The sequence below is a fragment of the Butyricimonas synergistica DSM 23225 genome (genome assembly GCF_000379665.1).
Classification (GTDB): domain Bacteria; phylum Bacteroidota; class Bacteroidia; order Bacteroidales; family Marinifilaceae; genus Butyricimonas; species Butyricimonas synergistica.
Window position 1 is genome coordinate 1 of the sequence record NZ_KB903370.1, and the last position, 115,343, is coordinate 115,343.

Below are 115,343 nucleotides of genomic sequence, written 5' to 3' on the forward strand. Positions count from 1 at the left end.
ACCCGTGTAAGCGTACACTTGAGTCGCGGACACTGAACCAGTCCGGGTAAGGGTCAAAATATTGCCGTTCTTGTCATAGGTCAATCCGCTCTCGTCAAAAGCGTTATTACCGGAAAGGGCACTCCAGGCACCCCCGTCCCGCTGGTAATAAACGCTTCCCTTCAAACGATTCAAATCATCGTAAGAAAAGCGATACATCATCGCGGCATTCGTCCCCTGCTGCCACTCCCACTCGCTGATATTACCACTATACAGCCCGGTGGTTCCGACCTGGGGCGATTCATAACGAAGTTTCATCTTGAACGCGGTACTTTCTTTACCCGTCAGCCATCCTCGCGTGTTATAGGATAACGTTTCCTCCACGCTGCCATGCTTCTGCTTGACTAAACGTCCCACCCGTCACGCGTGAAAAACTTTCTTACATTTGAGGAAAACTTTTATTGTTCCCCTCAAATATCTATACTCTATTCTGTAAACTTTTTCTAGGGCAATACACCGTAATCCAGGTAACCCAAATCTCCCGTCACCAGCTCCTCCTTCCCGTTGTACTTGAAACGGTTCGCAGCTTGTTGCGGGTAATCCATTCTCGCATGCCTTGCCCCGAAAGGATAGTAATCGTTCCGCTCCTTCACCACCCCGCTACCATCCACGATTACACGAACACTACCCAAGTGATCAGTCAGGAAGTAATTCACCTCCTGACCGCCCGTCCCCGTCAGGATCACGCCATCCCCGAAACTCGCCGACTCCAACTGCAATCCAGAACTGCCGCTCTTGTATGTCAAAGAACCCACGTAGTCAAAACCGTTGCTCCCCGCGTCACGTACCCGCAACTTCATCCCGTCAGCTAGGTAACTGTAACTTGCCTTCAACGTGCTACCGGTCTTGACTTCTCTCAACAAATTTAAAACACTATACGATAAATTCAAAGCACGACGGCTATCATTTAACATGTTACCCACCCAATAGACAACACCTTCCCCGTGTTATCCGTGTACGTTTCCACGCTTTTACCATCCTCTTCCAAGACGTTAAGCCTATAAGTTATCTTGCCACCTTTGCCAGAATAATTCCAAACCTAACAAAATAAATATCGAGGAGATTCTATTTTTCCTCCTCGATATTTCAAACTTTCGATATGTAACCCAAAGTTACCGGTACAAATAAACTTTTTCTAGGATAATACAATATCAAGCTAGCCAATAAAAATCAACAGAATAACTTAACAGCAAGCCCACCTCTATTTAAATTTTGATAATCTATTAAAATTACGAATTTTAGTATTTTCAGATTTCAAATAAGTAGAATAGATCATTACAGGTATAGCCACTATTATTGGTAACACTATGTATGTATAAAATGTTTTTCCTAAATAACAATGACACCAAAAATATCCCATCGTCCCTATTGCAGCCAAAACAATTAAAAAAATCAATAAATTTAATAAACCATTTTGGACAGCATAAACATCCCGGTCATCATATTTGCAAACTTTTCCACATTTCTTACAAGTTATTTTTAAAGTTTTTCTCGCACTAACAGAAAAATCATCACAACTATTAGAACAAGTTCGGATTGTGATCTCTTTCCTACAATTTTTGCACATAACTTTCTTTTTCATTTTTTTATTTATTAGCGTTTTGTTTGGAAATAAGCTTGTCGTGCTTCATTCAACCAATTAGATCCTTTAAATTTCCCTTTGTTCATTTGTAAAAAGCGTATCCAAGGATTATTCGATAAAATAGGTTGAGTTGAATAAACAGCAATATTTTTAAAATACTGACTTCCTTTAAAAGTTGACGTATTACTGAAATAAACTGATTGTCTTGCAGATAAAGATCCCTGTACATAACTAATAACATCAGTATTTCCTACTGGCAATGGCAGCATTCCATATTCTAAAGCCATCACAAAACTAGCATCTGTATTATATTTATTTACAATCCTTTTATATTCATCAGAAGTATTCCATATCATTTCCAGTCTCTCTAGTCCCATCGCTTCTTGTAAACGAATCGAATTGATTTTATCTTGATTTTTCATATTCGCATAACAAAAACGAAGCTTTAGATCCCACGCCAAATAGTGTCCTTGATAAACATCTGGAACATCAGACCATAAATCTTTATTAGAAACACCATAAGAAAAATCTCCATTATAATTTTCCGCTATTGGGCCAGAGTAAATACTTGCACCTTCTATATATGAAGATCCTAACCATTTCAATCCTCCATTTGCATGAGGAAAAACAAAGTTAACATATTGAACATCAATCCCTCCTAAGTCACTAAACCATGTTAATTCCCCTGTTTTTATATTCAGATTCCATTCATCCACCCACATTCCATTCGGATCAATATAACGAGTTGGTTGATTCAAACAATAATTATAAACACTACATGAATAATAATTCTCAGATAATGGATCCATACCGAACCACCTTCCCAACTCCCAATCGTACATCCTCGCACCGTAATCCAACCAATCCAAACCTCCCGTCACTTGATCCTCCTTGCCGTTGTACTTCCAGCGGCTACCAGCGTCAACGTTGCCTCCCGAAACCCCGTACCTGCCTCCAAACGGGTAATAATCATTCCGCTCTTTCACCGCTCCCAACTGATCCACGATTACCCTCACGCTACCCAGGTGATCCGTCAAAAAATAACGGATTTCATTCCCTACCCGGCTAGAAGCGTTCGCCACGATTCGCCCTCCTGCAAACAAACCGCTTTCAAGTTGAACGTTACTGCCATTTCTCACGTATGTCAAAGAACCCAAGTAGCAAAAACCGTGGTCACTACCGTCAACCACTTCCAGTTTCGTGCCGTCGGCAAGATAGCTGTACGTGGCTGTCGGCGTCGTCCCCGTTTTTACCACAGACAACAAATTTAAAACATTATACGTCAAGTTCAAATTTTTACGGATGTCATTTACTAGATTCCCGTTTTTATCATACCGGTAAGAACCCGTCACGTTCCCTCTCGATAAACCGGTTAACTGGTTACCCGTGTAAGTGTACGTTTGCGTTACCGCCGCCGAACCGGTACGGGTAAGGGTCAAAATATTGCCGTTCTTGTCATAACTCAACCCGCTCTCGTCAAAAGCGTTATTACCGGAAAGGGCTCTCCAGGCATTCCCGTTACGCTGGTAATGAACGCACTTCTTTTTATATGCAAAAAGAGGCAAAATATAACTCTATATTAATTTTGAGGAGAAGAATAAATCCTCCCCTCAAATTTCCCGAAAATAACTCTATTCTAGTAGACTTTTAAAGAATAATACATTCTCAAATTGAATTCTCCATTTTTTTTATACTACCAATAATCGCAAACTTTATATTTCTTTCTAACTCTTTCTCGTTAAGCTTTTCATCATATTCGCCAATAAATATACCCCCATTCACCACAACGAAGCCTTGTGTTAAGTCTGAAAAATCATTTTCTTTATACCTGGGAGTCAAAATTAAAATATAACCAGCTGCTACTGCAAATTTCAAATAATGATTACTCTTAAACACTATACAACGATCACTTTTCATACAGAGTATATGACCTCTAATAATATTTTGTCCATCTTGACTTTCAAAATCCCAAGGTTCACCAACTGAAATACAATATTCTTCCTGTTCCATATAATTTCACTTTAGATGTTGCCAATTTATTAATCTCACTTTAACAATATCCAATGTCATAAACTCAGATCCCTTACCCATCATTCCATTTGCTGGTAAAACTTTAGTACCATTTCGCAGTAAAGTAGGGTTATTTAAAATTTGGAATTCAACACGAAGACTAGGAGAAGTCGGTAATGCTAAACGATTTTGTGCTTTAACTGCTGTTTTATAAAGATCTTTTGTAAAAAAAGTCTCTCCACTCCTTCCTCCTCGAAGTAAACCGGTTTCTTGAATTGCTTTAAGTTCGCCTTCTGTCATATATCTAAAAGCATTTCCTCCTTTTTTAGCAACAGAACTCACTTTTTTCAAAGTACTTATTTTCCCTATCGGCAATTTCCTACTAGCAGCAAATTCACCCAAAAACAAAACAGAACTCGCGGTAAAACTTCCCAACTCCTCACTCGACATGGAAGGTATTCTTGCCACAGAATGGATAACATTCCCCAATGCATCTGCCGTTTTATTTTGTCCATTAACAAGAGTACTGATAAACGTGACATCTGCCAAAAAATTTATTATCCCCCCGGCAATATTGTCTAGATCCTTTAAAAGTAAACCTGGTTTAGATGATCTAGTGTCAAGCCATCCCCAAAAATTATTATTATTTTCTTCTATTCTCTGATTCCAGCCTTTAAGAAACCCGGGAGGATCTCCTACCCACATCCCGTTAGGATCTATAAAACGAATCGGGGCATTTAAAGCATAATTATAAGGAGACCATGAATTGTACTTTTCTGCCATCAAGTCCATCCCGAACCACCTTCCCAACTCCCAATCGTACATCCTTGCCCCATAATCCAACCAACCTAAACCTCCCGTCACTTGATCTTCCTTGCCGTTGTACTTCCAGCGGCTGCCAGCATCAACGTTACCTCCCGACACCGCGTACCTACCTCCAAACGGGTAATAATCATTCCGCTCTTTCACCGCTCCAGACTGATCCACGATTACCCGAACGCTACCCAGGTGATCCGTCAAAAAATAACGGACTTCATTCCCAACTCGGGTAGAAGCGTTAGCCAATATCCGCCCTCCTGCAAACAAACCGCTTTCAAGTTGAACGTTACTGCCATTTCTCACGTATGTCAAAGAACCCAAGTAGCAAAAACCGTGGTCACTACCGTCAACCACTCCCAGCTTCGCACCATCGGCAAGATAGCTGTACGTGGCAGTCGGTGTATCCCCTGTTTTTACCACAGACAACAAATTTAAAACATTATACGTCAAGTTCAAATTTTTACGGCTGTCATTTACTAGATTCCCGTTTTTATCATACTGGTAAGAACCTGTCACGTTACCCCTCGATAAACTTGTCAAACGGTTACCCGTGTAAGCGTACACTTGAGTCGCGGACACTGAACCAGTCCGGGTAAGGGTCAAAATATTGCCGTTCTTGTCATAGGTCAATCCGCTCTCGTTAAAAGCGTTATTACCAGAAAGGGCACTCCAGGCATTCCCGTTACGCTGGTAATGAACGCTTCCCTTCAAACGATTCAAATCATCGTAAGAAAAGCGATACATCATCGCGGCATTCGTCCCCTGCTGCCACTCCCACTCGCTAATATTACCGCTATATAGTCTTGTGGTGCCGACCTGGGGCGATTCATAACGAAGTTTCATCTTGAACGGGGTACTTTCTTTACCCGTCAGCCATCCTCGCATGTTATAAGATAGTATTTCCTCCACGCTGCCATGCTTCTGCTTGACTAAACGCCCCACCCCGTCGCGCGTGAAAGTGTTCGTTGCCGCCGTGCCATTATTTAATTTTACCGAGGTAGACAGCAACCGTCCCCGGCTATCATACTCGTTCCCGGTTTCAAGCACGTCAAAGCTCGTGGCGCTATACCCGTGTGCCTCCCGGCTCTTGACCAGGTTACCCCTGAAATCATTCGCCATATCTGTCCGGCTCTTGTAACCCAGGTAATTATCGCCGATCGTCTGTACTACTTGCCCCCGGTCGTCATAATAAGTCGTGGAGGTCAACCACTTTTCAGTCCCCACTACCCGTGTTGAAACGCTAGTCACGTGTCCTGTTACCTGTACGCAACTAGAAGACGAGTATCCCGTTGTTGACTCGAAAGCGTGAAAAGCACGCCCGCCAACCGGAACGTAATCATCGTACGTCGTGTACTGCAAAGCCTCCCGGGAACCGGTTGGAACGTAATTATCACTCACGGAAGCTGCCGCCTGCAAACCGGAATGAGAGGCCGAAGCCAACACGACCTCCCCCGTTTCAATCACTCGATTCTGATTGTCATACAAGGAATAACTCCATTTCCCGGCATTTGCCGCCCGTTGGTTTCCATCCTGGCTTAACACCAGCCGATCCCGGTTGTCATAAACCATGTACACGGGATCACAACCCGGCAAACGCTTCACCACCTGCCGACCGAAACCGTCATACCCGTAATAATAAGCATACTGTTCAAGAACTCCCGACGTCAACGCCCCCCGGGCATTTGCCTCGGGTGGCAACACGTACCGCAACCGACCTAAATCATCATACACGTTTGACGTTCGTAACGCCTCTCCCTCCAGGTAAGCTACCCGTTCTATCAATCGGCCTTGTGCATCCGTGAAACTCTCGGTTATATGCCCGTCTTCATCCGTTGTCCGTTCCCGATATAATGAATTTGCAAGGTAATAACCGCATTCCGCCAACGTCTCGGTACCATTTATTTTCCAACGGCGTACCTCGTTAGCGGCATTCGTGCCATACTCGTGAAGCATCTTTTTGTTCCCGTCATGCCATGCCTTGCCGGGTCCTTGCTCTGTCACGACACGTCCCGTGGGACTTTGCTCAAAACTCGAGGAACTATACGCGTAATTTCCCTCGCCCGAACCATAAATCGCACTCCAGCAAGACACGAAACCACTTTCTTCATGGAAAATTCCATCACCCGACGCACCTTCGAAAGGAAGGTATCTCTTCTCCTCCCGTCCCCACTTCCCGTAACTAAACGGTTGAACGATATCTTTACCAGAGGGAGAAGCTCCTTTCTCCACCACTTGCAAAATTCGGTCACCCGCCCCCGAATACGTGATATCATCCACTCGTTTAGACGGATCGGAAATTTGGCTCTCGTGAACGTAAACACCATGTACCGTGTAATCCTTATCCTTAGCGTACTCGCCCCCGCTCCACGCTCGCACGTTAGCGTATCCCGACATCATAACATTTTCTCGCTCTTTATGCGCCCGAATCTGGTAATATCCAGGTTCCCTAACTTTAAATTCAATCGGGTGTTCCCGGTATAAAAGCTGTTTCTCCGCTTCAAGCTCCTCCGCCTGCTCCGGATACTCCGACATGTAAGGCAAATCATCCAACCAAGGATTATCCTCACCATAGACATATTTTACTTCTTGTCCATCCCGTAATAAAGAGTATCTCACCCCAGGCTCGGAACCGGACAAACGGATAACAACAGAATTTGTATCGACAACCGTACCTCCCCCGGAAACCTCGAAACGATTCAAGTTCCCGAACCTCCCGAGTTGACGCACTAGAAAAAAACGTCTTTCCGGTAAATCCAGTTTCCACTGTCGATAATATTCACTCTTTGATTCCGGGACCGTTATAGTTAACTGAAAATAGCATGAGTTGGTTCCTCCCAAATTAGAAACGTATACCTTGAAAGAAGAACACACCGAACCTCGCAAACTTTCACGAAATGCACTTTCCAAATCACTCTCGTAAGTCGATCGGTACGTGTAGAAAGTCGCCGTGTAAGTTCCTCCTGACATGGGAACAATGATTTGCCCAGGGGCAAATGATTGAATATTATCCAGGATACTTTGTCCCGCAACAAAGTGACTGCATAAAAGTATGTGCAATAAAATATATACCGTTCTCATAACACATCAAAATTAAATACCCGAATTCACGTGATAATTATACTCTTCCAATATATTGCCATTTTTATCAAACACTCGTGACAAACGCCCGTTATTATCGTATTCCCGCGAATCGATAATTCCATTAGAACCGACCCGGCACACGACTTGTCCCTTGCTGTCATAACAATAAAACGTACATGTGATATTCCCGGGGAAAAGACACCCTCCCAAAAAGCTTTTATCGACATACACCTCCAAACTCGCGGAATGTTCACTCCCCGCAACCGGAATATCTCCCTCTAAACAATAGAAACCATTCCCGACAGGGATATCGAACTGTTGTTGACCGGAGCTAACACTCGTCTCTCCTCGTGAAAATTTCCAAGACACCGTGACAGATTTCACCCACGTACTTTTCTGTACCAGCAATTTATACCGGTATTTATCCCCCGTCACTTTTCGCACGATAAGCTTGGAAGTTACATTTTCATCCCTATACCAGGCATATGACATAATCCCGGGCTCACGACCATCCAAACGAATGATCAGAAGGGCATTCCCTACCATCGAAAGATAATCATCACGACTCACGCCCCAATAATCCTTGTTCCGGTACCATGCCATCTCGTATTCATTCAACATTTTATCCAATTTGCCTACCTCTTCCAAACAATTCTGCCTGTGTACATTATCCTCGAGTATAGCTTTTGCTACAGCCAATATCTCTTGGTGAGACTTTGAACGTAAAAAAGAATCTCTCGACACACCCGCGGAAGAGGTACCCGTGTGAAACGTGTAGAAATTTTTAAATGCATTTATCTCATCCGCGTTCGGTAGATTAGAAAAATTTTCATACCTCAATTCGTGAGGTGTATAATTATTAAAGGCAGCAATTCCTGCCGGCTCAACAGCATTTGCCGTAAACAGAGGAAGTCCGCTTCTTTCATCGTACAAAGTGATTTCATTTTTTCCCCTAGACCGACTTTCTTGGACAAGAATCCTATTTCCGAATTTAGCATACCCTAATTGTTGTATTTTAGAGTAACGGGATTGATCCAACGTGAAATACTGGTTATTCGCGTTCACGCTTTCCGGTTGGGTCAAAAGCATCTTCCACGAGGCAAACGGGAAATAGTAACGAGAATTATCTATTAAAGTATCCATGTAAGTAACGACATTCTCTCCCGCCAACAAAAAAATGGAAGAACCCGTCGGTTTCACGAAACTTGTCGTTCGAACAGGAAGATAACACATGTGAGCCCTCCGCATGCTATCCAGTAAATAACCGTTATTCCCGGGAAAAACATCCATCACGACTTTATTATCTTCCCTGTATTCCGTTCCATCCGGGCAACGGGTCAACACGCTGGTAGGTGTCACTCTGTCTAAATTCCCGTAAGTATACCCTCGTGTTGTCATATTATATTTTAACGGGAAAGAAGTTCGCGTGAAATCGGCAATAGACGGAGTTCCGTTAGCTTGTTCTTGTTGGTCAAAAAATTCATATTCGACCTCTTCCACCGGGACAACACATCCGCCATAATATATCGTGTAATACAGGTTCGGTACAACCATATTCTCGCGAGGTTGCACATTAGGCACGTAATAATCAGTATACGAGTTATAATTCACGTACCCGGCTCCATTCCAGTAAAGAGGTTTTTCTTCGTCAGGAAAATCACCCCGAACTCTTTCCACGTTCATGGCATAAGCATAAGGTTTTATTTGACCTACCGTCGAAGAAAACGGGAACACGGATTCTCCGGAAAAAAATTCACTATTGATAGTAGTAGGAATGCCATATCCCGAGCTAAACCCCTGGGTTAAAGCTCGCGAGTAACGGATTTTCTGTAATCGCACCAACCGCCCTCGGCTATCATAAACCGCGGTCCCGAGAGGAAGACCGTGTAACCAATAAGGAAAAAATGCACGTTGAGTCGTGTTCATTCTAAAAGATGCCGGCACAAGATTATAATGGGCAACGTAACCGTTCCCGACTTGCTCTTCCAGCACATACTGGTAAAGAATGCCGTTATTTCCCCTTTTCACGATAGCCATTTCATCATCCTGCACGCGGGAAAAATAGATTTTATCTTGAAAACTCCCGTAATCCAAGTTCCTTGCCAAGGTTTGATACCCGCAAATTAACACACCGGATCCCCCCTCTCCCGTGGCAGACAGATCCCGGTAATGATAACGAACCGTATCCACGTTTCCGCACCCGTCATTCAGCATGATCTCTTTCACCCGGATACCCCCGAATTTCTCCCCGTCATACTCGTTTAACTCGTAATCGACATCCAAGCTCCATTTGCCCGTACCTGAAATCCGTTTCAATGAAAAAGCCTTGGCATATTCTTCATTTGCACTTCCGTCATAAAAAGTTTCCATACCAGAAGGCAAACGAATATTGCCAACTTGAACGAAAGAATGCTTTTGAAGCACCATTTGATCCAACGGGATAAAATGTATCACCTTCCCCGCACCATTACAATAGCCCCAAATATCCCGACTTCGTACTCTCAAGGTATCCAAATGATAACTAAAATTATAATATCCCGATAGCTCCGAATTATCATACCCGATTGTCAAACGTTGCAAGCACCCTCTATTATATGATAAATCGACCTTGCGAATCACGTCTTTCTTGAAATTTTGCCACTGGATACTTGTTATCAATCGTCCTTCCCGTTTAATCACGATACGATCCTTTCCCCAGGAAACCTGTTTCAACCCGACTTCCTTTATCGATTGTTGCGAAAAATCTTTTAAATGATGAATGTTTTTCTGGGTAACTCTCTCGATAGATAATCTCAAATACCGCAACACTTCCCTTAAACAACCTTTTAACGCAACGGCTTGTGGTGCACAAGATGCAGGAAAATTCGTGTTTTCTAAGATCACCACGAGTTGGTCGATTTGAGTCATCGTGTTGGATAACGAATTTGTAACGAAACTGACATCCGACAAATATCCTACAACCCTATCTAACAAAAAGGATCTTGCTATTGTCCCGTAATCAATCGTCATTCCTATATCAGGTACTCGAATTTGTCCACCAGACTCCAAAATTGTAACGGGGAAACCATAACTTGACATATAAGTCGTTTGTTTCATAACATCCACGTACTGGGGCACCCGATTAACATCTGCTGCCAAAGATGCGAATTGCTGTTGAATAGCTAAACTCTTGGCAAAATACAAGGCATCATCAAGATTCTTGTCTATTTCCCTCTTGTAATAATCAAGATCAAACTCTCGAACCCTGAGTGCTTTCCCGTAATTATAAACCGTTTCATTGAGATAAGTGTAATTTACAATAGTTTCATCCGTGTATTCGAAATGCACGGGTTCATCTCCCGGGATAAGAATTTCCGTCAAGTACCAAGACGAGCAAAAACTCGAATTCCAGATATTATTGGCAGAACTATTACTATTTGGGAAACACACGCCAACAGACATTTCTCCACTCGTGAACACATATTTAACCCCGCTCTCGTCTGTTATCATGAACCCTCCCGCGATATTTTCTATCAATAAATTCGTCTTCTCGAGAGGCTTTATCACGATTTTCCCCTCCTCACGCACTCTTATAAATGAAATGTTACGCCCGTTAAAAACTGCCGTGTAAATATCCGACTCTCCATCTTGTTCACGATTGTTCACCTTTTCTTTTACGTCTACAGCTTAGCTTAACGTGTTATTTAGAAAACCCTCGCTATCATCATCCGCTATACCACCCCGGACAACACGAGAGATCACCCCTCCACACGCTAAAGTCCACCCGAAACCCAATTGCCCCATTTTATCCTCAACTTTAACCCCGTTCGCGGAATACACGAGCGAAACAGGCAAACGATAACGTGCAGACGATAACTCGAATAAAGGCACCGTATAACTGAAAATCCCGGTAGAATAATCAACAGACATATTTTTCATATTTGACATCCCCTTCGCTTGCTCTCCCGGTTCAAAACTTTGTCCCAAGGATATACTTGACAATCCAAGAAACAATCCCAAAACAAATAGAATTTTCTTCTTCATAATTTCTTCGATTTTAATTCAATAATTAGATTCGTCGGTTTTTTCCGACCTTGAGATTCTTCTTGCTTTTTTTTATTCATCCTTCCCCATAGGCATAAACTTTAAAATTTTAACTATACGAAACCATATCCTCTATCGTATAATAGAGAATATACACCAGAATATCTAATCCCGGTTACGCTAAAAGAAAAGCCAATTGATGACGTGCCTCCATACTTTTTCCCCGCAAGATCATGGGAACAAAATCAGGCAACTTGATAAACCTCAGGACAAAAGTAATTCCCATTACTACCATCCTCCATGAATAAAACGCCGTGAAAAAACTGTCTTTCAGATCACGCCGTCCTCGTTCCAGTAATTTTTGAATTGTTTTCATGTTTGCAACTAAAACGTAAATAATAAAAAATACAATTCTTCAAAAAATACCAACTTCTCGGCTGACCATTATAAATCTACCACATCACCCCTTTCAAGTTATAAAGTCAGGGTATAAATATATACTAAAAATATCAGACAAATTGTACCACATTTGTACCGATTTGTCTTAATATTTTCTTAAAATTTAAGCTCATTCTTCCCTAACAGACTCTCGGTTTTAACATTTACATCTAACAAACTTTATCAATTATCTAACAACCAATAATTTAATTACATAATTTTACATACTAATCAATTTACGCCACTAGAGACTTTTGGCAACTATCGCAACACCACAAATCGGAATATTTCAAGGGATATCAGTAATATAACAAGAAAATGACCTACCCTTGGTTGCCCCCAAAAAGCTAGTAATTTCATAACATAGACGTTGCATGAACGCTCGTTTACGTTTATGTTACGTTTATGGTTGGTTCATGGGGTAGCGTAACGGTGGACTTGGGGTGGTGAACCCGGATAAAAACACAGGCAGGAAATCCCTTTTTCCCGGAAAAGAGAAGAGCCACCCGAATTTTACTTCCCGGATGGCTCTTTCGTATTTTATAGACTTGCCCTAACAGGACAATCCTTTCATTTATCCCAAATAAGTCTTCAGCAATTTACTTCTTGACGAATGCCGCAGGCGGCGGATAGCCTTTTCCTTGATCTGGCGAACACGTTCGCGGGTTAACCCGAACTTCTCGCCGATCTCTTCCAACGTCATTTCCTGGCAATTGATACCGAAGAAAAGGCGGATGATATCGCGTTCCCGTTCTGTCAGCGTCGCCAATGCACGTTCTACCTCGGTTGACAAGGATTCATTGATCAAAGTCTTGTCGGCTACTGGCGAATCGTCGTTTACCAACACGTCGAGCAAACTGTTGTCCTCACCTTCCACGAAAGGAGCGTCCACTGAAATGTGGCGTCCGGACACACGCAAGGTGTCTGCCACTTTCTCTGCCGGCAAATCCAATGTTTCAGCCAACTCTTCCGGTGACGGACGACGTTCGTGTTCCTGCTCGAAGCGGGAAAATGCTTTATTAATCTTGTTCAAAGAACCTACCTGGTTCAACGGCAGGCGTACAATACGCGATTGTTCTGCCAATGCTTGCAAAATAGACTGACGAATCCACCATACGGCATAGGATATAAACTTAAATCCCCTCGTTTCATCAAATTTCTCAGCTGCTTTAATTAAACCTAAGTTCCCCTCGTTGATAAGGTCAGGCAGGCTCAACCCTTGATTCTGGTATTGTTTTGCAACAGAAACCACGAACCTCAAGTTCGCCCTCGTTAACTTTTCCAACGCTCTCTGATCGCCTTTTCGGATACGTTGAGCTAACTCAACTTCTTCCTCCACGGTAATCAAATCCTCCTTACCAATCTCCTGCAAATACTTGTCGAGAGAAGCACTCTCTCTGTTCGTTATAGATTTCGTTATCTTTAGCTGTCTCATAGTCGTTCTTATATTCTCCCCCAAATATGTGGCAAAGGTAGAACATTTTATCCATATACCAATATGTTAAAATCGACACCTTTTGATTATTAACTTTTTTTAATCTTGTGGCGGTAAAGCGTAGTACTCGATGCGTCCTCTCGGCGAGATAGTTGTTACAAGAACCCCTTCGTTCTCTGCCGTTTTTAGTGCACGTACCAAGTCGTCTTTATCATAAATAACCGTGTTATTAATTTTCAGAATAATATATCCTTTATCCAATCCGATCGCTTTAAACGGACCATTCTTAATATCAGTGATTTTCACACCTCCATTCAAACGATAACGGTAACGATCGTCACGGCTCAACGGTTCAACAGTAGCACCCAGGATACCCGTGTAGTTTTTATCCACGAGGGATACGTCGCCATACGTGTTCTGCAATACCACTTCAAGTTCTTTCAGTTTACCTCCCCGGCTGACGGTTACTTTCACCGTTGCCCCCGGGTGATATTTCGCCAGTTGTCCCTGGAATTCCGGTCTGTTCTTCACCTCGATGCCGTTGATAGCCTTGATCACGTCACCTTTCTTCATTCCGGCTTTATCGGCGGCTCCGTTAGGGATAGTTTCGAAAACATAGATACCGCTGGTTTCCTCGATACCCAATTTCTTCGCCACGGCAGGAGATAACTCCTCATTCGGCATAGAAATCCCAAGCATGGCTCTTTGTACCGTACCGAAATCTTTCAAGTCTCCGATTACTTTTCTCGCTATATTTGAAGGTACGGCAAAGGCATACCCCGAATAAGAACCGGTAGGCGATTCGATAGCGGTATTGATACCGATCAATTCTCCTTTGGCGTTCACCAACGCACCCCCGCTATTGCCGGGGTTCACTGCTGCATCCGTCTGCAAGAAAGATTCAAGGCTCATCTGGTTGCGGCTAAGCCCCAGTTCCCTCGCCTTGGCACTGATGATACCGGCAGTAACAGTCGAAGTCAAATTATACGGGTTACCCACTGCCAGTACCCATTCGCCCAACTCCACGTCGTCCGAATTAGCGTATTCCAGGTAAGGCAACCCGGTAGCTTCCACTTTCAACAGGGCTATATCCGTGTTCGGGTCAGTCCCGATCACTTTCGCCTCGTACTCTTTCTTATCATTCAAGGTAATTAAAATCTTGTCACTATTGTCTATCACGTGATTGTTCGTGATAATATACCCGTCTTCAGAAACGATAACCCCCGAGCCGATACCCATTCTCTGGGGAGCCTCACGGGTACGGGGCGTGTTGCCGTACATGAAATCCCAAAATGGATTCCCGATGTATTCCCGTCCCATTTGTACCGTTTTGACATGAACTACAGCCGGAACTGTCTTTTTGGCAGCTTCTCTCAAATCAACACTACCTGCACCTCCCACGGGAAGCGCGGAACCGGAGGTCAATGCCACGGGACGTACTGCAGCCGGGGAAGCTATCTCCATTTGCGGAAGTACGTTCTCTTTATCTCCCCGGATGGCGTCGATCGCCGCGAAAGCGAGACAACCGCCAATGACTCCTAAGCCTAAATTCGCTAATGATTTCTTCATAGTCATATCTTTATCTCCTTTATTCATTAAACGTAAACTCAATACAATTTGTTTGGATACTACAATGATAGCAATATCCTTGCCAACACTATATTAAGAAATTCTTAATTAAGATACCTTAACCCGAGTAATAGAAATTTCAATCTAAAATCTAAAATCTAAAATCTAAAATAGATATATTTGTAGCTGCGATTTTCGATTAATTTCTATTCAAATGATAACACGTATAAACAGTAAAAAGAAAGAAAGAACACGTGCACCGCTTTCCATGGACTTTTTCAAGGATCCCCGGACTCGTGTCGTTGTAGGGTTGATATTTATGCTATTCTCTATCTATCTTTTCGTGTCCCTCGCGGGCTTTTTCTTCACGGGCGGCATGGATCAAAGCCTGATAGACAAGGAAACACGGGAACTCGTCACGAATCCCGATATTGTCGTGGGGAATCCCGGCAGGAAGCTGGGGGCTTATCTCTCCGACCTGCTCGTGAACCGCTGGTTTGGCGTGGCTTCATTTATCTTCTGCTATATCCTGTTTATCATAGGTCTGGGCACGATGGGGCGTCCGGTAAAAAACACCGGGAAGAAGATCATCCTCAGCTTTGTACTCGTGATCTGGATTTCCCTCCTGTTGGGATACATTTTCAATTTCGTCCCCTCGGGTTACGTTTTCCCCGGCGGCGCACATGGTTATTTCGTGTGTTTCTGGCTGAACTCCTTTATCGGGGAAATCGGTACATTCTTCCTTTTACTGGTGTCATTTGCTATCATTCTGTTCTTTGGGTTCGAGAATGCCTTTAACAAATGCGTGGGAATGGTGAAAGCCTATTTTGCCCGCCGGGCACAGCGCAAGGAAGAACGCAGGGCTGCACGGGAAGCCTTAGCCCAACGGGAAACCGAACAAACAGAAGACGAAGAGAAAGAAACAATCCCTTCACTTGCAAACGATATTGCAGCTGAAGCCCCCACTGAATATGAATTTTATTCAGACAAAACGGAAACAGAACAAACAGAAGAGGAAGAAATCGAGGATATCACCACGTTGTTCCCTCCTGTAACCACGCTGTATCCTACTGAAAATGAAAAGATATTATCCCTCGACACCAATGGACCCGAGGACGAAAAACAAGATTCGGAGAACACCTCTCCATCCTCTAGTGACGATATAGAACTGACCGTCATGGCAGACAAGCTGGAAGAACAATTGACCAAGAATCTGATGCCGGACACAGAGTACGACCCGACGTTGGATTTATCCAATTATCAATATCCTCCGCTGGATTTACTGGAAGAATATTCATCCAGTGCTTCCAAAGTTACCGCCGAGGAACTGGAAGAAAACAAGAACACGATCGTCGAAACTTTACGGCAATATAAAATAGAGATTACCAAGATTAAAGCCACCATCGGTCCCACGGTAACTCTCTACGAGATCGTGCCTGCCCCCGGTATCAAGATTTCCAAGATCAAGAATTTAGAAGACGACATCGCGCTTAGTTTATCCGCGTTAGGAATTCGTATTATCGCCCCGATTCCCGGCGCGGGCACCATTGGTATCGAGGTGCCCAACCAAAAGCCGGAAGTCGTTTCCATGAGAGGAGTTATCGCTTCCAAGAAATTCCAGGAATCCAAATACGCGTTGCCCGTGGCATTGGGACGTACGATTTCGAATGAACCGTACACGTTCGACTTGGCAAAAATGCCGCACCTTCTGGTTGCGGGAGCCACGGGACAAGGTAAATCCGTCGGTTTGAATGCGATTATCACCTCGCTCCTGTATAAAAAGCACCCGTCACAACTGAAGTTTGTCATGGTTGACCCCAAGAAAGTAGAATTAAGCATCTACTCGGTCATCGAGAAACACTTCCTTGCCAAACTTCCCGACGCGGAAGAAGCGATCATCACGGACAACGACAAGGTGGTAGCCACCCTCAACTCCCTGTGTATCGAGATGGATAGTCGCTACGACCTGCTGAAACAAGCACACGTGAGAAATATCAAGGAATACAACGAGAAGTTCGTGAAACGCCAACTGAACCCGAACAACGGGCACCGTTATTTGCCATATATCGTGGTCGTGGTCGACGAGTTCGCCGACTTGATTATGACTGCCGGCAAAGAGGTTGAACAGCCGATTGCCCGTATCGCCCAGTTAGCGCGAGCCGTGGGTATCCACATGATCATCGCCACGCAACGTCCTTCCACGAACATCATCACGGGTGTCATCAAGGCAAACTTCCCGGCACGTATCGCCTTCAAGGTTGCCTCCATGATCGACTCCCGCACCATCCTCGACTCCCCGGGAGCAAACCAACTGATCGGACGGGGGGATATGTTGATCTCCAAGGACAGCGAGATGGTTCGCGTGCAATGTGCTTTCGTGGATACACCGGAAGTTGATGCCGTCACCAAGTTTATCGCCGACCAACAAGGATACCCGGAAGCGTATATGCTTCCCGAATACGTGTCCGACACGGAAAACGGAGTCAGCGGGGATATGGATCTCGGGGTAAAAGACCCCTTGTTCGAGGAAGCCGCCCGCCTGGTAGTGAACACCCAGCAGGGTTCTACCTCATCCATCCAACGGCGCTTCTCCATCGGCTATAACCGTGCGGGACGAATCATCGACCAATTGGAAGCCGCCGGCATCGTGGGTCCCTTCGAGGGCAGCAAAGCCCGCCAAGTGCTCATTGCCGACGAATACAGCCTGGAACACGTACTCAAAACTGTTCAGGAACAATTTTAAAAGTTTAGAGTTCAGAGTAAAAAAGAAGTGCAAGATTGTGCAGTTGAAATCTGAAATCTAAAATCACAAAATCTAAAATGAATAAGGTAATGTTTTTAGAAAAAGCGTACAGAGGAAACAACAAATGGTATTTTTACCTGCTCACGTTAATCATCGTTTTCGCGGCAGTACAAGTGGCGTCATTACCGCTCGCCTTGTATTACTTTATCCGGGATCCGCAGGCAGCCTTGTCGGGAAACACCAACAACCTGCTATCCATCACGAGCACCAATCTCGGGTTAGCCCTCATGCTGTTTACATTCACAGCCGGGGTTATCGCATTACTGATTTGCGTGAAATGGCTTCACCACAAACAACCACTCGACATTCTCACAGGGCGCAGCCGTTTTGACATAAAACGTACCCTTTTCGGGGCTCTCATCTGGGGAGTTTTGTCATTCGTGCTATTGGGGGCGCAATACGGATTCGGGGATACCTCCAATCTCGTGTTCCAATTCAAACCTTTCGATTTCTTCATGATGTGTATCGTGATCGTGATTTTTATTCCCTTCCAAGTAGCTTTTGAAGAATTTATCTTCCGGGGATACCTCATGCAAGGCAGTATCCTGTTATTCAAATACAGGTGGGTTGCCCTCGTGCTCACGGGATGCACGTTCGGGTTGCTCCATGCCAGCAATCCCGAGGTGGAACGCTTCGGTTTCTGGGTAGCCATGCCGCAATACATCCTCATGGGACTGATACTGGGTTTCGTGGCAATCATGGACGACGGGCTAGAACTCGCTTTAGGACTCCATTTATCCAACAACGTCATTTCCTCCATTATCGTTACCCATGATTCTTCCGCCCTGCAAACCCATGCCTTATTTCTGGATACCGATCCACAAGCATCGCATGTGGATACGCTCGTGATGCTCGTGTGCGGGATCATCTTCATCTGGGTGTGCAACCGGAAATACAATTTCCTGTCAAAGATCAATTTATGGGGTAAAGTCCTCCTCCGGAGTTCTTAAAATTTTCTTAATACTCGGAAGAGACTGACTATATTGACAATAAAATCGTATCTTTGGCGGCGTTCAAAACATGGTAACAATTTAATTAATCAAATAAATCGAAGTTTCAACAAAATGAGAAAAATTACATCATTCATGTTTATTTTCGTTTTTGCTCTGTCCTTCTTGGCTAACGCGCAAAACACGAATCAAAACCAACCACAAGGATATCAATTCACGGATATCAAGAGATTACCGGCAACTTCAGTAAAAGACCAAGCCCGTGCAGGTACCTGCTGGTCATGGTCGGGAATTTCTTTCTTCGAGTCAGAAATGATCCGCATGGGTAAAGAACCTATCGATCTTTCTGCCATGTATATTGTAAGACACGCTTACGGTGACAAAGCCGAGAAATTCGTTCGCCTACACGGGAACATGAACTTCGCCGTGGGAGGAGCTTTCTGCGACGTGATGCACGTGATTAAAAATTACGGTATCGTCCCGATGGAAGTTTACATGGGGCTGAACTACGGCGAGCCGAACCATGCTTTCGGTGAAATCGACGACGTTCTTGCCGGATACATCAATGCAGTAATCAAAAACTCGAACAAGAAATTGAGTACCGCTTGGAAAGCCGGATTCAACGGGATTTTGGACGCGTATCTTGGAGCTGAACCGGAGAAATTCGAGTACAAAGGAAAAGAATACACCCCGAGAACCTTCGCTGACGAGGTAGTAGGCTTGAACATGGACGACTACGTGAGCTTGACTTCATTCACGCACCACCCATTCTACACTCAATTCGCTATCGAGGTACCCGACAATTGGTTGTGGGGATTATCATACAACTTGCCGTTGGACGAATTGATGAAAGTAATGGACTACTCTATTGACAACGGTTACACCTTCGCTTGGGCTTCAGACGTGAGCGAAAGAGGTTTCCAGACTTCTAACCCGGGAATCGCCGTGGTTCCGACTAGCGACCCGAAAGAAATGAGCGGTGCGGAAATCGCTAAATGGGAAGCAATGCCCAAAGGCAAACAGACTCCGGACGCTTTCAAACAAGGACCTGCTCCCGAGAAAGAAATCACCCAAGAATTAAGACAACAAGAATTCGACAATTATCTGACGACTGACGACCACGGAATGCACGTGATCGGTAAAGCAAAAGACCAAAACGGTACAGTTTACTTTATCGTGAAGAACTCTTGGAACAAATACAACAAGTTCGACGGATACTTCTACGCTTCTCATCCTTTCATGGCATACAAGACGATGAACATCATCGTGCACAAAAACGCCATCCCGAAGGATATCAGAAAGAAACTTGGAATCAAATAAATCTTCTCTATCACAAAGTAGAGAAAACCTATAAAAAAAAGGCTGTCATCATTCACGATTGACAGCCTTTTTTCATATTTTTGCGGGAAATCAAAGTAAATCACATAAAATTAAATATACTATGAATTTAGCAAGAGAGATTAAGAAAGACATTTATTGGATTGGTGTCAATGATCGCAGAACTCATATCTTCGAGAATTATTGGCCTCTTCCCAAGGGTGTTGCTTACAACTCCTATATCATCGTGGACGAAAAAGTAGTCGTTATAGACACGATCGAAAGAAGCAAAATGGATGATTACGTCGAGAATATCGAGAAACTTCTCAACGGACGCAAGGTAGATTACTTGGTTGTCAACCACATGGAACCCGATCACACGGGGGCAATCAAAGCTTTATTATGTTGCTACCCGGACGTGAAAATCATTGGTAACGCCAAGACGTTTCCCATGCTAAAAAACTTCTACGGCGTACACGAGAACCTCATCGAGGTGAAAGAAGGAGATTCTCTCGACCTGGGAAGACACAAGCTGAATTTCTATATGGCTCCTATGCTCCACTGGCCGGAAACGATGGTTACTTTCGAGTCCACCGAGGGCATTCTGTTCAGCGGTGACGTGTTCGGGGCATTCGGGACTCTCGACGGGGGAATCTTCGACGATGAAGTAGACCTCGATTACCTGGAAGAAGAAATCAGCCGCTATTATTCCAACATCGTTGGCAAATACGGTCAACCCGCACAGACAGCTTTGAAGAAACTAGGAGGACTTCCCATTCAGATGATTTGTGCCACGCACGGACCAATCCGCCGTTCACACATTGCCGAAATCGTGGCAAAATACGACAAATGGAGTAAATACGAAACCGACAAAGGAGTGGTTATCGTTTTCAGTTCCATGTACGGGAACACCGAGAAAATGGCGGATGTCATCGCACGCTTCCTTGCCGAGAGAGGGATCAAGAAAATCCGTATCCATGATGCCTCCAAGACTCACCCGTCTTACATTATCAACGACATATTCCGCTACCGGGGCGTGATCTTCGGGAGTTGCGCATATAACGGCAACGCCTTCCCTACCATGGAAACCTTGCTCACGGAATTGGAACACATGGGCGTGAAAAACCACGTGACGGCTTTCTTCGCCGGCAAAGCATGGGCAGGCGGCGCAATGCCACGTTTCAACCAATTTGCAGAGAAAATCAAATGGGAAGTAGTCGCTCCTTCCTGTGAAGCATGCGGTTGCCCAAAAGACGATGACTTCGAAACTTGCCGCAATATCGCTTACGCAATGGCAGATAAATTGGATGAGCTTTATTAAAAGGCTTTTCATATAAATAAAATAGAGGCGATCTTGGGTCGCCTCTATTTATTTCCGTACATTACCTCCAACATCTTTCTTCCCAGCAAAGGACGATAATGCCCTTTCTCGTAGTAATTATGAATATCGGACGTGTATTCGTTTATTCCCGAAAAATCGAACACGTTTCCTTCCCCGAAAATCTCTTGAAGCTGTTTCACATCTTCCGGGTTCAAACGTACCTGATTATACCTCGGGTTAATCAATATCTTGCAATTCGTACCGTGCTTCACGAAAACATCCCTCATTTCCGCAAGCATATCCAACTGCTTTTTCATGATGATCGGGGGAGCGATCTTTTCCACCGTATCTCGCGCGGGAAACTCTTTCTTGTGCTTTTCCCAATAGGCTTCCCCACAATCAGCTATTTCTTTCTCTCTCGGGTTGAACACGTCGTTCGTGATACAGTTCCGTTCAACAACCCCGCTATTGATGACGCCCTTCATGTAACGCCTGTACTGCCCGAAAATTCGGTAATCCACATAAGCCACACAAAAATCGGGATTAAAGAACGTCTGCAAGAAACACATCTGGAACTCCCAATTGCTTTGCCCCGTAACCTCCGGGTGCAGTACCTGTGTGGACATATTCGTTATCTGGGTCTGTTTCAGAGTCGCATAATCCACGAGTATCAACACGTTAGCAATCGAATCCTGAATGGCATCCAACGCTTTCACTTTCCGGTATATATTCCCCAACCGTTCGGCACTACCATAAAGACGGATAGCACGTCCTCCCGGTATATACCTCTCCCAATCCTTAATCTGAAAAGCCATCGTGCAGGAATTTCCCAGCAAGAAGGAATTATATTTCAACGAATCCCTTTGCATCCGGTAATGCTGCCACCCCACGTATCCTTCGTTCACAGCCACCGGAGATTTATAATAAGTCTTATATTCGTTCAACACCTCGAACGGGTCGTCATAGAAATACAATCCCAGCAAAGCAAGGAAAGGCAATATCAGCAATACACATTTCAACAAAAATAAGGCAAACGTCTTTTTCATAGCTAAAATTGCAAATAGATAAAATCTTTACTTCCGAACTCGCCGAACACCAAAAAAAGGAATATAAACAAATAATAAATTCCCCAACGAACCACGGCTTTTTGTTGCCCCACGGCTTTCAATAAATCTCGTTTCGACATAAAATACTCGTACACGGACAAAAGAATGACAGCACCTATCAACACAATTATATCGTGATCCGGCATTCCCATACGAAGTTCTTTTACCCCATGCGGCAGGCTCAACGACAAGTGGCTAAACATATACCACACATCCGACAGGGTGTCCAACCGGAAAAACACGAGCGAGAAGGCAAACAGAAGATAAGTCCTCACGACAGAATATATCCCGAACACCCGTTTGCCCGCAAATCCTTCCAGCCTACCCCGGAAGCCCGCAGCAAGCATCTCGTAGCTGATAATCAAACCTTGTATCAAACCGTAAATCACGAAATTCCATCCACCGCCATGCCACAATCCCAACAACACGAACGTGACAATCAAGGCGTAAATAATACCCCATTGCCCCCAGTAGCGCTTGCTGGCAGCTATGGGCTGATACAGGTAATCCCTCACCCAAAAGGACAAGGTCATGTGCCATCTCCGCCAGAAATCGGTAATACTCTTTGCCGTGAACGGGCGATTGAAGTTCGGCGACAGTTTATACCCGAACACCATCGCCCCTCCGATAGCAATATCCGTGTAACCGGAAAAATCGGCATACAACTCGATCGGGTAAAGCAATCCAGCCAAAAGCAATTGCACCCCGCTAGTACTCTGCACCGAACCCAAAATATCGTTCAAGTAAGGGGCTAACCGGTCGGCAATAATCATTTTTTTCATCAAACCTATACACATCAGCTTCATCCCGTAGGTCACGCTCTCGTAATCAAAAGCTTTCCCCGCCTTCGCCTGCGGCAGAAAATCACCCGCCCGTTCAATCGGACCGGACAGGAATTTCATGAAAAGCAACATATACAGGGTGAAATCCGGCAAACTTCTCTCCGGTTCCTCCTCTCCCCAATACACGTCAATCAGGTAGGACAAAGCTTGAAAAGTATAGAACGAAATCCCTAACGGGAACAATATACTTTTCACAGAGAAATCGACCGGGATTCCCACCAATCCCAGCAACCACTGCACGTTACTCTCTATAAATCCCAAGTACTTGAATACCGCCAGCAAAAGGATCAGGAATACCATACCCGCACAGAACAGGCGTTTCCGGGACACGTCGTTTTCCTGCCTGCCAATAAATTTTCCCAGATGAATATGCGGTTAATCACGGCAGTCGAGAAACACTACGGATTAAGATTTTCATTGCGGGAAGTATTGAAATTTAAGAATGTAGGGGACTTATGCCGGGTGATTCAAAATAAGGTTGCATAGCGTATGATGTTCACTTCATGGGAGTTCGTTCTTCTGTTCTCGTGTAGCGTCGTGCTTTATTACGTGTTGCCCCGGAAGTTTCAGAAGAGCGTGTTATTGCTGGCAAGTTGTTGTTTTGCCGGATACTTTAATATATTGTTCCTTGTGGTCGCTTTGGGGATCACCGGGATTACTATTCGTCAATGAGTCCCAACCCTGCACGTCCGATGCTACCGTTTCCTCTTTCAACACGATGTCATTATTTTTCAATACATCCCGAAAAATAACACTGATCTCGTCCAAAATCTCTTGAATTTCCATAGCTTCATATTTTATACAAGTGACAACAATTTTTTCCTATCTATTTTATTACTCGTCCCCAGGGGAAACGCTTCCAAGCAACGTACGCTGGAAGGCAGCATATACACGGGTAAATGCATTTTCATGAATTCCAGCAACGCTCTCGTGTCACATTCCGCCGCCTCGACAAACAAGTGTAACTGGCATCCCCCGTCATATTCTTTTTTCGCCACAACGACAACGTTCTTTTCCTCGTTGTAGAACTTCCTCGCCGTGTACTCAATCTCGTTCAACTCTACCCGGAACCCCTGCACCTTCACTTGGTAATCCTTCCTTCCGCAATAAATCACGTCCCCGTCCGGGTCTACATAGCACAAATCACCCGTCTTGTAGAACACTCGCCCGTCATGCCGCACGAGCACCTGTTCGGATTTCTCCCGGTCTTTCCAGTAGCCATCCATGACCTGCGCACCACATACCCACAATTCGCCCTTCTCTCCCGTTTCCAGCGCATTCCCATCCTCGTCAGCGATAAGGACATCCATATCCTCGAAAGGCTTTCCTATCGCGATCATTCCATGATAATGCTTACACTCCTCCCGGGGAATACGATAAGCCGTACAATAAATCGTGGCTTCCGTGGGACCGTACAGGTTCACGAACTCCGCGTTCGGGGCACACGCCCGGAAACGAGCCAATACGTCCGTTTGAGCTGCTTCCGCCGTCACGATCAAGTATTTTAAATCCGGCAAACGAATCTCGTCAAAATAAGGGGACAAAAACTGAAGTAGCGAGGGAGCTATCGCGGCAAACGTCAAACGCTCGTCTTCCAGCAACTCGTACACCTTCGTGTACTTCATCTCACCCGCCCCCACCGTGTAAACACTCGCTCCCACGGTAAGCGGGTACAACGTTGAAACAACCGACACGTCAAACGTCAACTCGAACATCTGCAACATCCTATCGTCCTCCTCCAGCTTCCACCCCAAGGCAGAATAAGCCGAGTAGAAAGCATTCAGATTCCGCCGGGTAATCGGAACCCCTTTCGGCTCCCCGGTACTCCCGGAGGTAAAAATAATATAGGCTTTCGAATCCTCCGTCCCGTAATTATATTCCGCATTCCGTTCGTTCCGAAGCTCACGGATACAAATAAAATTCACGTCTTCCGGCATCGCCTCCGCCATACGGCATTCATCGGCATACAAGACCACACGGATATCGCCCGCCTCCCGAATCTTGTTATTCCTGTTATCCGGGTAATGCGGATGCAATATGACATACGTTTTTCCCGACAGCAACACGGCAAGAATAGAAGCATACGTTTCTACCCGGTTCTCAGCGACGACACCGATAATATCCTCTTCCCGTTCGACAAGGAACGAGTGGATGCCATTGACAAAAGCAAACAATTCCCCATAGGAATATGCTATGCCCTCAATAACGAAAGCATTTCTATTAGGATAACTCCCGGCACTCCGGACAATATCCTTTAATATATTCATCCCAACCATAAAAAATCGTTATACAACTAACGCGGTTCAAATTTATACAAAACCTTTCTCAATACTCCATAAAATAGGAATTATTTTCGCCACTATATCCCCGATCATAAACCGTTAAGCGGATTTCATCCTTAACATCACCGTGTTAATTGCCACGATCACCGTACTCAACGACATCAGCACCGCACCCACTGCCAGGCAGTAATTCAGCTATTTTCTGCAAAGCGTTTTGTTCGCTTTCTATAAACGATTCCCCCGCAGAAGCATATCCGGGCTGGAAACAAGTATGCCTTTTTTTGAAAAAACGCTTCTATTTCTTTTTGCAGATTCAAAATTTCCCCTATCTTTGCATCCGCATTTGGAGAGGTGGCAGAGTGGTCGATTGCGGCGGTCTTGAAAACCGTTGAACTGCGAGGTTCCGGGGGTTCGAATCCCTCCCTCTCCGCCCAAAGCTACTAAGAATTTGAGAGTTAGCACACGAAAGCTGACTCTCTTTCTGTTTTTAAAGGGATTCGAACGAAGTGCCGGCAGGGTTCGTAACGTGTTCTAGAGAGGTTAAGCCCCAAGTCATCCCTCCCGTGCGAGGCTATCCTCCCTTACTACCCACTAAGCTCCACTGGATCAAACACAGACAAGGGTAGCATCTCCTTTAAAAACACCTATTATTAAAAAAAGCTGACGGAGGCGTTCACTTTCAATTTTCAATTATTTCGTCAGAATCTCCCCATTCGTCGATAAAATCCGCCTGTTTGTTGAATTTATTTTGCAATTCGCTAATTCTGATATATTTTTATATCGCAACTAAAAATAAGAACGAGAAGAATGTTTATCATCAAACAAGAACAACAGTAAAGTTTGCAACCAGCCAGAGGCGGATTCGGCACACAACCCCTCCAATTGACATTCATCCCAACACAAATTGGTACTTGTGCCTCCGCCTCCTTTCTTTTTAAACGCTTGCTTTCTGCTGTCCGGCGTAAACGACGAACCATGAAGAACAAGATACACCGTCAACATATCCTCGAAAACTTGATCTACGCGCTCATCTGGATTATCGTGTTCACCGCACCGGTATTTCGGATTAGCGAGGAAACAGGATTCTCGTGGAAGGACGTGACAAAGCAATGGATGGCATTCTTACCCTTCTTCGCCGTGTTCTGCATCAACAACTACGTGCTTATTCCCTACCTGCTGACCCGCAAGCGGATGTTGTGGTATTTTCTGATTACAGCCGGGATGGTTTTTGTGATCTTCACAACTCTACCTCACCCAAGACATCATAATAACCCTCCCCACCACACGTTCACGGCAAACACAACAACCGGGAAACGTGTCGACAGACCGGAAAACGTACAATTTCGGAAGAAAGGCAACGAGCCACCCCCGTTCAAAATCCCGTTCGGGAGGATACGATTCTTCAACGGCATACTGATAGTCATATTCGTTATCGGTATCAACATCGCCATCAAGTTGCTGTTCAAGAGCATACGTGACGAACGGCAAATGAAGGAACTAGAGAAGCAGAACCTGCAAACAGAATTAGAATATCTCAAGCACCAGATCAACCCGCATTTCTTCATGAACACACTGAACAATATTCATGCGCTCATTGATATCGACGCGGAAAAAGCGAAAGAAACGGTGATCGAGTTATCAAAGATCATGCGGTATATCCTTTACGATTCAAGCCAGCCATTGATCTCCTTGCAGAAAGAAATCACACTAATAAACAACTACATAGCCTTGATGCGAATCCGTTATACCGATTCCATCGACATTACCATGAGCGTGCCGGAACGTTTGCCGGATGTACAATTACCTCCTTTACTATTTATTACTTTCATAGAAAACGCCTTCAAGCACGGCATCAGTTACCGGCACGCATCATTCGTCCATGTGTCTATCGAGATACAGGAAAAGGAATTATCGTTCTACGTCATGAACAGCAGCAACAACACAACATCACACGACACAGGCATCGGGCTGGAAAACGTAACGAAACGCCTCAACCTGCTCTACGGCAACAAGTACACGCTATCCACCCGTGAGGAGGAAAACGTGTATAGTGTCACACTCGTTATTCCCCTGCAATCATGATCCGGTGTATCGCTATCGACGACGAACCTCTGGCACTGAGGAAACTCACAGATTACATCCGGAAGACGCCCTTCCTTGAACTCGTGCAGGATTGCCCCGACGCCTTGAGTGCCATGCAAGTGCTGGGAGAAAAGACGGTAGACCTGATGTTCGTCGACATTAATATGCCCGACCTGAACGGCATGGACTTCGTGAAATTACTTACCGACAAGCCCATGATCGTTTTCACCACGGCGTACTCCGAGTTCGCCATCGAAGGATTCAAAGTGGACGCCACGGACTACCTGCTGAAACCATTCAGCTACAAGGATTTTTTGCAAGCCGCGGAAAAAGCCCGCAGTCGCTATAAGCTATTTCGTCAAGCCAAAGTTCCCGCCGGGGAAGAAACGGAAGCAACCCATCTGTTCGTGAAAGCGGACTACAAAATGGTACGAGTGGCAATCGATGACATCCTGTACATAGAAGGACAAAGCGAATACATCCGGATATACACCGACACGGGCAAACCACTAATGACCTACCTCAGCATGAAAGCCATCGAGGAACGCCTGCCCGCCAACCGCTTCATGCGGATACACCGTTCATACATCGTGAACCTCGGCAAAGTAAAAGAAGTTTCCCGTGACCGCATCGTGTACAACGGAAGCATCTATATTCCCGTAGGCGACCAATACAAGAAGAAATTCCACGAGTACTTGAATTCCCATTCGCTGACGAGGTGAAATCCCCTTATTAGATTCTAGATTTGATGATTTTAGATTTAAAACAACCTCCTCCGGCATCCTCTGTATAGGGGGAGCCGGAGGAGGTTGTTTATATTAACTTCTAGCCAATCACTCGCCCAAAGCGATTAGATCGCATCTTTTTTAGCATACTCGGAGAACTCGCAGCCGAAGGTGTCGGACAGGTAGTTATCCAAATCGTCAGCCTTGAACGCCATATTCGTGAGATTCTTCTGAACTTCCTCGCCATACTCGGAGAAGACATCGGAGATGTGTACGCGGTAAGAGAGGTAAATCTGGTTACCGTCCAAGCCCAGCTGGTAAGGTTTCACGTCAGCGGAAAGCAAATAAGAAAGCACGGGTTCGAGGTTCTTCTTCGGCAACACGTTGATCGGCGAAGTGCAGAACAAGTACTGCCGCTGGTAAACGAACATACGAATCTCGGAACTTCCCTTGTGGAATACCCAGCTCTCGTAACCTACACGGGCGAGCACGGGGTTGATTCCCATTGCCTCGATCGCTTGCTCGCAGAAAACGGCAAGGTCAGTCAACGACCGTTCTTGGAACACGTTCTCCGGCAGTTTGTCACCGCACGAGGGGCAATATTCGTCCTCCTCGGAGATCAGCTCATCGCAACTGTCACATTGCACGTTAAACGTCGTGGTATCGAGTTCGCCGATTTGGTTGAGCAACTCGCGCAAAGATGCCGAAGGGATACCGAATCCCATATTATCGGCATTAGTGAGCTTGCTCGCGGTGATAGCCACCAGCTCGTTGCTGTCATTGAACATCGGTCCTCCGCTGTTACCGGGATTAACAGCCGCATCGGTCTGTATGTAATAACTGTCGTTTATCAACTGCCGGGGGGACGATACGGTACCCTCGGTCACCGTGAACGGCATCCCGAACGGATACCCCGCCACGTTGATTTTTTGCCCGATAGCAACCCCATCAAGCGCACCCAACGTGATCTCGGGAAGAGCCGAGAAATCCCCTTCTGCTTTCAACAAGGCGATGTCACGAGAGGGATTTACCAACACCACGCGAGCGTAAAACCTGTTCTTATCGTTATCTTGGAGGGCCACCTCGCGGAAACCTTCTACCACATGGTAATTGGTTACAAATAGATCATAGTTTTTCAGGTAAAAACAACTGCCTGATCCGCCGGCATGGTTTACTTTATAGACGGCATTAAATATATTCTGTTCCATAATGTCAAAATTTCATCCCTGTTTATTGATTGTTTCCCAACCCGGCTGCCAGCTCCTGCACTTGGCGCGTGTAATCTTCCATGCTGATCTGCCCTTGCATCATCTGCATCTGCAATGTCTGCACCTTGGCAAGGTATTCCTGCATACCGCCGCCCTGCATCATTTGTTGCATTGCCTGCTGCATATTCTGGGCAATTTGCGTCATGTCTACATTACCGAAGTCCATGTTATCATCGTCATCCGCATCAAGCTCGCCTTCCATAATGTTATCCATCGCCTCGTGGAGGATGGGAGCAGCCTCATCCCACGGCATAGCGGAAGTTTTCACCAGCGCACGTGTCACGACGGCGTTCACGTCATCCTGCACGTCGTTGTAGAAATACATCTCGTAGAACTTGTAGACAATCATAAGGCAGCACGTCATGTAATTGCGTGACTCGAACGCCTGCGTTGCCCGATCGTAAGTATTTTCGAAATTCTCCTGTATGTTCTTGAGGTTAGAACGGCGTTTCGGGGAGATAAAGGTTTCCACGAAATAAAGATCTTCCGCCAATTCCTCTTTCGTCATCGCCTGCAAGCGGGCAACCACGGATTTCCCGGCAATTACCACCTCGGGCAGCGGAATATCCTCACGATCCATCTCGGCAACCGCTTTGTTGAGGTCGTTGAGCAATTGTCCTTGCGGGTGGGCGTAATAAAGTATTTTTAAAAGAGTGGAATCGAGCACGTTCCATGCGAAACCGAACTTCCGGTCAGCCTCGAAGCCCTTCACGGCATCCATGCACTCGCGGCAACTCAACTGAATCACCTCGTACACGTTATCTAACGTTTCGGCATCGAAAGGAGTTACTTTAGGTTCATAAATTCGCTGCGCACCAAACTTGGTTTCGAACTCGTCATCATACTTGTCACCCGTGCGGCATATCTCTTCCAGCACGTAATACATCTTGTAAGGTTGTGCCAAAGCGAGCGGGCAACTGTACTCGAAATAAAGCCGCTCGTCATGTAACTCGATGCGTGCCAAATCCATATCGTTAAAGTTCAAGCCCGCCACTTGCCGAAGCAAAGGCACTCTTCCCTTTTCAGGTAAAGCGAGGAATGGCGCGGTGACGTACAACTGCCCGTCCTCTATCTTGATCGTTACCACGATAGAACCGTGCGGCACGTTGAACTCTGTCCCTGCCGGATTACCGTGTTTCTCCCGCAAATCCGGGTCCACGTAATCGAGGAGGGTATGGAATGCTTTCAAGTACTCCCCGTTCTCGAAGGCTTCCATGCTTTCGTCGAAGGCATCGACGTTAATCTTACTTTCCGTCGACGCTATCGTGGAAAGGTTGAATGTCAAGGTTTGTTTCATGACTTATAAGGAATTAAATAATTAATAACAATTCACGCGCCCATCCACGCCACATCACGTAGAGGCGGCTATAAAGGTGAGAAAAACAATCGAATATTAAAAGTGAAAAGTTGAAAAATTATTCACTACCCCGTATCATTCGCCGAATGTTATCCTTCTCTCCCACGACCCAAACGAGGTCACCATCCTGAAACACCGTATGTTTCGTCGGGTTCATAATCTCGTCGTCGTCCCGTTCAATACCCACGATCAAACAATTGTAGCGGTTACCCACGTTCGATTCGGCAAGGGTTTGTCCCCGGAAAGCGAAAGCCTCGTCCACAGTAAACGATTGCAAGGACACCTCCTCCGTCGTGATCCCGTCCTTGTTTTCCGCCTGTATCCGCTCCATGTCGGTCGAGAAATGCTGTATCTGCTCGTCCGTTCCCACGACCACCATCCGGTCTTGTGGATAAATCCGCTCCATCCTGTCGGGAATATTGATACGATGGTCGCCGCGAATAATCTCCACCACGCTCACCCCATAGCGCTCGCGGAAAGCAAGCTCGTCGAGAGGAAGCCCCGCGTAGGCGGAATTCGGAGAAACGGTGATTGCCGCCAAATGAATATCCTTGTCACTGAGATCACGGTGAAAACTCGATTTCAACGGATTTTTCCGCCGAGCCGCTTCCTCCCGCTGGTTCAAGTTCGTCATGAAACGCCGTTCCAGTTTCATGTAATGATTCAAATCCCGCCGGAAAAGCGTAATCAAAGCCACGATAGCCGCCGCAATGATAATCAGTACCCCATACTGGATATGGAAATAGCGAATCAACACCAGCGACACGAATAATATCGCCACGAATACCCGGAAAAGCACCAGCGGCACCAACCGTCCCCGGTTGTACTTGCTGTCGTTCCACAGGCTCATGAACAACTCCGGTGTGTTATTCTTGTTCGAAATCAAGGCGATCAGGAAAGGTGTCATCAACAACAACGTAACCACGGTAGTAACCACGTTATCGAGCACCACCGAATCCGGGAACCGTTCGATCATAAAAGGATGTATCACGTGCGTTGAAAGCAGAAATATTGCCGTCAACAATATACTATATATGGATACCCGTCCCAGGAAACTCTTCAGCAACCGTTTCCAGTCGCTCTCGTGATTGATCGTCTTCGCCCCCGAGGCGTAACGATCGAGGAAAAGGCACACCCGGTCGGGCAACACCCGGTACAGCCATCCGGCAAAAGGATCGGCAAGACGGATAAAATAAGGAGTCGTGAATGTCGTGATAACCGACACGGCAACGATAATCGGGTAAACAAAGTCATCAAGCACCTTCAGCGACACCCCCAGTGAGGCGATGATAAAAGCAAACTCCCCGATCTGCGCCAGGCTGAACCCAGACTTGACCGAAGTCTTCAACGTCTGTCCCGACAACAACACCCCGAGCGTCGAAAAGCAGGCTTTGCCCACGATAGTCACCAGCGTGATTACCGCCACTGGTAGGGCGTACTCCACGAGTACCGCCGGATCGACCAGCATCCCCACCGACACGAAAAAAATAGCCCCGAACAAATCTTTCACGGGCTTGATAATATGCTCGATATGTTCCGCCTCCACCGTTTCGGCAAGGATAGACCCCATGATGAATGCCCCGAGAGCCGCCGAGAAACCGGTTTCCGTCGCCAGCACCACCATACCGAGGCACAGCCCGAGAGCTATAATCAACAGTGTTTCGTCGTTCATCAGTCGCTTTACCTTCTTCAAAAACAGGGGAATAATGAATATTCCTATCAAGAACCAAAGCACAAGAAAGAAAACAACCTTCAACACGCTCATTGCCAGTTCCTCCCCGGCGAATTGCTGGCTGACCGCCATCGTGGAAAGCAATACCATCATCAATATCGCCACCAAATCCTCCACAACCAGCGTCCCGAAGACAATCCCCGTGAAACGTTGACCACGCAGCCCCATATCATCAAACGCTTTTATAATAATAGTCGTCGACGACATAGAAAGCATTCCACCGAGGAAAATGCAGTTCATCGTTGACCACCCCATCGCGTACCCCACGAGATACCCGACGATCAGCATCGTCACCACCTCCGTGATTGCCGTGATAAACGCCGTCGATCCCACGTTCACCAGCTTTTTGAAACTGAACTCCAACCCCAGCGCGAAAAGCAGGAAGACTACCCCGATCTCCGCCCACGTGTTGATATTCCCGATGTCCCCCACCGTCGGAAATACCTGCACGTAAGGTCCCGCCAGCAACCCCGCCACAATATATCCCAGCACGAGGGGTTGCTTAAGCCATTTAAACAAAAGTGTAATAATCCCGGCGGATACTAAAATAAGTGCCAGGTCAGTAATCAAAGTCGGTAAATGAGACATGATCTATTCGTTTATGATTAAATTAATGAAGATTACAAATATATTCATAAAATAAATACGATAAAAGTACTTTCGACGTTACAAGAAACAATTGAAAATTAAATATGCAGAATTGCGGTTCATACACGGCATAAATTGTTGAAAAATCACGCGGGAATATAATGATAAACTCCCCCCTCTGGCTGACATTCGACAATTATAATTCCATATTCACCCTATATAGAGATCAGCCGTGTAAAAAAAAACGAACAAGATTGAAACTGCACACGGTAAAAAAACGTACACCAAGTAGAAATAAACTCAAAACACTCAAAATATGGAAATCACTCATAATGAACAAAAACATATGTTCGAAATTCAAGACGGCGGACAGGCAGCCGTTGTAGAATACAAGCCTTTTGATGGAGGCATCAACATTATCCACACGTTCGTGCCGAAATCCTTGCAAAGCAAAGGCTACGGGTCGGCACTCGTCAAACGTACCCTAGAATATGCAAAAGAAAAGAATTGGAAAGTGATTATCACTTGCCCCTTCGCCCGAGCCTACGTTGCCCGTCACAAAGAGTACGAGAGTGTGCTCTGAATCAAGTGTGTCGGGAATAACTTATCCCGAGCTCGGTTATGACTCAAAAACCGGATATAATAAATGTGCCGCATTGTCTCTGAATCACTGGCAATCAACACACAGAGTCACAAATCAAGCTACTATGGGACTTTTTCGTCAGAACGATTTCTTCAAAAAGATTGAAAATTTTAAAACGATCTTTTGGAACATCGGTAAATTATAACAAACTTTGTGGTGAATTTAGAAGCGTGTAGCATGAATGATTATATTATCATTACAATATTAATCGGCATTATTTTAATACTTATGGGCTTGTACTTACAAGCGAAGCAGGCAGTCTGCAAAAAAGGAAAAGAAGTAAAAGTATCAGGAGCATTATTTGATTTTATCCTGCAACACATCAAAGCGTATATTCTGGTAATCGACCGGGATTTTATTGTAGAAAGGACAAATTATTATACTATAACTAATACCCAAGACGACAAGCAGGAAAAACGGGTAGGCGAACTTCTCCGGTGCGTGAATTCTTTCCAAAAAGGATGCGGCAACGGGGAACTCTGTCAAACGTGCCCCATACGGGCTGCCATCACCGATGCTTTCCACGAGAAAAGAGATTTCACGAACTTGGAAGCCATTGTCAGCCTACGCGTTTCCGAGAAAAAGTCGTTGAAATGCAACGTTTCCGTCTCGGGCTCCTACATGGACGTTAATCACCGTCCCCAAATGTTAATAACCATCCACGATATTACCGAGTTGAAACAAGCCCAAATCAGGCTACAAGACGCCCTGGACAAGACGGAACGCATCGAGAAATCGAAATTCTCGTTCCTTGAAAAACTAGGCAACGACATCAACGATCAGCTGAATTGCATCCTGGGATGGGCGAACCTCGTCAGCTCCGACAAGACGCTGACCGACAACCAGCGCAACGAGTACATGAATCTGATATACGAACATTCCGACCTGTTGTCGCATATGGCAAACGACGTGTTAAGGCTCGCCAAAATAGACGCACACAAGATAGACTTGCAAATGAGCACGTTCTGCTTGTATGAATTCTGCCAAGACATTCTGCTGATACGCATGAACAATACCCACCCGAACGTGGAATTGTACATGGAGTGCGATACCCCTAAACTGCTCGTCTATACCGACCAGCAGAAACTCTTTCAAGTGATCGTCAACCTCTTGTCGAACGCACAAAAATTCACGAACCGGGGACACATCAGACTGGAATATTCCTTGAGCAAGGAACAGGACATGATAAACTTCGTTGTCGAAGATACCGGAAAGGGTATGCCGACAAGGATTCACGCCCACCTCTTCGAGCGATTCTACAAGGCAAACACCTTCACGGAAGGACCGGGACTCGGGTTAGCCATCTGTAAAGCTTACATCGAAGCCATGGGCGGCACCATCCAGTTTACCTCTGCCGAGGGACGCGGTACACGTTTCCATTTCTCCATCAAGAGGGAACCCATTCCCGCCGGAGATGCGGCTCTTGATATGTGTAAGGGGCAAACGAATTAATCCGCAAGACTACGTTTTGTCATACTGAGCTTGCGAAAGATTTCCTGCAACAAAATTGTAAATCACGACAATTATCCCCGATCGATTTTAGATTTAATGATTGAGTCCTAGACGCAGGGGGATAGTTCAATCTAAAATCAAGAAATCTAAAATTATATAGAATCTCCAAATCAGTAAACCTTTTCTTCCTCGTTTCCGTTTACCCGAAAAATAGATGAAAATGGAAACAACCCGAAAACCGAAAGAGATCATAGGACATCTTATGGTCTTGTCCACGATAATCATATACAGTTTCAACACGAACTTCATGAAGATTCTCATGCCCACGTGGATAGGACCCCACGGGCTCGTGTTGCTCCGATGTGCAGTTATGGCGGCGGGATTCTGGTTGATCTCATGTTTTATCCCCATGAAAGGCAAAACCCAACCAACAAGGAAAGACATTTTGATGATGACGCTCGGGGGCGTACTCGGTATCGGGGGCAATCTACGACTCTATATCAACGGTTTGAACATAACCGGACCCGTCGACGCTTTCGTTATTCGTACCACACAACCGATCATCGTGATAGCCTTGGCTGTACTCCTGCTACACGCCTCTTTCAACTGGTACAAGGCAATCGGTATTGCCCTCGGGCTTGCCGGGACAATATACGTTTCCATCTCTCCCCATGCCGGAGCCGTCAAGGATTCAATCACGGGAGATGTTCTCATCTTCGTTTCGTCCGTGTTCAATGCCCTTTATCTCATCTTGATAAAACCTTATACTCAAAAATTCAACTCCGTCATTGTCATGCGGTGGATGAGTCTAGCGGCATTGATTATCACCCTGCCATTCGGTATCCATCAAGCCCTCACCGCACCGATATTCACTACCGCCGCACCGATACACGTGTGGCTCCAACTGGGCTTCGTGCTCGTGTTCGCCACCATGATTGCTTACTTCCTTAACCTGAAAGCACTCGTGTACATCACTCCCTTCGTAGAAAGCGTGTACATCTACCTGCTCCCCATCACCGGAGCCACCGTTTCCATCCTCCTCGGGTTGCAGAAATTCTCGTGGCATGATCCAGTATCTCTTGTACTTATCATCGTCGGATTCATCCTGATAAACAAAAAGACTCGGACAGTTAAAAATTAAAAATTTAGTTATTGACGATTAAAATGATTTAGCAACAAAAAAATACCGGACTTTAACACTCCAACGAGATATGTGGCTATTTCAGATGCTTGATTTTCTCGTTCAACTCGTCCATTTGCAGGCGATGAGACTCCAAAGTTTCATGCATCTTTCTACGTGATTCGGGGTCATGCACGATTTCCGGGAACTCCACCAATAACGCCACAAGATTGGTCAAAGCGTTCGCTTCCTGCACGCTTGTGGTCAATATCTCTATATACAATTTTTTCTTTTCCTCGTCCGAGAACAACTCGTCCACTTCTTTTTTCAATTTCTCACTATCAATTTCCGGTAATTCCACTTCTTTCATAATTCCTTATCTTTTATATTTCCATTCCTTACCACAATCAAAACATTTGCGCAGGGTTCTGAACATCGGGAACACACCCCCTAATAAAGCATACACAGCTCTAATAATCACGTCCGGATCTTCTGCTTGCCGATATTTTCAGAATGACAAAACGGACAAGTATCAAGGCTTATCGCCATCACACGATCCACCAGCTGCACCTCATCCTCCGGTACCAAGTCTGCCGGATGAATATATCCGCCCTCCGACAAAAAAAGCACACCCGCTTCCCAATCCTGATCGCAGATCAGCAACTTGACACCTCCCGCCGAATGCAGCGCAAAGTTATACATTTGCACCAGCTCGTCTTCGATCATGGCATTTATCCCTAGCGACTCAAGATAAGCCTTTGCCATATGGGCATCTTGGGGATTGGTAAAAGTCCGTATTACATTCCAATTATCCATTATATCGTGTATTAATCCACAAAACGACAACATGGACGCAAGTTAGTATAATTTAACGAGAATACAAAACTTTAGATATTACAATCGCCCGTCCCCAACGCTATTTACAGCCTTTCTCTTCCGGTATAACTGATAGGCATTAATACTATTTTGCCATAGGACGTATGCCGCCGGACCAATAGAAGAAAGAGGCGACAGGTAAACTTGTGCCATCCAAATAGCTAGGATTGTATTCTTTTGTCCCAATCCCTGTCCTCCGGCAATCGTCTCTCCATATTTTTTCCCGATCCAGCGACCGAGAGCGAACTGCACGGCACAAAGCAACAGCGCAGCAAAAGCCATCAGAAATTCTTCACCGTAATTTTTGCTATCCTGCTGCATGATGAAGAATACCGTCCGCCCGGTGACAATCGTCAATGCCAGCGACCACAAGTAAAATGAAATACTTTGGCGGGCACGCAGCATCTTATGCACGGAAGGGACAAAATACTCTAGTACCCAAGCCCCGGCAAGAGGCAGCAACAACAAGGGTCCCACTTGACTGCAAATATGCCATACAGACTGACCAAACGATAAATCCCCCTGTGCTCCTACCAACGAGAATACAAGCGGTGCAACTACCGCCACGCACAAGTTACTCACCAGCGTATAGCTCGCCAGACAAGGCACGCTACCCCCGAGCATCCCTGTGATTACAGTTGCCGCTACCGCAGTGGGAGCCAACACGCATATTAGCATAGCTTCCGCCAACACCCGGTCGAAACAACAAATCGCCCCATACACAACAAGACTCCCGAAAACCTGTATCGCCAACATCCACGCGTGCAAACGGGTAAAACGCATCTCACGTATCGACAAACGACAACACGTAATCAACAACATGATCGATATCAAGTAAGGGGTCAAAAAAGCAAACAAGTTGAAAAAGGAGTAGAATATACCCCCGCCTAGCATCGCCAATGGCAACATCCATGTTTTTAATCGTTCCAGCACGTCAGTATTGATTTTTGTCCCGCAAAGGAACATCGAATTCACCAATAATCCAAAATTAATCCGTCCCTTTCTCCCACCCAGCAACGATTTTCATACCAAATCGTAGCAATATAGGATTATTTGGTTACTTTTGTAAACCAATTGATCGGCTATTTAGAATTTTAACTAGAGTCCAAAAAACGTGTATGATTATGCCAGCAACAGGTAACACCATAATCTCCAACTGTGAATTAGAATGCCTGCGAGAAAAAGCGCTTATTCTCCAAGAACTACAAAAGACCGCCAAAATAGGATGGTGGAAAGTGAACTTTGAAACACACCAGATCGTATGTTCGGATTATATTACAGACCTGCTCGCTCTCGAAAGCAACACACTCACAGTGGATCAGTTACTGGAATTGATTAACGAGAACTACCGCCAACGAGTGGTCGAAAATCTCGTGCACCTAAAAAAACTGAACTATTACGACGAGATTTTCCCCATCATGACCCGGTACGGGGAAATGTGGATACATTCCAGAATCGGGAACAAGATGATAAGCCAAAATGGGACTATCATCGCTATCGGGTATTCCAAAATACTAGAAGAAGAAGAAAACATTTTCATGTCAGAGGAGAAAGAAGAAAGCCAGTTAAAGGAACTGATGCTGCGCCAGTACTCCCTGTCACAATCTTTATCCAATTTCTTGAAGACTCCGGATTCCGATCAAGTCATCACCGATACGCTAAAAGAAATACTAAGACAATTCGACGGAGACAGAACCTATATATTTAAATACAACAAAGCAAACGACACGCAAAGCTGTATCTACGAGGCAACACGCCCCAACGTGAAACCGGAAATAGACACGCTGCAAAACATGGATATTAACCGGAACGGGTGGTGGAGCACACAAATACTCAATAACATCTCGATCGTTATCAACCACCTTGACGAACTGCCTCCCGAGGCGGAACCCGACAAGCTAACGCTAGCACGCCAGAACATCGCTTCCCTGCTGATCGTTCCCCTCGCTTCAAGTGACGGCATCTGGGGATACATGGGAATAGACATCGTCGACCATCCCCGGATGTGGAGTCATATAGACAAAGAATGGTTCTTCGCAATCTCGAATATCATCAACATCTGCATCGAGCTGCGAGCCTCGGAAAAAGAAGCCCAAGAACAACGGGAACACCTGCAAAAGCTATATGACTATATGCCGATCGGGTACCTTCGCCTGCAAATGTTGTACGACGAGAAGGGGGAAGCCCGCGACTTCAAATACCTCGACTCCAACCCCGCGTTCAGCAAAATATCGGGCACTCCCCTGAACCATTTCACGGGAAAAACCGCAAAGGAATTCGGCATCAAAGATATAAACACCATACATAACCTGCACAAACTTTCCACAAGCAAAGAGATCAGGGAAAGTACCCGGGTCATGGAAGAAACGGGTGTACAATACCGTTTGATCCTCTACTCCCCGGGAGAAGGAGAAATTGTGGCTTTATTCACGGACATCACGGAACAGATGAAAGCAATCAAAGCCCTCCGCCACAGCGAAGAAATGCTCCGCAACATATACAAGAACATCCCCGTGGGTATCGAGATTTATGACAAGAACGGGGATCTTCTTGACTTGAACGAAGTCGAAAGCGAGATGTTCGGCTTCAACCGGAAAGAAGACGTGCTCGGGGTCAACTTGTTTGAAAACCCCAACCTCCCGCGGGAAAAGCTAGAAGAACTGCGCCAAGGCAAAGAGATTATGTTCCCGCTTACCTACAAATTCTCGAATGTAGACAAGGTATATTACAACACGAAATACTCGGGGGACAAGAAACTAACCGTGAAGTGCACCTGTCTTTACGACACAAACCACAATATCGAAAACTACCTGCTTATCGTGATCGACAACACGGAGACATTCAAGACCTATCGCAAGATCGAAGAATTCGAAACGTTGTTCAACGACATCGCGGCATTCTCCAAGGTCGGTATTTTCCGGTGGAACCTGTTGCAGAAAACATTCTTCGGCTCGCAGGTCTGGTTCAACAATCTCAACCAAGAACCCCACCGGATAGACAACATCCTAGATGCTTACAAACACGTGCATCCCGAGGATATGGTGAAGCTGGAAGAGTTTTTCCAAGAGGTACGGGAAGGACGAAGCCAGGTATTCGCCGAAGAAGCGCGTGTTCGCTTCGAGGAAGAATGGCGATGGTTGCGTGTTCGCTTCAAGGTGAAGGAATATAACCCGCGGAACGAGGTGATCGAATTGATTGGCTTGAACATAGACATCACCGAAACAAAAGCCACAGAACAGAAACTCATAGAAGCCAAACTGAAGGCAGAGGAATCCGATCGACTGAAGTCTGCCTTTCTGGCAAACATGAGCCACGAAATACGTACCCCACTGAACGCTATCGTTGGATTCTCGGCACTGCTCGCCGAATCGGAAAGCCTGGCGGAACGGGAACAATACCTCTCGGTGATTCAGAAAAACAACGAACTGCTGCTGCAATTGATCTCCGACATCCTCGACCTCGCGAAGATCGAAGCCGGGACATTCGACATCACCCTCGCCGATTTCGACGTCAACCAATTGTGCGAGGAAGTGGTTTACTCTCTTGTCATGAAACTATCATCGAACGTGACGCTCTCGTTTGAAGACCGCATCCCGCAATGTTTCCTCCATAGTGACAGGAACCGGATTTTTCAAATCCTGTCCAACTTTATCAATAACGCCATCAAATTCACGGAGAAAGGAAACATCCGCCTTGGGTATCGCATCACAGGCGAACAGATCAAATTCTACGTGGAGGACACGGGTATCGGAATCCCACCAGAGAACACCAAGCACATTTTTGAACGCTTCGTGAAACTCAACTCGTTCATACATGGCACGGGATTGGGGTTGCCTATATGCAAAAGCATTATCGAGAAACTAGACGGAAAAATTGGCGTGGAATCCACTGTTAGCAAAGGCTCATACTTCTGGTTCACCTTGCCGTATAACCCGGATCTGCAACTGACAACTCATGGATTTGACGAACAATCGTTGTTTATACTGGATTAATTTCCTTATTTTTGCACGAGTAAAAAACAACGCCCGACACGATGCCATTGTCTTCAGAAATACTCGACTTTGTCCGGGAACACCTTGACGATGACCCGAACAAACTGCAATTCCAGAAAAAGAACTACCCGGACAACCGGGTAGCCATTGCCGTGGAACAGATACGGGCACGCGAAAGAGTCAGAACCAAACTTCCCTCGTGGTACGCCAACACAGCCGTATTCTACCCCTCGGAACTGGCAACGGAGCAATGCTCCTCGGAACTCACGGCGAACTACAAAGCACGACTCATGACAGGTGACACACTCTGCGACCTCACGGGAGGGATGGGCGTCGATTCCTATTTTTTCTCCCGTGCCGCGAGCCACGTGACTTACGTGGAACAGAATCCCCTCTATTGCGAAGCGGCACGCTATAATTTCCAAATTCTAGGGACAGAGAATATCGAGGTTATCAACGAGGACGCCACACGAGTGGCGGGTACGCTGGCAGCGGAAACCTATTACATCGACCCTTCCCGGCGGACACGTGACAACCGACGCATCTTCGCCCTTGCCGACTACGAACCTAACGTACTGGAAATAAAAGAACAACTTCTAACCCGAGGCAAACGCTTGATCGTGAAAATGTCCCCCATGGAGGATATTACCGCCGTCGCTTCCCTCCTGCCCGAAACGACCGACATCCACGTGCTGTCCGTTAAAAATGAATGCAAGGAACTCCTGTTCGTGCTGGAAGCGACTCCCGCGAACAAAGCGATCACCGTTCATACCGTCAACTTTGCCTCCGCCGGAACAGAACAATACTTCGCGTTCACGCCGGAAGAAGAAAAGGAAGCCCCCTCCCGCCTGACCGATACCGTGGGGAAATACCTCTACGAGCCCAACAGTTCTATACTGAAAAGCGGAGCATTCAAGCTCCCGGCTATCCATTACAATCTAAACAAGCTACACCAGCATAGCCACCTGTACACGGGAGACACGCTTGTCAGCGACTTCCCCGGCAGGATATTCCAAGTTCAAGAAGTCTTTGACTTCTCAAGCAAATGGCTCAAGCAGATCGCCAAGACCCTCCCGAAAGCCAACATTACCACCCGCAACTTTAAAATATCCGCAGATGAAATCCGTTCCCGCGGCAAGATCAAAGACGGCGGCAATACTTACCTGTTTGCAACAACGCTGAACAACGGCAAGGCGGTCGTCATACAAGGAGAAAAACCTTATTGATTTAATTTTAAACCCTAAACTTCTTTCGTTTCTAACTTTTTTCTTGTCAAATCGTATAGGGACTAGAACTAAACGAAACCAAAATGAAAACACAGACAGGTCATGGCACGATCTCGCTCACCGCACTTCTTGCCATTTACTCTATTTCTATGGTCACTTCTCTGCCCGGGCTGGCGATCTCACCCATACTAGGCGATCTTCAACATATATTCAAAGGAGCAAGCGACCTGGAACTCCAAATGTTAGAATCTCTTCCCTCGTTTATTATCGTTCCTTTTATCTTGCTGGCAGGACGACTATCCTTGCACGTCAACAAGAAAAAGATACTCATTATAGGACTGGCTATTTTCTTCGGTTGTAGTATCATATACCCGTTCAGTAATTCTCTGTCATTATTACTCGTGGTCAGCGCCTTGCTTGGAGTGGGAGCTGGAATGATTATCCCTTTCTCCACAGGATTTATCGCGGATAATTTCACCAAACGATACCGCACAAGGCAACTAGGTATAGCCTCCTCGATCACGAATCTGACCCTCGTGTTGGCAACCTTCCTCGCCGGAGTACTCGCGGACATCAACTGGCACTACGCTTTTCTGGTGTACTGTCTGTCCGGAATCTCGCTCCTGTTTGCCTTCAAGCTCAAATCGACCCCACCACCAGTGACTCCCCTGAGAACCATAACCGCCACAACTACCTCTACAAAACATCAGTGGCCAGTTGCGCTTATGCTACTTTACTACTTTATTACCTTTCTCGTTGTAACCGTGCCATTTAACCTCTCGATTTACATGGAAACCTTAAAACACTATAAAGACCCGGACATATCCGGTACGCTCATATCCGTGTTTTTCCTTGCCATGACCATTCCGGGAGTCTTCATCAATAACATTATTTCGGGATTAAAAACAAACACTAATTTTATAGCCCTTTGCTGCATCACCCTCGGTTTCGTTTTATTCATACTGAAAGCCGGGCTGGTAATACTGACTATCGGCATCCTGCTCATCGGTTTGGGATACGGGTGCATGCAGCCAATCATATATGACAAGACGTCTGCCAGTACCGAAGAATCGCACGCGACTTACGCCCTAGCACTCGTTATGTCAATGAATTACGTGGCGTTAATTACCTACCCGTTTATCACACAATGGTTGCAGGATTTGTTCTCCACGGACGCTTCCTACTTCCCGTTCCTATTAAGCATGATACTGGGCGGGGCGTTCACCGTGTATGCCTATTTTAGAAGAAACAGTCCCGCACTCGGGATGCAAATGCAAAGTTAAATATCGCGAGGGGAATAACCTTCATTTGTTAACTCCCGTATTTACCGCATGCAAGAGTGCAGAATAGACTAACCATAATTTATATAATTCTAAACTAAATTAATTTAAGATGACAACAAATTCAAACACGAAAAGTACCGCGATGAAGCTCGGCGTAATGACCCTGGCGATCATGAACGTCGCCGCGGTAGTGAGTCTCCGTGGTCTTCCGGCAGAAGCCGTCTACGGATTGAGTTCCGCGTTCTACTACTTGTTCGCGGCTATTGTATTCTTGGTTCCCACGGCACTGATTGCAGCCGAACTTGCCGCCATGTTCTCCCAAAAAGAAGGTGGAGTTTTCCGTTGGGTAGGTGAAGCTTACGGGAAACGGGTCGGCTTCCTCGCGATCTTCCTGCAATGGATCGAGAGTACAATTTGGTATCCTACCGTGCTGACGTTCGGTGCCGTGTCTATCGCTTACATCGGTTTGGACACCTCGGAGGATGCACTTCTTGCCTCCAACAAAATCTTTACACTGGTAACCGTGTTGGCCATCTACTGGATCGCCACGTTTATCTCCCTGAAAGGATTGGGATGGGTAGGTAAAGTTTCCAAAATCGGAGCCATGGTCGGAACTATTATCCCGGCAGCGTTACTGATTATCTTCGGTATTATTTACATCTCCACCGGGGGACACAACAACATGGACATGAGCCAAGGTTTCTTCCCCGACTTAACCAACTTCGACAACCTCGTGCTCGCCTCGGGCATCTTCCTCTTCTACGCGGGTATGGAGATGATGGGTATCCACGTGATGGACGTGAAAGCCCCCGCCTCCAAGAACTACCCGAAAGCCATCTTTATCGGCGCGGGTATCACCGTTATTATCTTCGTGCTAGGTACATTTGCCCTCGGTTTGATTATCCCGGCAAAAGACATCAACCTGACACAGAGTTTGCTGGTCGGCTTCGACGGTTACTTGAAATACCTGCACATCAGCTGGGCTTCACCCGTGATCGCCATTGCCTTGATGTTCGGTGTGCTGGCTGGAGTATTGACATGGGTTGCCGGTCCTTCCAAAGGTATTTTCACCGTGGGCAAGGCCGGGTATTTGCCCCCGTTCTTCCAAAGGACCAACAAAATTGGTGTACAAAAGAACATTCTTTTTATCCAGGGAGCCGTCGTTACCATTCTGGCACTCTTGTTCGTGGTGATGCCTTCCGTGCAATCTTTCTACCAAATCCTGTCACAGTTGACCGTACTATTGTACCTCATCATGTACTTGCTAATGTTCTCCGCGGCAATCGTCCTTCGCTACAAGATGAAGAAAGCAGAGCGTCCCTTCGCCATCGGCAGGAAAAGCAATGCCGGGATATGGATCATCGGCGGGCTCGGTTTCTGCGGAGCCTTGTTGGCATTCATTCTGAGCTTTATCCCGCCATCACAGATAGACGTGGGCAGCACCACCGTTTGGTTCTCCGTGCTTATCATCGGTTGCGTCGTGGTAGTAGCCACCCCGTTCATCATCTACGCTTCGCGTAAACCGTCATGGAAAGACCCGAACGCGCAAATCGCACCTTTCCACTGGGAAGAACAACCGGTACAAGCCGCTCCCGCGCAAGCAACAACGACTAAAACAAACACAACAACAAAATAGTTTATAAAGTCCGCAAGGTCACGGGTGTCCTTCGGACAGTGTTTAACCGGCAGCTCCAGCTGCCGTGAGCAAAGCGCCCCGCAGGGGTCTATTGACCTTATAGACCTTACGGACTTTATAGACTCTAAATTAAAATTACAGGTATGAAGAAAACAATTACAACCAGTGACCTCAAGAACCTAGTAAACGAGGCACACGCGCAAGTGAAAGATTTGAAGGGAGGAAAGAACGCGAATTATATTCCATTCCTGGACAAAATCGATTCCAACCTGTTCGGCATATCCGTTTGCCTCCCCTCGGGAGAAGTCATCACGGCAGGCAACACGGACTACGTGTTCGGTATTGAATCCGTATCCAAAGTCTACACGGCAGTACTCGTGTTGCGCCAATACGGGGCACAAGCCGTTCTCGACCAGATCGGGGCTGACGCCACGGGATTGCCTTTCAACTCGATCATGGCAATCTTGCTGGAAAACGATCATCCCAGCACCCCGCTCGTGAACGCCGGGGCGATCTCCGCTGACAGTATGGTGAAACCTATCGGCAATAGCGACGCCAAATGGAAAGCCATCACCGACAATATGCGGGAATTAAGTGGCAGTGACCTCAAATTACTCGACGAACTTTACAAATCCGAGAGCGAAACAAACTTCAACAACCGTTCCATCGCATGGTTACTTAAAAACTTTAACCGGATATACGACGATCCGGATATGTCACTTGACCTTTACACGCGCCAATGTTCCATGGGGGTAACGGCAAAACAATTGTCTATCGCCGCCTGCACCATCGCCAACAACGGGTTGAACCCCGTGACGAAACAACAGGTATTCGAACCGTCACTTTCACCCAAAATCACGTCGTTGATCGCCACCGTGGGATTCTACGAGCACACGGGCGATTGGCTGTACACCAGCGGCGTCCCCGCGAAATCCGGGGTAGGTGGAGGCGTACTGGGTGTTGTTCCCGGTTTATTCGGCATTGCCGCTTTCGCGCCACCACTGGATGAAGCCGGAAACTCCGTGAAAGCACAAGCGGCCATCAAATACATCGCCCAGAAATTAAATGTCAATGTATTCGGGGGGCGACCAAGTGGAAATAAAATAGGTCTATAAGGTCTGCAAAGTCCATAAAGTCACGGGTATCCTTCGGGCTGTGTTTAACAGCAGCCCAAGCTGCCGTGGACAAAGCGCCCGCGGGGTCAAAGACTTTATGGACTTTATAGACTTTACGGACTTTATAGACTTATAAACTAAATCATCATGAAAAGAAGCAAGGTACTGGAAGAAATACTCAACGGTTTTGTTTTATTGGGTAGTATGGCTATCATCGTGGTTGCCTCCATTGAATTACTGAAAGGCAACGAAGCGCTGAGCGAATCATTTATATTAAAATTCCATCTCTGGATATGTTCCTTGTTCCTCGCCGACTTCTTCGTGAGATGGTACACGGACGGATGGACAGCCCGATTCTTCTGGAACAACCTGTTCTTCCTCATCGTATCCATCCCTTATTTGAACATCGTGTACAACCTTTCCACCAGCATATCCCACTCGACGTGGATCCTGCTACGCCTTATCCCGCTTGCCCGGGGTATATACGGGGTATCGCTTATCGTCGGCTGGATGACCCGCAGCAAGATCACGAATCTGCTTATCACCTACCTCACCATCCTGTTCACCACGATTTACTTTTGCAGCATCGTCTTCTACTACATGGAACATGATGTAAATCCTCCCGTGAAAACCTACTGGGATGCCTTCGACTGGGCACTCATGAACGTCACTACCGTCGGTTCCAACATCTTCGGCGTCACGAAAATCGGACAAATCCTCGCCGTCGTCCTCGCTGCCGCGGGCATGATCTTCTTCCCCATCTTCACCGCTTACGTCACCACGAAATTCCAGAACAAGCGGAAAGGAACTAACTAGCCAGGCTCCCGCCATCACCCCGCTATCATACCGCCCGTTTCAATACAACTTCAATACAAAACCTATACAAAAAAGCACGTTTTTGTATAGAATATGTATCTTCTGCCGTCATTTTGTATTGAAACAAGCGGGAATCCCGCGGGAAGATCACGAGTACATGACAAGATGATACCTGAAAAAGAGGTGTGCCGAAACACACCTCCTCAATTACATCATTGCAACAACGCTACTAGCGAGAGTGATTGAACCCTCTCGGTTTCTGCGGTTCTTTGTTTCTCCACGCGAGAGCGCTGTTAGTCGGTTCTTTCAAAGCGTCTAACTGTTTCACGCAACGACGAATGTCTTCCATCAACAAGTCGGCAAGGTCGATACCCGTACCCTGGCGGACAACGACACGCATGATAATCACGTCCTCCATTGCCTTCGGCATCGTGTAGGCGGGCACTTGCCATCCTTCCACGTGCAGGGCGTCGGATAAATCATACAGCGTCCAGTTGCGTTTCGGGTCTTCTTTCAGTTTCCATATAAACAACGGGTTCGGCATATCATTACTGAAGAACTCGAACAATCCTGTCTCTTGTAATTGTTTTTTCAAGTACAAGCACACGTTAAGGCAATTTTGTTGCACTTTCCTGTATCCCTCTTTACCCAGGCGCAAGAATTGATAGTATTGAGCCAGCACTTGGTTACCCGGACGGGAGAAGTTGATGGAAATACTCGGGATATTAGCCCCCAAATAGTTCACGGCAAAGTTCATCTCTTCCGGTAAGTATTGTTTGTCTTTCCAAACCACCCAGCCCACACCGGGATATACCATGCCGAACTTGTGCCCGGATGTACTGATAGAAAGTACCCATTTCAAACGGAAATCCCACAACGTGTCCGGGTCAATGAACGGGTGAATGAAACCTCCCGTGGCAGCGTCCACGTGGATACAGATTTCCCACCCCTTCTCTGCATTCAATTTATCCAACGCGTCATTGATCTCCTTCACGTTATCATTCAGACCGGTGATAGTCACACCTTGAATAGGCACAACGCAAATCGTGTTCTCGTCACACATCTTCACTACATCCCGCGGGTCAAGCGTGATCTTGTCCATGGTCACGGGCACCATACGCATCTCTACATCCCAGTAGATAGCGAATTTCTCCCACACCACCTGCATACAGGTTGAAATGATGAAATTCGGTTTATCGGTGGGAAGACCTTTTGCCCGGCGTCTTTTCTGCCAACGTTTCAAGGCGGCGATACCACCCAACATACAAGCCTCGGAAGACCCCACGGTACTCGTACCCGTGCAATAGGGTTTCTCGGGAGAGTTCCACAATTTGGCGAGGATATTCACGCAACGGCGCTCGATCTCGGCGGTCTGCGGGTATTCCGTCTTATCAATCATGTTTTTATCCATGTTCTCGGTCATCACCTTCCGGGCGTAATCGTCCATCCACGTGGTCACGAAAGTAGCCAAATTCAAACGTGAGTTCCCGTCGAGCATTGCCTCGTCGTGAACCATTTGATAAGCCACTTCGCCCGGCATCATTCCCTCAGGCATCTCGTACTTAGGCGCAACCCGTGCCTCTTCATCTGTCCCAAAAACCGGTGTGATAGGATTTTCTGTCTTCATAATTTAATTAGTTTAGTTTATTTTATAACGAAAAATAAATCGTCGTTCTTTCCGACGTCGCTAATAATTACGTGACCGAATCCCGAAGGTTTCAACCTCTCACCACATTTAACAACACTTGCAATTTGCTGACACTTGCAATTGAAAATTGAAAATGAACTCCTTCCCCCTTCGGGTACTTCAATTTTCAATTATTTCATCCTTTACCACCAAACCTAGCAACCGGGAAAAATCCAACGCCTGCAATGACGTGACGACAACTCCCCGCAAATCTTCCGGGTTCAAGCGGATGCCTGCCAACTGGCAGGAACGAAAATCCATTCCCCGCAACGTGGCACGGGAAAACTCCGCTTCCGTGAGGTTACACGTATCGAAACACACCGGGGAGAATGTGCAATGCTCGAAACTCCCGCTCTGCATATCGCTATGCGCGAACGACACTTGCTTCATCCGGCTCATGGAAAAGTTCACGTACCGGGCATTGCAATGATGCACGAGCACGTGATTCAAGCTACATTCTCCCAGGTTCGTCCCCAACAACTTGCAAGCGACAAACTCTACACGGTAGAATGCTGCCTCGAAAAAAGACACATTTGACAAATCGCAATTCTCGAACCGCACGTCGCTCACCTGTGCCCCCCGGAAACTACAATTACTAAACGTCACCCCGTTAAACACGCAGTGATTCAATTCCAGATCGGCGACCTCTGCCCCGTCCACACACTCCTTCCGGAACACCCCATCGCACACCTCCTCATCCCTCAACAATTCCTCCAGCGTTTTCACGCTTTCCCTCACCCCCTGCACCACGGGAGGGACTATCTTCATCTCGTTGCTGCCCTTGCCTGCCTTCTGTCTCAATGCCATAACTTCTTTCGTCTAATCATCATATTACCGTTCCAAAGATAACATTTTTTCCATCGGACAGTCATAGTATCCCACAACTTTTACACCCGATTTTCAGTATAAACGATGATAACATTAACAGACCGAGTCATGGAACAAAGTTTTTTAAAACTAATAGAACACAGCATAAAAGAACATTGGCATCTGCCGTCACTCACGGACTACCAGGGAGCGGAACACAATTATAAAGACGTGGCACGCTGGATCGAGAAACTACATATCCTGTTTGAAAGAAGCGGCATCCAACCGGGCGACAAGATTGCCCTGTGCAGCCGTAACACTTCGAACTGGGGAATCGTTTTCCTCGCCACGCTGACATACGGCGCCGTTGCCGTTCCCATCCTGAACGAATTCCGCCCGGACACCATACACCATATTATCAACCACTCCGGGGCACGCCTGCTCTTCGTCGGCAAATCCGTGTGGGACAACATCGACCACGGGGAAATGCCCGGACTGGCGGGAATACTTGCCATAGCGGACTACTCGGTGATCTCTTCCGACAATGCGGCAATGGCGGAAACAGTACCCGTGCTGGAAGAATTATTCAAGCAGAAACACCCGGAAGGGCTTCAATTACGGGACGTGCACTACCGGGTGGAACATCCCGATGAACTGGCGATGATAAACTATACCTCCGGGACAACCAGCTCGCCCAAGGGCGTAATGCTGCCCTACCGCAGTATGTGGTCGAACCTCCGCTACGCTCTCGACCAGATGGGCTACACACCCGGCGAGAAACTCGTGTCCATCCTCACGATGGCACACATGTACGGGCTTGCCTTCGAATTCATCTACCCGTTCGCCAGCGGGATACACATCTATTTCCTGCAAAAGATGCCCTCCCCGAAGATACTAGGCGAAGTATTCGCGGATATCCGCCCGCACCTCATCGTGGCAGTGCCGTTAATTATCGAGAAAATCATCAAAAGCCGCGTACTCCCCCAGTTGGAACGATTCCACATCAAGCTCATGCTAAAAATACCCGTGCTGGGAGGCAAGATTCGCCACAAGATCAAACAACAAATCCTCGATGCTTTCGGCGGACGATTCAAACTCCTCGCTGTCGGGGGAGCGGCACTGAACAAAGAAGTCGAGGCATTCCTCCACTCCGTGAAATTTCCCTACACGGTGGGTTACGGAATGACGGAATGCGGTCCGGCAATCGCCTTCGACCACTGGCAGACCTTCCGCCCCACCTCTTGCGGCAAGGCTGTAGACCGCATGGAGATCAGGATCGAGTCCGACGACCCCTTCAACAAGGTGGGCGAAATACTCACGAAAGGCGCAAATGTCATGAAAGGCTATTTTAATAACCCCGAGGCGACGGGAACCGTCCTTTCCCCCGATGGATGGCTCCACACCGGGGACCTCGGCGTGCTGGACAAAGATGGTTACCTCTATATCAAGGGGCGCAGCAAAAGCCTTATCCTAGGTCCCAGCGGGCAGAATATCTACCCGGAAGAGATCGAAGATATACTGAACGCGCAACCCTACGTGGCGGAGTCGCTCGTGATCGAGAAAGACGGGAAACTCACCGCCCTTGTCTACCCTGACGCCGAAGCGATGAAGCAGAATAAAATCACGAAAGAAGCCCTCCACAAGATCGTCAACGAAACCCGCAAAACAGTAAACCAGCAACTCCCGGCATACAGCCAGATTGTCCGCGTACAGATACACGAGGAAGAGTTCGAGAAGACCCCGAAGCGGAGCATAAAACGGTTCCTTTACCAATAAGCCCGCAAGGGACAACCGCTTTTCACGACCTTATCACCCCTCGAACAGGGCAACATGACATCTTAATCCATTCAAAATTTGCATTTTATTCTTATTTTTATTATCTTGTCATGGAAATTGCACCACGCGGGAAGTGGTACGCAATTTGTTACACATACAACAAGAGTTATATTCACACGAAAAACAACAAGAACATGAAAACACTGAAAACAATCCTTCCGATAGGAATACTTTTATTCTTCTGCCTGTCCGCGGTAGCGGAGAAAAAGCAGAAGACGGATACTGCCGCCCTAGGCAAGATAGAGCGATTAATGAAAAGCCGGATATTCTACGTCGAAGTGGACGAGGCTTACCCCAGCGGCAATAGCAGCGTAACAATCAACTCCAAGTACGGGCAAAAACGCATCGGTGGAGAAGGTTACGTTTCCCTAGCGACAAACCAAGGACAAATCTTCTTCCTTGATACGATTGCCACAGGACGCCTGCCGTTCTTCGGACGGGCATACTCGGTGCCTTACGGTGAAGGAGGCGGGGTAGAATTCGAGAAAGCCAAAATATACGATGAGTCGTTCAAGGTAATCAAAAAGCGGAAAAAGAACTATATCGAGTACAAATTCAACGTGAGAAACCGCAACGACGTCTTCAACTTCTACATCGAGGTGTACGCTAACGGCAAATGCTCGGTCAACGTGACTAGCAACAACCGTGCCTCCATCTCTTACGGCGGTAAACTCACCCCGATTCCGGAAGACAAGAAAAAAGCAATGGGTTTATAAAGTTATAAAGTTCATAAAGTTTATAAAGTTACGGACATCCTCCGGACCATACTTACAATCGGTTCATACTCCCGTAAATCAAGCATCCGCAAGGTCTACAAACTTTATAAACTTTATGAACCTTACAAACTTTACAAACTTATCCCCTTCTCCCCGTTACCGACTTCCCGAAATTATTCGTACCTTTGACATTTGTTTGAAAGTTACCTAAAATGGAAGAAAGTTTTATCTATTATATTGAGAGTAGTATCAAAGAAAATTGGGACCGTCCGGCGTTGACAGACTACCAGGGAGTAAATTGTAACTACAAAGACGTTGCCCGAAAGATTGAGAAACTACATATCTTGTTCGAGCATGCGGGCATCAAAAAAGGAGACAAAATCGCGCTATGCGGCAGAAACTCCACGAACTGGGGAATAGCGTTCCTCGCCACACTCACTTACGGGGCGGTTGCCGTTCCCATCCTCAACGAATTTAAACCGGATAACATCCACAACATCGTGAACCACTCGGAAGCACGCTTGCTTTTCGTGGGAAGCGTCGTGTGGGAAGGTTTGAACGAATCGTCCATGGAAGCATTGGAAGGCATCCTTAGCATGGAAGACTACTCGGCTATCGTGTCACGAAGCCATTCGTTGACAAGCGCCCGGGAGCGACTGAATGAATTATTCGGGAAAAAATTCCCCGACCGTTTCCGCCCGGAAGACGTTACTTACGAGTACGACAAACCGGAAGAATTGGCAATCATCAACTACACGTCGGGAACCACCAGTTTCTCGAAAGGGGTTATGCTCCCTTACCGCAGCCTATGGTCAAACCTTGCGTTCGCTTTCGGGGTATTCGGGAAGATGCCCGGGGAACAGGTGATTTCCATGTTACCCATGGCACATATGTACGGGCTCGCCTTCGAGTTTATCTACGAATTTGCCAGCGGGGCACACGTGTTCTTCCTGACACGTACTCCCTCGCCGAAGATCATAGCGGACGCTTTCTCGACCATTCGCCCGAACCTGATTATTTCCGTGCCTCTGATCATCGAGAAGATCATCCGGAAGAAGGTTCTACCTTCACTGGAAAAACCACTAATCAAGCTGATGCTAAACTTACCGCTTCTCGACAAGAAGGTTAAAAATGCCATCCGCCAGAAAGTAATCGATGCCTTCGGGGGTAACTTCAAGGAACTGATCGTCGGGGGTGCCGCACTGAACAAGGAAGTGGAAGAATTCCTCCGTTCTATTAACTTCCCTTACACGGTGGGCTACGGGATGACCGAATGCGGTCCGATCCTCTCCTACGCGGGTTGGGAAACGTTCAAAAAGGGATCTTGCGGACGTGCCGTGCCTCGCATGGAGTTGAAGATAGATTCTCCCGACCCGGCACATATCGTGGGTGAAATCCTTGCCAAAGGCGATAACGTGATGCTCGGGTACTACAAGAACGAGTCGGCAACACATGCCGCATTCACTCCCGACGGGTGGTTGCGCACGGGCGACCTCGGGCTGATAGACGAGGAAGGCAACCTCTTTATCAAGGGACGTTCCAAAAACATGATTCTGGGTCCCAGCGGGCAAAACATCTATCCGGAAGAGATCGAAGACCAACTGAACAATCTCCCTTACGTCTGCGAATCGATCGTCGTGGAAAAAGACGGTAAACTGACCGCATTAATCTATCCGGACTTCGAAGCAATCAATGCCGACAATAAAAACTCGGACGAGGCGATTACCGCTATCATGGAAGAGAACAAAAAACAAGTCAACGAAACTCTCCCGGCGTACAGTCAGATCGCCAGCGTGAAAATATACAACGAAGAATTCGAGAAGACACCGAAAAAAAGCATCAAGAGGTTCTTGTATCAATAGCAAGAACCTCTAAACTATCAAATATGCCGTGTACCCCACGTAAATCAAGAATAAAACAATCCCTTCCGGGCGTGCTATCCGGAAGCCCGTGCGCATAAAAGGCAAAAGCAGCAAGGACGAACCCAGCATCACTCCCATATCCAGCCAGTTGATCTGGTTCGTTTCCACGGGGGAAATCGTCGCCGTCAGTCCCAGCACGGCAAGCAAATTGAATATATTAGACCCAACCACGTTACCGATCGCGATATCTGTCCGTTTCTTGATTGCCGCCACGACGGAGGTTGCCAATTCCGGCATACTCGTTCCTGCCGCCACGATGGTCAAACCGATCACGGCCTCGCTCCATCCCAACGCTTTGGCAATAACCACGGCATTGTCCACCAGCAAACCGGAACCCCACACGAGCAATCCTAATCCCGCGATAACAAACACGACATCAAGCATCCAACTCTTGGTAGGCTTCATCTCCTCGCCATCTTCTACAACCTCACCCCGCTTTGCCTTGTAAACACAATAAACCATATAGATACAAATCCCGGCAAAAAACAAAATACCCGCCCACCGGGGAAATTCCCCAGCGCGGAAAATAATAATAAACAAGACCGTCGCCAATAGCATCACCGGCATATCGAAACGTATCAACCGCGGATTCACTCGTAAAGGATAAATCATCGCCGAGATACCCAATATAGCACAGACATTGAACACGTTCGACCCCATCACGTTTCCCACGGCTATCCCCGGATTCCCGTCCAAGGCAGACTGCACGCTCACTAACAATTCCGGCGCACTTGTCCCAAACGCTACGACGGTCAACCCCACGACCAGGGGTGAAATTCCAAAACGCACGGCAAGCGAGGAACTTCCTTTCACCAAAAAATCCGCCCCGAAATAAAGTACCGCGAGCGAAAGTATCACGAGAAAAATCGGTATCAGCATGAAAACTAAAAGTTAAAAGTTAAAAACTAAAAGTTCACGATCACGAGAACAATTATTCATCGTTATTCGTACTTTTGAAGTTTCAAAAATAAGAATAAAATATCACGATATGCTAAAGCATTTCAAAGAATTACTCAACACGGCAAAACACTCCCCGAAACTGGGCGGATTGGAAATATTCAAGTATATCGGACCGGGACTGCTCGTCACCGTTGGCTTTATCGATCCGGGCAACTGGGCGTCCAACCTTGCCGCCGGAGCCGAGTTCGGATATGCCCTGCTGTGGATGGTGACCCTATCGACGATCATGTTGATTGTCTTGCAACACAACGTGGCTCACTTGGGTATCGCCTCTGGGTTGTGCCTTTCGGAAGCCACCAGCGAATACCTGAAACCCCGCTACGCTAAAGGCATTCTTTACTCCGCCATGCTCGCTTCCGTATCCACCTCGCTCGCCGAGATACTGGGAGGCGCCATTGCCCTGCAAATGTTGTTCAACATTCCCATACGTGCCGGTTCGCTGCTCGTGATGATTTTCGTGGTGATTATGCTCTTCACGAATACTTACCGGGTAATCGAGAAATGGATTATCGCTTTCGTGTCGATCATCGGCTTGTCGTTCATATACGAACTCTCGCTAGTCAATATTGATTGGAACGAAGCGCTCCCCGCTTGGGTAACCCCCGCTTTCCCGGAGGGCTCTATGGTTGTTATCATGAGTGTACTCGGTGCCGTGGTGATGCCCCACAATCTTTTTCTGCACTCGGAAATCATTCAGAGCCGGCAATGGAACATTCAAGACGATAAAATCATCAAAAAGCAATTGCGTTACGAGTATGCCGACACGATACTCTCCATGGTGATCGGTTGGGCAATCAACAGTGCCATGATCCTGCTTGCCGCTGCCACGTTCTTCAAAAGCGGTACTCCCGTCACGGAACTCGAGCAAGCCAATTCGCTGCTGACCCCGCTATTAGGCAACAACGCCGCCGTGATCTTTGCCGTGGCACTCTTGTTCGCCGGGATTTCCTCGACCATCACTTCCGGCATGGCGGCAGGTTCTATCTTTGCCGGCATCTACAAGGAACCTTACGATATCAAGGACAACCACTCCAAGATCGGCGTACTGTCGTCCCTCGTTCTTGCCTTTGCCCTGATCATGCTCATATCGAACCCGTTCCAAGGCTTGATCTATTCGCAAATGGCACTCAGCGTGCAACTGCCCATCACGATCTTCACGCAGGTTCACCTCACCTCGTCGTCCAAAGTCATGGGTAAATATAAAAATTCCGCGTACACCAAATGGTTGCTATATGTCATCGGGGCGATCGTCACACTCCTCAACATCATGCTACTGGTAAGTTTCTTTTAAGTCATTCAGAGCAGGTACAACAACACGGAATCTTTCAGTTTTTCACGCAGAAACTTAAAACTACGGCTCTTCTGCGTTTTTACCGTGTGGATCGTTATTCCCAACTTTTTAGCGATCTCCGGACCTGTAAACCCCTGTATGCTCAATTCCATGATCTCCCCGGCTCCCTCCGGCAATTCTTTAATATAGTTATAAAGTTGCCGCAACAACTCATCCCTCACGGTGCTGGCAAAGACTTCGTCGGAAAACTCTTCTTCCGTTTCCAGCACGATCTTCCGCTCTATCCCTTTACGGATTTGCAGATTTCTCAAATAAATCAACGCATTATTATAACACGCCCGATAAAGATAAGAAGTCAATTCCTTCATGTCCTGGAATTGCCTGGAAGATTTCCAGACCGCCACTAAAACTTCCTGCACGATATCCTGCGCCTGATCTTTATCCCGTATGATTCCATTTACATATGAACAGAGTACCGAATAATACTTGGCGTAAAACTCTTCCCATGCTCGTATATTCTTTTTATTAATGCCTTCCAGTAAAGAACCAAAATCAAACGACATAGACAGAATTTTTAAGATCACAACAAAGATACGGATAAAATCAATATCTTCCATTACGATCTCCACCAATATAAACCACGAAAACGAAGGCGTGCCTTCATTCGATATTATAAAGTAGAAGTGTGTCGAAACACACCTCCACTTCAACATAGAACGTTAAATTCTAAACTTTTACTTTCCAGTCGATGGTAAACTCGTGTCCAAGCTGGTCAGAATATACTCGTAAAGTCCCCTGTCCGCGGGATCAGCTGTTGCAATCTTACTCTTTACCAAAGCGTAAATCTTTTTTAACATGGGAACGATCTCGTTTTGCATATTTGCCAGAAACATCGAATTTATATCCCCTTGGAAAGGAAATTCATTTTCTCCAAAACGATTCTTTAGTATCGAGCAAGCCACGGTTCCTTTACCTTCACGATTTTCTATCTCTTTCAACTTGCTATAAACCATATCACTCATTCTTATATCACCTATTCCATAGGCACGAATCTCTTCTAACGAGGGATATAACATCTTGGAGAAGCACGGGTCGCTTTGTGCCGAAGTGACACCCACCAGATTGTTACGTACGACACGATAAAACATATTCACGTGCATGACCGTCCACTTTTGCATAATTTGCTCCTCTTCCGACAACTTTTTTCCCTGCCGAGTAGAAGCAAATATTCCCGTGTACAAATCATCATAATATTCCCGAAGCGAGTAAGCCTTCTGCTCCCCAGCGATATGTGACGACCGTATCACATTCGATGTGTAAGTCCTTTGTAATAACGTCATAAAATGTCCACAAAACTCGCTTGAAATATTCTCGTGTAAACCGAACTTGCCAGTCAATTCGGGAGCGTTAATCCAACCACAATCACGCAATTGCCCGATTACCCAAGCTACAGCTTTCTTTTGCACCTCTCGGTCTACCGGTTTAACAGCCTTCCCCTTCGTACCATCTTTCACCTGTGTCAATTGAATCCCGCCAATTTGGTAAGCCACGTTCATCAAGTAACGCATATATTGCATAACTATATTCCCGTAAATCTCTTTCCGGTACCTGAAATCCGGGTCATCTGTAATCCATTCGTTGAGATGAGCCAAAATATATTTCAAATTTTTAATACCATATTCACTGGCTTTTAGTGGGTCATCCCCTAAATCTTCCTCAAGGGAGGAGGGGTCGCACCTAATTATAATTTGCTGACGGCCGTAACGGTAAAGAGGATCGCCCGCCTTCTCGTCTATCCACCGCTCGGCGATTGCCGCCTCTTCCCACTTATCTTTTGCATCGGGAATCGGGGAATAGAGCCACTTGATAACATACTCGTCGTACACACCCAACTCGGGAGGTGTCAACTTCACACCCCGGTCACCCGGTTGCGCCACGTAATTGTAACGGGCATAATCCATGATAGAAGCCGTTGTCCCGTATTTTTGGGTAAAGGAAGCGGAACGCAAAGAATCAACCGGAATTGCTGCAGAACCAGCCATATTGTGCATCAGTCCCAGCGTGTGCCCGATCTCGTGCGCCACAACGTAGGTCATCGACTCATCAAAAATCTCTTTCGGCATCTTCTTTGTTCTCACCCGGGGGTCGATTTGCGCTGTCTGCACGAAACGCCAGTTATTAATCAACTTGACGATATCATTGTAAATAATCACGGAAGCATTGATAATCTCTCCGGTTATCGGGTCTACCCAAGAGGGTCCCATGGCGTTCGCTACCGCCGTGGGAGAGTAACGCACGCAGGAATACTTCAGGTTATCCGGGTCAAAAGTCGTATCGGCTACCGGGAAATCCCGTACCTGCACCGCATTCTTGAACCCGATCTTTTCGAAAGCCTTATTCCAAGTCAAAATACCAGCTTTGATAGGTGCTTTCCATTCCTCCGGGAAAGCATCGTCCACGTACCACACGATCGGTTTCACGGGTTCCACTAACTCACCCCTTTTCCATGCTTCCATATCCTTGGGTTCCAAACGCCAGCGATTGGCAAGATAATAAGAGCGCAACCCATCCTCTTTCTGCGACAACTCGAATTTTGAGATAGCTATCTCCCCATACTTGTCATTCATGGTAGGAAACACGCCGACACGGGAATCCTGTATCCTTGGCTTCATCTTATCCTCCGGCAGCAGAAGCATCGAAATATTGGAACGCACGGCTATCTTTCCAAGCTGTGCCATAAACATTCCCATACCTAATTCCAACGAAACCCGTTGATTTATCTCCACGGAAACATTATCATCAAAAACTTTTATTTTCCCGAAATAAGGCTTCTCGTTCTCTTTCTCGTTCTCCACTAAAGAAAAATTTCCCAATAGCCCTCCTCCTTGCGGAGAGAGATCCGGATTATTGTACAACAAATCCGTCACCTCAAACACGATAGCCGTGCTATCGTCATTATAAGCCTTCACGGGGAAACGCTTGTAAAAATCCGACATATAATTCTGTTCCAAGGCTTTCTTCGCCCAAGGCTCGTCAGTCCCTAACGTAACTGCCCGATTCGGGATATTGAACAACACGGAAGAATCCTGCAACTCAATTTTCAAATGCAAGGGATTGAGGTATTTATACCCCACGTTCACAGCCATTGCGTCTGAAGAAGCCGAGATCGTTCCGCCCAACAGGACTTCCCGCCCCAAGTGCTTCAAAGGATACTCGAAATAGATTTTTTCACCCACTCTATGGATGGTCATCAGACCGCCTTTCACTTCCACTCTTCCCGGCTCCTTGAGAAATTCCGCGTATTTACTTAAAGGTTGCGGATTTTCCGCTTTTTTGTCCTTTTTCCTGCTGCCCGTTCCATTCGTGGCAAGGCAAGGGAATCCCAGTGCTACTAAAAGTAGCATCACATACAATCTTTTCATCTTAAACATTTTTAAATTAAACAATGATTATTGCCGCATAAGGGCGACATTCATTTTGTGATTTAATAATTTCCAATCTCTCGTAAATCGATTTTATAGTTCTCCAAAATATATTCCCGCAAAATATCGTACTTCTGTTGCACCAGCGGGTATTCCAAATCCGATGCCCACTCCTCCGAAGTCCGGCTGACCATGCTATCAATAAAATAGCGCAAATCTTCACTGCTATCCAGCCTACCCGTTTGCCAATTCACCCTTCGACTCCACTCTGTACCATCACTCTTCGCGACAAAACCTCTGGCTCGGGCATAATCAGGTGAATCGGGATCATCAACGTCCGCCGCATAGGAATAATCACTCACCTCGTAAAACTCATCCGGAATGACAATCACACCCCGATTAATCCAATCTCTTAGCAACTCGCTCTGAAGTGCAGATTTAAACTCGGTCCTCACTTCTTCCGGCATATCAACCAATACATCCGAACAATAACCAACCGCAATCTGTCCTTGAGCTATACGAGTATAAATCGACTTTCCATTAACCTCCAATGTTCCTGTCAGGAATACCTTCCGGGGCATATACCGTTTATGAAATTCCTCCGGATAGAACTTAAACCAGATTTCATTTAGCAAATCCAGCATATTTCCCGCGTACAGCGGATCGGGAGCCGTATAGGAATAACTCAAACTTCCACCTCCCTGCCGCCAATTGAAATCAGCCTCCGTGTACTCGTACAGGAAATAAGTCCCATACTTGTCGAATAAACTCACGATACGGTCGTCCGCCGGGGATTTGCCTTGCGGCAACACGTACCCCTGTTCCAAAGGTTCGACTTCCCCGAGTTTCTTATCCTCGGCACAAGCACCCGCCAAAAGGGTTGCCAATAATATCAAGTATAGTTTTATCTCTTTCATACTCTTTCAATTATTAAATTTATTCAATGACACCTTTTCTTGCCGGGGCATAGGCCGATGGGTTCTGTTTCAACAGGACATTGTTACCTATTGCTGATTCGGGAATCGGTATGGTATAAAGCGGATCTTTTTCCTCCAATGTATAAATGACCCACGGCTCGTTCTCGGTCACTTTATATTTGTGTGATATAGAAGGCATCCCGTAGCGACGCAAGTCAAACCATCTAAGCTCGTCAAAGCAGAGTTCCCGGCGGCGCTCCTGTCGAATTTCTTCCAAAAGGGCAACCCCGTCCGCGATAGCCAAATCCTCAAACCCCTCTATCCGGTGGCGGCACAACATATTCAAATCCTCCAAAGCCTCCGTTTGCTTTTTCAACTGCACATAAGCCTCCGCCCGGTTCAAATAAGCTTCCGAAATCCTGATCGTGTTTACAGGAGCACCCCATTCCATAATCGTTTTCTTCGAGCACGTACCCCATGGAAACCATAAATCCAAACGTCGGTCATCTCCCGTGAACGTCGACATCAAATCCTCGGACGGAATATACCCATAGGGTATCTCAATCCAAGCATTATAAAGCCACTCCACCTCGGAATGCTTGTAACTTGCCATCTCAAACTCGGAATACATCTGTATCTTCGTGTAATCCGTCAATCCCTCTCCGGTTTTTATCGCCTCTGTGGCAGCATCTACCGCCTCCTGCCATTTCTCCATGTACAAGAATACCCGGGACAACAGTACTTGTGCCGTCGAAATATTAATCCGGTAACTTCCTCTCCTTTTCGGGTATTTCTCGAACAACTCGATAGATGCCTTCAGGTCTTTAATAATCTGCCGGTACACGTCTTCCACCGTACTCCGGGCTATCCCGTTTTCCAACAAATCAGCAGCTAACTTCAAAGGTACTCCTTCTGCATTTTTATTGTAATTATAAGGTTCACAGAATATATTAACCAGCATAAAATAATAATACCCGCGTAACGCGTAAGCCTCTGCTTTTACCTGATCCCTCTCCTCCGGATCACCTATTGCATCGTCAATTCCATCCAAGGTAGCATTTACTCCCGCAAGCTTTTTGTAAGACATCGTATATGCATCTACCGCATAGGACTCACCTCCCCACATATCCGGTTGCCACGTATAATGACCGTAATACTGTGTTGCAAAAGAATTCTCCTCGTCACCCCAATAAGATGACGGATCCAGTTCCAAGTCGTCGTCAAAATAATAAAGCGCATCATAAGCAATATCCACGTACCCGGATCCCAGCAATAACTGGCTAAAATCAGACACGGTCGTCACGATCACCTCGTCCTGTGACTTTTCTTTCAGAAAATCAGAACAAGCCGCCAATAAAAACACACCGACCCATGCTATATTCTTTATAAACTTAAATCTTTTCATGATCTTATCGTTTTCCATTTTACAACAACTAAAATACCACTTGCAATGACAACGAGGTCACGCGGCGTGCCGGCCAGTTCCGGGTTTCGGGATCCAAACCGTCCCATTTCTTATCCGAAACCCACATAAACGGGTTCGTCATACTTGCTTTTATCTGCATCCGTTGGATGTAAGCCCGTTTCAACCATTCCGGATTCATCTCGTATGACAGGGAGAGGGAACGGCAACGAATAAAATCCGTGTTGGCAACCCGCACGTCGGACAAATTATACATCTCGTACAAATTTTTATGACCGTAACCACCGCGCTCTACCGCAGGCAATACTATCTGTTCATTACCCGCTCCCGGAAGAGAAGGAATATTTGTGTAAACTTCATCTCCAGCCTTCTTCCAACGATCGAGTAGTTTCCTCGATACATTCTGCTCCGGTTTAGGCAACCCGGAACCACTCGAAAAAGAGGAGGCGTATAATTCCGGCAATCGGTCATGTCCTCCCCATTGCACGGCAAACAAGGCATACAACGAAATTCGTTTATATTTAAACAGCATATTGAAACCTCCCGAAAAATCCGGTATCAGTTTCCCGGACTTCACTAAATATGCCGTCGGGTCAATACCATTTTCCACATCCATATTTTTAAATACCGGTATTCCGTTTTCCGGATTCAACTTATCGAACCCGAAAGAATAAAACGTGGAAAAAGGACTTCCTTCTATTACGGCGGAACCGTTCAGGTAACTATCAATAGTATTCCAGCGTTCATTCTTGTCCACCTTATTACGGGTCACGGATGTATTCACCGAAAGCTGCCACGTGAAATTTTCCGTCCGGATAGGAACCACGTCGATCACGAAATCATACCCGCGATTTTTCATCGAAGTACCGGACACCACGCCACCAGCTGTTCCATTCTCAATAGCCACATCACGGACTGCAAGCACATCGCTCAACTTTTCAAAATAATTAGCCGTGAAATTCAACCTCCCGTCAAACAACGAACCTTCAATTCCGATATTGTAAGTCTTCGTCTTTTCCCAGCCTAAATTCGGGTAGGGTAACGAACTTACAATCAAAACATAATCCTTGTAAGACGCATCATACCCCCCGTCCCTTGCCGTCAGGTAAGGCGAAACCGAAGAAACCGCATTTCCCTGGTAACCATAAGAACCGTACAAATCCAAATTATTAATCCAAAGCTGCCCCAACAGAAAATTCTCGTTCCCCAGCCTCCATTTAATCCCGACAGACCAAGTCGGTTCAAAACGTTTATTCTTGTCTTGTGCGAAACGGTTGGAAGCATCCAGACGAGCGCTAAAATTCATCACGTAACGATCAGCATAAGAATAAACCGCCAACATATATTCACTAAGTTTATTATCCACACGATTAATCACTTGCGTCCCTCCATTCACGTAAACACTATTATCCAAACGTTCCCCCTGGCTATTTTCAAAAAAGGAAGGAGGAATTGTAAACGTTTCTCCTCGATGGGGTAAATAACCGTAACGTTTTAACGTATTCCCCTTAGTCTTAAGAGCATTGGTTTCAATACCCACTTGCAACGTCATCCGGTGCTTCACCCCGAACATACGGTCATATACCAAACCGTTCCGAATCATGATAGATGTATTGTTCGTCAGGTCTGTTTCCAACAATCCCCCGTTAGGCAGAGGAGTCTGTTTTGTCATATCATCCGTCGAGGCTACCGAACCGAACTCGTATCCCCGGATCTGTGTTATATAAAACGAACGTTCGTCAGCATACTTTTTCGAATCGGCAGAAGAAGAAGTGTAAGAAACCAATCCCTGGTATTCCAATCCCGGCAGAATCTTCCATTTCAAATCGATCGTCGTTCCCCACGTTCTCGTGCTATTCTTACTTCCTGTATATTCCAACTCGTTCAGTATATTATAATTATACCTGCCGCTCATTTGATAAGTCCCTTCTGTCCTTGCCCCCTCTTTCTCGTGATAATAATAAGAACCGTCCTCGTTATACGCCGGGATCACCCTTGTCGTGTTGTACGCGTAATTGAAAGGATCCACCCCGTAAGCAAAACCCCGCACATCCCGTATTGTCCCTTTCAGTAACATATTAATCATCAAACGTTCCCCGAAATTCACGGTTGTGTTGGACGTTGCCGTGAACGTCGTCATATTATTTCCTTTGGCTTCTCCCTTTTCTTCCGAATACCCGAAAGAAGTTCGGTTCTGAATCCTCTCCGAACCTCCGCTGATACTCACGTTATGCGAGTGATTGAACGAATTGCGGAACAACAGTTTGAACCAATCTGTGTTCTGTTTAGCCATCTTCATGTATTCCCGACTCATCTCCTCCTCCGTGATCTCCTTATTCAACCACTTTTGGAGCAAACCGGCATAACCGACAGGCAAAACCGTGGAAGGATACACTCGCCGCTCATCATATATTTCCTTCGAGAACTGCATCATCTCTTGGGAATTCATCAAATCGTACAACCCGTAGCGAGGTCTTTGCCCGATAGAGAAACTACCACTGTAATTCACGTTCATCTTTCCCGCTCTCGCCTTCTTCGTGGTAATCACGATCACACCGTTCGCCGCCTTAGAACCGTAAATAGCCGTGGCGGAAGCGTCTTTCAACACCGTGATCGTCTCTATATCATTCGGGTTCAACCACGAGATGGCATTACCCGCCAATTGCTTGATGTCATCCGCATCCACGGAAAACTTCGTGTTGTCCTCCGAGTTAAAAGGCTGCGGGTCTTGCTGAATCACCCCGTCGACCACCCAAACAGGTTCCTGGCTCCCGAGCAAGGTGGAAGTTCCCCGTACCCGAATCTTCGAGGTTGCGCCGACCTGCCCCGTCGTGTTCCACACCAGCATACCGGGTACAACTCCCTGCAACATCTGGTCGATAGAGGAAACTCCCGCCATCAGAACATTCTCCGCCTTTACCGTCGTGGAGGCTCCCGTGTAATTTCCTTTCGACATATTACCATAACCCGTCACGACCACTTCGTTCACTGTTTTCACGTCCTCCTTCATCACGACGTCGAGCGTTTTCTGCCCCGAGTACTTGATTTCCCGGGAAATCATTCCGACAAAAGAAAAGATCACGAAGACATTCTCACCCTCCGGCACCATAATCGTGTACTTCCCGTCCATATCGGTAGCGGTGCCCATGACGACCGATGTGCCGACAGCATTATCCGTTTTCTGCCTCACCAAAACAGTAACACCCGGTAACGGCACACCTTGTTCATCTTTAACGATTCCCTTCAACACGCTTTGCTGCTTCGTGACAACTTGTCCCCTACCGGGACGGATCAGTACCGTGTTATTATCAAACTCGTACACGAGATTGGCTTTCTTCAACACGGTGTCCAACACGTTCTTCAACTCCATCTTTTCCACCCTGATCGTGATTTCTCCCGCGGTGGCAACCAAAGACGAGTTGTACATGAAATTGATGTTTGTCTGTTTTTTCACCGCCTGAACGAACTCGTCAAGGTTCACGCCCTTCAGATCCAGCGTCACCGGATTCGTCTGGGCATACACGCCCAGATTCAGCACAAGCAGGAAAACAAAGACGACACCACACTTCATAATCCTTGAATTGTTCCCGTACCTACCCATTAGGTCAAGAAACTTGATTACTCGATTTTTTTTCATACTTTTGTATTGTTTATTTAAAACATGGACTTAAAGGGGAATAGGTTTAAAACCTGAGAAATTTGCGACCTATCCCTCTTTTTTATTTATATAAAATAATCACATCTTCCTTTATTTCATAATGCACATCGTTTAACTTCTCCAACAATCGCAGGAACGTATTGATATTATCGTACCGTTCAAGGCTTCCCGTGTATTCCACCTTCTTCACGTTCTCGTCTTTAAACACCGCCTTTATCCCGTACCAGCGTTCCAGCACGTGCATGATATCCCCCAACGATTTATTCTTGAAGACAAACTTCCCGTCTTTCCATCCCACGAACTCCTCCACGTCGACGGTACGCACCTCTACCATCCCGGACAAAAGTACTACCACCTGCTCTCCCGGCGACAGGATCACGCTTTCCTTATTCTTCGACGTGAAACTCACCTTGCCGGAAACCAACGTCGTGTACCCGATCTCCCCCCGGTAAGCGGTAACGCCGAAAGACGTACCGAGCACCGTAATATCTCCCGATTCCACGCCCACGATAAAAGGCAAGGAATCTTTCTTCACTCTAAAATACCCCTCCCCGCTTAACTCCACCTTCCGTTCCTTCCCCATGAAAGCAACCGGATACTTTAATTCAGAACCCGCGTTCAACCATACTTCCGTCCCGTCATTTAACACCACGTGGCATTCCCCCCCGATAGGAACTTTCAATTCATTATAGAGTTCTTTTTTCACCGTGTTCACGAAAGTATAAGAAAGTTGACCATTCTCGTACTTCACTACATTCCCGTCGTTTTCCATGATTGCGACAGGTTCTTTCCCAATCACCACAGTCCGTCCGTCTGCCAATTTCAATACCGCCGCAGTTTCTCCCGGCGGAACAATTTCCCGGTTGACTGCAACCTGCCCCCCAGTTGAAAGCTTCAAGTTCTCCCGGATCATGAACCCCAGAATCAACACTGCCGCCACGGATGCCCCCCATGCCATCCAACGCCGGAAACGACTCCGGTACACCTGTTTCTTCAATGCCTCGAAAGCAGGCTTATACTCGTAACTCTCGAATTCCTTGAACTTCCCGGTCACAAAAGCCTCGTCGAGCAACTCTTCGTGCGCTTTCCGTAAAGAAGCATCCTGCAACAAGACATCCATTTCTTGCCGTTCCTCATCGGAAAGAGTATTCCCCAAAGACTTCTTAAATAGTTCTATTACCTTATATAAATCCCGCTTCATACTTATTTCATGTTATTACCACATCAATACTATTTTCATCACGCATCCGGTTTAATAAATGATCTTTCAATGGTATAATACATGAACTTGCCAAGAGTATGACAAAAAAAAGAAAAAAAATCTCTACAAAATAAAAAAGAAGGTAGCTATCCAATAAACTTGTTAGCTACCTCCCTTCTAATATTCAGTTTATCGCAAACTATTCAAACTCTTTCAGTGTCCTTTCAATAATCGCGACAGCTTCCAGCAATTGTTCTTCATTAATTACCAGAGGCGGGGCAAAACGGATAATATGGTCATGCGTCGGTTTTGCCAACAAACCGTTATCACGAAGTTTCAGGCAAACATCCCAAGCGGTCTTGCCATTTTTCGGGGCAATAACCACGGCATTCAACAAACCTTTACCGCGTACCAGCGCCACCATGTCCGACTTGATTTGTCCTACACGGTCACGGAATATCTTACCCAGCTTCTCGGCATTCTCGGCAAGCTTCTCGTCTTTCACCACCTGCAAAGCAGCCATAGACACCCGGCAAGCGATCGGATTGCCGCCATAGGTGGAACCGTGCTCTCCCGGCTTGATCGTCATCATAATCTCGTCGTCAGCCAACACGCAGGAAACGGGCATCAAACCGCCGGAAATAGCCTTGCCGAGGATCAGCACGTCGGGACGCACGCCCTCGTGATCGCACGCCAACATCTTACCCGTACGGGCAATACCGGTCTGCACCTCGTCAGCCATAAACAACACGTTGTGAGCCTTACACAATTCATAAGCTTTCTTCAAATACCCTTCATGCGGCACGTAAACCCCGGCTTCTCCCTGGATAGGCTCCAACAGGAATCCAGCCACGTTCGGATCTTTCAACGCCTCTTCCAAAGCGGGAATATCATCGTAAGGGATGCGAACGAATCCGGGCGTAAACGGTCCGAAACCGGCATACGAAGAAGGATCGTTAGACAACGTCACGATCGTGATCGTACGACCGTGGAAATTATTCTCGCAAACAATAATCTTTGCCTGGTCGGCAGGAATACCCTTCACGTCATATCCCCAGCGGCGGCATAACTTCAAAGCCGTCTCGTCCGCCTCGGCACCGCTATTCATGGGCAGCACCTTATCATAGCCGAAATATTTCGTGATATATTCCTCCCACTCTCCCAACACGTTGTTGTAAAAGGCACGGGAAGTCAGCGCCAGCGTCTTCGCCTGCTCGGTCATCGCGCTGACGATCTTCGGGTGGCTGTGTCCCTGGTTCACGGCAGAATAAGCCGACAGAAAATCAAAATAACGTTTCCCGTTGACATCCCACACGTAGATTCCTTCCCCTTTTTCCAACACCACGGGTAGCGGGTGATAATTGTGGGCGCCATATTTTGCCTCACGATCCATGTACTCTTGTTCGGTCATTTTTTTCATAATATCATTTTAGTTAGGTCCGACGTTTTCACGTAACGAGCACAATTTCACGAAAAAAAACCGAAAAAACAACAATAAACAATTGAAAATTGGAAAATGAAAATTGAAAATGATAACGATCATTTATTATCAGACACTTGTGCGGAAGAATTTGTTTGCTTTTTCCGTTTAAAAATTGCCATGTACTTACGGAAGAGTTCCCGGAAGGTATCAAAGGTTTCCTGGTAAGAAACACCGATACCTTGCAACGTCTCGGTTGCGTTGTACGTGATCTTTTCATTCGTGTGGGAATAAGCCTTTAACTTCAACGTTCCCTGGCGGTTCAATTTCACGTCCACGTCAAAATCACCCGTGATAGAAGTATTCGAATTCGTTTTTGCCCTTTCCACCATGTTACCGTTCGCTGAAATCGTCACCCGGTTGTCCCAGATTTGGGTGGATAACGCCAATTCAAACTCGTTCGTCGTCACCTGGTCACCGGGACGATACGAGAAACCGATATCAAAATTGTTACTGATCTGCGATAACCAGCGCGATACCTGATTCGAAAGCAACTCGCTCGCCGTCGTGACTCCCATCTGGTACCCCGTGTTGCGCTCCTCCTGCTCGGCATCCTTTTCCAAATAATCCGGCGTATAAAATTTATTCAACAACAACAGCGAGAACATCTGCTTATTTATCTCGTCTTGACTGGAAAAAAGGCTTTGCATCAAACTGCGCATCTGCACGTCGAGGGAAGGGAAATTAATCCCGAACTGCACGTTCGGGTTCATCAGGTTATCCCCCAACTTCAACACGCATTCCACGGGTACTTTCGTGTTCTTGTCCATAGTCGTGCTCGTTCCCGCCAACAGGTCGTTCAACGAAGTCCTCAGATTGTAAATCGCGTTCGCGTCAATCGTCGCGTCGTAAGGCGAACCATTCCACTTGATCGTTCCCCCCGGGGTCAACACGAACTTCTTATTAATCAAATTACTCAACGTGAACAGGTAATCCCCCTTCTCCACCTTATACTCCCCGAACATATCCAGCTCGTTATCCTTCCCCAGCGTGAAACGAAGATTACCGCTGCCCACGGTTTTCAAAATATCACCGATCGTGGGGTCAAATATGATTTGCACCTCCAGGTTATCATTCACCTCAATGTTCGCGTTCAAATCAAAATTGGAAATCAAAGAAGATTTATCCTCGGGAGCGGCAGGTCGATCCCCCGGCTGGCGATTATTTATAAACCGCAAAAAACTGCCATCCTCCTCGGTCAAAGCAGAAGTCAAGGGTATATACAACACCGAATGAGGTTCCGGCTTCAAATTTATGGACAAAGCAGAATTCCCCGACGTGTTATGCATTCGGGTTTGTCCCGTGATATACAACTGCCCGTAAAACATTTCGTTTTGAGATTGCTTCGTGTCCAATATCCGGAAATCATTAAATTTCAGGTTCACGTCATACCGGTTTTCCCTCAAATCATAGAACCCGGAACAAACAGAAGAATGCCCCTTGGCATCGTAAATCCTAAAGTTATCGAGCATCACCCGGTTATTCTTTACCGGCAGGCTATCATGAATCATAAAAGTCGTGTTAAGAGCGCTCAACGTCAACGCCACGGAATCCATCGCCAGAAAACCATTGATAGCTGCCGCCTGACTTGTTCCCTTCATCTCCAACTCGCCGGATAGCGCCCCCTCCCCGCTTTTCAACAGTTCCGGAAAATAACGGGTAAGGTAATTCACGTCAATTCCCGCGAGCACGAGATTCATATCCAAACTATCCGTGGAAGGCTTGTAATGCCCGAACACGCTAAACGGAGCCTGATCATCCTTCATCTGGTTGATAACACTCACCTGCAAAGCACTTGTCGGCGCATCCCATTGCGACACCATATTCAACGTCCCCAGCGTATCCCGGTTAATTCCCCAGTTCTCGACCTCCACGTTCGCGTAAATCAAGCGGTTATTATACACGTCCTGCACGCTGGCCTTTCCGTTTACCAACCCGAAAAGTTTCACGTCATTGTCAAAAAGGATACTATTAAATTCCGCCAGATTGAAATTATGAAATACCATGGAAAGCGAATCCTTTTCATTCTCGCTCACCCGCCCTCTCAGGGAGAAACTTTGTTCCCCCCGGCTGATCTCGAAATTATTCACGAATATATCATTCCCCTCCTTCAATATCATGGAACGTCCCACGCGCCACACGCTATCCGCCATCACGATCGTGCTAGGCTGAATAAACACTTGCGCCAGATAACGCTCCCCGTATTTCAACAACCGCAGGTCGGCAACCAATGAACCGCAATACGTTTCTTTTCCCCAGTTGCTCCAAGTCAGACGATTGTTGACATGGTTCACGTTCGCGCTCATCGTGTTGCGCACGTTATACAACCGTCCGAAGTCCATGTATTTCAACTCGTCCGCGGCATAAGAGCATTTTAACTCCCGACCGTTACCCGTTAACCCCAACTTGGAATTACGCACCTTCAAATCCCCGAAAGAGATCGTGTCTGCCTCCAGCATCAAATTCGCCCGGCGATCAGCATAGCTATATTCACATGACAAAACGACCCCGCTGGATAATTTCAATTGAGGATAAGCCACCTTCAACAACGGATTCACGTTATTCAGGCGTACCTCGGCAATCAAACTGGTTCCTTCCGGCAGAGGCTTATCCACGGCATAACGGTATGCCGGCAAATAAGTCACGACAAAACTATTCCACAAATCCATTAATCCCAACGAACGGAAAAAACCTTCCATCGTGACCTCTCCCATCTCCGACTGCACGCGGGAATAACTGTATTCCCCCAGCACGGTATTAGTCAGCCTCACGGAATCCGTGACAAATGCCCCTCTCGTGTTCTCGTATTTCAAGCTTGGCACGATAGCCTCGAACCAATTGTTATCTTCCTGCATTTTCAAGTTACCGGAAAAATCGAATTCAAACGATTCCTTCTCCCCGCACAGCGAAGGTCCCCACGTGTCCCATTGCCTGACATTCACGTGCCCCCGGGCATCCGCCACCTGAAGAGAATCTCCCATGACATAGTTCAACTCGAAATCCGCCTGCACGCTGTCATTTTTAACGGACGATAATAAATAAAGATGCTCGTCCTCCATCCCCACCGACACCCGGGCACCCCGCAAGCGACCGTCAAACACGTCGAGGAATCCCAACACGCTCGACATCCCGAAACGGGAAGTAGAATCCCCCAGCACCCCGTTAAAATTACCGAAGAACGACCCGTTCTTCAAGAAGGATTGCCCCGTCAGGAAACCGAAATTCACACGGGACAGGGTAAGCCGTCCCCCGTAATGATAATCCCCCGTGCTATCCACGGCATAATTGAACACCACCCCGCCTTCCATCCCCGGTGTAACGCTTCGGGTATTCAACACGAAATCCTCGATCTTTCCCTTGAAATTTCCGTCAAAAGTAAAATAATCATACTTGTGCAGCATCCGCGGAATCTTCACGTAATGGTTCTCCAGCCAAGGCATAAAAATCGCTTCCACCTCGGGAGGTGAAATCCTCGTGTCCGTGAAATCGATATTAAAATCCGTCTCGAAAAATCTCGGCAACCCCTTGGAAGTGAACGAGCCATGAAGCACACTCTTTTCCCCGAGATATACCTCCAAATCCTTCCCTTGCAAATTACTTATCGTGTTGAACACCACCCCGCTCCCGTACACCGTGTTGTTCATCCCCAGCAACTTGCCGTTGAAATAAGCGATATCGTCGAAATGAACCCTCGAATCGGTAAACACGTATCGTTGCTGCATCTTCGTGGTAAAATTACGCCAGTAATCCCTGTCCGGGACCCAATTATATTCCAGCGTATCCAGATGCGCCTCGCTACGCCCGGTCTGTATCAACGTATTCGTGACCAATAACCTATTGTTCGTCGCCACCACCTTTCCCCCCATGTTCACCACCTCGAATCCCGACTTTTCCTTGAAGTTCAAGCCGGTAACCGTCGCCTCGTAGCGTCCCTCCTTCGAGAACTTAATCCCGGAAATCATCACGTTCAGATCCCGGCAATCCACGTCCGTCCAATTAATCCCGTAATCCACGGGCTCGTAATCACTCTCGATATAACGGAAACGGCTGTTAAACAGCGACACCCTCGTCAGGTTCACCTTCCAACTCAAAGGAGTGTCCGGCACCGTGTCCTTCACCGACGCCGACAGTGAATTTATCAGTTGCTCCACGTTCGTGAGGCTCTCGCTCCCGTCCTGCTTGCGCTCTATCCACAAATTGAACGTGGCATTCTCGAACGTCGCCTCGGTAATCGTGAATTTCCGTTTCACGAAACTCACCGAATCCACACGCATCACGAGCCGCTCGCAGAACATAAGCGTATCCTGCCGGCAATCCTTCACGAACACGTCACCCAGAATCAACGACTCGATCGGACGAAACTCCACCCTCCCGATCGTGATCGTCGTCCCCGTCCGTTCCTCCAGAATCCGGGTAAAATACTCCACCAGCCTCGTCTGAACAAACGGGGTCATCAAGGCAAAATAAGACGCGAATGCCAAAAGCACAAGCACCATGACACACCGGGACAATATGGAGATTATTTTTTTTATACTTTCATCATTTAGTTTGCACGCAAATTTAGTAATATTGCAGGAATATTTTCAATTGAAAATGGAAAATTGAAAATTAATCACTCAATCTAAAATCATTAAATCTAAAACAGATATGGGCGTTGTTATTCTAGGAATTGAATCATCTTGCGACGACACCTCCGCCGCGATACTAAAAGACGGGGTGGTACTCTCGAACGTGATAGCCAGTCAAAAAGTGCACGAGGCTTACGGCGGAGTCGTACCGGAACTGGCATCGAGGGCACACCAGCAAAACATTATCCCGGTCGTGGCTCAAGCCTTGAAAATAGCGGGTGTCACTGCCGATGAGGTCAACGCCATCGCCTTCACCCGCGGTCCCGGCTTGCTGGGTTCCCTGCTCGTGGGCACTTCCTTCGCCAAAGGATTCGCCATAGCAAAAGGGATCCCCATGATTGAAGTCAATCACCTGCAAGCCCACATTCTGGCAAACTTTATCAAGGAACCGGGCGTGGAAGCCCGCCACCCGGAATTCCCGTTCCTGACTCTGCTCGTGTCGGGAGGCAATTCACAGATCATCGTGGTGCGTGACTACCTCGACATGGAAGTCATCGGGCAAACCATCGACGACGCCGCCGGCGAAGCCTACGACAAATGTGCCAAGGTAATGGGGCTCTCCTACCCGGGAGGACCCGTCATCGACCGTCTGGCAAAAGAAGGCAACCCGGAACGGTTCACCTTCAACAAACCCCATATCCCCGGGCTGGATTACAGTTTCAGCGGGCTGAAAACCTCGTTCCTCTATTTCATCCGCGACGAGATGAAAAACGACCCGGACTTCATTCCCCATAACCTGAACGACCTTTGCGCCTCTTTGCAGAAAACCATCGTCGACATTCTCATGGCAAAACTGAAAAAGGCAGCCAAGCAAACCGGGATAAAACAAATCGCCATCGGCGGCGGCGTTTCCGCGAACTCGGGATTGCAAAAAGCCGTCTATGACGAAGGCGCCCGGCTCGGCTGGGAGGTATTTATCCCCCGCCTCGGCTTCTCCCTCGACAATGCTGGCATGGTTGCCGTCACGGGGTATTACAAATACCTCGCCTCCCGGTTCATCGGGTTGGAAGCCCCGGCTGACGCGAGAATGAGCCTGAACAATGGAAATTAGTCTGTCATAAATCAAGGAATCAACAGAATCTTAAATCTTAAATCAAAAATATGAAAATACTTGTTACTTACAACATTCCCCGCGAATCATTCGCGAAACTAGGAAAAGAGCATACCGTAACGATGCCCGAAGGTGAATACTTCACCACTGAAGAGTTAATCAAACTGGTACCCGACTATGACGTCATCCTCGGGATTTTCACCCGTCCCATCGACAACACGGTCATCGAGGCGGGCAAAAACTTGAAATTAATCAGCAACTTCGGCGTGGGCTACAACAACATCGACACCAAATTCGCCCGTTCAAAAGGCGTTGCCGTGTGCAACACCCCGAAAGCCGTGTGCTTTCCGACCGCGGAAATGGCAATGGGACTCATGTTGAGTGCCGCCCGCCGCATCACCGAGTGTGACAAACGCATCCGGGTAGAAAAAGAAAGCATGTGGGGCGTGATGAAAAACCTCGGCTTCACGCTGGAAGGACGCACCCTCGGTATCATCGGCATGGGCAGCATCGGGAAGACCGTGGCAAAACTGGCAGAGGCTTTCCGCATGAAGGTGATCTATTACAACCGCCGGAGTACCGTGGAAGGATACGAGAAAGTAGACCTCGACACCTTGTTGAAAAGATCAGACTTCATCTCCATCCACACCCCGCTGACGGACGAAACCCGCCACATGATCGGGAAACGGGAAATCGAGCTGATGAAACCGACCGCTATCCTCGTGAACACCGCCCGGGGAGCCGTCATCAACGAGAAAGAATTAGCCGCTTGCTTGCAAAATAAAACGATAGCCGGGGCAGCCCTGGACGTTTTCGAAGACGAACCACACGTGACGGAAATGCTCTACGGGTTGGACAACGTGATCCTCGTCCCGCACAACGCCACGGGCACTATCGACACGCGTATCGCCACCGGGCAGGAAGCCGTCGATAACATCCTGAACTTCTTTAACGGTACACCAACTAACGTAGTAAACTAATGAAAATAATTATTACCATGCTAGTGCTTACATTCATGGGAAGCACCGTGAACGCTCAAAACATCAAGTTACCCGCCCCCCGGAAGACGGGAGGGAAATCACTCATGGAATGTTTGAACGAACGGCAAACTTCACGTGATTTCGACACGAAAAAATTATCCCCGCAAGACCTTTCCGATCTGGTCTGGGCGGCAAACGGCATCAATCGCCCGGAAAGCGGCAAACGCACCGTCCCCACCGCCACGAACTGGCAAGAAATGGTGCTTTACGTCGCCACCGCCGACGGCATCTACCGTTACAACGCGGAGAAACACGAGCTGGAACTCGTGAAAAAAGGCGATCACCGCGAGAAATGCGGTCCGCAACCCTTCATGACAGTTGCTCCCGTGTGCTTTATTTACGTTGCCGACCACAACAAAGAAGGGCGTATTTCCAACCCTGAACAGAAAAAGACCTACTCGCACCACCATGCCGGGTACATGGCTCAAAGCGTGTATCTCGTGTGCGCCGCCAAGAACATGGCAACCGTGACGATCGGCTCCGTGGACAGGGAGACGCTTGCCAAAGTGATCGGTCTGCCCCAGAACAATCTCGTGATCTACACCCAACCCATCGGGTACAAGAAGTAAACGGCACGTTCATCGGACTCATCGAGGCAGCCTAAAAGGATTTAGGCTGCCTCGATTCTTTTACCCGGCAAGGCGAGCCGCCCAATCCGAGTCTTCTTCCAGTATTCTAGTACATTTCCCTAATCGCTACCCTATTATTATTCTACTGTTATTCTATTGTCATACTATTTAAATAGAATAACAATAGGATTTAAATAAAATAATTACTATCTTGCACCTAGAGAAAGCTGGGAGATGACCTAGAGAAACCAGCCTGTATTAACAATAAAAACAAATATCATGGCCATTATCGAAAGTAACCTGGGAAACATCGAGGGCAAAATAGGCAACAATTTGTTCGCTTACACGCGAATGGGTAAAACCATCCTGCGTAAGTCCCCCGGTAAACGCAAAAAAAGCTCAGAAGGACAAAAAACTTGCATGAACAACTTTTCCTTGATGAGCATGACTTATTCTTACGTGAAGCGCGTGTTGCAACTACCTATTTGGAAACTAGCAGGAAAGGAATACGGGAAAACAGCAAACAATTACTTCTCGCACGTGAACAAAGGCATATTCGACAAAAACGGGGAGGTGCGCGACCACGACGAACTTGTCCTGTCGGAAGGCTCCCTGTTAAATCCCTCAGGGATGACGATAGAGCACACGGGGGAATCGACCTACAAAATAAGCTGGATCCCGGAAAACGAAAACACGACCGGAGCGGCAGATGACCAACTCATGGTACTCGTGTACACGGAAAACGTACCCCGTTATTTCAGCATTCGATGGGCAGACAACACGACCGGCACCCGTGCCGAGGGAACGGGAACCTTCACGATTCCCCCGACCATGGGCAAGGAAGACCTGCACGTGTACTGTTTCTTCGGCTCGTCCGACGGCAACGCTTACTCGAGAAGTAAACATTTCCGGATTTAAGGCGGGAGGCACATCACGAATTACCCTTAGAAACGGACATGAACAAAACTGAACGAACATGCAACACATCACACACAAACACATGTATTTTAGCATATTACCAAAAACAGATAGTCCAAATGTTAAAATCAAGAGAAAAAATAGACACCACATAGTTGAAATTTTAAGAAAATATTAAGACAAATTACTACAAATGTGATACAATTTGTCTGAAATTTTTAGTATATATTTATCCCACTGTCTTTATATGTAGAAAGAGGTAAAGTGGTGGGAATTTATAAAGATCAGCCGAGAAGTTGGTATTTTTTGAGGAATTGTATTTATTCATTAAATTCTAGTTGCAATGGAAACAATTCAAAAATTACAAAGACGAGGACGGCGTGATCTAAAAAACGGATCTTTTGCGGCGTTTTCTTTGCCGAACTTATTAAAGTTAGCGGCTATTTTCTTTCACCCTAAGTATGTTACGTTATTTAATTGGACTTCTTTGATTTTTAAAACAAAAAACAGAGAGGCTCGACATCAACTGATGTTTCTCCTGTAAAAAAGACTGCATTTAAGAGTCTTTAATTACCAAGAGTATTTTAATAATCTAAAGAATTAATCATGAAAAAAATGGCGTGCAAAAAGTTTTTTGTCGGGGTGTTACTTGTTATCATGTTTGGAACATCCCAATCCTTTGGGCAAGATATGAATTTTACCTTCCCATCACCCGAATCATCTTTACTGGTTCGCGGTGTAATGAATCCCGTCAATTTGAATACGGGAGTTGTTAATGTTCAAGTCCCTCTATTCTCGATTCAAGAAGGAGGGTTAAATTTACCTGTTTATTTAAGTTACCAGACTTCCGGAATCAAACTTCATGATATTGCCACGTGGGTGGGACTCGGTTGGAATTTGTCAGCCGGAGGCAAAGTAACCCGCATCGTCAAGAAAAGACCTGATGAAACGGGATTCTGTAAAACTTCTTCCCCGGACGGGGCTGCCGCGGCAGTCTTATCATCCTGGACAGACAAAGCTTATGATTCACGGCAAAACGGTGATTTTGATTCGGAACCGGACGTGTTCTTTTATGAATTTCCAGGAGCCGCAGGTATGTTTGTCATGGACCCAGAGGGAAACGCTCATACGATTCCCTACTCGAATATAAAAATAGAATGGGTAGACAAGAGTTATTTTAACATTACAGATGCAAACGGCATCATTTACAAATTCGGTCAGGACACCAAAGAGGAAACAACAACGACAATTATTTTTGATGGAGAAAGAGAATCTAGACCATCCTACGTTTCAACGTGGCACTTAGAGAGTATTACAGGAGTAATGTATGAAAAAATTACTTTTACTTATGAAGAAGGCGATGCCTATGAATTTTCTAATTATAATGAGAAATATTCGGTTGAAGTATCTTGTACAAATCCAAGCAATCCAACCATTTCAAGCGAGATTAAAGAATCTATAGAAATCGTGACAAAAATAAAACCACAATATTTGAAAAATATTTCATGGAAAGGGGGACATTTAGAGTTTCTGTCATCTAAAGAACGTGCTGATATAAGAAATACTAGGAGATTGAATTCTATAAAATATTTTGCAAATAATGGTTCATTTATAAAGTCTTCAAATTTTTCGTATTATAATGCATCATCTTCCAATGATAGATTAATGTTATCGGAAATATATGATAACACTTCTGTTGGTAATAGATTTGTTTCCAAATTCACTTACGAATCGTCTTCTCTCGGTTCTAGAAATAGTAAAGATTATGATCATTGGGGGTATTATAATGGAGCAGGCAATCAAACGAACAGACCCGACATTAATTATTTACCGTCAATTCATGCCGCAATTCCCGGGGCGAAGAGGAACCCTGTTCTTTATTACACGAAAGCGGGAGCATTAAAACGAGTATATAATAATTTAGGCGGATACACGGAGTATGATTACGAGTTGAATGATGCGGTTGTGGGTAGTTCTCTTGTAACTATCGGAGGTTTGAGAATAAAATCGATAAAAGAAGTTTCGACATCAAAAGATTCTTTGATTACCAAGTACTATTATAAAAAATGTAATGCACAGGGCACAATGACAAACGAGTCAAGCGGGACTATTTTTTCCGGGGGAAGTTATTGCACGTGGATTCAAGGCGGTGGTGGAACGTACACTTATTTGTTAGAATCTCAAATGGTTTGTGATATATTTGATATGAATGGAAGTCCGGTCTGTTATTCTACTGTAATCGTTGAAAATCCAAATGATTCAAGAGCCGTGTACGATTATACGTCCAACGCTTCCGCTGCAGATGTGCCCTCGAAAGTATATTATATCCCTCCTAGTTCTTCGTATGTTCAAGATAATAATTTCGCTGTGTTTATAAATTCTTCTCGCTTTTGGCGCAGAGGATTAATGACGAAACAAAGATCGTATGATAAAGATCATAATTTAATGAACGAGGTGAATTATTATTATTCTTTCGGCAATAATTTAAAAGGAGAAGTCAAAGGATATCAAACTTATACCTCAAGATTCGTGACGAGCAAAAAAATCATAAAAACGAAACATTTATGCGAATACGTGTGGCAATCAGAGCCTGTATTTTTAAAAACGATATATTCCAAAGGTTCAGATGTTATATACACAACGACTCAATACAAATACAACGAGGATTACCTTGTCCCCGTGGAAATCACCCAAAGTCAAACCCGTCCTAGCACAACAATCAGAACAACTATAACATATCCGTTTAATTATCCTACAACGACGACTAGCGGGGATGCGATAAACCAGGGTATAGGCTGGATGAATTACAGGCACATGATTAATTATCCCATCGAAACGATCACGTACAAGAATAATCTTGTGGTCTCAGGAGAATTGAACGAGTACGAGGGAGCTTTAACTTTTGTTTGGCCGAAATACACGAGGCGTTTAAAAATATCAGAACCACAATCAACTTATACTTCATATACACGCTTATCGGGTGCTATGGTATGTGATCCGAACTATGAAATTGTTTCGGTAAATGAAGTGTACAGTCTTGTAGCGTGTGCCCCGACACAACATCGATCCGGTTTATATTCAAAGCCCGAATCAGTTATTTACGGGTATAACAATACGGTACCCATAGCGACTGTCGTTAATGCAACCGTGAAACAAATATACCATACTAGTTTTGAGGATGTAGAAGGAGCTCTTGTTTGTAATAAAGCAAAAACCGGAGAAAAGGTTTTTAAAGGTACATTCAATATTCCTCTAAATAATTTGGACCCCGGTCAATACGTTTTGAGTTATTGGAAGAGTTCGGATCAAGGAGTGAATTGGAATAAGGTTGTCATTTCAATAACAGTCAACGCCAGTTCTCCATCTTATTCTATCGGTGATGGAACTAATTATATAGACGAAATACGAATACATCCCACAATGGCAAGAATGACAACGATGACCTACAAACCCGGGATCGGGAAGATTTCTGATATGGATGAGAACGGTTTTACCACTTATTATGAATATGATGGTTTTGGAAGGATTGTGAAAATCATGGATAATGATCGTCAGGTGTTGAAAAATTACCAGTATGCTATGGATTAATACAAAATTGTAAAATAGCATTGATTGTATTGTATTATATAATTTGCAATGATATGAAAAAGATTATAATATTAACAGTGTTATTAGTGTGTGTTAATTACATTTTTGCACAATTAGCAATTCCTAATATTGATTTTCGAATGGAAGAAAATCCTCGAAAAACACTGATGGGAGAAAATGGAAATGTTACATTCAAATATGAATTAAAGAATTCATTGACAAGGGAACAATTAGTACGTATAATAACAGATTTCCTAAAAGACACGAAATACAATTGGCTGACATTTAATTTATTGAATGATTCTGAAATTACACTCAATATACAAGAAAATAATACAGGACAAACAAGAAGATTTATTATTCTTTCAACGTATAACAATAGTTCGATCGTTATTACACAAATGCCACAAGCGAATAATATTCAATTGTATAATATTATTGGTGGAGGTAAAACTATTCCTAATATGGAACATAGCATTATTTTGGATGGTTCTGAAATTGGAATAAAATACAACTTGTATAAAGAAGATACAAAGATTGAATCTCGTGCAGGCACAGGAGAAAAACTAACTTTTACAGGGTATTTTATCGGAAATTATTTTATACGAGCGGAAAAAGATGGATTAGAGAAAAAAATGAACGGAACAGCGCAATTTGATTATTTCTTAGTCATAGACAACAATATATCATTAGAAAATAAAATGATATCAATTCCTTCTAATGGAGGCATTGCAAGTATTCCATTTATTTTACTTCGAAATTATGAATCTAGTTGGGAAGATTTAAGAGAAATCGTCAAAGCTTGTAATAATAGAAAAGTAAATGGTTGGAATAATGAACATAAGCTATATTTATCTACAGATGTAAATAAAAATAAAGGGATACTTCATATTATAGGGAGTCCCAATATATCACAAATAGAAAGAAAAAGTGATTTATATTTAGGAGCTCAAAATGAGTTAAAGGTCAACCAAGTAGCAGGAGGTAATATCGCAATTTTTAATGTCTATGGTAATGGGAATTTGATTTTAGGACAAAAAACGTCTATTTATTTAGATGGTTCACAACGTGTAAAATATCATCTATATAGAGATGAGAACAAAGTATCAGAACCTAAAATGGGAACAGGAAAAATCATTACATTTGGTAATGTAACGATTCCTGGCAATTATACGATTAAAGCGGAATGTGACGGGCAAACATTTGATATGAACGGTTCGGTGCTTGTTCGGGACATAAATATTAATCCGCCTCACGTGAAAGAAGAGGTTAAGACCGGGGATGGTTCTATGGTAAGTGATATTACATATTACGATGGAAATGCTCGTCCGGTACAACAAGTAAGCGTTGGAGCGTCCCCGGGAGGAAAGGATATTGTAAATCTGATAATTCGGGATGGTATCGGACGAGAAGCAGTTAGTTATTTACCCTACGTGATAAACGGAAATGGTAATTATCGTCCACAAGCAGTGGCAGAACAGAACACTTTCTTCACAAGTCTTTATGGAAACAATCCGGTTGCTTACACAAGCAGGAGATTCAATAACGGACCAAACGACAGAGTGGTTGAACAAAGTGCCCCCGGGTATTCTTGGCGTCTTGACGGGGGACACACAACACGTTTTTCATACAGGAAAAATACAGCCTCTGATAACGTGAAACATTACGTTTTGGAAGGGACTTCCGTGAGGCTTGATACAGAATGTTGGCCCGCGGAAAGCCTTTCCGTGAAGGAAGTAACCGGGACGCAAGGTGATGTGATGTTAGAGTATAGCGACGTCCAAGGTAATTTAGTTGCTAAAGAATCGAGGCTAACAAGTGGCAAACGTCTTTTCACCCATGAGATTCGGGATATGCAGGGACGATTGCGTTACGTGATCCCTCCTTTACAAGATTCCCTGTTCACGAGTGGAACTAAATCGTTATCAGAATTATCAAAATATTGCTATTACACGGAATACGACGAATACGGTCGAGTGTACAAACAATATAAGCCAGGAGCCGGGTACGTGCTTAATCTCTATGACAAGAGGGGACGGTTAGTGTTTGTCCAAGACGAGAAACAAAGAGAAAACGGGAAATGGAGTTTTACCAAATACGATGAACTTGACAGACCTGTTATATCCGGCGTTTGCACGGGAACAGAACCGGGACATAAGGCAGGATTACAATCCCAGACCGTTTTTGGAGAGCAACGGGGAACCGTGTTACACGGGTACACGAATCAAACGTACCCGACATCCGTTTCAACGAACGATTGTTACATTATTACTTACTATGATGATTACAACTGGTCGGGACAAACCGCAGTGGCTTACTCGTCGGCAGATGCCATAGGTGCAACCAGAAGTAACGATGTTCTGGGATTAGTGACAGGTACAAAAAACAAAGTACTTGGGATAACCACCAACCAATGGCTGGTGTCTGCCGAGTATTATGACAAAAAGTATCGTTCGATTCAAAGCGTTTCTCAACTTTACCCTTCCGGAACAGAAATTACCTCAAACGCACACGACTTCGTGGGACAGGTTACACGGGTAAAGGTGAAGCAAACCATCGGTTCTTCCGTAGCCGAGTACAACAAGTATTTCACGTATGACCAACGAGGTCGTGTATTGAAGATAGAACAACAGATCACGGGAGATAACACGAATGGTCGCGTTACTCTGGTAGAGAATGTTTACGATGAATTGGGACGTGTATCTTCCTGCAAACTGCATAACGGCAAGGAAATTCAATCACACGAGTATAACGTGAACGGTAGCGTAACAAGTGTATCCTCGCCGGCTTTCAGTTACACGTTGAATTACGATCAGGTAAACGTGAGCGGGGCTTCGGCTCGCTATGACGGGAATATAAACGCCATGACCTGGAAAAACGGGAATGGAACGGAGAAAGCATACGTGTATTCTTATGACCCGTTGGGACAGTTGGAATCAGCTTCTTACAAAGAGAAGAGCGGGTCTAGTTGGTCAAATACGCCCGGGAAATACAATGTTAGCGGACTCACGTATGACCTGAACGGAAACATGAAGAGTATCCGTCGTAATAATAGCAACGGTTCTGTCTTGCATGCGATAAACTATACTTACGGCACTACAAATAACGGGAACGCCATTAGCCAAATCACCCTTAATAACACGTCCTCGGGGACTTACGTGTATGATAAAAATGGTAATATGACAACCGATGGGTACAGGGGCATCACGATAACTTACAATGATTTGGATTTACCATCAGAAATAAGTAAAGGACAAACAAAAATTTCGTACATTTACAGTGCTAGAGGTGAGAAGTTAGCACAAAAGGTGGCAACATCATCGGGGAGTTCTTTGACTTATTATCGTGGGGTAATGGTGTATAATGGAAATGCTTTGGATTATATATTGCATCCGGCAGGAGTAACACGCAAAGTAAGTAGTGGTTACGTGTATGATTATTTTTTGACAGACCATCTTGGTAGTACCAGGGTTGTCCTCGAAGCGAGTGGCAACACGCTTGTACCTATACAGACGACAGAATATTATCCGTTTGGTTTGGCTTTCGCGAACAACAACCTGGATAAAAACAAGTACTTGTTTAGCGGGAAAGAAATACAAAACGTGACTTTCGGCAACGAGATGTTGGGAATGTATGATTTCGGTTCCAGGTTTTACGATCCTCTATTGAGCAGATGGTTTTGCCAGGATCCAGCATCGCAGTTAGTTAGTCCTTACGGGTATTGTGCAAATAATCCGATTGCATTGGTTGATCCTGATGGAGAGTTTGCTTGGTTAGCTTTTGGGATTGGGGCGGCATTGGGAGCTTGGACCGGAGGGACATTGGCTAATGATGGACAGATGAATCCTGGTAAATGGGATTGGCAATCCGGAAAAACTTGGGGATATATGTTTGGAGGAGCTGCTATAGGAGGAATTTCAGGTGCCCTCGGGGGAACTATAGCAGCACAGGGTGGTTTTATGGCTAATACTAGTAGTGTTATGGCAAGTTCTTTTACAAATTCATTCGGAATGTCTGTAATGACAGGGGGAGAGATGGCACCTGGTATAAGTTTTGGGGCTGCCTCTCTTGATTTTGGTTCTGGATTTAATTATTTAGGAAAAAAAGGGAACAAATGGTTACAGAATTTGGGATATGCATTAGGGGCTTTTACAAATATGACAGATACATGGGCTGTTATAAAAGGGGCTTATAATTCCACAAGTATGCTAGAATTACAGACGGACAGTCATTCTCAGACATTTGATTATGAGAACAATACATTATTTTCATGGGGAGCTATGACAAAGGAAGGAAAACGTTATTTCCCTGAAGATGCAACTCTTAGAGAGAGATTGCCTTTCGCACCAAGGAAATTGAATCCCGTTACTGATTATAGTAGTGTGAAATCAAAATTGTTTAGAAGTGTTTCTGTAAGGCATGTTAATTTATCAGGATATAGATCATATGTTCAATCCTTACCTGGGAATGATCAATTTTATCGTTTTGCAACATTATTCCCGATAAAAGGTATGCATTGTACAATAGCTGCGTCCAGGGCTCTTTTGGCAGGAGGGGTTTTTAATTTACCTATTTTAAGAATGCCATGGTTATTAGATTTACAGATGCGAATAAGAGATTATACTTTTTTAGGCGGTCATTTAATGAAATAAGAATATGAAGTATTGTTGGATTTTAATGTTTTTATTGGGTAATGCCACTTTTTCTAGTGCTCAGTCATATATGATTGTTGAAGATAGGGGAAGTGTAAGACTATTGGATTATGCATCAGCATATTTGAAAAATCAATGTGTTCATAGTAATATTGATATTGAATTAACAAAGTCTTATGGCTATAACCTGGTCGGTTATCGTTGGGATCTTGATTCGTTAGTCCTCTACTTGGAAAAAAAGGGGATCGTAGAAAATAGAAAAGTAGGAATAGATAAACAACTGGATGTATTTAAACGAGTTGTTACCGAAGAGTCTAATTTAATCGCTTTGTGGAAAGATACATTTGACAAGAAAATCAGATATAAATGCGGTAACTACACAATTGTTTTAGACATGAGAAAGGGGATAATAAGTTGTTTTGAAAATGATCGGTTATTGTGGAGTAAAAAAAATGAAATTAGGATTACAGGTTCTGGTTTCACAAGCAGAACGCCTACATTTTCTCTAAAACGGAAAACTTTGTTATTTCAATATGCGGTTCTTTTAGGAGATAAACTTGTAGAAATAGACATTCCTAGTGGTAATAAAACATATTTGGTAAATAATACAATGGGAACATTATTTGATTATTCTAATGACGGTAATTATGTGTTGTATTACAACAGAAAGAGGCAAATTTCAATATATGATATAAATAAGAAAAAAGCAACAATTTTTTTAGGATGGAGAAGTGCTTTTTGGCTGTATAAATAATAATAAAATATCTATTGGACTCCTTTTACCATGGAGCGGGTCCCATTAAAGAGAATACATCGTGGAGAAGATTAAAAGTATTCATTACAAAACCTTGGAAACGGGATATTTTGTCCCGTTTCCATAAAGGTAATAAATATTATTAGCCAAATTGCGCTTAATAACACGTTCTCTAAAACTTACATATATGATAAAAATGGTAATATGACAACCGATGGGTACAGGGGCATCACGATAACTTACAATGATTTGGATTTACCGTCAGAAATAAGTAAAGGACAAACAAAAATTTCGTACATTTACAGTGCTAGAGGTGAGAAGTTAGCACAANAGGTGGCAACATCATCGGGGAGTTCTTTGACTTATTATCGTGGGGTAATGGTGTATAATGGAAATGCTTTGGATTATATATTGCATCCGGCAGGAGTAACACGCAAAGTAAGCAGTGGTTACGTGTATGATTATTTTTTGACAGACCATCTTGGTAGTACGAGGGTTGTTTTGGAAGCGAGTGGCAACACGCTTGTGCCTATACAGACGACAGAATATTACCCGTTTGGCTTGGCTTTCGCGAACAACAACCTGGATAAAAACAAATACTTGTTTAGCGGGAAAGAAATACAAAACGTGACTTTCGGCAACGAGATGTTGGGAATGTATGATTTCGGTTCCAGGTTTTACGATCCTCTATTGAGCAGATGGTTTTGCCAGGATCCAGCATCGCAATTAGCTAGTCCTTACGGGTATTGCGCAAATAATCCGATTGCATTGGTTGATCCTGATGGAGAATTCATTTTTGGGTATTTATCTGGTTGGTTCAGAGGACTCTTCAAAGGTAAAAATCCATTTAAAGAAGGTTTCGAAGCTGCTAGAAATGAAGCTAAAATCACATTGGGATTATTCAGATCAGGAGGAGACCAGAATTTCTTTCAATCAGCATGGGAAGTTGTTTCTCGTTTCACGTGGCAATTGCCTCAGACGTTAGTTGGGTATGGCTATGCAAATTACTTGAATTATACTTCTGATACCAAGATTGATTATTACGGGGGAGCAACAACAATTAGTACTCCCGCAATGAAAAATACGGTTACACTTGGTAACTATATAGCAGGAAATCCCAACCTTAAAGCAGATCCCTCGAATTATTTATTCCAGCATGAGTTTGGTCACTATTTACAAAGTAAAAAGTATGGACCTGCTTATTTGTCTGCTTTTGCAATTCCAAGTGGATTGAGCGTGGCTAAAGGTAACGATCATAAATTATTTCGTGTCGAGCAAGATGCAAATGCACGGGCGATTAAGTATTTTAATAAAAGAGGTGTGCTTGATTGGAAATTTGAAAAAAATCAAATTGGTGATAATCCCTACCTGTGGGATATGTCAAATATATACGAGAATGCTTCTACACGAAAATTCACAGATGAATTTAGTAGTATGCTTAACTCTGTGATGAAAAAAGCAAGTTTTGGAGATTATTTCGCTTTATTTACCACTCCTTTAGGCGTGTATACTATCGGGAATACGCATTACAATTCTTATGAAAATATTGATTGGTCTGTTGTAAACCTTAATCGAGCACTTAATGTATCAACTGGAATTAGAAGATAAAAAATATGATATTATGAAACAGTTAGTTGTATTATTACTTATTTTTATAAGTATTCTTAGTTGTAGACGCCCTAGTAATAAAGAAGGGCGTCATGAAATCCTTCGAATTAGGAATGATTCGGATAAAGATTTATTTTATGATCGGGGAACTTGTGATACATTGCTACCAATTTATAATTTTATGGGACAAGCCCCTGCATTTATAAAAAGTAAAAGCCAAAAAAAGGAATATGAACTTGGAGGATTTGAACATGATTTTCGTTTTTGTCCATTTATGATATTCTTTTTTGTTGATGCTGAATTATTGGAAATTCCGTATGATACAATTAGAAAATATAATATGGTACTCTACAGACGAAGTTATACTTTGGAACAACTGGATTCATTAGACTGGACAGTTACTGTACCATAAATGTAATATTAGTAGGTGAAACAATATAGAAAGTGAAAGTAAGTGAATCTTGGAAACGGGACAAAATATCCCGTTTCCATAAAGGTAATAATATTATTAACCAAATTGCGAAAGCTTACGCCAAAGATCCCAGTACAGAAATCACTGAAGGAATATAAAAAGATAGAATTCAGAATAAGTATGAAAAAAGTTATCATTATTTGTATTATAATTCTAGGTGTATTATTCCTATATTTTTCTAATAGCATTCAAAAAAATATGGATAAAGATACTCTATCAAATTCAAATATAAAAACTCCATTATTTCAAAAAAAACAAAAACTTGATTTTAAATTAAGCATTGCAGAAATAAGAGGAGATAGTATAAAAAACAGATTTATTGATACAAGTTTTTATCTAGTAGACTATTTACCAGATACAATTTTGAAAATTGTATATCATGAAAAACAAATTAGAGATACAATCCTAGAAAAATTAGGCTATGAATATATAAAATATTATCCACCGAAAGGGTGGATAATATTAGATACAAAAAGTGACGAAAACTATAAATACATACTTATCTATTGGTATGTACTAGGACAATACGGATTATTAAATGAAGTATTACAAATTAAAGACTATAAAATTCTAGGAGTAAATAGACTTCCAAGAATTACAAATGATTTTGTTCCTTATACCCCCAATGAACATGTACCAATGGGTGACGATTTTTTCATAGATAATTCGAAAGATGTATCTTACTAAATCACTAAGTATATTTCATAAAAGAATTATCAATAATATATATGTAGGAGTTTCGAAAAGTTTTAAACCTGATGAATTTGTAAAAAGATGGAGTCATTTTGTATACAGATTACCAAGAAGATGGTGATAATACTAACTATTTTGATGTTGTTTTCAGCATCAAAATGTAGAGATTTAAATGAAGAACATAGATTAAATATCACAGATTGCTTAGAGCTGTCAGGGAAATTTGTTCCTGATTCTGCTATATCAAAGGAGAATATAAAATTAATCGTATATTTTAAGAATAAGTGCGACACAGTAATAAGCTTTTATCCAAAAATGGGATTATTAGCTTTTACAAGATTAGATACAAGTTTTAGTAATAACTTATATGAAATTAATTGTGATGTAAAAAAATTGTCTCTTATGGTTTCATTGAAACCGAATGAAATTTTTCAAGATACCTACATAATTAATCTTCGATCTTCATATTTTAGAACAGGGATGAATGATTTAATGTTACAATACGTGTGTCGAATACAGCATAAAAATGTTATCAGACCTCGAAATTTAGTGACTGGACATTTGGAATCCCTTCCAATTCATTTATATTTGAGATAAATGAATATTCGGATCGTTGTTCGTTTTTGGGAGCATGAAAAAATAAAGATAGGTTGCCAAACTCTTGTAAAGGTTTTGTATATAATGAATACAATAAATTATTTAGAACAAACAAACGCTTAATTGATACCAAGTGAATGGAGAATCTAACAAATCCTTACAAGTGGTGGAGAAAAATTATAAACAATATAAATAAAATTCCAAGAAGATGGTAAAGAAAAGTATATTATTAAGTGTTATGTTTTTCATAATTTTGAATGTCCAAGCAATACATAAGTTCAATTGTAAGATTGAAGTTGCGGATACAACTAAGTTTAGTGATGATCTTATTACTTATATAAGTACTTCTCCTGTGTTTGACGGAGATATAGAAGGATTTATAAATAAAGAATTAATATATCCTCCACAAGCTTTAGCTGATTCTTTAGAAGGGGTTGTATATGTCAGTTTGTATATTGATACATTAGGGCAAACATTTAATCATTCTATAACACGGGGTATAAACCCAGAATTGGATCAAGAAGCATTAAGGGTTGCGAAATTAATACATTTCAAAAAACCCGCAATGCAAAAAGAAAAAACAATTATAGTTCCTTTGATCGTACCTGTTCGTTTTAGACTTTCTGACATTCAATACTTATTGAATAGGCAAAATAGAGCATCTAATCAATTGGAAATTTTTATCCAATATCCAATTGTAAAACATTGTCATAATTGTTGGACTATATCTTTCGAGATTGCAAAAGATACTTTACATATAAACAAAATAACTTATACGATCTTTTTCAAATCTAAAAAAGATCGTTGTTTTATAACAAAAATATCAAAAGAATCCGAGATTTTAAGTTTTTCAAATAATAAACGTATTGATAACAATACATATACAAGCAAATATGGTTGCATTTTTTATAAGGAGAAAGATATCGAATTATTAAGCTCCTTAAAAAAACAAAAGAATACAGGTCTAAACTTTTTTAAAATGAACAATGTTGAACGTTTAAAATATCTTGATTATCTATATTACAAGTACAACAAGAACTTGTAAGTATTTATTTAAAAACATAAAATTCTTCAGATCAAAAATGATTCAAATAAAGGTATGCTTCAACTTTAGCCTACACAAATGGCTTTCGACCAGATTTATTTTCATATCATTTAATACAAAAATAAAATGAAAGCAATTATATTATTAATTAGTTTTAGTATTTGGGAATTGTTAGGAATGAAGGCAAATGAAAAAGAAATGTTTATTCGTTACATTCCTACAAAAACTCCAACGGATTTATCGATTGTTTTTATGTCTGTTGATAGTGCAGGAGTAATAAACGAAACAATGTATAAAATTCATTATAAACGAAAATTATCTGACAAGTATAATATCTCAAGAATAAAAAAATATGATTTACAATTTAATGATTCGATAGAAAGACAGAAAAATGGTAATATCCGTGCCAAGAAAACAGGACATGAATATTTGAGTAATGAGAATTATCGTTGTAGTCAGTATATTTTTCTTGATTCAGTGTTATTTGGAAATAGATATATATCTGGATATCATCAAGATCGTTTAAGAATACTTGATAGTCTTTATTTAAATCAAAATAAGTGATAAAGATGTGATTGTTGAACTTATGACTTAGTATATGTTATACTGAAAAATGATTTTTGAATTGAGCAAGGAGGGAATTTGTTTTTCTCCTTTGCTCATGATTTCGTGGGACAGGTTATTTACATGGAATGAATTTATTAAAGAGAATACATTGTGGAGAAAAATTATTAATAATATATATAAAATTCCAAGAAGATGGTAAGATATACAAACATGATAAGTCTTTTGTTTATAATATTTTATAGCAAACAGATAAATGATATGAATATAGTGAAGTATGGTTATACCAATACCTCATTTATTAGTCCAAAGTTAGGACTGGATTCAATTGTTCCAGTATCCAATGATAGTATTAGTAGAGATAGTACTGACTACGAGGATTATCTTATATTTGTTTATGATGATATGCCATCTACAAAAAAAGATTTGTGTAAATTTATAAAAAAGCAAATGAATTATCCTCCTAAAGCATTGAGAGATTCACTTGAAGGTCGGGTTGATGTAGAATGTATTGTTGATACATTAGGTTTTACAATCAACCATAAAATTATTAGGGGAGTTCGTCAAGACATAGATGATGAAGCTTTAAGAATTGCTCGTTTGATAAAATTTGACAAGCCTGCATTGCAAAGGGGAAAACCTGTTGAAGTGAAATATTGTCTTCCTATTATCTTTGAATTACCCACGAAGAAAAAAGATCGGAGAAGAAAACATTTGTCAACTTTTTCTCTAAAAAAACATTACATACGACATAATCAAGTCTGAATGAAACAGATTATCGTGTTATTATTGGTATTACTAGGAGCATTTAGTTGTAGACCTAAAAATAAGGAAGGGCGTCATGAAATCCTTCGAATTAGGAATGATTCGGATAAAGATTTGTATTATACTCAACAAATGTGTGATACTCTATTGTCCACTTATAATTTTATGGGACAAGCCCCTGCATTTCATTATTATACAATTGGAGTAATAAATAGAGTAATGACCGAAACGATCGCATATCAATATACAGCTAATGTAAGATTTCAAGGCGGGGATTTTGCTGGAGGGATGAAAGATCTTAATACAATGATGAAAAAAGGATATGTAGTAAAAGTAGATCCTAAATACATTATTCCTAAAGTACTCACTATATATTAAATAAGTATGAAAAAAGTTATCATTATTTGTGATACAATATCAGTTTCTATTTAGTTATTCAACTGACACAAAGGGAAAAGCAAAGCCCCGCAACATATTTGCCGCGAGGCTCAATTTGCTTTGTTCTGGAGTCCGGTTCTTATTTTTCTTTCAGGACTTTTTTGAAGAACGTATCTATTTTATCGAAAGGAATCACTTCAAGATTGTCGTACAAATCGACATGGTTAGCTCCCGGAATAATCAGCAGTTCCTTGTTATCGCCCGTCAGCCGCTTGTAGGCATCCTCGCTGAAATAGCGAGAATGAGCTTCAGCGCCGTGTATCATCAGCACGGCACTACGGATCTCGCCGATATAGGTGAGTAGAGGCATATTGATGAATGATAACACGCTGGTCTTCGTAATTCCCTCATTAGAGTTTGGGGAACGGCGGTGGTAGCCTCGCTCCGTTTTGTAATAGTCATGGTACTGACGGACGAAGAGCGGGGCATCTTCTGGAACAGGATCTACCACGCCACCGTCGCGTTCGTAACTACCGTTACGGTAATCTTCGGTACGCTGGGCATTGAGCCGTTCGCGCAGCTTGTAACGGTCGTCCGCCGACATGGTATCGAAATAACCGTTGGCATTCACACGGCTCATGTCATACATGGTGGAAGTAACGGTCGCTTTGATACGCGGGTCGTTGGCCGCTGCATTAAGGGCGAACCCGCCCCAGCCGCAGATGCCGAGGATACCGATACGCTCCGAATCGACATCCTCACGGGTGGTCAGGTAATCGACCGCCGCGCTGAAATCGTCAGTACTGATTTCAGGTGAGGTCAAGTTGCGGGGCATGCCGCCGCTCTCGCCATAAAACGAGGGATCGAAAGCAATGGTCAGGAATCCCCGCTCGGCAAGAGCCTGGGCGTAACGTCCCGACACCTGCTCTTTGACAGCCCCGTAAGGACCGCTTACGGCGATAGCGGGCAAAGTACCTTGCACGTTTTTCGGCTTGTACATGTCTGCGGCAAGCGTGATGCCGTAGCGATTATGGAACGTGATTTTTGTATGTTCCACTTTGTCACTTTGCGGGAATGTCTTGTCCCACTCCCGCGTTAATTCCAATGTTTCCATATCTGTTGATTTTATCTTCTTTTCCTTATTACTCACGCTGCAACTCGTAAAAGCCAGCAACGTCATGATAGCAAATGCTTGTATCTTCATAATCTGCTTGGATTCATATTATTTCATCTTATAGCGCAGCCAGACTATATCCGTCGGCCACCGCTCCACGCTTTCCAGTTTCAGACGGAACGGGTTGCATCCCGTGTCGGCTATACCGTCGAAAACGGCCGTCTGCCCTTTGCGCCCGTCAATGCCGGGGGCTACCATGATACTGACCTCGTCGATCAGTCCAGCCTCCAGAAATCCGCCGCAGATATGCCCGCCCCCGACGATTGCAAGGCGTTTAACCCCGAAATGCTCGGACAGAGCTTCCATAGCTTTAGGCAGATCAATTCGTCCTTTTCCGACCGCAATCCAAGAAATACCTTGTTGCCGAAGTGTTTCCAGATACGCTTCGGATACTTCTTCACTGACGATGCAGAGTAACGGATGCCCGTCAGCCTCATTCGCCTGCCAGCGCAGTTTCCCTCGCGTATCCACTACAATGGTGTATTCATCCGATTTTCGGGCAACATAAATGGAAGTCCTGCCTATCGGGGTTCCCTCCATTCGGGAAGATTCCTCTTTGACAGCCGTACATTCCAAAGCGGTAGTCACTCGCCCGGAAAGTTTCGAGCAAGAACCGAGTTTCTCCAACGCGATATAGTATTCGTCCGCACTCAGTTGCCCGACCATCGGGCAGTCGATGCGGCCATCGACGGATGTCATCATGTGACTGATAATGTAAGGATTCATATTTTACTGTTTTATAATAATCTGGAACAAAGGTAGCTCCGTTTAACCGATTCGTCATTAGACAGATTACGGATTGAGCTACCATTTTTACCGATTTTAGTGTCCGACCTGTTTTTGCTGTTCGGCGTTGTAACGATCTCCCACAACCGGAATGGCAACCACCGTATCTTCCAGTTCTCTCCACTCTTCCGGAGAGAAGGAAAATTCAAGCGTGCGCAGATTCTCTTCCAAATGCGACAGTTTCGTCGTTCCGGGAATCGGCACGATCCACGGCGGCTGATGTTCATTTTATTATCTTCTTTCATGGTTTCCATAAATCTTCATGTTTTAATGTTCTGCTACAAAGTTAAAAAGAGAGCCTCGCAACGTCTTTGCTGCGAGGCTCAAAACACTTTGGCGGGAAGTTCACTTCGTTAAAATCACATGCCGTTTTTTATATGCCTGATCACTTTGGCGGGATTCCCGGCAACAATAGTGTCAGGCTCTACATCGCGCGTCACGACACTGCCGGCCCCGACCACTGCATTCTCACCGACGGTAACACCCGGAAGAATGGTCGCACCGGCTCCGATCCACGCCCGTCTACAGATATGTATAGGCTTGCAGGTAATTACCCACCTATTTTCCAAATCGTGATTATTGGAGATAAATTCTTCCATAAACTTACTTGCTTGCCTGTTTTGCCCATTCTCCGGCTTGCTTTACACCTCCATTAAGCAGTCTGCCCTCTTTCCACACGATTTTCGGGTAGAGTTTCTTGAGCTGTTTGACACTGCCCGTTATCGAACTTCCGCCGGAAGTGGCGAACGGAATGACAGTTTTACCGGAGAAGTCGTATTTTTCGAGGAACGTATTGACCGGACGCGGACACAAATCCCACCAAATCGGATACCCCACGAATATCACGTCATAATCTTTCGGGGCAACAGATTCACCGCCCAATTCCGGTCGTGAATTCTCGGTATTCATTTCAACCGAACTTCGGCTTTTCTTGTTGTTCCAATCGAGGTCGGCTGATGTGTAGGCTTTAGCGGGAGTTATCCGGTAAAGTTTGCCGCCGGTTGCTTTGGCAATGGCATCCGCTACTTTTTCAGTTGTTCCGGTGCAGGAAAAATAGGCGACAAGGATTTTTTTGTCCGATGACGCACTGGTGTCCGTGACTTGTTTCTGCGCATTTGCCGCGCCGCTGAAACTGATAAGGCTCATAAGTATCAATATTACGTGTTTCATCTCATTTTAATTTTGAATACTCTTTATCACTTACAGGCTCAAGCCATTCGTTGCTGTTATTCTCGCCGGGGACCTCAATGGCAAGGTGGGAAAACCAACTGCCGGGAGCCGCCCCGTGCCAGTGTTTCACGCCCGCCGGAATATGGATAGCATCACCGGGCCGCAATTCGACCGCCTTTTTTCCCCATTCCTGATAATAACCGCGGCCACCCACGCACACGAGCGTCTGTCCGCCGCCTTTTGTGGCGTGGTGTACATGCCAGTTGTTGCGGCAACCCGGCTCAAAAGTGACATTTACGACAGGAACGCCAGCCGTCACCACGGGCGCAACATAGCTTTGTCCGATAAAATACTTGGCATAGGCATCATTCGGCTTGCCGACTGGAAAAATGATGGTTTGTGCATATGCTTCAAGCGAACCGACTGCAGTACTATCGGCATTTTCGGTCCAAACTTCTTTTGCCATACGAAAAGCTGCCCATGCCTTGGGCCAGCCTGCATAGAAGGCGGCATGGGTGAGGATTTCGGCCATTTCGGTTTTGCTTACTCCGTTTTTCTTCGCCGATTCAAGGTGATACTTGAACGAAGAGTCGGTCAATCCCTGCGACATGAGGGCGACCACCGTTACGATGGAACGGTCACGGAGCGAAAGCAGGTCGTTGCGGCTCCAGACCTCCCCGAAAAGGATGTCGTCATTGAGATGCGCGAACTCGGGAGCGAACTCGCCGAGCGCGTCACGTCCGGCTGTTTGCTTGATTTTTACTTGTGATCTTGCCATGATTGGAAATATTAAAGTTAATAATAAAACCCATGAAGTTACTTTTGTTTTCATACCGTTTGATTTTAATTCTGCTTTTATGGAGATCGGCATTCGATTCTCAAATGCAAAGATACGAAACGAGCCTTGCAGCGACTTTGCTGCAAAGCTCAAATTTCTTTGTCAGGAGGTTCATTTTACCAAGATGGAGCTGCCCCGTATGCCTCCTTGTATATTTTGGAGAAATGCGACAAATTTTTGAAACCTACGTCGAAGCAGGCTTCCGTTACCTTCTTTTTCCCCGATTTGATCAAGTCATGAGCAGCTTCGAGGCGCCGTTTGATGATCCATTTTTGAGGTGTCAGGTTGCTCACTTTAGCAAAATCCCGTTTGAACGTGGCCAGGCTGCGCCCCGTGTAGCTTGCGATTTCCTCCATCGACAAGTCGCACATATAGTTCTCGTTCAGGTAATCAAGAATGTCTATTTTCCAAGGTTCGACGAAATCGAACAGCGAAGCATAAAGGTTCCTGTCCGTGTTGAGTAAGACATAGACGCCCTCGATCATCTTCAATTTCAGAATATCCTCCGAAGGCTTCTCTCCGGCATCGAAATAAGGGACAACCGACTCGAACAGAGAGCGGATATCCGGTCGGTTGTTCGGCAACACACGCAGACTCACCTTTTCGCGCTTTGAATCAACAGGAATCTCTTGACGGTTGAGTGTTTGGTAAAACTCCCGAAGAAAAGCCCTTGAAAATTTCAACGTGATAGAGCGATAGGGTTCCTCATCCTTTACGTGTTTCTGTAACCACATCCTGTTGTCACGTCGCATGAAAGCGCAATCCCCCGGGTGCAAAACCGTTTTCTTTCCACGTTCCTCGATTTCCAATTCTCCGGAACACAGATAAATAAGCGTATGTTCCCGATTTTCGTGGGCGCATCTCCGGTCATCGGTAAAATAACTCGCGATAAGCACATTCGAGCAATTGAATACATCAAGTTTTTCCATATTCTTGGCTTTTTATTTTTGCAAAAATAGTGCATTATTTTCAGACATTGTTTGTTATAGGGATCATTTTGAAGTCAAACATTTTTTTCATTTTCAATTTTCAATTGAATTTTGTCACCCATTTTCCGTTTTTTCCTGTCGTAAATAGGGTCTTTAAAATAAAAAGAGAATTGAAGTACCCTATTTTAACCATTCGTTCGTTATAAACGAGAAAGAGAAAATATAACTAAACTAATAACAGGAACATGACGAAAAGATTCATCTTTATCTGTTGCGTTTTGCTATTTGGCGGAAGCCTTAGCGCGCAAGAACTCACGGCAAAGCAAATTCTGGAAAAAGTGACCAGTAACAAACAAGGGGAAACCCTGTACTCGGAAGTCACCATGACCATCGTGCGCCCGACGTGGACGCGGGTTGTAGGCGTAAAGAACTGGACAAAAGGAGAAAAGTACTCCCTGATCCTGATCACTTCGCCGGCAAAAGACAAGGGACAAGCTTTCCTGAAAAGGGATAAAGACTTGTGGAACTGGATGCCGAGCATCGACCGGATGGTAAAAATGTCCTCCTCCGTCATGGGACAATCCTGGATGGGAAGCGATTTCACGAACGATGATATGACAAAACACTCGTCCAAGCTGGAAGATTACACCCACGAGCTGAACGGAACGGAAAACGTGAGGGGCGACGAGTGCTACAAACTGACTCTCGTTCCCAGGGAAGAGGCGGCAGTGGTGTGGGGAAAGATCGTCATGTGGATTACCAAAAAAGATTTTATCGAGGTGAAATCGGAATTTTATGATGAAGATGGTGTTCTGATCAATACTTATAACGGTTACGACATCAAGGAATACCAGGGACGGAAGATTCCTTCCCGGCTGGAAGTGGTCCCGGCAGACAAGCCGAACCAGAAGACCGTCCTGACCGTGCTCAAGAACGACTTCAACAAACCCATGAGTGACGACTTCTTTTCCCAACAAAACATGAAAAAACTTAGATAACATGATAAAACTCGCCTGGCGAAATATATGGCGCAACTCCCGGAGAACCTGTATCACGGTTGCCTCCGTGTTTTCAGCCGTACTATTCAGCATATTAACCATATCCCTATCCGACGGGAGCTGGAACAAGCTCATGGACAACCTCCTGCGTACCCAAGTCGGACACATCGAAATTCACCAGAAAGGATACCGGGAGGAGAAAACGATAGACAATTACATGACGATGGACGAGGCCACGATCGAGAAATTGCGTACCCTGCCCCACATCACGAACGTATCGCCGAGGGTGGAAACTTTTGCCATGGCTTCCTCCGACAAGACCACGAAAGGGGTCGGCATCGTGGGGATCGACCCCGTGCAGGAAGACTACAAATCTTCGCTATCCCAACGTATCGTCAAGGGCAATTACCTGAAACAGGATGATGACGGCGTCCTGCTCGGCAAAGGGTTGAGCGAGTTCCTGCAAGTGCAGGTCGGCGACACGATTGCCCTCATGGGACAAGGCTACCACGGCACGAATGCCATCGGGTTGTTTCCCGTCCGGGGCATCGTGTCTATCATTATCCCGGAAATGGACAAAGGCTTTATATACATGACACTCCCGAGCGCCCATTCGTATATCAACATGGAGGACGGGTACAGCGGGATGCTCATTTCCATTGACAAAGACGAGAACTTGGAAAAAGCACGCGACGCCGTGTTGACCTCCATAGATGCCTCCCCGTATGACGTGATGCGCTGGCAGGAATCCATGGAAAACCTGCTGACGCAATCAAGAGCGAATAAAGTATTTTCCAAAATCATCATGTTCATCCTGTACGTGATCGTGGGATTCGGAATCCTGGGAACCGTGATCATGATGACGAACGAACGCAGGCACGAGTTCGGGGTGGTCGTCGCCCTGGGCATGAAACGGCAAACACTGTCGAACGTCGTGTGCATGGAGTTGTTCTTCATGACGCTTCTGGGGGCTTGCCTGGCAATAGCGGTCAGCATCCCGATCACGTTCTATTTCAGCTACTACCCCATCCGACTCACGGGAGAACTGGCAAAAATCGCGCTCGGGTACGGCATGGAACCCGTGATCCCCATGGCTACCAGCGCGCACATTTACATCAACCAGGCGCTGGTCATTCTATTTATCACGTGCCTGACGATCACGTACCCCATCAGTAAAATACTTCAACTCAAAGTCAATAAAGCCATTCGCCCATGAAAATAACACTCATGCTGATGCGCCTGTCATGGAAAAACATCTGGCGCAACAAATTCCGCAGTATATTGATCCTTAGCGCAATTGCCATCGGGCTCTTTGCCGGGACCTTCACGGTCGCGTTCATCGCGGGCTGGGGACGTGCCACGATCGAAACGGAAATATGCAACCAACTATCGCACACGCAAATACACACGCCTGACTTCAGTTACAATTACGATATCAATTCCTATTTCCTCGAGGATCGGATAGCCCCGGTCGTTGACTCGGTAACCCACTTGAATAGCGTAAGTTACAGGTTGAAACTATACGGGGTACTTGCTTCCGCCTCCAACACCGTGGGGACGTTCGTCCATGCTATCGACCCGGAGGAAGAAAAGGCGACCACCACGATCTACCAGTATATCCCCGATTCACTCGGTACATTCCTGGAAAAGGATAAATTACCCATCGTGATCAGCCAAAGGACGGCAAAGAAATTGAACGCCCGCTTAAAGACCAAAGTGGTGCTCTCGCTCCAGGACGTCAACGGCGATATGCAAAGCGTGGCATTCCGCGTGGGAGGAATCTTCAAGACAAACAACAGCATGTTTGACGAATCCACTATATTCGTGCGAAAAAGCGATATTCTTCCCTACACGGGGCTACCGGAAGGCGTGGCGCACGAGGCAGCCATCCTCGCCAGCAACGTCAGTACCGGCAAGGAAATCACGAAAGCCTTGGGTAAAGCCCTTCCCGACATGGATGTGCAAGGCTGGAACGAATTGCAACCGGCTCTCAGGCTTATTCACGCGTGGACAGACCTGATCAACGTGATTATCTTATCCATATTCCTCGTGGCGCTCTCTTTCGGTATCGTGAACACGATGCTTATGGCCGTGCTGGAACGCACGAAAGAATTGGGCGTGCTTGCCTGCATCGGGATGAACAAAAGGAATATATTCAAGATGGTGATGTTTGAAACGCTGTGCCTGACCGTCGTGGGCAGCGGGATAGGCATCTTGCTGGCGTCGTGGGTCATCGGGTACACGGGAGAACACGGCATAGACCTCGGGTTCATGCTCAATGCCAATTACGAACGCTTCGGGTTTAGCTCGGTGGTTTACCCGATACTGGAAACCCGGGCTTTCCTGGAGATCATCGCGCTCGTGGTCATTACCGGTATTATATCAGCGATCTACCCCGCCCGGAAAGCATTGAAGATCAATTCCTGGGAAGCTACAAAATGTTAACAACTAAAACCAATACCATTATGCCAATCATAGAAACCATTAATTTATACAAGACATACAAAGACCAAACGTCTGAAGTACACGCCGTTGACAACGTAAATATCAGTATTGCCGAGGGGGAATTCACAGCCATCGTGGGTCCCTCCGGCTCCGGCAAGACCACTCTGCTGAACCTGATCGGGGGATTGGATACCCCAACTTCCGGGAATCTGTTTATTGACGGGCAAGACATCTCGCGCTTGAAACCCAAGGAAATGGTAGATTTCCGGTTGCACCATATCGGGTTCGTGTTCCAGTCGTTCAACCTTATCCCCGTGCTAAGCGCCAAAGAAAATGTCGCTTTTGTCATGGAACTGCAAGGACGGAAAAAAGGTGAACGGGACACGCGGGCACAAGAACTGCTGGAAGCCGTGGGGCTTGGCGACCGGGCAAACAGCCGCCCTTCCAAACTTTCCGGCGGACAACAGCAGCGTGTGGCGGTGGCTCGTGCCTTGGCATCGAAACCCAAATTCATCCTTGCCGACGAGCCTACCGCGAACCTGGATAGCAAATCCGCCGAAAACCTTTTGGATATGATGGAAAAACTCAACCAGAAAGAGAATATCACGTTCGTGTTCTCGACACACGACCCGCGGATCATGTCAAAAGCAAGGCGGATCATCACCCTCGAAGACGGTAAAATCATTAACGACATCGTGAAATGAAAAAATATATTTTTCTTTTTTGTGTTATCATTTCATCCCAAGACCTCTTCTCGCAAGAGGTCGGCAAGATCGAATTCTCAGGCTACGTGAACGAAATGTTTTCCGTGTTCACCGAGAACTTGGATAATTCATGGTACTGGCAAAACACCGTGCACAACCGCCTGACGTTCGGTTGGCAACCCGGAGAATACTGGAGAATCGACGCCGGCATACGAAACCGATTGTTTAGCGGCGACTTTCTCGATATTCCCGGGTACGCCAAAAACATGGGAAAAGACAATGGCTACATGGACTTGTCGTGGAACATCATGGACAAGAAAAACGCCCTGCTGAACATGGCGTGCGACCGGCTCTATCTCACGTTCGAGAAAGAAAAATGGTGCCTGAAACTGGGACGCCAACGGGTAAACTGGGGACAGACGTTCGTGTGGAACGCGAACGACCTGTTCAATAGCTACTCGTTCTTTGACTTCGACTACATCGAACGTCCCGGCTGCGATGCTTTCCGGGGAACGTATTACCACAACGCCACCTCTTTCAGCGAAGTGGTCGTTTCCCTCGACCATTCCAAAAAGGTCACCGCCGCCCTTTTACACCACGGCACGATCAAGAACTTTGACTACCAGGTTATGACCGGTATTCAAGCGGAAGACGATTATGTCGTGGGAGGCGCTTTCACGGGAGATGTAAAAGGAGTGAATTTACGCGGGGAGTTTGCTTACCGGCAGCCTTTGGACAATTTCGGCAAATCAACCGGGATTATTGAAGCCTCTTTCGGCGCCGACTACCTGTTTTCCAATCAACTGATGTTGCAGGGCGAGGTCATGTACAACAATAAAGGAAGCATCTTCTCGGCAAATAATATCCTCAAACTCATACTCCATCCCTCGTCGGCAAACATCATGAGTGCCATGAATAGCTGGAACGTGGTCGGCATGGTATTCTATCCCCCGACCGACCGCCTGTCCCTGTCCATTTCGGGGATGTATATGTCCGGGTTGGAAACCTGTTTCGCCGGGGTGATCATGGATTATTCCCTGTGGAGGAATCTTGATTTCTCGGTCATCTCGCAATACTTCACGACCGTGGGCGACACGATTCCCATTGACGCGAGGGCTTGGTTCGGTTTCGCCCGTTTAAAATTTTCGTTCTAAAGTAATGATTCATTCAAAAAAACTATATATTTGCAGTCGCAAATCATTCTTTGAACAAAGGGGAGATACCAAAGTGGCCAACTGGGGCTGACTGTAACTCAGCTGACATCGTCTTCGTAGGTTCGAATCCTGCTCTCCCCACGAGTAAAAAAACACCTCGGGTGAGGTGTTTTTCCCTATCTAACTAGGAACTAATACTATAGCAAACAGTTATCACATTCTATACACGCTCGAATTAGAGTCTTATCAAATTCGTCCCCGAAGGACTTTGAAAGGAGTTTGTAAGGAGTTTGAAAGGACTTTGTACCGGAACTACACCGGAAGCTCAACGGGATTACACCGTGATTTCCTGGAAAAAAACACCTGGAGTTTCGGAAGTCAAAACGGCGACAAACAGCTGCAAAAGAAGCTCACGCACGTTACCAGACGTTCGTGTGTATCCGCTCCTCGACGTCGATTTCTTTTTGTTTGGGCAGAAAGGCGTTTTTCGCGGGATAACCCATCGTAAGTAGACAGGTGAACTCGTAGTCTTCTGGGGCGCCGACAATCTTCTTGATTTTTTCTACTTCGTCGGCAACAGGAATATGGAACACGGTCCCCAATCCTTCGGCAGTGGCGGCGAGCAGCATATTCTCCAACGAGCACCATGCCGAAGCAAAGTAGTTGAGCGAGCTTTGCTCTTTAGGTTGTAGCAGCGGACTTTGTTTCTGGCGGAAGAAAGGCAGGATCAGCACTCCGCTCTGCACCAGCATACGCTGTTGCTTGGGCAGGGCATCGGCAAACATATCCATCTTGTCCTTGTCGCCTGATTCGTCCACTTCATGCACCAGTTTCGTGAATGCCGCCATATTTTTGGCAAGCGGTTCAATTACTTTAGCAATGTTTTCACGTCCGCGCACCACGATGAACTCAAGCTGGCGCAGATGATCGTTTGTCGGGGCTTTAAATGCCGCACCGATTACTCTTTTAAGGATTTCATCACTTACTTCACGGTCGGAATAGTCGCGATACGTGCGGCGTTTCTCCAATACTTCGTACAATTCCATAATGATATTATTTTGGTTTTACATATTGTTTTCGAGTGCAAAATTAGATATTCATGTTGTCTGCCATTTGTATTATTGTATCAAAAACTTGTTGCATATTTGCATCAAAATTTTGTTTCATGGAAGATACAGCCATACCATACAAGCTGCCTGAAGTGGAGAATCATTCGTTTTTCTTCATCGACCAACGGGTGGAGCCGAGCCTCGAAGCCAAGCTCCATCGGCATGACGCATGGGAGTTATATTATGTTGTTCATGGACGAGGTAACCGGATGGCAGGAGATACTTTACAACCTTTTGAAGCAGGAAATGTGGTACTGATACCACCTTCAATGCTTCACCGTTGGGAATATGAACCGAAGTCAATAGACGGGGACGGTCGCATGCGTTATCTGATGGTGGCTTTCAGCCATTCGTTCGTTGAACGGTGTATGGAAGTGTTCCCGGAATTAAGGAACAGATTGGCTGGAGTAACATTCCCGACAGACGCGATGAAATACGGAACTGAAAGTTCACGGATTATCCGTAAAGCTTTGTTGGAAATAAATGAGATGAATGAGCTTGAACGATTGTGTGCAATGTTCCGCCTTCTACCTGTTGTATTTACCTCGTCAGACTGTACGTTTGCGGGGAGACCTACGCGTATCGAGAAAGACGCACGGCGTATGCAGCAGATTTCGGCGTACGTTATGAAGCACTACGTTCATTCCATCGCGCTGGATGATATAGCAGCAGAAGTTGGGATGAATCGTTCTGCATTCTGTTCTTATTTTAAGCGGTGTAAGGGAATGACATTTTCTCAGTTCGTCACACGGTATCGATTGAACACCGCTTGTGAGTTATTGAAACACTCTCAAAAGAGCGTGTCGGAAATCTGTTATTTGGTCGGATTCAACGACCTCCCTCATTTCGTAAGAGTGTTTACAAGTTCTATCGGGATGCCACCATCAAAATATAGAAAATCGTTTTAATCGAATTAATCTATTATTGATACTTCCGATCTTCTCCCAAATATTCTTCCTTGAATATGTTCACGCAGAACGCAAAAATAGCCAACAACAAAGGTCCGAAAATCACTCCCATGAACCCGAATAAGGAAAGCCCGATAATCACGCCGAAAATCGTGATCAGGGGATGCGTGTCCGCCATCTTTTTCTGCAACATGAACCGTACAAGGTTATCGACATTGGCTATCACGATGACCGCGTAAACAGCCAAGCCGATGGCTGCCCCCCAATGCCCGGTCATCCCCATGTACAATACCAGGGGAGCCCATACCAGAGCGGTCCCCACGATCGGGATGACCGTGGCAAAGCAGGAAAGGAATCCCCAAAGCAACGGGCTCGGGACACCGAAAATGAAGTACCCGATCATTGCCACCACGCCTTGAATCAATGCCAGTAACGGTATGCCAATGGCGTTCGACTTCACGATCATATTGAACTCGTGCAATATACTCTGTTTATTCCGCTTGTTAAATGGCAAAATATCGCTCACGTATTCCTCCATCTTGGTTCCCCCGATCAACATGAAATAGAGCACGAAAAGAAGCACCACCACGTTGATGGCAAAACTACTGATGCTTCCCATTAACATCTGCCCGATCTTGGGCAGCATCGAAAGCAAGGAATCCACGTTCGACTTGCTCATCACGTCATACCCGATACGCTGCTCGATAAGGTCTGCCACGTGTTCCGCGGGAGCTATCATGCTGTGCGGATCGAGGTTGATTTCCTGCAACTTACTCACGAACAGCCAAACGACCAAAGACAAGGGTACCAGAAAACAAAGAATCGTTTCCACCAGCAACAAAGCAGCCATCAGGCTCGGGCGCATCCGTTTCTTCACGGTCAGGTACAGCATCTGGTTGCGCAACAGGATATAAATAGTCATCGCACCTAATATCCCGCTGATAAAAGGCAGGCTTTTGAAAAATATAATCGTTCCCAGCAACAGGATGATTATTACTAGGGAATATCTCCAATATTGTTCTTTCAAACTCATTTTTTATTTATTTACAGTTAAATCATCATAAAGAAGAAGCCATCTCCTTCTACCCCATCTTTAACGAAATAAAGAATAAAAATGTTATATTTAAACCACCGGAATATAATCACATTATAGCCCGCCGCAAAGCCTGCCAATCAAGTATCGTGATCTCCCGCCGGTTCACGGTAATCAGCCCCTCGTCCGCCAGCTCGTACAGAACCTTAGCCAACGCCGGACGAGTGACCCCGAAGTATTCAGCCAGCTCTTGTTGCGACTTATCCAACATCACTTTTTCTTTTCCCGAAGAAGCCAATTCCAATATATAATGGATCAATTTGCCACGTATCGTCTTGAAGGAAAGGAATTGCAACCGCCCCGTCAGGAAAGTGGTACGATTGGAGTTCACGGCAAGGAAGTTTCGCATAAAGACCTCGCTATGTCCCAATTGCCGGAATACAGACTCTTTCGTGGCGATAAAGACCTCGGTTGCCTCTGCCACGGTAGCCGTCACCGGAAAATGATTGTCCTCGGCAAAAAGAAACGCGGGAGCGAGTGCCCGAGGTGCCCGAATCGTTTCGATACGCAACATGGCACCCGAATCATCGGTCATCTCCGCCTTGATTTCTCCTTCCAGCAGGATATACAGGAAACGACAAGGCTCCCCTTGCCGGAAGACGATCTCGTCACGGGCATACGTTCTGACCGTGTAGTCAAAACCTTCCAGAAAACGTTCCCGTTCTCCCTCGGGAATGCCAATACATAACGGACAATCGAAAAAACGAGCTATTGCCATACGTGTAAACTTTTGATACTCTCGCAAATATACCATTTTATCCTTGACTATACATTTTTCCCCTTTCTTTTTTAACCTTTACACGAGTTGTCCGTATAAATTATTGAATATTAAACTCAGTTTGTAATTTATATTACAATTATTGTTTTCACGCACCCTTACATTCGCACCAAACAATTGAAAAGAAAAATTCATTTAACACACTAGACTATGGAAAAAATGTTTTGTTACCAATGCCAAGAAACCGCTAAAGGTACGGGATGTACGGTACGCGGCGTATGCGGAAAGACTCCCGACGTGGCTAATTTACAAGATTTACTTTTATTCGTCTTGAAAGGAATCGCCCACTACCGGGTACAACTACGGGCTTTGGATGCCGTAGACCACACTGCCGACCGTTTTATCCTCGACGGACTTTTTATGACCATCACGAATGCCAATTTCGACAAGCAACGTTTTATCGAGAAGATCAAAGCGGCTCTCGACCTGCGGGAACAATTGAAACAAACTTTCCTGGCAAAAGGCGGAAAAATCGAAAGCATCACCTTTGAAGGCGCACGCTGGACAGCCTCCACCCCGGAAGAGATGGAAGCCAAGGCGGGATGCGTCGGGGTGTTATCTACCGAAAACGAGGACATCCGCTCCCTGCGCGAGTTGCTCACCTACGGAATGAAAGGAATGGCGGCATACACGGAACACGCCCATAATCTCGGTCACGAGAATCCCGGCATATATGAATTTATCGACCGGGGATTGGTTGCCACCACAATTCCGCTTTCTGCCGACCAACTGGTGCAACTAGTGCTGGAATGCGGCAAAAACGGGGTCGATGCCATGGCATTGTTGGACAAGGCAAACACAGACACTTACGGGAACCCGGAAATCACCAAGGTTGACATCGGCGTCCGGAAGAACCCGGGCATCCTGATCAGCGGACATGACCTGCGTGACCTGTACGAATTATTGGAACAAACCGAAGGAACGGGAGTCGACGTGTACACGCATAGCGAGATGCTCCCCGCACACTATTATCCCGCTTTCAAGAAATATAAACATTTCGCCGGAAATTACGGCAATTCATGGTGGCGCCAAGTGTACGAGTTCCAGCATTTCAACGGTCCCATGCTATTCACCACGAACTGTATCGTGCCGCCGCACCCGGACGCTAATTACAAAGACAGGGTATACACCACCGGATCTGCCGGATTCCCCGGATTCAAGCACATCGAGAGAAAGCCGGGACAACCGAAAGATTTCAGCGAGATCATAGAGCACGCCAAGAAATGCCCGCCACCGGAAGAAATAGAGAACGGTAGCATTATCGGGGGATTTGCCCACAATCAAGTATTCGCGTTGGCAGACAAAGTGGTGGAAGCCGTTAAATCGGGAGCTATCCGTAAATTCTTCGTCATGGCAGGATGCGACGGTAGAATGAAAAGCCGGGAATATTATACTGAATTCGCACAAAAACTACCGAAAGACACGGTGATCCTCACCGCCGGATGTGCTAAATACCGTTACAATAAACTTCCTCTCGGGGATATTAACGGTATTCCGCGGGTACTGGACGCCGGACAATGCAACGATAGTTACTCGCTCGCCGTTATCGCCCTCAAGCTGAAAGAAATATTCGGGCTGGAGAATGTGAACCAGTTGCCTATTGTCTACAACATTGCCTGGTACGAGCAAAAAGCCGTCATCGTGCTGCTTGCCTTGCTTTATCTCGGCGTGAAAAACATCCACCTGGGACCAACTCTCCCCGGATTCCTTTCCCCGAACGTGGCAAAAGTGCTGGTCGACAAATTCGGCATCGCCGGTATCACTACCGCGGATGATGATTTGAAATTCTTCCTGGAAAACTAAGAATGAGTTTACCCGAGGGTGTGTTTTGAACACACCCTCGAGTCTATAAAGTCTTTAAAGTCCATAAAGTCGTAAGGTCAAAATACTACAAACACATAGATAATCATATTGATATTCAATATTTTGTATAATATTTGACTTTATAAACTTTCAGAACCGAAGGTTCGACTTTATGGACTTTATGAACTAGGAGATGTGACACACCTCCTCTTATATCATCTGCTTCAGAATCTTCAACGTATGCGTGTATCTTTTCATTTCCTCGTTGAAGATACCGTGATGGTCGATTTTATCTATTCTTACCCGTCCCGAGGCATGAATAATTCTTCCTTGCTCCCACAGGATACCGACGTGAGTGATACAACCGGAAGCATCCCCGAAGAAGGCTAAATCGCCGGGTTGGGCTTCCTCCAAAAATGACAATATCTGCCCTCCGTTCACTTGTTTTTCCACGTCCCGGGGAATAGAGATTCCCGCGAGGCGATATACCATCTGCACGAAACCGGAACAATCAACCCCTTTAGGCGTTCGCCCTCCCCAAAGATAAGGTGCGTTATAATACATCAACGCGTATTGTATCAACAACTCCCGCAAACTCTCAATGCCGACCTCCCGCAAGGCTCCCAAAACCACGTATTCCTCGTCACCCAGAAACATCTTCTTGGCGTAAGCATCATAAAACGGAAGCACGCTTCCGGCAACAATCAGGCGGTTCTCCCAATCTCCCTGTTTCACGACTAAATTGAAAACCTCACCCATGATTAATTGGTCAGACGCCCGGTAGTTTTCCACGTATGTCTCATCTACCTCCCGAAAAACCTTCTTCTCTACCCATCCCCTGCTATCATCATGCAGTAAGCGGATATAGAGCCACTTCTCGTCTATTTCCAACACCTCGTACACCTCACCAAACAGCACCTGGGAAACCATCTCGCTTCGCTCCGACCGTTCCCGCCGCATGGGGGTAATACTCAAATCCGCTATACCAAAACTCATAATAATGTAAAAGCCATTTTCATTTCAATCCCGCAAAAATAGGGCAAAGTTTTGAAATATCATAACGGAACACCTTTCACGAGTAAGATTTTTTACATAACTTGCTCTCGCATTCAAGGAATAAAACTTTATTTGATTATGAAGAAGTTAGTCGTTTTAACAGGAGCAGGCATGAGTGCCGAAAGCGGAATCCGTACTTTCAGAGATAGTGACGGGCTATGGGAAGAATACAACGTCATGGATGTCTGTACCCCCGAAGCATGGGAACGTGACCCGGAATTAGTCAACCGTTTCTACAATGAACGCCGGAAACAACTCTACGACGCAAAACCGAATGCCGGACATTACGGGCTTGCCGACCTTGAAAAAGATTACGACGTACAAATCATAACACAAAATATCGACGATCTTCACGAGCGGGGCGGAAGCACCAAGGTGCTGCACTTGCATGGAGAACTGAAAAAAGTAAGAAGCAGCCGGAATCCGAATTTGATCTACGACCTCGACGGCTGGGAATTAAAACTCGGCACCAAGGCAGAAGACGGTTCCATCCTGCGCCCCCACATCGTTTGGTTCGGGGAATCGGTTCCCAATATCGAACCGGCTATTGACCTGGTTCGGGAAGCCGATATACTGGTCATCATTGGCACCTCTCTTGCCGTGTACCCCGCGGCAAGCCTGTTACACTACGCCCCCGCCGGATGCCGTATCTTGTTGATCGATCCCAAAATACCGGAAGGCGTCAGAAACAGTAAAATCGAATTCATCGAGAAAGGTGCCTCCGAAGGAGTCAAGATTCTGAAAGAAAAACTTAAATTATAAATCCAAAATTGGAAATATGCGTGGTAAAAAGCCCCTACTGGAAAACGTTGAAATCAAAAAAATAGCAGCCGAAGGAAAATCCATCGCTTACGTGGACGAGAAAGTATTGTTCGTTCCTAATACCGTCCCCGGCGACATCGTGGACGTGCAAGTCACCCGAAAACGCAAGAGTTTTCTGGAAGGCTACATCGTTAATTTTCGGAAATACTCCGACATCCGCACCAAGCCTTTTTGCGCTCATTTCGGCGTGTGCGGTGGTTGCAAATGGCAAAATTTGCCTTATCAACTTCAGACCGAATTCAAGCAACAGGAAGTCATCGACAACCTGGAAAGAATAGGCAAAGTCGAATTGCAAAACATTGCCCCCATCATCGGTTCGCCCAAAACCACTTATTACCGGAACAAATTGGAATTTACCTTTTGTAACAAACGCTTCCTCACCCGCGAGGAAATAGCGGAAGGGAATGACCTCAATCGTACCCCGGCAGTCGGATTCCACGTGCCGGGACTTTTCGACAAGGTGATTGATATTGACACGTGCTACCTTCAGGCAGAACCGTCAAACGCCATCCGTAACTTTGTCAGGGAATACGCTCTCAAGCGAAGCTTGAACTTTTACGACATCCGGGAGCAATCCGGTTTCCTACGCACCTTGATCATTCGCACTTCATCCACCGGAGAGGTGATGGTCATCGTCACTTTCGGCCGAGAAGACCGTGAAGCGAGGGAAGCCCTGCTTCACGCTCTCGCGGAACAATTCCCGGAAATCACGTCCCTGATGTACGTGGTCAACGAGAAAATGAACGACACGATTACCGACCAGGAAGTAGTATGCTTTCACGGGCAGGATCATATTTTCGAGCAGATGGAAGACTTGAGATTCAAAATAGGTCCGAAGTCCTTCTATCAGACCAACTCGGAGCAAGCCTACAACCTGTACGCCAAGACAAGAGAACTTGCCGGACTTACCGGGAAAGAAGTCGTGTACGACTTGTACACGGGTACAGGAACCATTGCCAACTTCGTCGCCCGCAACGCCCAAAAAGTCATTGGCATCGAATACGTACCGGAAGCTATCGAGGACGCCAAAGTAAATTCCGCCCTTAACGGTATCGAGAACACGTTATTCTATGCCGGAGATATGAAAGATGTCTTGAACGAAGAATTTATCGCTCGACACGGTCGTCCGGATGTCATCATCACAGATCCTCCCCGTGCCGGTATGCACAAAGACGTCGTGGACACCATCCTGAAGGCAGCCCCGGAACGTATCGTGTACGTGAGTTGCAACTCCGCCACGCAAGCCCGGGACTTGAATCTCATGGATGCCGACTACAAAGTCATGGCTGTCCAAGCGGTCGATATGTTTCCCCACACGCATCACGTGGAAAACATCGTTCTGTTGCAACGCAGGTGAAAGAGTTGCACCCGGATCTCGTGATGATTAGGACGAGGAAGGGAAGGGATGGAGCCACTCCACAGGTAGATGATTTCAATAACATTTGTGCAGCGCTTATCCCATGAGATACCGTGCAGCCGATGGGTAAATGTTGTATTGGAGTTGTTGCTCGTCCTCTCCCTTTTCTCGACCTGTTCACGGCTTGTCCTCCTTAAGAACGCCTCTAGTCAATAAACTTAGATCAACATCGAGAATAATAACGCCTGCAAGCTTGTCCTCGACAAGAAATCCCATGTAGAGCGGAATGGTGACATCCAAGGACATCGGCACATACAACACCTGTCCCCACAGCTGCGCATATTACCACACTAATAACAGCCCCTTTTCTGCCCGACAAAACTTCATCCGGCATCAGCAACATCCCTATAACGACTCTATTCTTTGATTTGCATATCTCGGAATAATTGATTGTATTTGTAACATAATAGTGATAGTATTATGATACAAAATACAAATAATGATAATATATTATCTTTATTAGATAGCTTTACGCTGGATAATGCAGATGATATCGCTCGTCAAATCGCAGCGAACTTCCGTAAACGGCGTGTAGAGAAAAACATTACCCGGCAACGCATTTCTGAACTGTCTGGAGTGCCCTTATCTACCGTGGCACGCTTCGAGTAGAAGGGACTTATTTCTTTCGATTCGCTTATCAAGTTGGCAATGGCCCTAGGCTATGCTTCGGATGTCCGCAATCTATTCGGCATATCCAAATTTGACACAATGGAGGAACTTGACATGATTCGTCGCAAAAGTGGCGACAAAAGGGCATACGCTAAAAACAAGAAGAAATGAGAAAGACAGAAAAACTGAAAGTCATGTTTCGCAGGCAGACGGTGGGCATATTGTCGCTTACGCCGGATAACCGTTTGAATGTCTTCGAGTACGACAAATCATGGATTACCAGCGGTTTCAGCATATCATGCTTTAGTTAGATCCAATTATCCAAACATACAGAAAGGTATCAAAAGAGAGTCTATGTATTTGGAACAATTCTTTCGCAACCTATTGATAGGAGAAAACAATGAGTTGAGGAATCGTTTTATGATAGTCAATGCGCCCGAAAACATGGTCACCTCCACCCCGACAAGCCTCGCCAGAAATATCTGTTAACTATTAAAGGATTGGCAGTGTATAACTCTAACAATCTGAAATAATAATAGACAAGAACAATTCATATATACGCACATTAAACCTGCACCGGGAAGTTGTTTCCCGGGACGGATTATTTATGTTTATTTGTTGTTTTCAAGAGAGCGGGATTTATGCAATCCTTTCACTTTGCCGAGGAACCGGAAACGGGAGTGGAAGTCGTCGCGGTAAGCAGAACTTACCAGGAAATCCTGCTTGCCAATATAGATTGTGTTGCCGATCACCCGGTCCACGAGGTCCAGACAGACGGCGTAACCACGGTGTACCCGAGCAAATCGCTCGGGAGGAAGTGCCGCCAGCACTTCTTTCAACGGGTGTATCACGATGATTTTGGTGCCATTCTTGAAATAAATGTAACAATAAGCCCGATCCGCTTGCAACCAGGCGATACTCGAGAACAAGACCAAACGGTACGAGCCATTACTCCAAACGAAAATACGATCGTTCATCAAACGATCACTTACCACGGCGGCAGGTTCTGCCGGGAGGCTATTTTCTATCTCTATATTATTTTGTTTCTGTGTCATAATCTTTTAATATTATGCCCCAGGAAACAAGCCTCCCGGCAAGTAGTCAATGATACACCACATTCCCCAAAGTGGGTATCAAAAAGCATGAATTATCAACCTTCGATCAACCGACGAAACGCACTCACCGGAACCGTCAACTTCACGTTCATCTGCAAATAATAAGGAGGTTGATGCGAATAATATATCGCACGTATACAAGACACCATCGCCACCATATTCCCCCGGTCATCCATGATCGGCCCACCACTTGATCCCTTGGCAAAATCAGCCGTCATTTCCATCCGATTAGCAAAAGGATCTTCGGGATTCAACGTGACCGTCCGAGAGACTATTCCTCGCGTGTAAGTGTACGGGTATCCCTCTGGATTACTCAACAAATGCACGTCTGACCCTATCGGCAAATCTCGCCCTACAGGCATCGGAACCAACACATCTCCACGGGTATCTATCCTAAAAAAAGCCATGTCCGCCGCCCGGTTAAAACTCAAAACTTCCATAATTGGATACACCCGGCCATTTTCCGCGGCTACAAACATAACACTATCCCGCGGATTCAACTTCACTCCCGCATCTAACAATTCCCCAAACACGTGGTAATTCGTCACACAAATTCCATCCTCAGACAACACGACAGCCGTAGCCCAATCCGTGACCATTTCCGGCCCTGCCATAGCCCGTAAATATTTATTCACCGTCAACACACTTTCACGCCTCCGCTCAATAATTTCTTCCGGTAGCAGTTTGCGTCTTTCCTCTCTCCGAAGTTTAACATTTACCGGAGCACTCTCTTTCACCTCCAACACCTGTTTCTTCAACTCGTTTATTCCTTTAAATAAGGACATCACGTTCCCCCGTTTTAATGAATCAAGCAAAACCGCCTCCCGACGAGTATAATCGCGATAAACAACACCCCCTTCCTGTTGTGCCCGACAGGTTGTACCGATCAAACTCCCCAACAATACGACACATAATAATCTACAATAATATCCCATAACTCTATTATTCATCCGTATGACATTACAAAACATCTCTCGTTTTCCTTACCCCCTACCTTGGTTCAAAAACTTGCTCTAATACCTTTTCTAACTTTTCACCTCTCAAATCCACCGCCAAAATTTTTCCTTCCGGATCCATCAAGAAATTACTGGGGATTGCGCTCACCCCGTATAACTTTGCCACATCAACGCAACCGCTCCCTAAACCGGACAATTGTATCCAAGGCAAAGCATCTTGTCCGACAGCATTTTGCCATGATTTCCTGGAAGAATCCAAGGAATACCCTATCACCATAAAACCTTTCTCTTTAAAACGTTCGTACACTTTCAACACATTTACATTCTCCCGACGACAAGGCCCGCACCATGATGCCCAGAAATCCAATAACACATAATGTCCTCGAAAAGAACTTAACGCAACTTTTTCACCCGCAAGATTCTCTGCCGTAAAATCGGGAGCCAGATTACCCGGTTCGACGGATAAAGTTGCGGACAACAATTCCTTGTATTTCTTTCCCGGGATCGAATTTTTCACCCCTTCACTCAATGATTCAAATAAAGGAAGAATCGTTGACTTTTCCCGGGCAATATTGTAACTCCTTGCCAACCAATCCAACGACACGAAAGAGCCCGGGTGACTATCAAAATACCTTTTCTCGACCTCAAACTTTTTCTTCCTTACAACTACATTTTCCCTGTTCAAATCATCTAACGCCTTCCCGTCCCTATCCCGGTAAGCCTTCCCAAATCTCTCGCGATAGCCATCCAACCAATCACGATAAAAGCGAATGCTATCCGTGTAAACCCGGAAGTCATCATTCGAGGGTGTCCCGCTCACCACTGCCCCTCTCAACGTCTTATTCGCGACAACCCGTATATCTCCTTTTTCAAGAAACACGAATATCGCATCGTCCGTGTAATCCACGCCTTCCTCAAAGGCTTCCGGCTGTCGTTGATTTCCCCGCATCACTCGCATCAGTGCTCGTTGAGGATAAGCGACACGTCCTTTCATCATGAATTTTTCCCCCTCGTAAACAGCGGAATCCACCCGAGCGCTATCATTTTCGCCTTTATAAAACAAGTAAAGCTTATTCCCGAGATCAGTTTCCGACATCGTGACCGTTAACGAAAATTCTCCTTCCCTCGCGAACCGATTACAACCGCACAAGAGCAAGCCACAAATCACCAATACAAGTATCTTATTAAAAATCATATATTTTACAATCCTTTCAATTTACTCAATATTTTCTCAAATTTCACATCCGAAGGTTTCGGCAAATTCAAATCTACCACCCGCCCTTTCTTATCCAACAATATCAAACGGGGA

General features: G+C 45.3%; 89 protein-coding genes, 2 tRNA genes and 3 pseudogenes (1 of these 94 running past the window's edge). 47 read left to right on the forward strand and 47 right to left on the reverse strand.

Going from position 1 to position 115,343, the window contains the following annotated elements; all coding sequences use genetic code 11:
• From A3CY_RS21415 to A3CY_RS0116440, 11 genes and pseudogenes are all read right to left on the reverse strand, one after another.
• Positions 1-396 (reverse strand): annotated as a pseudogene (locus A3CY_RS21415) (hypothetical protein); the annotation flags it as partial.
• Positions 397-482: 86 nt separating this feature from the next.
• Positions 483-953, reverse strand: a complete 471-nt coding sequence (locus A3CY_RS0116395; RefSeq protein WP_018339022.1) for a hypothetical protein — start codon at positions 951-953, stop codon at positions 483-485.
• A gap of 287 nt (positions 954-1,240) precedes the next feature.
• Positions 1,241-1,621: a hypothetical protein gene (locus A3CY_RS21420; RefSeq protein WP_018339023.1), complete on the reverse strand. Its 381-nt coding sequence runs from the start codon at positions 1,619-1,621 to the stop codon at positions 1,241-1,243.
• 11 nt (positions 1,622-1,632) lie between these two features.
• Entirely contained in the window at positions 1,633-3,186 is a 1,554-nt protein-coding gene (locus A3CY_RS0116400; protein WP_018339024.1) for an RHS repeat domain-containing protein, read from the reverse strand.
• Between the two features lie 100 nt (positions 3,187-3,286).
• Positions 3,287-3,631 carry a hypothetical protein gene (locus A3CY_RS0116405; RefSeq protein ID WP_018339025.1) on the reverse strand — a complete coding sequence of 115 codons (345 nt, stop codon included), beginning with the start codon at positions 3,629-3,631 and terminating at the stop codon, positions 3,287-3,289.
• A gap of 6 nt (positions 3,632-3,637) precedes the next feature.
• Positions 3,638-7,528 carry an RHS repeat domain-containing protein gene (locus A3CY_RS21425; RefSeq protein ID WP_081619494.1) on the reverse strand — a complete coding sequence of 1,297 codons (3,891 nt, stop codon included), beginning with the start codon at positions 7,526-7,528 and terminating at the stop codon, positions 3,638-3,640.
• 12 nt (positions 7,529-7,540) lie between these two features.
• Entirely contained in the window at positions 7,541-11,176 is a 3,636-nt protein-coding gene (locus A3CY_RS0116415; RefSeq protein ID WP_018339027.1) for a hypothetical protein, read from the reverse strand.
• Positions 11,177-11,197: 21 nt separating this feature from the next.
• Complete coding sequence (locus tag A3CY_RS0116420; RefSeq protein WP_018339028.1) at positions 11,198-11,554, reverse strand: hypothetical protein; 357 nt, start codon at positions 11,552-11,554, stop codon at positions 11,198-11,200.
• A gap of 175 nt (positions 11,555-11,729) precedes the next feature.
• On the reverse strand, positions 11,730-11,930 hold the full coding sequence (locus tag A3CY_RS21430) for a hypothetical protein (RefSeq protein ID WP_018339029.1): 201 nt from the start codon (positions 11,928-11,930) through the stop codon (positions 11,730-11,732).
• Positions 11,931-12,566: 636 nt separating this feature from the next.
• Positions 12,567-13,427, reverse strand: coding sequence for a sigma-70 family RNA polymerase sigma factor (locus tag A3CY_RS0116435; protein WP_026207779.1), 861 nt, complete (start codon positions 13,425-13,427; stop codon positions 12,567-12,569).
• Between the two features lie 99 nt (positions 13,428-13,526).
• On the reverse strand, positions 13,527-14,996 hold the full coding sequence (locus A3CY_RS0116440; RefSeq protein ID WP_231932439.1) for a Do family serine endopeptidase: 1,470 nt from the start codon (positions 14,994-14,996) through the stop codon (positions 13,527-13,529).
• A 214-nt stretch (positions 14,997-15,210) separates the two neighbouring features.
• On the opposite strand from A3CY_RS0116440, the gene A3CY_RS0116445 reads away from it, so the two are divergent.
• From A3CY_RS0116445 to A3CY_RS0116460, 4 genes are all read left to right on the forward strand, one after another.
• Positions 15,211-17,739, forward strand: a complete 2,529-nt coding sequence (locus A3CY_RS0116445; protein WP_026207780.1) for an FtsK/SpoIIIE family DNA translocase — start codon at positions 15,211-15,213, stop codon at positions 17,737-17,739.
• 89 nt (positions 17,740-17,828) lie between these two features.
• A complete protein-coding gene (locus A3CY_RS0116450; RefSeq protein ID WP_040371988.1) occupies positions 17,829-18,749 on the forward strand; it encodes a CPBP family intramembrane glutamic endopeptidase in 921 nt (306 codons plus the stop codon).
• Between the two features lie 114 nt (positions 18,750-18,863).
• The gene (locus A3CY_RS0116455) at positions 18,864-20,069 is read left to right on the forward strand and encodes a C1 family peptidase (RefSeq protein ID WP_026207781.1); all 1,206 of its coding nucleotides are present in this window, start codon (positions 18,864-18,866) and stop codon (positions 20,067-20,069) included.
• A 121-nt stretch (positions 20,070-20,190) separates the two neighbouring features.
• Positions 20,191-21,387 carry an FprA family A-type flavoprotein gene (locus A3CY_RS0116460; protein ID WP_018339035.1) on the forward strand — a complete coding sequence of 399 codons (1,197 nt, stop codon included), beginning with the start codon at positions 20,191-20,193 and terminating at the stop codon, positions 21,385-21,387.
• A gap of 44 nt (positions 21,388-21,431) precedes the next feature.
• On the opposite strand, the gene A3CY_RS0116465 is transcribed toward A3CY_RS0116460, so the two are convergent.
• A complete protein-coding gene (locus A3CY_RS0116465) occupies positions 21,432-22,433 on the reverse strand; it encodes a hypothetical protein (protein ID WP_018339036.1) in 1,002 nt (333 codons plus the stop codon).
• A gap of 2 nt (positions 22,434-22,435) precedes the next feature.
• Positions 22,436-23,665, reverse strand: coding sequence for an MBOAT family O-acyltransferase (locus A3CY_RS0116470; RefSeq protein ID WP_018339037.1), 1,230 nt, complete (start codon positions 23,663-23,665; stop codon positions 22,436-22,438).
• 33 nt (positions 23,666-23,698) lie between these two features.
• Between A3CY_RS0116470 and A3CY_RS23145 the strand changes: the two genes are divergently transcribed.
• Positions 23,699-23,821 (forward strand): acyl carrier protein, encoded by a 123-nt coding sequence (locus A3CY_RS23145; RefSeq protein ID WP_018339038.1) that lies wholly within the window; start codon positions 23,699-23,701, stop codon positions 23,819-23,821.
• A 93-nt stretch (positions 23,822-23,914) separates the two neighbouring features.
• On the opposite strand, the gene A3CY_RS22265 is transcribed toward A3CY_RS23145, so the two are convergent.
• Together A3CY_RS22265 and A3CY_RS0116485 are read right to left on the reverse strand one after the other, a co-directional pair.
• Positions 23,915-24,121, reverse strand: coding sequence for a hypothetical protein (locus A3CY_RS22265; protein ID WP_018339039.1), 207 nt, complete (start codon positions 24,119-24,121; stop codon positions 23,915-23,917).
• An 11-nt stretch (positions 24,122-24,132) separates the two neighbouring features.
• Positions 24,133-25,611, reverse strand: a complete 1,479-nt coding sequence (locus A3CY_RS0116485) for an amino acid adenylation domain-containing protein (RefSeq protein ID WP_018339040.1) — start codon at positions 25,609-25,611, stop codon at positions 24,133-24,135.
• 351 nt (positions 25,612-25,962) lie between these two features.
• Here A3CY_RS0116485 and A3CY_RS0116490 point away from each other — a divergent pair.
• The 3 genes from A3CY_RS0116490 to A3CY_RS0116500 all read left to right on the forward strand — a co-directional run bounded on the left by A3CY_RS0116490 (position 25,963) and on the right by A3CY_RS0116500 (position 28,421).
• Positions 25,963-26,047, forward strand: a tRNA-Ser gene (locus A3CY_RS0116490).
• A gap of 545 nt (positions 26,048-26,592) precedes the next feature.
• Positions 26,593-27,699 (forward strand): sensor histidine kinase, encoded by a 1,107-nt coding sequence (locus A3CY_RS0116495; RefSeq protein ID WP_018339041.1) that lies wholly within the window; start codon positions 26,593-26,595, stop codon positions 27,697-27,699.
• A complete protein-coding gene (locus A3CY_RS0116500) occupies positions 27,696-28,421 on the forward strand; it encodes a LytR/AlgR family response regulator transcription factor (RefSeq protein ID WP_018339042.1) in 726 nt (241 codons plus the stop codon). Before A3CY_RS0116495 ends, A3CY_RS0116500 begins: the two co-directional genes overlap by 4 nt.
• Before the next feature lie 128 nt (positions 28,422-28,549).
• Here the strand turns inward: A3CY_RS0116500 and A3CY_RS0116505 are convergent, their stop codons facing one another.
• The 3 genes from A3CY_RS0116505 to A3CY_RS0116515 all read right to left on the reverse strand — a co-directional run bounded on the left by A3CY_RS0116505 (position 28,550) and on the right by A3CY_RS0116515 (position 33,369).
• The gene (locus A3CY_RS0116505) at positions 28,550-29,632 is read right to left on the reverse strand and encodes a trypsin-like peptidase domain-containing protein (RefSeq protein ID WP_018339043.1); all 1,083 of its coding nucleotides are present in this window, start codon (positions 29,630-29,632) and stop codon (positions 28,550-28,552) included.
• Positions 29,633-29,654: 22 nt separating this feature from the next.
• Complete coding sequence (locus A3CY_RS0116510) at positions 29,655-30,989, reverse strand: type III secretion system chaperone family protein (RefSeq protein ID WP_018339044.1); 1,335 nt, start codon at positions 30,987-30,989, stop codon at positions 29,655-29,657.
• Positions 30,990-31,107: 118 nt separating this feature from the next.
• Entirely contained in the window at positions 31,108-33,369 is a 2,262-nt protein-coding gene (locus A3CY_RS0116515) for a cation:proton antiporter (protein ID WP_018339045.1), read from the reverse strand.
• Positions 33,370-33,685: 316 nt separating this feature from the next.
• On the opposite strand from A3CY_RS0116515, the gene A3CY_RS0116520 reads away from it, so the two are divergent.
• The 3 genes from A3CY_RS0116520 to A3CY_RS21445 all read left to right on the forward strand — a co-directional run bounded on the left by A3CY_RS0116520 (position 33,686) and on the right by A3CY_RS21445 (position 36,605).
• Entirely contained in the window at positions 33,686-33,952 is a 267-nt protein-coding gene (locus tag A3CY_RS0116520; protein WP_018339046.1) for a GNAT family N-acetyltransferase, read from the forward strand.
• Positions 33,953-34,189: 237 nt separating this feature from the next.
• Positions 34,190-35,464: a sensor histidine kinase gene (locus tag A3CY_RS0116530; protein ID WP_018339047.1), complete on the forward strand. Its 1,275-nt coding sequence runs from the start codon at positions 34,190-34,192 to the stop codon at positions 35,462-35,464.
• Between the two features lie 220 nt (positions 35,465-35,684).
• On the forward strand, positions 35,685-36,605 hold the full coding sequence (locus tag A3CY_RS21445; RefSeq protein ID WP_081619497.1) for a DMT family transporter: 921 nt from the start codon (positions 35,685-35,687) through the stop codon (positions 36,603-36,605).
• 76 nt (positions 36,606-36,681) lie between these two features.
• Here the strand turns inward: A3CY_RS21445 and A3CY_RS0116540 are convergent, their stop codons facing one another.
• The 3 genes from A3CY_RS0116540 to A3CY_RS0116550 form a co-directional block, all read right to left on the reverse strand.
• The gene (locus tag A3CY_RS0116540) at positions 36,682-36,954 is read right to left on the reverse strand and encodes a hypothetical protein (RefSeq protein ID WP_018339050.1); all 273 of its coding nucleotides are present in this window, start codon (positions 36,952-36,954) and stop codon (positions 36,682-36,684) included.
• Positions 36,955-37,061: 107 nt separating this feature from the next.
• On the reverse strand, positions 37,062-37,400 hold the full coding sequence (locus A3CY_RS21450; RefSeq protein WP_018339051.1) for a putative signal transducing protein: 339 nt from the start codon (positions 37,398-37,400) through the stop codon (positions 37,062-37,064).
• A gap of 78 nt (positions 37,401-37,478) precedes the next feature.
• Entirely contained in the window at positions 37,479-38,426 is a 948-nt protein-coding gene (locus A3CY_RS0116550) for a transporter (protein ID WP_231932464.1), read from the reverse strand.
• A 158-nt stretch (positions 38,427-38,584) separates the two neighbouring features.
• On the opposite strand from A3CY_RS0116550, the gene A3CY_RS21455 reads away from it, so the two are divergent.
• From A3CY_RS21455 to A3CY_RS0116580, 6 genes are all read left to right on the forward strand, one after another.
• The gene (locus A3CY_RS21455) at positions 38,585-41,452 is read left to right on the forward strand and encodes an ATP-binding protein (protein ID WP_018339053.1); all 2,868 of its coding nucleotides are present in this window, start codon (positions 38,585-38,587) and stop codon (positions 41,450-41,452) included.
• A 41-nt stretch (positions 41,453-41,493) separates the two neighbouring features.
• Complete coding sequence (locus A3CY_RS0116560) at positions 41,494-42,678, forward strand: class I SAM-dependent methyltransferase (protein ID WP_018339054.1); 1,185 nt, start codon at positions 41,494-41,496, stop codon at positions 42,676-42,678.
• 83 nt (positions 42,679-42,761) lie between these two features.
• On the forward strand, positions 42,762-43,961 hold the full coding sequence (locus A3CY_RS0116565) for an MFS transporter (protein WP_018339055.1): 1,200 nt from the start codon (positions 42,762-42,764) through the stop codon (positions 43,959-43,961).
• 109 nt (positions 43,962-44,070) lie between these two features.
• Complete coding sequence (gene gadC / locus A3CY_RS21460; protein WP_051082753.1) at positions 44,071-45,597, forward strand: putative glutamine/gamma-aminobutyrate antiporter GadC; 1,527 nt, start codon at positions 44,071-44,073, stop codon at positions 45,595-45,597.
• 143 nt (positions 45,598-45,740) lie between these two features.
• Positions 45,741-46,712, forward strand: a complete 972-nt coding sequence (gene glsA / locus A3CY_RS0116575; protein WP_018339057.1) for a glutaminase A — start codon at positions 45,741-45,743, stop codon at positions 46,710-46,712.
• Positions 46,713-46,859: 147 nt separating this feature from the next.
• Positions 46,860-47,528, forward strand: a complete 669-nt coding sequence (locus tag A3CY_RS0116580; RefSeq protein WP_018339058.1) for an ion transporter — start codon at positions 46,860-46,862, stop codon at positions 47,526-47,528.
• Between the two features lie 229 nt (positions 47,529-47,757).
• On the opposite strand, the gene A3CY_RS0116585 is transcribed toward A3CY_RS0116580, so the two are convergent.
• Together A3CY_RS0116585 and A3CY_RS0116590 are read right to left on the reverse strand one after the other, a co-directional pair.
• Positions 47,758-49,155, reverse strand: a complete 1,398-nt coding sequence (locus A3CY_RS0116585) for a glutamate decarboxylase (protein WP_018339059.1) — start codon at positions 49,153-49,155, stop codon at positions 47,758-47,760.
• Between the two features lie 180 nt (positions 49,156-49,335).
• The gene (locus tag A3CY_RS0116590) at positions 49,336-50,022 is read right to left on the reverse strand and encodes a pentapeptide repeat-containing protein (protein ID WP_018339061.1); all 687 of its coding nucleotides are present in this window, start codon (positions 50,020-50,022) and stop codon (positions 49,336-49,338) included.
• 129 nt (positions 50,023-50,151) lie between these two features.
• Between A3CY_RS0116590 and A3CY_RS0116595 the strand changes: the two genes are divergently transcribed.
• The 3 genes from A3CY_RS0116595 (at position 50,152) to A3CY_RS0116605 (ending at position 54,436) form a co-directional block, all read left to right on the forward strand.
• Entirely contained in the window at positions 50,152-51,798 is a 1,647-nt protein-coding gene (locus A3CY_RS0116595) for an AMP-binding protein (protein ID WP_018339062.1), read from the forward strand.
• 194 nt (positions 51,799-51,992) lie between these two features.
• Positions 51,993-52,574 (forward strand): DUF4251 domain-containing protein, encoded by a 582-nt coding sequence (locus A3CY_RS22275; protein WP_169503692.1) that lies wholly within the window; start codon positions 51,993-51,995, stop codon positions 52,572-52,574.
• Positions 52,575-52,786: 212 nt separating this feature from the next.
• Entirely contained in the window at positions 52,787-54,436 is a 1,650-nt protein-coding gene (locus tag A3CY_RS0116605) for an AMP-binding protein (protein WP_018339064.1), read from the forward strand.
• 9 nt (positions 54,437-54,445) lie between these two features.
• Here A3CY_RS0116605 and A3CY_RS0116610 read toward each other — a convergent pair whose 3' ends face one another.
• Positions 54,446-55,375, reverse strand: coding sequence for a calcium/sodium antiporter (locus tag A3CY_RS0116610; protein WP_018339065.1), 930 nt, complete (start codon positions 55,373-55,375; stop codon positions 54,446-54,448).
• Positions 55,376-55,484: 109 nt separating this feature from the next.
• Here A3CY_RS0116610 and A3CY_RS0116615 point away from each other — a divergent pair, with 109 nt between their 5' ends.
• The gene (locus A3CY_RS0116615) at positions 55,485-56,747 is read left to right on the forward strand and encodes an Nramp family divalent metal transporter (RefSeq protein WP_018339066.1); all 1,263 of its coding nucleotides are present in this window, start codon (positions 55,485-55,487) and stop codon (positions 56,745-56,747) included.
• A 5-nt stretch (positions 56,748-56,752) separates the two neighbouring features.
• On the opposite strand, the gene A3CY_RS0116620 is transcribed toward A3CY_RS0116615, so the two are convergent.
• From A3CY_RS0116620 to A3CY_RS0116655, 8 genes are all read right to left on the reverse strand, one after another.
• Positions 56,753-57,310 (reverse strand): RNA polymerase sigma factor, encoded by a 558-nt coding sequence (locus A3CY_RS0116620; RefSeq protein ID WP_026207785.1) that lies wholly within the window; start codon positions 57,308-57,310, stop codon positions 56,753-56,755.
• Between the two features lie 171 nt (positions 57,311-57,481).
• Positions 57,482-60,169 carry a zinc-dependent metalloprotease gene (locus A3CY_RS0116625; RefSeq protein WP_018339068.1) on the reverse strand — a complete coding sequence of 896 codons (2,688 nt, stop codon included), beginning with the start codon at positions 60,167-60,169 and terminating at the stop codon, positions 57,482-57,484.
• Between the two features lie 62 nt (positions 60,170-60,231).
• Positions 60,232-61,086 (reverse strand): putative zinc-binding metallopeptidase, encoded by an 855-nt coding sequence (locus A3CY_RS0116630; RefSeq protein WP_018339069.1) that lies wholly within the window; start codon positions 61,084-61,086, stop codon positions 60,232-60,234.
• Between the two features lie 19 nt (positions 61,087-61,105).
• Positions 61,106-62,491: a RagB/SusD family nutrient uptake outer membrane protein gene (locus A3CY_RS0116635; RefSeq protein WP_018339070.1), complete on the reverse strand. Its 1,386-nt coding sequence runs from the start codon at positions 62,489-62,491 to the stop codon at positions 61,106-61,108.
• 28 nt (positions 62,492-62,519) lie between these two features.
• Positions 62,520-66,146 (reverse strand): SusC/RagA family TonB-linked outer membrane protein, encoded by a 3,627-nt coding sequence (locus tag A3CY_RS0116640; RefSeq protein ID WP_155828430.1) that lies wholly within the window; start codon positions 66,144-66,146, stop codon positions 62,520-62,522.
• Between the two features lie 82 nt (positions 66,147-66,228).
• Positions 66,229-67,368 carry a FecR family protein gene (locus tag A3CY_RS0116645; protein ID WP_018339072.1) on the reverse strand — a complete coding sequence of 380 codons (1,140 nt, stop codon included), beginning with the start codon at positions 67,366-67,368 and terminating at the stop codon, positions 66,229-66,231.
• A gap of 199 nt (positions 67,369-67,567) precedes the next feature.
• On the reverse strand, positions 67,568-68,779 hold the full coding sequence (gene rocD, locus A3CY_RS0116650; RefSeq protein WP_026207787.1) for an ornithine--oxo-acid transaminase: 1,212 nt from the start codon (positions 68,777-68,779) through the stop codon (positions 67,568-67,570).
• Between the two features lie 128 nt (positions 68,780-68,907).
• Entirely contained in the window at positions 68,908-73,359 is a 4,452-nt protein-coding gene (locus A3CY_RS0116655) for a translocation/assembly module TamB domain-containing protein (RefSeq protein WP_155828433.1), read from the reverse strand.
• 136 nt (positions 73,360-73,495) lie between these two features.
• Between A3CY_RS0116655 and tsaD the strand changes: the two genes are divergently transcribed.
• From tsaD to A3CY_RS0116735, 14 genes are all read left to right on the forward strand, one after another.
• Positions 73,496-74,527: a tRNA (adenosine(37)-N6)-threonylcarbamoyltransferase complex transferase subunit TsaD gene (tsaD, locus tag A3CY_RS0116665; RefSeq protein WP_018339077.1), complete on the forward strand. Its 1,032-nt coding sequence runs from the start codon at positions 73,496-73,498 to the stop codon at positions 74,525-74,527.
• Between the two features lie 50 nt (positions 74,528-74,577).
• Entirely contained in the window at positions 74,578-75,507 is a 930-nt protein-coding gene (locus tag A3CY_RS0116670) for an NAD(P)-dependent oxidoreductase (protein WP_018339078.1), read from the forward strand.
• Positions 75,507-76,136 (forward strand): SagB/ThcOx family dehydrogenase, encoded by a 630-nt coding sequence (locus tag A3CY_RS0116675; protein WP_026207788.1) that lies wholly within the window; start codon positions 75,507-75,509, stop codon positions 76,134-76,136. Before A3CY_RS0116670 ends, A3CY_RS0116675 begins: the two co-directional genes overlap by 1 nt.
• A 279-nt stretch (positions 76,137-76,415) precedes the next feature.
• The gene (locus A3CY_RS0116680) at positions 76,416-77,054 is read left to right on the forward strand and encodes a DUF6266 family protein (RefSeq protein WP_018339080.1); all 639 of its coding nucleotides are present in this window, start codon (positions 76,416-76,418) and stop codon (positions 77,052-77,054) included.
• Between the two features lie 606 nt (positions 77,055-77,660).
• Complete coding sequence (locus A3CY_RS0116685) at positions 77,661-80,642, forward strand: hypothetical protein (RefSeq protein WP_026207789.1); 2,982 nt, start codon at positions 77,661-77,663, stop codon at positions 80,640-80,642.
• A 1,118-nt stretch (positions 80,643-81,760) separates the two neighbouring features.
• On the forward strand, positions 81,761-85,294 hold the full coding sequence (locus tag A3CY_RS0116690) for a DUF6443 domain-containing protein (protein WP_169503694.1): 3,534 nt from the start codon (positions 81,761-81,763) through the stop codon (positions 85,292-85,294).
• A 4-nt stretch (positions 85,295-85,298) separates the two neighbouring features.
• A complete protein-coding gene (locus A3CY_RS0116695; RefSeq protein ID WP_018339084.1) occupies positions 85,299-86,048 on the forward strand; it encodes a hypothetical protein in 750 nt (249 codons plus the stop codon).
• Positions 86,049-86,426: 378 nt separating this feature from the next.
• Complete coding sequence (locus A3CY_RS23375) at positions 86,427-87,656, forward strand: RHS repeat domain-containing protein (RefSeq protein ID WP_449374808.1); 1,230 nt, start codon at positions 86,427-86,429, stop codon at positions 87,654-87,656.
• Positions 87,657-87,669: 13 nt separating this feature from the next.
• Positions 87,670-88,068, forward strand: a complete 399-nt coding sequence (locus A3CY_RS0116705) for a hypothetical protein (protein WP_018339086.1) — start codon at positions 87,670-87,672, stop codon at positions 88,066-88,068.
• A gap of 180 nt (positions 88,069-88,248) precedes the next feature.
• The gene (locus A3CY_RS0116710; RefSeq protein ID WP_155828437.1) at positions 88,249-88,815 is read left to right on the forward strand and encodes a hypothetical protein; all 567 of its coding nucleotides are present in this window, start codon (positions 88,249-88,251) and stop codon (positions 88,813-88,815) included.
• 811 nt (positions 88,816-89,626) lie between these two features.
• Positions 89,627-90,463 (forward strand): energy transducer TonB, encoded by an 837-nt coding sequence (locus tag A3CY_RS0116720; protein WP_018339089.1) that lies wholly within the window; start codon positions 89,627-89,629, stop codon positions 90,461-90,463.
• Positions 90,464-90,589: 126 nt separating this feature from the next.
• Entirely contained in the window at positions 90,590-91,027 is a 438-nt protein-coding gene (locus tag A3CY_RS0116725) for a hypothetical protein (protein ID WP_018339090.1), read from the forward strand.
• Between the two features lie 261 nt (positions 91,028-91,288).
• Positions 91,289-91,792 (forward strand): energy transducer TonB, encoded by a 504-nt coding sequence (locus A3CY_RS0116730; protein WP_169503696.1) that lies wholly within the window; start codon positions 91,289-91,291, stop codon positions 91,790-91,792.
• Positions 91,793-92,170: a hypothetical protein gene (locus A3CY_RS0116735; RefSeq protein WP_018339093.1), complete on the forward strand. Its 378-nt coding sequence runs from the start codon at positions 91,793-91,795 to the stop codon at positions 92,168-92,170.
• A gap of 139 nt (positions 92,171-92,309) precedes the next feature.
• Here the strand turns inward: A3CY_RS0116735 and A3CY_RS23200 are convergent, their stop codons facing one another.
• The 7 genes and pseudogenes from A3CY_RS23200 to A3CY_RS0116770 form a co-directional block, all read right to left on the reverse strand.
• On the reverse strand, positions 92,310-93,374 hold the full coding sequence (locus tag A3CY_RS23200; RefSeq protein WP_018339094.1) for an alpha/beta hydrolase: 1,065 nt from the start codon (positions 93,372-93,374) through the stop codon (positions 92,310-92,312).
• Positions 93,375-93,392: 18 nt separating this feature from the next.
• A complete protein-coding gene (locus A3CY_RS23205) occupies positions 93,393-94,070 on the reverse strand; it encodes a RibD family protein (RefSeq protein ID WP_018339095.1) in 678 nt (225 codons plus the stop codon).
• 96 nt (positions 94,071-94,166) lie between these two features.
• Positions 94,167-94,343, reverse strand: a pseudogene (locus tag A3CY_RS22575) (aldo/keto reductase); the annotation flags it as partial.
• 146 nt (positions 94,344-94,489) lie between these two features.
• Positions 94,490-94,717: pseudogene (locus tag A3CY_RS21475) on the reverse strand (DapH/DapD/GlmU-related protein); the annotation flags it as partial.
• 16 nt (positions 94,718-94,733) lie between these two features.
• The gene (locus A3CY_RS0116760; protein ID WP_026207792.1) at positions 94,734-95,300 is read right to left on the reverse strand and encodes a flavodoxin; all 567 of its coding nucleotides are present in this window, start codon (positions 95,298-95,300) and stop codon (positions 94,734-94,736) included.
• A 1-nt stretch (position 95,301) separates the two neighbouring features.
• Positions 95,302-96,132: a carboxymuconolactone decarboxylase family protein gene (locus A3CY_RS0116765; RefSeq protein WP_081619495.1), complete on the reverse strand. Its 831-nt coding sequence runs from the start codon at positions 96,130-96,132 to the stop codon at positions 95,302-95,304.
• Positions 96,133-96,254: 122 nt separating this feature from the next.
• Positions 96,255-97,067: an AraC family transcriptional regulator gene (locus tag A3CY_RS0116770; RefSeq protein ID WP_018339100.1), complete on the reverse strand. Its 813-nt coding sequence runs from the start codon at positions 97,065-97,067 to the stop codon at positions 96,255-96,257.
• A gap of 245 nt (positions 97,068-97,312) precedes the next feature.
• Here A3CY_RS0116770 and A3CY_RS0116775 point away from each other — a divergent pair, with 245 nt between their 5' ends.
• The 6 genes from A3CY_RS0116775 (at position 97,313) to A3CY_RS0116800 (ending at position 102,509) form a co-directional block, all read left to right on the forward strand.
• A complete protein-coding gene (locus A3CY_RS0116775) occupies positions 97,313-98,065 on the forward strand; it encodes an outer membrane lipoprotein-sorting protein (protein ID WP_018339101.1) in 753 nt (250 codons plus the stop codon).
• Position 98,066: 1 nt separating this feature from the next.
• Positions 98,067-99,281, forward strand: coding sequence for an ABC transporter permease (locus A3CY_RS0116780; protein ID WP_018339102.1), 1,215 nt, complete (start codon positions 98,067-98,069; stop codon positions 99,279-99,281).
• A complete protein-coding gene (locus tag A3CY_RS0116785; RefSeq protein WP_040371990.1) occupies positions 99,278-100,510 on the forward strand; it encodes an ABC transporter permease in 1,233 nt (410 codons plus the stop codon). The genes A3CY_RS0116780 and A3CY_RS0116785 overlap by 4 nt, the downstream gene beginning before the upstream one ends.
• Positions 100,511-100,530: 20 nt before the next feature.
• A complete protein-coding gene (locus A3CY_RS0116790) occupies positions 100,531-101,214 on the forward strand; it encodes an ABC transporter ATP-binding protein (protein ID WP_018339104.1) in 684 nt (227 codons plus the stop codon).
• A complete protein-coding gene (locus A3CY_RS0116795; protein WP_018339105.1) occupies positions 101,211-102,368 on the forward strand; it encodes a hypothetical protein in 1,158 nt (385 codons plus the stop codon). The genes A3CY_RS0116790 and A3CY_RS0116795 overlap by 4 nt, the downstream gene beginning before the upstream one ends.
• Positions 102,369-102,427: 59 nt before the next feature.
• Positions 102,428-102,509 (forward strand) — tRNA-Tyr (locus A3CY_RS0116800).
• Positions 102,510-102,787: 278 nt separating this feature from the next.
• Here the strand turns inward: A3CY_RS0116800 and A3CY_RS0116805 are convergent.
• Positions 102,788-103,414: a nitroreductase family protein gene (locus A3CY_RS0116805; RefSeq protein WP_018339106.1), complete on the reverse strand. Its 627-nt coding sequence runs from the start codon at positions 103,412-103,414 to the stop codon at positions 102,788-102,790.
• A 119-nt stretch (positions 103,415-103,533) separates the two neighbouring features.
• On the opposite strand from A3CY_RS0116805, the gene A3CY_RS0116810 reads away from it, so the two are divergent.
• Positions 103,534-104,385 (forward strand): AraC family transcriptional regulator, encoded by an 852-nt coding sequence (locus A3CY_RS0116810; RefSeq protein ID WP_018339107.1) that lies wholly within the window; start codon positions 103,534-103,536, stop codon positions 104,383-104,385.
• A gap of 13 nt (positions 104,386-104,398) precedes the next feature.
• Here the strand turns inward: A3CY_RS0116810 and A3CY_RS0116815 are convergent, their stop codons facing one another.
• Both A3CY_RS0116815 and A3CY_RS0116820 read right to left on the reverse strand, forming a co-directional pair.
• Positions 104,399-105,418 carry an AI-2E family transporter gene (locus A3CY_RS0116815; RefSeq protein WP_018339108.1) on the reverse strand — a complete coding sequence of 340 codons (1,020 nt, stop codon included), beginning with the start codon at positions 105,416-105,418 and terminating at the stop codon, positions 104,399-104,401.
• 109 nt (positions 105,419-105,527) lie between these two features.
• Positions 105,528-106,196 (reverse strand): Crp/Fnr family transcriptional regulator, encoded by a 669-nt coding sequence (locus A3CY_RS0116820; RefSeq protein ID WP_040372004.1) that lies wholly within the window; start codon positions 106,194-106,196, stop codon positions 105,528-105,530.
• Positions 106,197-106,415: 219 nt separating this feature from the next.
• Between A3CY_RS0116820 and hcp the strand changes: the two genes are divergently transcribed.
• Entirely contained in the window at positions 106,416-108,059 is a 1,644-nt protein-coding gene (hcp, locus tag A3CY_RS0116825) for a hydroxylamine reductase (RefSeq protein ID WP_026207795.1), read from the forward strand.
• Between the two features lie 210 nt (positions 108,060-108,269).
• Here the strand turns inward: hcp and A3CY_RS0116830 are convergent, their stop codons facing one another.
• A complete protein-coding gene (locus tag A3CY_RS0116830; RefSeq protein WP_018339112.1) occupies positions 108,270-109,055 on the reverse strand; it encodes a C40 family peptidase in 786 nt (261 codons plus the stop codon).
• Between the two features lie 138 nt (positions 109,056-109,193).
• Here A3CY_RS0116830 and A3CY_RS0116835 point away from each other — a divergent pair, with 138 nt between their 5' ends.
• The 4 genes from A3CY_RS0116835 to A3CY_RS23055 all read left to right on the forward strand — a co-directional run bounded on the left by A3CY_RS0116835 (position 109,194) and on the right by A3CY_RS23055 (position 112,274).
• The gene (locus tag A3CY_RS0116835; RefSeq protein ID WP_018339113.1) at positions 109,194-109,877 is read left to right on the forward strand and encodes an SIR2 family NAD-dependent protein deacylase; all 684 of its coding nucleotides are present in this window, start codon (positions 109,194-109,196) and stop codon (positions 109,875-109,877) included.
• Positions 109,878-109,893: 16 nt separating this feature from the next.
• Positions 109,894-111,294: a 23S rRNA (uracil(1939)-C(5))-methyltransferase RlmD gene (gene rlmD, locus A3CY_RS0116840; RefSeq protein WP_018339114.1), complete on the forward strand. Its 1,401-nt coding sequence runs from the start codon at positions 109,894-109,896 to the stop codon at positions 111,292-111,294.
• Between the two features lie 480 nt (positions 111,295-111,774).
• The gene (locus tag A3CY_RS23380; RefSeq protein WP_240388174.1) at positions 111,775-111,963 is read left to right on the forward strand and encodes a helix-turn-helix domain-containing protein; all 189 of its coding nucleotides are present in this window, start codon (positions 111,775-111,777) and stop codon (positions 111,961-111,963) included.
• Between the two features lie 167 nt (positions 111,964-112,130).
• Entirely contained in the window at positions 112,131-112,274 is a 144-nt protein-coding gene (locus A3CY_RS23055) for a HipA N-terminal domain-containing protein (protein WP_155828439.1), read from the forward strand.
• 300 nt (positions 112,275-112,574) lie between these two features.
• Here the strand turns inward: A3CY_RS23055 and A3CY_RS0116850 are convergent, their stop codons facing one another.
• The 4 genes from A3CY_RS0116850 to A3CY_RS0116865 form a co-directional block, all read right to left on the reverse strand.
• Positions 112,575-113,018, reverse strand: a complete 444-nt coding sequence (locus A3CY_RS0116850; protein ID WP_018339116.1) for a LytR/AlgR family response regulator transcription factor — start codon at positions 113,016-113,018, stop codon at positions 112,575-112,577.
• A 95-nt stretch (positions 113,019-113,113) separates the two neighbouring features.
• Positions 113,114-114,028: a S1 family peptidase gene (locus A3CY_RS0116855; protein ID WP_240388175.1), complete on the reverse strand. Its 915-nt coding sequence runs from the start codon at positions 114,026-114,028 to the stop codon at positions 113,114-113,116.
• 40 nt (positions 114,029-114,068) lie between these two features.
• Positions 114,069-115,229, reverse strand: coding sequence for a TlpA disulfide reductase family protein (locus tag A3CY_RS0116860; protein ID WP_018339118.1), 1,161 nt, complete (start codon positions 115,227-115,229; stop codon positions 114,069-114,071).
• A gap of 5 nt (positions 115,230-115,234) precedes the next feature.
• Positions 115,235-115,343, reverse strand: partial view of a TlpA family protein disulfide reductase gene (locus tag A3CY_RS0116865; protein ID WP_018339119.1) — the 3' portion only. Its footprint extends 404 nt past the window's final position; 109 of the gene's 513 nt are visible here — the last part of the coding sequence; its start codon lies off the right edge, out of view; the stop codon is at positions 115,235-115,237.

What these genes read in the sequence shown, in the direction of transcription:
- A3CY_RS0116395 (WP_018339022.1), bottom strand. Translation starts at nt 953, where the DNA reads ATGTTAAATGATAGCCGTCGTGCTTTGAATTTATCGTATAGTGTTTTA.
- A3CY_RS21420 (WP_018339023.1), bottom strand. Translation starts at nt 1,621, where the DNA reads ATGAAAAAGAAAGTTATGTGCAAAAATTGTAGGAAAGAGATCACAATC.
- A3CY_RS0116405 (WP_018339025.1), bottom strand. Translation starts at nt 3,631, where the DNA reads ATGGAACAGGAAGAATATTGTATTTCAGTTGGTGAACCTTGGGATTTT.
- A3CY_RS21425 (WP_081619494.1), bottom strand. Translation starts at nt 7,528, where the DNA reads ATGAGAACGGTATATATTTTATTGCACATACTTTTATGCAGTCACTTT.
- A3CY_RS0116420 (WP_018339028.1), bottom strand. Translation starts at nt 11,554, where the DNA reads ATGAAGAAGAAAATTCTATTTGTTTTGGGATTGTTTCTTGGATTGTCA.
- A3CY_RS21430 (WP_018339029.1), bottom strand. Translation starts at nt 11,930, where the DNA reads ATGAAAACAATTCAAAAATTACTGGAACGAGGACGGCGTGATCTGAAA.
- A3CY_RS0116435 (WP_026207779.1), bottom strand. Translation starts at nt 13,427, where the DNA reads ATGAGACAGCTAAAGATAACGAAATCTATAACGAACAGAGAGAGTGCT.
- A3CY_RS0116440 (WP_231932439.1), bottom strand. Translation starts at nt 14,996, where the DNA reads ATGAAGAAATCATTAGCGAATTTAGGCTTAGGAGTCATTGGCGGTTGT.
- A3CY_RS0116445 (WP_026207780.1), top strand. Translation starts at nt 15,211, where the DNA reads ATGATAACACGTATAAACAGTAAAAAGAAAGAAAGAACACGTGCACCG.
- A3CY_RS0116450 (WP_040371988.1), top strand. Translation starts at nt 17,829, where the DNA reads ATGTTTTTAGAAAAAGCGTACAGAGGAAACAACAAATGGTATTTTTAC.
- A3CY_RS0116455 (WP_026207781.1), top strand. Translation starts at nt 18,864, where the DNA reads ATGAGAAAAATTACATCATTCATGTTTATTTTCGTTTTTGCTCTGTCC.
- A3CY_RS0116460 (WP_018339035.1), top strand. Translation starts at nt 20,191, where the DNA reads ATGAATTTAGCAAGAGAGATTAAGAAAGACATTTATTGGATTGGTGTC.
- A3CY_RS0116465 (WP_018339036.1), bottom strand. Translation starts at nt 22,433, where the DNA reads ATGAAAAAGACGTTTGCCTTATTTTTGTTGAAATGTGTATTGCTGATA.
- A3CY_RS23145 (WP_018339038.1), top strand. Translation starts at nt 23,699, where the DNA reads ATGAATATGCGGTTAATCACGGCAGTCGAGAAACACTACGGATTAAGA.
- A3CY_RS22265 (WP_018339039.1), bottom strand. Translation starts at nt 24,121, where the DNA reads ATGGAAATTCAAGAGATTTTGGACGAGATCAGTGTTATTTTTCGGGAT.
- A3CY_RS0116485 (WP_018339040.1), bottom strand. Translation starts at nt 25,611, where the DNA reads ATGGTTGGGATGAATATATTAAAGGATATTGTCCGGAGTGCCGGGAGT.
- A3CY_RS0116495 (WP_018339041.1), top strand. Translation starts at nt 26,593, where the DNA reads ATGAAGAACAAGATACACCGTCAACATATCCTCGAAAACTTGATCTAC.
- A3CY_RS0116500 (WP_018339042.1), top strand. Translation starts at nt 27,696, where the DNA reads ATGATCCGGTGTATCGCTATCGACGACGAACCTCTGGCACTGAGGAAA.
- A3CY_RS0116505 (WP_018339043.1), bottom strand. Translation starts at nt 29,632, where the DNA reads ATGGAACAGAATATATTTAATGCCGTCTATAAAGTAAACCATGCCGGC.
- A3CY_RS0116510 (WP_018339044.1), bottom strand. Translation starts at nt 30,989, where the DNA reads ATGAAACAAACCTTGACATTCAACCTTTCCACGATAGCGTCGACGGAA.
- A3CY_RS0116515 (WP_018339045.1), bottom strand. Translation starts at nt 33,369, where the DNA reads ATGTCTCATTTACCGACTTTGATTACTGACCTGGCACTTATTTTAGTA.
- A3CY_RS0116520 (WP_018339046.1), top strand. Translation starts at nt 33,686, where the DNA reads ATGGAAATCACTCATAATGAACAAAAACATATGTTCGAAATTCAAGAC.
- A3CY_RS0116530 (WP_018339047.1), top strand. Translation starts at nt 34,190, where the DNA reads ATGAATGATTATATTATCATTACAATATTAATCGGCATTATTTTAATA.
- A3CY_RS21445 (WP_081619497.1), top strand. Translation starts at nt 35,685, where the DNA reads ATGGAAACAACCCGAAAACCGAAAGAGATCATAGGACATCTTATGGTC.
- A3CY_RS0116540 (WP_018339050.1), bottom strand. Translation starts at nt 36,954, where the DNA reads ATGAAAGAAGTGGAATTACCGGAAATTGATAGTGAGAAATTGAAAAAA.
- A3CY_RS21450 (WP_018339051.1), bottom strand. Translation starts at nt 37,400, where the DNA reads ATGGATAATTGGAATGTAATACGGACTTTTACCAATCCCCAAGATGCC.
- A3CY_RS0116550 (WP_231932464.1), bottom strand. Translation starts at nt 38,426, where the DNA reads ATGTTCCTTTGCGGGACAAAAATCAATACTGACGTGCTGGAACGATTA.
- A3CY_RS21455 (WP_018339053.1), top strand. Translation starts at nt 38,585, where the DNA reads ATGCCAGCAACAGGTAACACCATAATCTCCAACTGTGAATTAGAATGC.
- A3CY_RS0116560 (WP_018339054.1), top strand. Translation starts at nt 41,494, where the DNA reads ATGCCATTGTCTTCAGAAATACTCGACTTTGTCCGGGAACACCTTGAC.
- A3CY_RS0116565 (WP_018339055.1), top strand. Translation starts at nt 42,762, where the DNA reads ATGAAAACACAGACAGGTCATGGCACGATCTCGCTCACCGCACTTCTT.
- gadC (WP_051082753.1), top strand. Translation starts at nt 44,071, where the DNA reads ATGACAACAAATTCAAACACGAAAAGTACCGCGATGAAGCTCGGCGTA.
- glsA (WP_018339057.1), top strand. Translation starts at nt 45,741, where the DNA reads ATGAAGAAAACAATTACAACCAGTGACCTCAAGAACCTAGTAAACGAG.
- A3CY_RS0116580 (WP_018339058.1), top strand. Translation starts at nt 46,860, where the DNA reads ATGAAAAGAAGCAAGGTACTGGAAGAAATACTCAACGGTTTTGTTTTA.
- A3CY_RS0116585 (WP_018339059.1), bottom strand. Translation starts at nt 49,155, where the DNA reads ATGAAGACAGAAAATCCTATCACACCGGTTTTTGGGACAGATGAAGAG.
- A3CY_RS0116590 (WP_018339061.1), bottom strand. Translation starts at nt 50,022, where the DNA reads ATGGCATTGAGACAGAAGGCAGGCAAGGGCAGCAACGAGATGAAGATA.
- A3CY_RS0116595 (WP_018339062.1), top strand. Translation starts at nt 50,152, where the DNA reads ATGGAACAAAGTTTTTTAAAACTAATAGAACACAGCATAAAAGAACAT.
- A3CY_RS22275 (WP_169503692.1), top strand. Translation starts at nt 51,993, where the DNA reads ATGAAAACACTGAAAACAATCCTTCCGATAGGAATACTTTTATTCTTC.
- A3CY_RS0116605 (WP_018339064.1), top strand. Translation starts at nt 52,787, where the DNA reads ATGGAAGAAAGTTTTATCTATTATATTGAGAGTAGTATCAAAGAAAAT.
- A3CY_RS0116610 (WP_018339065.1), bottom strand. Translation starts at nt 55,375, where the DNA reads ATGCTGATACCGATTTTTCTCGTGATACTTTCGCTCGCGGTACTTTAT.
- A3CY_RS0116615 (WP_018339066.1), top strand. Translation starts at nt 55,485, where the DNA reads ATGCTAAAGCATTTCAAAGAATTACTCAACACGGCAAAACACTCCCCG.
- A3CY_RS0116620 (WP_026207785.1), bottom strand. Translation starts at nt 57,310, where the DNA reads ATGTCGTTTGATTTTGGTTCTTTACTGGAAGGCATTAATAAAAAGAAT.
- A3CY_RS0116625 (WP_018339068.1), bottom strand. Translation starts at nt 60,169, where the DNA reads ATGAAAAGATTGTATGTGATGCTACTTTTAGTAGCACTGGGATTCCCT.
- A3CY_RS0116630 (WP_018339069.1), bottom strand. Translation starts at nt 61,086, where the DNA reads ATGAAAGAGATAAAACTATACTTGATATTATTGGCAACCCTTTTGGCG.
- A3CY_RS0116635 (WP_018339070.1), bottom strand. Translation starts at nt 62,491, where the DNA reads ATGAAAAGATTTAAGTTTATAAAGAATATAGCATGGGTCGGTGTGTTT.
- A3CY_RS0116640 (WP_155828430.1), bottom strand. Translation starts at nt 66,146, where the DNA reads ATGAAAAAAAATCGAGTAATCAAGTTTCTTGACCTAATGGGTAGGTAC.
- A3CY_RS0116645 (WP_018339072.1), bottom strand. Translation starts at nt 67,368, where the DNA reads ATGAAGCGGGATTTATATAAGGTAATAGAACTATTTAAGAAGTCTTTG.
- rocD (WP_026207787.1), bottom strand. Translation starts at nt 68,779, where the DNA reads ATGACCGAACAAGAGTACATGGATCGTGAGGCAAAATATGGCGCCCAC.
- tsaD (WP_018339077.1), top strand. Translation starts at nt 73,496, where the DNA reads ATGGGCGTTGTTATTCTAGGAATTGAATCATCTTGCGACGACACCTCC.
- A3CY_RS0116670 (WP_018339078.1), top strand. Translation starts at nt 74,578, where the DNA reads ATGAAAATACTTGTTACTTACAACATTCCCCGCGAATCATTCGCGAAA.
- A3CY_RS0116675 (WP_026207788.1), top strand. Translation starts at nt 75,507, where the DNA reads ATGAAAATAATTATTACCATGCTAGTGCTTACATTCATGGGAAGCACC.
- A3CY_RS0116680 (WP_018339080.1), top strand. Translation starts at nt 76,416, where the DNA reads ATGGCCATTATCGAAAGTAACCTGGGAAACATCGAGGGCAAAATAGGC.
- A3CY_RS0116685 (WP_026207789.1), top strand. Translation starts at nt 77,661, where the DNA reads ATGAAAAAAATGGCGTGCAAAAAGTTTTTTGTCGGGGTGTTACTTGTT.
- A3CY_RS0116690 (WP_169503694.1), top strand. Translation starts at nt 81,761, where the DNA reads ATGGGAACAGGAAAAATCATTACATTTGGTAATGTAACGATTCCTGGC.
- A3CY_RS0116695 (WP_018339084.1), top strand. Translation starts at nt 85,299, where the DNA reads ATGAAGTATTGTTGGATTTTAATGTTTTTATTGGGTAATGCCACTTTT.
- A3CY_RS23375 (WP_449374808.1), top strand. Translation starts at nt 86,427, where the DNA reads ATGGTGTATAATGGAAATGCTTTGGATTATATATTGCATCCGGCAGGA.
- A3CY_RS0116705 (WP_018339086.1), top strand. Translation starts at nt 87,670, where the DNA reads ATGAAACAGTTAGTTGTATTATTACTTATTTTTATAAGTATTCTTAGT.
- A3CY_RS0116710 (WP_155828437.1), top strand. Translation starts at nt 88,249, where the DNA reads ATGAAAAAAGTTATCATTATTTGTATTATAATTCTAGGTGTATTATTC.
- A3CY_RS0116720 (WP_018339089.1), top strand. Translation starts at nt 89,627, where the DNA reads ATGGTAAAGAAAAGTATATTATTAAGTGTTATGTTTTTCATAATTTTG.
- A3CY_RS0116725 (WP_018339090.1), top strand. Translation starts at nt 90,590, where the DNA reads ATGAAAGCAATTATATTATTAATTAGTTTTAGTATTTGGGAATTGTTA.
- A3CY_RS0116730 (WP_169503696.1), top strand. Translation starts at nt 91,289, where the DNA reads ATGAATATAGTGAAGTATGGTTATACCAATACCTCATTTATTAGTCCA.
- A3CY_RS0116735 (WP_018339093.1), top strand. Translation starts at nt 91,793, where the DNA reads ATGAAACAGATTATCGTGTTATTATTGGTATTACTAGGAGCATTTAGT.
- A3CY_RS23200 (WP_018339094.1), bottom strand. Translation starts at nt 93,374, where the DNA reads ATGAAGATACAAGCATTTGCTATCATGACGTTGCTGGCTTTTACGAGT.
- A3CY_RS23205 (WP_018339095.1), bottom strand. Translation starts at nt 94,070, where the DNA reads ATGAATCCTTACATTATCAGTCACATGATGACATCCGTCGATGGCCGC.
- A3CY_RS0116760 (WP_026207792.1), bottom strand. Translation starts at nt 95,300, where the DNA reads ATGAAACACGTAATATTGATACTTATGAGCCTTATCAGTTTCAGCGGC.
- A3CY_RS0116765 (WP_081619495.1), bottom strand. Translation starts at nt 96,132, where the DNA reads ATGAAAACAAAAGTAACTTCATGGGTTTTATTATTAACTTTAATATTT.
- A3CY_RS0116770 (WP_018339100.1), bottom strand. Translation starts at nt 97,067, where the DNA reads ATGGAAAAACTTGATGTATTCAATTGCTCGAATGTGCTTATCGCGAGT.
- A3CY_RS0116775 (WP_018339101.1), top strand. Translation starts at nt 97,313, where the DNA reads ATGACGAAAAGATTCATCTTTATCTGTTGCGTTTTGCTATTTGGCGGA.
- A3CY_RS0116780 (WP_018339102.1), top strand. Translation starts at nt 98,067, where the DNA reads ATGATAAAACTCGCCTGGCGAAATATATGGCGCAACTCCCGGAGAACC.
- A3CY_RS0116785 (WP_040371990.1), top strand. Translation starts at nt 99,278, where the DNA reads ATGAAAATAACACTCATGCTGATGCGCCTGTCATGGAAAAACATCTGG.
- A3CY_RS0116790 (WP_018339104.1), top strand. Translation starts at nt 100,531, where the DNA reads ATGCCAATCATAGAAACCATTAATTTATACAAGACATACAAAGACCAA.
- A3CY_RS0116795 (WP_018339105.1), top strand. Translation starts at nt 101,211, where the DNA reads ATGAAAAAATATATTTTTCTTTTTTGTGTTATCATTTCATCCCAAGAC.
- A3CY_RS0116805 (WP_018339106.1), bottom strand. Translation starts at nt 103,414, where the DNA reads ATGGAATTGTACGAAGTATTGGAGAAACGCCGCACGTATCGCGACTAT.
- A3CY_RS0116810 (WP_018339107.1), top strand. Translation starts at nt 103,534, where the DNA reads ATGGAAGATACAGCCATACCATACAAGCTGCCTGAAGTGGAGAATCAT.
- A3CY_RS0116815 (WP_018339108.1), bottom strand. Translation starts at nt 105,418, where the DNA reads ATGAGTTTGAAAGAACAATATTGGAGATATTCCCTAGTAATAATCATC.
- A3CY_RS0116820 (WP_040372004.1), bottom strand. Translation starts at nt 106,196, where the DNA reads ATGGCAATAGCTCGTTTTTTCGATTGTCCGTTATGTATTGGCATTCCC.
- hcp (WP_026207795.1), top strand. Translation starts at nt 106,416, where the DNA reads ATGTTTTGTTACCAATGCCAAGAAACCGCTAAAGGTACGGGATGTACG.
- A3CY_RS0116830 (WP_018339112.1), bottom strand. Translation starts at nt 109,055, where the DNA reads ATGAGTTTTGGTATAGCGGATTTGAGTATTACCCCCATGCGGCGGGAA.
- A3CY_RS0116835 (WP_018339113.1), top strand. Translation starts at nt 109,194, where the DNA reads ATGAAGAAGTTAGTCGTTTTAACAGGAGCAGGCATGAGTGCCGAAAGC.
- rlmD (WP_018339114.1), top strand. Translation starts at nt 109,894, where the DNA reads ATGCGTGGTAAAAAGCCCCTACTGGAAAACGTTGAAATCAAAAAAATA.
- A3CY_RS23380 (WP_240388174.1), top strand. Translation starts at nt 111,775, where the DNA reads ATGATACAAAATACAAATAATGATAATATATTATCTTTATTAGATAGC.
- A3CY_RS23055 (WP_155828439.1), top strand. Translation starts at nt 112,131, where the DNA reads ATGAGAAAGACAGAAAAACTGAAAGTCATGTTTCGCAGGCAGACGGTG.
- A3CY_RS0116850 (WP_018339116.1), bottom strand. Translation starts at nt 113,018, where the DNA reads ATGACACAGAAACAAAATAATATAGAGATAGAAAATAGCCTCCCGGCA.
- A3CY_RS0116855 (WP_240388175.1), bottom strand. Translation starts at nt 114,028, where the DNA reads ATGAATAATAGAGTTATGGGATATTATTGTAGATTATTATGTGTCGTA.
- A3CY_RS0116860 (WP_018339118.1), bottom strand. Translation starts at nt 115,229, where the DNA reads ATGATTTTTAATAAGATACTTGTATTGGTGATTTGTGGCTTGCTCTTG.